This is a genomic window from Actinocorallia aurea, from assembly GCF_054783995.1.
Genome location: NZ_BAAGPQ010000015.1, coordinates 109,776 through 221,984 on the forward strand (window position 1 = coordinate 109,776; position 112,209 = coordinate 221,984).

The window sequence follows — 112,209 nt, forward strand, 5'->3', positions numbered from 1 at the left end:
GGCAAGCGGCCGGACTACCGCGTCGACATCCTGGCCAGGACGAACGTCTTCACGGCCTCCTTCGGCGCAGTGCCCCTGGCGCGCAGCTCGTCCTGCCTGATCGTGGACGAGCAGGACCACGGCCTCGCCGTCTACTTCCCGCCCGGGGACGTCGACTTCTCCCGGCTGGAGCCGATCGGCCTCCGGAGCGTCTGCCCCTTCAAGGGCGAGGCGGTCTACTGGCGGGCCGTCGAAGGCGACGCCGAGTGGGTGGCGTGGAGCTACCCCGACCCCTTCCCCGAGGTCGCCCGGATCGCCGGTCACCTGGCTTTCGACCAGGACAAGGTGGCCGTCTCGATCGGCAAGGGCACCTACACGGGAACGCACCGATGACGCTCCTCGAACTCCTCGCCGCCTTCGACGTCGCCCCTTCAGGCCCGGAGAACCGCGTCTTCGAGGCGGCGCCGTCGGACGGGGGCGGGCGTCAGATCGTCGACGGAAGCCAGGTCCTGGCCCAGTCGGTGGTGGCCGCGGCCAAGGCGTTCCCGGGCCTCACCGTCCGGACGGCGCACGCGATGTTCGCCTCCGCCGCGCGGCCTGAGAAGCCGCTGACCTTCACCGTCGCGCCGTTCCGCGAAGGCGGGCAGTTCGTCTTCGCGGCGGTGACAGCCACCCAAGACGGCGCGCCCAAGACGACGGTCACCCTTCTCCTGGACCGCCCGCAGCCCGACGTCGTCCGGCACGACGGATGGACGGGACCCGCTCCCGAAGGCCCCGACTCGGCTTTCCCCTCCCCCATGCCCCTCGAAGGCCGCGAGCTGCGCCTGGAAGGGGTACGGGACCGGGGCGATCCCGCGGAAGTCGGCCCGCCCCTCCTGAACGCCTGGCTGCACTACGACCCGGTTCCGGTCCGCGACGACCTGCGGCGCGCCCTCCTCGCCCACTTCACCGGCCACCTGTCGGTCGCGACGACGCTGCGCGCCCACCCCGGTGTCGGCGCGGCCCAGGCCCACCACACCCTCTCGACGGCGCCGCTGGCCATCTCGGTGCACTTCCACGAGCCCGTCGGCTGGGACGGTTGGATCCGCTACCACCACGAGAGCGCTTACACCGGCGCGGGCATGTCCCACGTACGCGGCCAGATCCTCACCCGTGAAGGCCGCCTCATGGCCTCCTTCACTCAGGACGCCATGATCCGCGCCCTCGACGCACGCGCGGCCTCCATCCCCACCGCCTCCCGCTTCTGACGACGCGGCGAAGGGTCAGTCGCCAAGGCGGGCGGCAAGGGCTTCGCGGATGGACGGGCGCGTGGCGAAGACCAGGAGGAAGGCGGCTTCACGGGTGAGGCGCTCCGGGTGGCTGCCGCGCAGGACCGAGCCGCTCCCCTGCGCGACGGTCAGGGCGGCCGCCGCTCGTGCGGCGAGCTCGGACGCGGCGGCGCGGGCCGCGGGGAGGCCGACGGGCTCCGCGGCGGCGAGCCGGGCGCGGACCGCGGCCACGCGGGCGTCCCACGGGCTCGGCCCGATCAGCGCGGCACAGCGGGCCGCGACGCCCAGGGCGAGGTAGCCGTTGGTGCGCAGGGCCGCCCGGTCGCGCTGGGCGAGGCCCTGGGACGGTTCGGCGCCGATGAGGCGGTCGGCGGGCACGCGCAGGCCGTCGAAGGCGAGGCGGACGGTACCGCTGGCGCGCGCCGCGGTCAGGTCGAGCGCCTCCGCGCGCAGGGACGCGCCGGCCCGGGCGTCGAGGTGCATCCAGCGGATGCGGTCGGCCTCGTCGCGGACGGCCACGAGGAACACGTCGACGATGCCCCATCCGGTGAACCACGGGGACGCCCCGTCGAGGACGATGCCGTCGCCGTCAGTGCGGGCGCGCAGCGGGGCGTCGGGCCAGAGCCCGCCCAGCGCGACCCCTGCCTTGACCCGTCCCGCACGCAGGTCGGCGAGCAGTTCCGGATGCGTCCCGAATCCGGCGAGCGCCTTCGCCAGCCCGGCGTGCTGCAGCCAGACGAACGCGGTGGCGAGGCAGCCCCCGGCGAGGATCTCCAGGACGTCCTGGTACACCTCGGGCGTCTCGTTCACCGAGAGGCCGTACAGCCCTCGTTCCGCGAGCGCGGCGCAATGCTCCGCGGGCAGCAGGTCCAGCCGGTCCACCCGCGCCGCGTCGGGGAACAGCAGATCCTCGGCCAGCTCCCGGGCGGCCTTGCGCGCATCGATCACCCCCCGAGCCTGCCCTCCCCGCCCTTCCCCGGCAACTCGCCCCGTCGAGCGCACCCGCTCCGCCTCCCCGACCGGCTCGGGTGGGCCGGCAGGCGCCTACTCGCGCCCACGCCCCGTGCGAACCCCCTTTCTCACACACTTGTACGGCATAAGATTTTTACAGTACTACTGTATGAAAAAGCTTACGGATGGATCTCGTGCGTGCTGCGCCGATGCAAGGCTCCGGACCGACGTGCCACCGGGTGGGACGCCGGACGGGTTCCGGGTCGCCGAACGGGAGCCGTGCGTAGGGTCGGGGCGTCCGCTTCCCCGCACCCCTTGGACGGCGCCGTGCAGGAACGCCCTCTGATCGCGATTCCAGCGCGCTTCTCCGCGAGTGCCAGCGCGTTGCGTTACGCCGGGGTGGTCGCGGCGCGGGCGGTCGCGGAGGCGGTGTGGCGGGTGGGCGGTGAGCCGTTCGTCATGCTTCCGGACGCGCCGCGGGAGGCGGCGGGGCGGCTGCGCAGGTGCGACGGACTGCTGCTGCCCGGCGGCGGCGATCTGGCGCCGTCCCGGTACGGCGCCGCCGAGACGCACGACCGCGTGTACGGGGTCGACGACGCCCAGGACGCGTTCGACCTCGCCGCCGCCGAGCACGCCCTGGCGTCCGGGCTGCCCGCCCTGGCGATCTGCCGGGGCCTGCAGGTGGTGAACGTCGCCGCGGGCGGCACGCTGCGCCAGCACCTGGAGCCCGACCACATGGCGTTCGCGCACGAGGTGGCGGCCGAGCCCGGCTCGCTGCTCGCGAAGACCGCGGCGGAAAGGGCGCTCGCGGTCTCCTGCTTCCACCACCAGGCGGTCGCGACGCTCGGTGCCGGGCTCACCGTCACCGCGCGCGCCGCCGACGGCACCGTGGAGGCCGTGGAGCGCCGCGACGCCGGGGGATGGCTCCTGGCGGTGCAATGGCATCCGGAGGACACCGCCGCGGCGGACCAGGCCCAGCAGGACCTCTTCGCCGCCTTCGTCCGCGCCGCCGCCGGCGAAGGCTGACGGTTCGGTAGGCGTCGTCAGGCGCAGCCGCGCCCTTCCTCAGCCCGGCGAGGCCGCAAGGCAGCGGGTGAAGACCGAGGTCTCCAGACGCTCGGTGACGGCGTCGTCCAAGGCGTCGGCCGGTGGGAGGCCCAGGGAAGTGAGGCGGCGGACGATCTTCGCGTACGGCTCGGCGTAGAGGGCGTCCCACAGGCCGGAGGTCGTGAGGCGCTCGATCTCGGCGGCGGTCTCGCGGTCGGGGTCCTGCCGGACGCCTCCGAGGACGGACAGGGCGTCGAGGAGGAGGCGGAAGGCAGGGTCGGGAACGGGGCCGGGGGCATCCGGGGCGGAGCTCAGGACCTGGCGGCGGGTGTGCACGGCCCCGAGGAGGAAGTCCCCGTCGGTGGCCGAAGAGGCTTCGGCGACGAACAGGACGTCCCAGGTCCCCTGCGGCACCCGGTCGGGGCCGGCGCAGGTGATCCGGGCGGCTTCGGCGGGACGGCCCGTCAAGAGATCCCGGCGGACTTCGGCGGTGGCGCGCCAGGCCTCCTCGGTCTCGCCGCCGAGCATCTCGGCGGCCTCCTCGCTGCTCGCCTGGAGCGCCTCGCGCGCGCTCTCCTCCGCGCGGCGCAGGCGGCTGGCGTCGGCGGTGATGGTCTTCTCCAGGTCGGCGAGGGCCGCCTCGGCGGCGATGAGGGTCTGCGTGGTGACGGCCACGGCGCGGGCCGTCTCGCCCGCGTTCTTCTCGGCGGCGGCGAGCGCGGCGCGGGCGGCGGCGAGGCGTTCCTCGGCGGCGATGCCGTGGGCACGGGCCTCGTCGGCGGGCTCGGCGGCGGCGCGGGCGCGCTCCGCGGCCCGGGCCGCGGCGCCGGCCAGCGTCTCCTGCTCGGTGCGCGCCGGGAGCAGTTGCTCCTCCAGGCGCGGGATCTCCTCCATGGCCTGGCGGCGCGCCTCGCGGGCCGCGCCGATCTCGCGGTCGCCGCCCTCCAGGAACGCCTCGAGCCCGGCGCGCTCGCCCTCCGCGCGCTGCCTCGCGGCGTGCAGTTCGACGGCGCGGGCCTGGGCCTGCTCGTTCTCCAGCCGCTGCGAGGCGACGGCGGCGCGCTTGTCGGCGACCTCCGAGCTGGCCTGGGTCAGGTGCAGGCGCTGCGTGATGCTCTGCCGCTTGCGGACCGCGGCGAGCGAGGACTCCGCGCTCGCCAGCCTGTAATAGGTGGCGTGGGCGAGGGCCTCGGCCTCGGTGGCGTCGGCCGAGGCTCGCTCGGCCTCCGCGGTCGCCTCGGGAAGCCGCTCGCGCGCCTCGTCCAGGCGGCGGCCGAGGTCGATCTCGGCCTGCTCGGCCCCGGCGACCTGTGCCCTGGCGGCGGCAAGGCGCTGCTCCAGGGAAAGCGCCCGCTGGTGGGCGGCGCGCGCGGCCTGGTCGGCCTGGGCGAAGGCGTCGGCGGCCTCGTCGGCGACGGCCTTGGCGGCGCTGAAGGACTCCAGGCGGGCGGCGGCTTCGGCGGCGGCCTCCTGCTCCTCCACGGTGGCGTTGTCCAGCGCGCGGGTGGCGTGGTCGGCCGCGGCGCGGGCCTGCGCCTTGTCCCCGAGCGCCGCGTCGATCGCCGCGGTGAGTCCGACGCGGCCTTCGGCGGCGGCCTTCTCGTCGGCCTCGCGGGCGGCGCGGGCGCGGCCGAGCGCGCCGGCGTCGGCGTGCATCCGGTCGAGCGCCTTGAAGCCCGCCTCCAGCGCTTCGAGCTCCCGGGCCCACGCGGGGCCCACGGGCGCTCCGTCCGGGCCGACGGCGAGGAGGTTCTCGGGCAGTGACTCGGGGGCGCCGAAGAACAGGACCCGCTCCCCCAGCCGCACCGACTCGGCGACGAGTTCGCCGAGCCGCTCCGGCCGGGTGCTCACCGCGACGTCGGCGACGCTGCGCTCGGCGGGCGCGAGGAGCGCGTCGGCCAGCGCGGCGCGGCTGCCCGGAAGGTCGCCTTCGCGCAGGACGCGCAGGACCGCGAGCCGGGCGGCCCAGTCGGCGGACGGGGCGGCCCCCGGCTCGCGCCCGCGGGCCTGGAGGAGTTGGTAGAGCGCCACGAGAGCGGCGTATCCGGAGGAGATCCGGTGCTGGGTTTCTGCCTCGGCGCGCATGTCTCAAAAATATCCCAGTGTGAGGGGGCGGCCGATCGCTTCCGCGGACCGCGGCGGCGTCTCAGGCGAACGTGAGAATTCCGTCAGCGCCTTCCCGCGACCTTATCGAGCGCCTAGGGTGTCGGGATGCCTCACGCGACGGCCCGCCCCTCCTCCGTCCGGCTCGGCTGGCTCGACATGCTGCGCGGCCTCGCGGCCCTCATCGTGGCGGTGCACCACGGTGCGAGCTATTTCGCGCCCTATCAGGCCACCTGGGTGAATTACTGGCTCAATCCCGGCAAATACGGAGTACTGCTCTTCTTCCTTATCAGCGGGTACATCATCCCGGCGTCGCTGGAGCGGCACGGCGACCTTCGCGTGTTCTGGATCGGCCGGGCCACGCGGATCTACCCGCTGTTGCTGGTGTGCCTCGCGGCGACCGCGCTGCCCGTCGCGTTCGGCGCGTGGCACCTGCACGGCGGCATCGACGACGGGGGCGCGGCCGCGGCCGTCGTCGCACATCTCACGATGCTCCAGGACCTGCTGAACGTGCCCAGCGCGCTCAATGTCCTGTGGACCCTGTCCTACGAGATGGTCTTCTACCTGCTGGTGGCCGCGCTGTTCGTCTCGGGGTGGCACCGGGCGTCAGCGGCGTCGGCCGTCGCCCTCGCGGTGGGGGCCCTCGCGCTGGGCGGTGTGCTCACCCAGAAGGCGCTGTCGGAAACGGTGGGCATCGCGCCCGTCGTGTGGGGCGCGCTCGCGGTGATGGCGGCTGCCGTCGCCGCCTCGGTCTCGGGACGGCCCGCGCTCGCCCGCGCGGGGGCCGTCCTGGGCGGGCTGCTCGGCCTCTGCCTCGTGCTGGGCAACAGCCGCGCCGGGACCTGGGAGAGCATCTCGGTCCTCGCCGTGATGTTCCTCGGCACCGCGCTGTACCGCGCCGAGCACGGCGGCCGCCGCCTGCCCGCGGTCGCCGCGACGGCCGCGGTGGCCGGATGCACCGTCGCCGCGGGGCTGCTGCACGGCTACCCGGCCCTGGACGAGGCGCGGGTGCGGGAGTTCTCCGCCTCCTGGCTCATGCCCCTGGCGGCCGCGCTGCTGAGCTTCGCGGCCGGATGGGCGGTGCGCCACCGCCGTGTCCCGACCGTGCTGTCCCGGCTCGGCGCCATCAGCTTCTCGGTGTACCTGGTGCACCCCGTTCTGTTGCTTCCGGCGCACGAGTACCTGGTTCCGGGCCCGTTCCGGCCGCTGTGGCTGCTCGCGTTCACCGCCGCCGTCCTCGCGCTGAGCTGGGCGACGCACCGGTGGATCGAGCTGCCCTTCCAGCGTTGGGGCAAGCGCCTGACGGCACGGCCCGCGGCCGAGGACGGCGCCGTCCGGGAACGCGTGTTGGCCGCGCGCTAGGACAGGATCGTCCAGCGCGCGGCCAAGGAGCCGGTCGGCTGCCCGGCGTCAGTTGCCGGAGGCGTCGGTGTCCGCCGAGGTTTCGGGCACGCTCGGGACCTCGACGTCGGCGGGCGCGTCGATGGGGTTGCCCGAGGGGTCGGTGAAGCCCTCCTCGTCGATGCCGAGGACGCCGAGGCCGTTCATCAGCCAGGTGCCGTCGCCCTGGCGCTGGAGTTCGACGAGCAGGCGCATGCCGGTGACGGTGCGGATGAACTCCTTGCTGACGATCCGGCTGTCGGCGACGACGACGGCCTTGGCGACGGGTCCCTGGAAGTCGTTGACGAACACGTCGCGGACGGTGACCTCCGACGTGGCCTCGAGCTGGGTGATCACCGGGTACTGCACCTTCAGCGCGTTGCTGATGGTGGCCCGGTAGTCGGGCACGGCCAGCGCCGTGAGCGTTTTGTCCCAGGCGTCGAGGTCCTTGACGTCGTAGCGCAGGAAGGCGGTGACGGCCTCGGCGGAGCGGGTCCGCACCTGCTGCTGTCCGGCCAGCTCGTCCGAGGCGCCGGACCACGCGCGCCACAGGAACGCCGCGGTGACGATCGAGGCGGTCAGCGCCAGCAACACCACGATCGCGGTGACCCTGCCGTCCAGGGAGACGCGCGGAAGACGGCGCTTGCGCGCGCTCTCCAACGTCTCCGCCGGTGAGGACAGGACCTCCGCTTTGCTCGCGGCGTCTTCCTTCGCCGGAGCGTCGTTCTTGGCCGGGGCGTCTTCGTCTGCCAGGGCGTCTTCCGTGCCCGGAGCGTCTTCCGTGCTCTGGCCGTCTTGGACGGTGCCGGCCGTCTTCGCCTCCGCCGCGGTCGCCTCGGCCTCCTGCGGCCCGGTCTCGGGCGCTTCGGGATCGGCGGACGCGACGGCTTCCTCGGCGTCGGTCTCGGTCTGCTGTGCGGTCTGGCTCATCGGGCCTCCTGGGGCTAGCGGCCGCCGCGCCTGCGGACGACGCGGAGGGTGCGGCGGGCGGTCACGGCGAGGATCGCCGCGGCCAGGATGATCGGGATCAGGGTCAGCCAGCGTCCGACGCCGGAGGTTCCGGACGCGGGCGCGGCCTGCGCGGTGTCGGGCGCCTCCACCTCGGTGAACGGCCCGGCCGCCTTGGCGGGCTGCCCCGTGGCGCTGTCGCCGGGAGCGGCGGTCTTGGCTTCGAGGTCGTCGGGCGCGTAGGCCTTGGTGCAGTAGTACAGGCGCGGGGCCTTGGGTCCCTTGGCGTCCTCGGTGTACTCCTTGGCGGCCGGGACGGGACCGCCGCCGGTGATCACCATGGTGACGCGGGCGTAGTCGCCGTTCGGCCCCTTCTCGATGACGTTCTTGACGAGCTTCGGGAAGCGGGTCGTCACGAGGCCCAGGGCGTGGCCGAGCTGCCGGCTCGCCGCGGGGGTGAACACCGACGGGGCGGGCGTGCCGAGCGCCGTCAGCAGGCAGCTCAGGCCGGGCCGGGACTCGTTCAGCAGCGCGTTGACCTCGCGCATGAACCCGGGGCCCTTCTCCAGGATGGTGTTGAGCGCCTCGCGCCGTTCGGAGAGCGCGCCGGTGGCGGTGGCGAGCCCGTCGAGGCCGTTGGCGAGTTCGGGGCCCCCGTCGGCGAGGATCCCGGTCAGCTCGGTGAGCTCCTTGGCGAGGCTGTCGAGCGTCTCGGCGTTGTCGGCGAGGGTGCCGGTGAGCTGGTGGGCGTCGCCGAGGAGGTCGCGGATGGTGGTGTCGCGTCCTTCGAGGCCGGTCGCCAGTTCGTGCACGAGCGTCTGGGCGTCGTCGGGGTCGACGGCGCTCAGCAGGTCGCCCGCCCCTTCGAACAGGGCCTTGTACTCGACCGCGACCTTGGTGCGGTCGAGCGGGATCACGTCGCCCTGGCGCAGGGAGCGCGCGGGCGACGACGGCGGCGGGCTGATCTCGATGTACGGCTCGCCGATCGCGGACTTGCGCAGCACCGCGGCGCCGGAGTTCGAGGGGACCTCCACGCCCTTGTCCATGTGCATCGCGACGACGACCTTGCCCTCCTCCAGCCGCACGGTGTCGACGGAGCCGACCCGCACGCCCAGGTAGGCGACCTCCAGGTCGGTGCGCAGGCCGGGCGAGGAGGCGAACTCGGCCTCGACGGTGAACGGCTGGCGCAGCGCGTCGACGGTGACGATGCTGGTGAGCGCCCAGACGACGAGGACGACGCCGAGGACCGCGAACGACACGAGGTTGATCAGGATTCTGGGCCGCATCAGTGCTCCCTCTGGCCGACGGGCGACAGCGCCCGGTCCGCGCTGGTCGTGAGGTCGACGTGGGCGCCCTCGCCCTGATTGGCGGTGACGTGGCTCGCGTCGGAGTCGAATCCGATGATCCCGGCGAGCCATACGAGCATGAGGCCCTGGCTCTTGTAGGTCAGCGACGGCGCCGCGAGCAGCCCGGTGTCGAGGCCCCTGATGAGCTGCTTGAGGGTCTCCTTGCCGCGGATCATGGCCTTCAGGATGCGGTCGAGCTTGGTCAGGAGGGTCTTCAGCCGGGCCGCGTGGCGGGTCTGGATCTTGTCGTTGAACTGCTCGCCGAGGGCGACGAGTTCGGTGACGGCGTCCTTGAGCTCCTTGCGGTCGGTCTCGATCCGGTCGGTGGCGACGATGATGCGGCCGGGCAGCTCGTCGAGGTCGCCCTTCTTGGACTCCAGGGTGTTGCCGAGCCGGGCCAGGCCGTCGATGGTGTCCTGGAGGTCCTTGCCGGCGGACGCGTAGCTGTCGCCGATGTCGGAGATGTCCTTGATGAGCTTGTTGAGTTCGGGGCCCTTGCCGTTGACCGCCGTGGCGACCGCCTCGACGATCTCGCTGAGGTTCTGGCCGCCGAGCGCGGCGAGGACCGGGCCGACCTTCTCGGAGATGCTCTCCAGGTCGGGCTGCACGGACGTCTCGGTGATGACGGTGCCCTCCTGGAGGGTCGGCCCCTGCCCGATGGCCGTGCCCGTCGGGAGCGTGATCCGCACGTAGTTCTCGCCGAGCAGGGAGGTCTTGGCGATCGAGGCGGTGACGCCCTGCGGGAGCGGCGTGCCCGACTCCAGCTCCATCGTGACGTGCGCCTTGAACCCGTCGGTCAACTCCACGCCGGTGACGGTGCCGACCCGCACGTCGGAGATCTGCACGCTGTGCCCGACGACGAGCGCCTGCACGTCGGTGAACTCCGCCTCGAACTCGAACCCGCCCTTGGGCGCGCCGAGCGTCTGCACCGAGCACGCGGTGCAGGCGACGGCCAGTGCCGCGGCGAGCAGGGGTCTTCTCACGAGCCACCCGCCTTCTTCGTCTTCGGCTTCTTGGAGTCCTCGGCCTTCTTGTCGACCGTCTTGACCTTGCAGTTGCCGAGCGGCTTGTCCAGGCAGGGAACCTGGCCCCAGCCCATCGCGGTCCACAGCGGCTGGAGCCAGGTGCGGGCGATGCCGCTCATCTGGAGGCGGACGACGAGCAGCTTGCGCTTCGGGTCGTAGGCGCGCACGACACCGTCGGTGAACTTGGCGAGCTTGGCGATCGCCTCGGCCATCGCGCCGGAGTTCGCCTTCATCGACATGATGATCTCGGAGGCGTCCGCGACGGTCTGCGGCAGCTTCTCGTGGTAGGCCTCGATGAGCACGTCGCCGTTCTCGATGACGGCTTCGAGGCCGCCGATGAAGCCGCGCAGGGTGTCGCGTTCGTCGGCGAGCAGGCCGCCCGCGTCGTTGAACGCGGTGAACAGCGCCTTCAGCTTGTCGTCGCGCTCGTTGAGGGACGCGGCGAGGTCGTTCAGGTCGGACGCGAGGCTGACCAGCCGCTTGTCCTGGGCGGCGAGGTCGCTGGTGAGGTCGCCGACGGTCTGGAGGCCGCCGTTGATCTCGTCGCCCTTGCCGCGGACGAGGTCGGCGCCGCCCTCGAACGTGTCGCGGAGCTTGCCCGGGTCGACGGAGTCGGCGAGCGCGCTGAACGCCTCGAGCGCCTCGTCGATCTCGACGGGCAGGTCGGTGCGCTCGCGCGGGATCACCGCGCCGTCCTTGATCTCCGGCGTCCCGGGCTTCCACGGCGGGTACAGCACGATGTTGCGCTCGCCGATGGTGTTGGTGGCGAGGATCGCCGCGCGGGCGTCGGCGGGGACCGGCACGTCGGAGCGGACGCTCACCTGGACGCGGACGCCTCCGGTCGCCTTGTCCACCTCGATCTTCTCGATCGTGCCCACGTCGGCGCCCATCACCTTCACGCGCGACCCCTCGTACAGCGAGGGCGTCTTGGCGAAGTCGGCGGTGAGCGTGTAGGAGCCGCCGCCTCCGACGACCGAGCAGCCGCCGGCCGACACCGTCAGGACGAGCGCGGCGCACGCGGGGAAGGCCCGTCTCATTTGCGCGCCTCCTTCATCAGGGCGTTGAACTTGGCCAGGTCGGCGGGGGACAGCTGGCCGATCTGGGTGAAGATGGTGTCGACCCAGTTGCCGGTGTTGCCGGTGTTGGTGAACGCGGTGAGGGCCGGGCCCGCCCAGGCCAGGGCGGTGTTGAGGTCCTTCATGCGGGGGTCGAGCGCGTCGGTCGTCTTGTTGAAGTCGTCGATGACGCCGATCAGGTCCTTCTGCTGGCCCGCGATCAGGGTGTCGAGCGACTTGACGGTGGCGGACCCGGAGCCGAGCAGCAGCGAGAGCTGGGTGCGCCGCTTGCGCAGCGTGGAGATGAGGGTCATCACGTTGTCGACGAGGTTCGACAGCGTGTGCTCCTTGTCCTTGATGGTGCCGATGATCTGCTCGCTGTTGTCCAGCAGCTCGCCGATCTTGACGTCGTCGCCTTGGAGTTCCTCGGCGATGTCGGTGAGGTTGCCGAGCGCGTTCGCGAGTTCGGTGCGGCTCTCCTTCGGCAGCCCGCCGATCTTGTCGAGGACCTTGCCGAACGTCTCGGCGTCCAGGCCCTTCAGCGCGGTCGTGCCCTCCTGGAGCACCTCGTTGACGGTCGTGGGGATCTGGGTGCGCTCGATCGGGATGCGCCGGTCGTCCTCGTCCCGGTCCTCCATGTAGGGCTCGGACACCGGTCCGCTGAGGCGCAGGTACCGGCCGCCGAGGATGTTGGTCATCCGGATCTCGGCGCGGGTCTCGGGGCCGAGATCCACCCCCGAGTCGACCTTCCAGGTGACCAGCACGTGCCCGGCCCGGAAGTCGGGCTCGACGCCGGTCACCTCGCCGACCCGGACGCCCGCGACGAGCACGTCGTTGCCGTCGCTCAGGTCGCCGGTGTCGGCGAAGATCCCGCTCATCTTGTACTGGCTCTTGAACAGGCCCATCGTGCCGATCGCGAACGTCGCGGCGATGACCACCGCGACGGTGGTCAGCGAGACGAGGCCGACGACGATCGGCGACCTGTCGCGGAAGGACTTCAGCGCCATCAGCTGCCCCCGATCAGGATCTTGCGGAGGAGGCCGGGATCCTGCGGATTGCCCGAGTAGTCCTTGAGGACGACCTCGTAGGGACACTGGCCGGCGACCAGGGTGAGGCAGGCGACGCCGCCCTTGGCGTACTCGCCCGCGTTGAACACCGAGAAGAGCCGCTGGAGCTTCGGCCCGGTCAGCTTCAGCACGTCCTCGACATCGCCGAGGTTGTGCTGGACGCCCGCGGCGACGACGGCGAGCCCGCCGATCACCTGGTCGAGTTCGTCGCCGTTGCCGGTGAGCAGCGCGTCGGAGGTCTGGAACGTCTCCGACAGCTCCACGAGGGCGTCGTCGAGGAGTTCCCGGTTGCGCACGAACGCGTCGGACAGCTCCACCAGGTTGTCGGTCATGTCCCGGATCTGGTCATCGCGGCGGGCGAGGACCTCGGTGATCTCGGTGTAGTCCTGGATCATGTTCTTCAGCGTCGTGCGGCGCGCGGCGATCGTGGACGAGAGCTGGTTCACGTCGGAGATCAGCTGGGTGACCTCCTCCTTGTTGCCGTCGATCGCCTCGTAGACCGCGGTGAGGATCTGGTTCAGCCGCTCGGGATCGAGGCTGCGCGCGAGCGGCGCGAGCTGGTCGACGAGTTCGCCGATGTCCACGACCGACCGCGTCTTGGTGATCTTCGTCCCGTCCTTGATCTTCTCCGGCGAGGTGCCGGGGATCAGGTAGACGACCCGCTGGCCGACCGCGCTGCGCCAGCGGATGGCGACCTCGCTGTCGGCCGGGACCCGGAACTTCTTCTGCACGCTCAGCTCGACCACGGCCTTGCCCTTGTCGACCTCGATCGAGTCGACCCGGCCCACCGGGGCGCCCGCGATCTTGACGACGTCACCGCGCATCAGGCCGGTGGCGTCGTCGAAGACCGCGACGAGCTTGTAGCCGCTGTCGAAGGAGATCCGGGCGATCTGGCTGCCGATGAGGAAGGTGAGCAGACCCGTCACCGCGAAGAACGCGGCGAGCCGCACGAAGTTCGACCTGCGCTGCCGGCGCATCTCGTTGACCGCCGTCATCACCGGGCCCCCTTCTTGGTGGTCTTGCCCGGCTTCTCCGCGCTCTTGCCCGTGGCGTCGCTCGGGCAGACGCCGATGATGATCGCGCACGGGTTGGCCGGGATGTAGACCTTGACGGCCAGCATCCGCTTGCCGCCGGGAGCCTCCGGCCAGCCCAGCGCGCGGTAGACGGGCAGGAGGTTGACGATGGTGCGCAGGCCGGGGCCGAGCCTTCCGAGCTGGGCGTCGATGACGCCGGCGGCCCGCTCGGCCGAGTGGAAGCCCTCGCGCAGGTCGCCGCCGTGCGACTTCAGGCCGTGCGCGGCGAGGCCGGAGACGCCGGCCAGCGACTCGGCGAACGAGCGGAGCCGCCCGTCGCCCTGGGAGGCGGTCTCGATGACGGCGTTGGTGCCCGCGACGATCGTCGCGATGTCGTCGCTCGCGCCGCGGATGCGGGAGAGCCGGGCCAGGTCGCCGACGAACGTCTCGGCGTTCTTGCGGTTGTCGTGCGCGACCTCGACGAGCGCCTCGACGCTCTCCAGGGTCTCGCGCAGGTCGGGGCCCTGCCCCGCGAGGCCGTTCGCGAGCGCGTCGACGATGATCGCCAGGTCCGCCGGGTCGAGGGCGGCGAGCGCCTTGTTGGCGTCGGCGAGCAGGTCGTTGAGGTCGCGCGGGTCGGACGTCTTCGCGATCGCCGTGCCGGCCTTCAGGTACGGGCCGCCCTTCTCGTGCTCGCCCGGAAGGAGGTTGATGAACTTCGGGCCGAACACCGACTCGGGTTCGAGCGACGCCGTCGCGGTGTCGGGGACGCGCACGCCGGGGTTCATCGTCATCGTGATGCGGGCCCGCCCGTTCGGCAGCAGCTCGATCTCGCTGACCCGCCCGATGTGCATGCCGCGCACCTTGACGGGCGAGGTCGTGCCGAGGCCCTGCCCTGCGGTGCCGAACTCGGCCGTGAACTCGTCGCCCTCGGCCTTGTAGGGCTTGGCGATCAGCAGGTACAGCAGCAGCGCGGTGACCAGGACGGTGACGGCGGCGATGGCCGTCCTGCGGCCCAGGGAGTGTTCGGTCATCCGGAGAGCCTCACTGTTCCGCCCTGGCCCCAGAAGACGAAGGACAGCAGCAGGTTGAGCGTGACGATCATGACGATCGACAACCGGATCGCCCGTCCCGCCGCGGTGCCCACGCCGACCGGCCCGCCCGTGGCGTTGTAGCCGTAGTAGCAGTGGATCGAGATGACGGCGAAGGAGAACACCGCCACCTTCACCGCGCTGAAGGCGAGGTCCTTCAGCGGCAGGTACAGGTGGAAGTAGTAGTCGTAGACGCCGGGGGCCAGCCCGAAGAACTCGGTGGAGACGAACCGGGTGGCGAAGAAGCTGGCGAAGAGCGCGATGAGGTACAGCGGCACCAGCGCGATGAGCGCGGCGACGACGCGGGTGCAGATGAGATAGGCGAAGGAGTTGATGCCCATCACCTCCAGCGCGTCGATCTCCTCGCTGATCCGCATCGCGCCGAGCTCCGCGGTGAACGCCGAGCCGCACTGCGCGGCGAGGGCGATCGCGGCGATGATCGGGGTGATCTCGCGGACGTTGATGAAGCTGCCGACCAGGCCCATGAAGGACTCGGCGCCGATGACCTCCAGGCCGGTGTAGACCTGCAGGCCGACCTCGGTGCCGACGAACAGCGACATCGTGAACGTCACGAACACCATGCCGCCGCCGACGACGGTGCCGCCGACGCCGATGACGATGTCGCTGACGTGGTGGGCCACGGTCTTGGCGTACTTGAACCGGAACAGGATGTCGCGGACGCAGTACAGCAGGACGCGGCCGAGGAACAGCGGCCATCCGGACAGCCCCGCGAACCGCTCGACGGCGACCGTGGAGCCGCGGACCGCGCCGAGCGCGGCCTTGCGGGGAACGTTCGTCAGCATCCAGCCTCAGACTTTCGGGGGAAAGGCGATCACGTAGATCGTGGTGATCACGTAGTTGAAGCCGAACACGAGGAGCAGCGCGACGACCGTCCCCTGGTTGACCGCCCGGCCGACCCCGACCGGGCTCTGCTCGCAGGTCATGCCCTTGTAGCAGGCGACCATCGCGGCGATGAGGCCGAACAGCCACGCCTTGAGCAGGGTGACCACGAGGTCGGAGATCTGGAGCAGGCCCAGCGCGCCGTCGAAGTAGGCGCCGGGTGTGACGCCCTGGAGCAGCACGTTGAAGAAGAACCCGCCGACCGCGCCGGACAGGATGACCAGCGACGACAGCATCGTCGAGACGAGGCTGGCCGCCCACATGCGCGGGGTGACGAGCCGGTGGATGGGGTTGACGGCCATCACCTCCATGGCCGACAGCTCGTCGCGGATGCGGCGGGCCCCCATGTCGGAGGTCATGGCCGAGCCGCCGGCGCCCGCGATGATGAGCGCGGCGGCGATCGGGGCGACCTCGCGGACGAGGCCGACGACGACCGCGCCTCCGGTCGCCGACTGGGCGCCGAGCTGGCCGGCCAGGTCGCCGACCTGGAGCGCGACGGTGGCGCCCAGCGGCAGCGCGATGAGGATGACCGGGAGGGTCGTCACGCGCGCCAGGAACCAGCATTGCTCGACGAATTCCCAGAACCAGTTGCGAACGTCCCAGGTTCGCCTGAGGCCTTCGAGCGCGATGGTGAACAGCTCGCCTATCTGGGTGAGCACGCCGCGCATTCGTGCGGTGACCATCACGGGCACACTCGCCATGGGCCACCCCTCGGGAGTAATGATCCGTTTACTGACCAAGCGCTTGGTACCGTAACGCGCGTCACACTCGAGCCACAAGACCTTTCATCCAATAGATGAAGGAAGGCGGAGGATTCAGGGCATCAGGACTACCACTTGTCTCGTCGGCCTGCACCGGTCCGCGCCCCACGAGGCCGACCCCGGCCACACCGCCCCGTCCCCTCTACGCTGGGGGTGAGAGCGAACGCGCACGTCGCACCGCGTCCGGCACGCGCCGGACCGCGCGGCGGGCGGGAGGAGAGGCGGACGTGGGACGGGTGACCGAGCGGCGGCGGATAGACCGCTGGACGGGACAGGGCAGCACCGAGCGGGTCGACATGCTCGCGGTGGAAGAGCCCCTGGAGATCCGGATAGCGGGCCGCCCCCTGACGGTCACCATGCGCACCCCCGGCGCCGACTTCGACCTCGTGGCCGGATTCCTGCACGCCGAGGGCGTCATCTCCGAACCGACGCAGCTGAAGGCGATGAAATCCTGCGGCGACGACGAGTTCAACATCGTCGACGTCGCGCTCGACCGCCCCTACGAGGGACCGGTGCGCGCCTTCACCACGACGTCCGCGTGCGGGGTGTGCGGCACGAACACGATCGGCGACCTCGCCCGGCGCGCGCCCTTCGACGTCGCGGCCGACCCCGTCAAGATCTCGCCGGAGGTGCTGACGTCGCTTCCCGGCGTGCTGCGCGAGGCGCAGAAGGTGTTCTCCAGCACCGGGGGCCTGCACGCGGCGGGCCTGTTCACCGCCGAAGGCGAACTGCGCTGCCTGCGCGAGGACGTCGGCCGCCACAACGCCGTCGACAAGATCGTCGGCCACGCCCTCAAAGAGGGCCTTCTCCCCCTGCGCGAGCACATCCTCCTGGTGAGCGGCCGGGCCTCCTTCGAACTCACCCAGAAGGCCTGGATGGCCGGCATCCCCGTCCTCGCCGCGGTCTCGGCCCCGTCCTCCCTGGCCGTCTCCCTCGCCGAGGAAGCGGGCCTGACCCTGGCGGGCTTCCTCCGCCCTCCCACCTTCAACGTCTACACCCGCCCCGACCGCCTGAAGGGGTGAGCGCTCAGTCCCTCGCGCACTCCGCGACGAGGGCCTGGAAGAGGCTCAGGTCCTCGCCCTCCTCGGGATGCCATTGGACCGCCACGGCGAAGGGGTGGTCGGGGAGCTCCACGGCCTCGATGACGTCGTCGGCGGCCCAGGCGACCGGGACGAGGCCCGCGCCCAGGCGGTCGATGGCCTGGTGATGGTAGGTGGGGACGTCGACGAGCTCGCCCATCGCCTTGCCCGTGCGGCTCCGCGGGTCGATGCGGACGCGGTGGCGGGAGAACCTTCCCACGACCGGGGCGTGACCTTCATGGCCCACCTTGTCCGGCAGATGCTGGATCAGGGTGCCGCCGCGCACGACGTTCAGGAGCTGCATGCCCCGGCAGACGGCCAGGAACGGGGTGCCCGCCTCGACCGCCGCGCGCAGGAGCGCCGACTCGTATCTGTCGCGCGCCTGGTTCGGCTCGCCCGTCCGCTGGTGCGGGCGCGCGCCGTACCGGGACGGGTCGACGTCCGGACCGCCCGCGACGACCACGGCGTCGAGCCGGGCGAGGAGGCCGGGGACCGCGTCGAGTTCGGCGAGCGGCGGCAGCATCACCGGGACGCCCCCGGCGCGCTCGACCGAGCGCGGATACGCCACCGCGAGCAGGGCCGCCTCACGGACCCACACACCCCAGCGGGCGGCTTCCTGGTAGGTCGTGACCCCGATCAGCGGACGAGTCATAGCGCCTCCCTTGTCCCTGGGGCAGCTTGCCGCAACTCGCTGCGGGTGCACAGCCCCCGGGACGCTTCTCACACTGCCCGGCCCCCGTTGGACCGGGACGATTCCACGGTAGAAGAATGCTCTTCCGGAGTAGAAGAAATATCCCGCCGTGCGGATACCGCGAGGAATGCGAAGCACGGCATACCCCATCCGAAAAGGCCGGTTCTTTCCGATAAGGCAGGGATACCGGTGGGCATTTACTCCCCACCCATGATCACCCCCTGAGCACGCCCCATCACCCATCGTAGATAGTGGGGCGTCTTATCGGGAAACGGTTGAGCTTCACCACCCCTGGTGTAACACTCCGAGCAAGGCCTTCGGCACCGTGCGTGCCGACATCCGCGACCAAGGGGGGACGCGGATGGCGTCCGGCACTGAGGGCCAGCTCCGCCGCCATCGTCGATTTTCTTACACTTTGCCAGTTTTGACAGTTTTGCCAAGGGGGGCGAGATTGCCAGATGTCATTGAATCCCCGGCTCGTCAAAGAGAGCTTCGCACTCCTGGAACCGGACTCACCGCGGGCCGCCGCCTATTTCTACGGACGGCTGTTCGCCGAGCACCCCGAGCTGCGGGCGCTCTTCCCGCCCGCGATGGACGCCCAGCGCGGCCGGCTCTTCCACGCCCTCACCCAGATCGTGTGGAGCCTCGACAGCCCAGACGCGCTCAGCACCTACCTCAGCGGGCTCGGTCGTGACCACCGCAAGTTCGGCGTGTCGGAGGCGCACTACGCCGCCGTCGGCGCCGCCCTGCTCGCCACGCTCCGCAAGTTCCTCGGCGACCGCTGGTCGGCCGAGGTCGAGGAGAGCTGGGCCACCGCCTACGGAATCGCCTCCGAGATCATGCACGGTGCGGCGGTGGCCGACGCGCTGATCTCGCCGCCCTGGTGGATAGGAGAGGTCGTCGGACACGAGCGGCGAGGCACCGACCTCGCCATCGTCACCGTGCGTCCGGGCCAGCCCCTGCCCTACGAGGCGGGCCAGCACGTCACCCTCCAGGTGTCGCGGTGGCCGCGGATGTGGCGGCAGTACTCCATCGCCAACGCGCCGCGCGCCGACGGCAGGGTCAGCTTCCACGTCCGCGCGGTCTCCGGCGGCTGGGTCAGCAGCGCGCTGGTCCGCGACACCGAGGTCGGCCATTCGGTCCTGCTCGGCCCGGCCATGGGCGGCATGACCCTCGCCCGCGACAACGACCGTGACCTCCTGTGCGTCGCGGGAGGCACCGGCCTGGCCCCGCTCAAGGCCATGGTCGAACAGGTCGCCGCCGACGGAGGCCGACGCCGTGTGCACCTCGTCGTCGGCGCCCGCCGCGGAGACGACCTGTACGACTTGCCGGACCTCCTCCGGCTGGCCTCCGAGCAGCCGTGGCTGCGGGTCGTCCCGGTCGTCGACGACGACCCGTCCTGGGACGGGCTGCGCGGGCGCGTGGCGGACGTCCTCGGCGAGATCGGCGACTTCGGCGAACGCGAGGCCTATGTCTCCGGGCCGCCGGAGATGGTCGCCGAGACCGTCGGACGGCTCAGCGCGCTCGGGCTCCCGAGCGAGCGCGTGCACCACGACGCGCTGCACATGGAGGGCAGGGTGTTCTGCCCCCACCTGTCGGGCTACATCGGCGCGGGACCGCTGCTCACACCGCCTTGACGGGGGCGGCGGTCCACCGCACCGGGTCGACGCCCGCCGACCGCACGACGCGGCCCGCCCCCTCCAGCACGATGAGGTGCGCGAGCGTCTCCAGCATGGCCGTGCGCCGCATGAACGGCTGGATCTCGGTCCACGGCCGCGACCAGGTGAGCTCCTGGGCGAGCTCCCACGTCGTCGGCGCCTCACCCGCGCCCGCGAGCGCCGCTGTGATCTCGTCGAGGCGCTCGCCGTGGTGGGCGAGCAGCGCGGCCACCCGGTCGTCCAGCCCGGCGAACCGGTACTCGTGGGCGGGCAGCACCTCGGCGACGGGCAGGGCCCGCACCTTCTCCAGGGAGGCGAAGAACGCGCTCAGCGGGTCGGCGTGCGCGCGCGGGAACAGCCCGATGGCGGGGGTGATCCGCGGCAGGACATGGTCGCCGGACATCAGCAGCCCGTTGCGCACGTCATGGAAGCAGACATGGCCCGGGGAGTGGCCGGGCGTCCAGACCGTGCGCAGGTCCCAGCCTTCGACGGGCGGGGCCGTGCCGTCCTCCAGCATCAGGTCGGGCATGGCGTGCCCCGCCATCGCGAGCATCCGCGTCGAGGCGTCCGCGAGAGTGCCCGCGATGTCGTCGGGCACCCCGTGCTCGGCCATCTGCCGCACCATCGCCCGCGCGATGCCGCCCGGATCCAGGTGCCGCTCCTCGATCAGCCGGGCGTCCTCGGGATGCAGGCCCACCCACGCCCCCGAGGCCTCCCGGACGCGCGCGGCGAGCCCCCAGTGGTCATGGTGCATGTGCGTGACCAGGACGCCCTTGACGTCCTCCATGGCGTAGCCCGCGGTCTTGATCCCGGCGTTGAGCGCGTCCCAGGCCTCGGGCGTGTCCCATCCCGCGTCGATGAGGGTGACTCCGGAAGGCCCCTCAAGCACGTAGACCAGGACGTACCGCAGGGGGTTGTCGGGCAGTGGCACCGGAACCGACCACAGGCCCGGCCGCACGAGCTCCACGGGGGGCAGCACCTTGTCGAGCCAGGCCTGCTTCTGCACCACGCCGGTGACTTCCAACAGAGCCTCCTTCTAGAATCAAGTTCTAAGGCTCCAGTGGTATCACGCCGGGTCCTCGGGGGTTTCAGGCGAGGTCGGCTCGGCCCGCGTGGACAGGATCTCGCGGGCCTGCTCCGCCGCGCGCAGCATGCTCTCGCCGACGTAGTCCAGGAAGCGCGCGACGTTCTCCATGCGGATCCCCGCCGGAGTGGTCGGACCGAGGACTCCCGCGCCCTGCCGCGCCGTCTCCACGAGATGCGCGTTGGCCTTCGCACTGGCCATCATCGACTGGTACCAGAGGTCGTCGTCGACGACGTAGCGCTCGCGCCGGCGCTCGTCCCGCTCCCTGCGGACAAGGCCCTGCTCGTCAAGGAACGCGACGGCCTTGGACACCGACGCGGGGCTCACCTGGAGGCGCTGGGCCAGCTCCGACGCGGTGAGGGCGCCCTCGTCCGTGACGCAGATGCAGGTCAGCACGCGCGCCATCATCTGCGGCATGCCCGAGGCCATCATGACCGTCGTGAACGTCTCCTCGTACTCGCGCAGCGCCTCCGGGTCGCGCCCGTAAGGCAGCGAGACGGCTCCGGCCCCCCGTGGCGCGGCCTTGGTCCGCCGCTGGGTACGGCGCTCCGTGGCGCGATGCGCGAGATCGGCGCGGTAGGCGGCGGGACCGCCGTTGCGCATCACCTCGCGCGTGACGGTCGAGGTGGGCCGATCGAGCCGTCTGGCGATCTCCGCGTAGGGCAGGCCGTCGGCCAGGCCCGTGGCGATCTGCTGACGTTCCTGCTGGCTGAGCCTGCCTCCCGGCATGGGGACCTCCTCGCTGCGCCACCGATGCGTGCAGCATAGCGTTCAGCTTCAATCCATTGCAACGCACAGAGATTCTTTGTTGCATTAGCCTACACGCCCATTGCACCGAAGTTCGCACCCCGGCCTGTGGTTACTCGGTTAATATGCAACTTCGACGTTGCCACACCAGCGAACGCAACGTAGCTTTTGCAATGTCGGAAACGCCACGGGCCGAACCTCATCCCGGCCGATGGCGGGGCAGGTGCGGGTCGCCGGATTCGACTGGCCCGCCAGGCCGACGACGTGCGCGGAGCCATCGGCGTCACCGGCCAGTACTCCGCCGTCGACAAACTCCTCACCGGCGAGGAGAACCTCCAGCTCATGGCCGACCTGCACCACCTGTCCCGCAAGGACGGAAAGCGCAAGACCGCCGACCTGCTGGAGCAGTTCGACCTCGTCGAAGCAGCCCGCAAACCCGCATCCACCCTCACCGCCGGCATCCCCGACACGGACACTGGGCAGACGGGTACCGGCCAGAGGTGCGGACCACATGGCGACCATCAAGGACGTCGCGGCCTGCATCCTCCGCAAGCTCGGACCGATGACCGCGAGGAAGCTCCTCCGTCCCAGCCCCACGGGCGAAGGAAGTACCGCGGCCCAGCGTGCTTCGCGATGCATGCAGCCGAAGCCCGGACGGGCTGAGGCGGGGCGTTCCGGACGGCTCAGGGTGGGTGGGCGGGCCCGGTGGGGCCCGCCTGGAAAGCCGGGGTCAGACCTTGCGCCAGCGGGGGGTCCAGGCGCCGCCCTCGACTTCGTAGTCGCCGAACAGGGCGGGGGCCTCGGCCTTGAGGACTTCGCCGATCTTGTTGAAGAGGAGGCGGATCTCCTCTTCGGCGCCTTCGGCGGTGCGGGCCTCCAGGGTGTGGCGCAGGGTGCGGACGTTCGCGGTCCACACCAGGCCCGTGGCGACGCCCTCGGGGGCGAAGCGGCGCATGAACGAGGTGCGGTGCTTCTTCTCCTTGAAGGGCACGCCCTCGGCGTCCAGGTCGAAGTGCTCGGCCATCCAGCCCTGGAACTGCTCCATCTGCTCCAGCAGCGCCGTCGCCTTCTCCATCAGCTCCGCGTCCTCCTGAGCCCACTCGGGGAACCAGAACGGCAGCTCATCGAGCCGGACGAAACGGAGCGACTCCTGCGAGATCGCCACACCGGGCCGATGCCGAATCAGCTCATGGGTAAGTACGCGACTTACGTTATGTAGGGCAAAACTGAACGAAACGTGCTCCAGGACGGAGCCGTGGAGGCTCGCGAGGATGTTCTGGAGGTACTCGGTCTGGTCGGTGCGGACCCGGGTGACGTTCGGGTTCAGGCCGGGCTCCCAGGAGCGGTAGCACAGGCGGCCGGCGAACTCGGCGAGGTTCTGCGGGTCGTTCAGGTGGGAGTCGAGGTCGCCGCGGTCGAGGCGCTCCAGCCAGGCCTCGCCGCCGACTTCCTTGAGGTAGCGGGCCACCTCGGTGTAGTCCAGCTGCGGCTTGGCGAGGAGGAAGACCTCCGGCTCGACGCTCTTCACTGAGTCCCTCTCCTTGCGACGGGGTCGCTCTGTCCCGTCTGACGAGCGCCCTGGAGGCAGCACAGGGCGCCCGTCAGCCTATCCCGTCCTGTGAGTCGGTGATGAATACTCGCAGGTCAGGGCCTTTTCCTGCCGTTTCGAGCGAGTCAGGCCTGCTTGGCGAGTCGTAGGACGTTGCGCACGATCATGTGGCCGTTGCCGCCGGAGGCGGTCAGGATCGACTCCGGGTGGAACTGGACGGCCCAGCGGTGGCGGACGGGGTCCTCGATGGACATGACGACGCCGTCCGCGGTGGCCGAGGTGATCGTGAAGCCGCTGTCGCCGAGGAGGGCGGGCGTGGTGTGCAGCGAGTGGTAGCGGGCCGCGGTGAACTCCTCGGGCAGCCCCGCGAGGACGGCGCTGTCGGGGAAGCCGGCGGTCTTGACGTGGCCGGGCTTGCCGTGCTGCGGGTAGTCCAGGACGGCGAGTTCTCCTCCCGCGTACTCGACCATGGCCTGGAGGCCGAGACAGACGCCGAAGGACGGCAGGTTCCGGGCGTCGAGTGCCTTGAGGAGGCCCGCGGTGTCGAAGTCCGCGGGGCGGCCCGGGCCGGGTGACAGGACGACGAGGTCGGGCGCGATCTCGTCGAGGAGCCGCTCGGGAAAGCCGAACCGCAGGGTGGTGACGTCGGCGCCCTCCTGCCGGAAGTAGTCGGCGAGGGTGTTGACGAAGGAGTCCTGGTGGTCGACGACCAGGACCTTCAGCCCGGTTCCCGGCATCTCCGGCGCGGCCTGCACGGCGGGCGCGGCCTGCTCCGTCTGGGACGAGGACAGGGCCTCCAGTAGCGCGCGGGCCTTGAGGAGGGTCTCGCGCTCCTCGGCGTCGGGGTCGGAGTCGTACAGGAGGGTCGCTCCGGCGCGGACCGCGGCGACGCCGTCGCGGATCTGGGCGGTGCGCAGGGTGAGCCCGGTGTTCATGGACCCGTCGAAGCCGATGAAGCCGACGGCCCCGCCGTACCAGCGGCGCGGGGTCTCCTCGTGGTCCTCGATGAACTGCATGGCCCACGTCTTGGGCGCGCCGGTGACGGTGACGGCCCACATGTGGGTGAGGAACGCGTCGAGGGCGTCGAATCCGGGGCGGAGCCGCCCTTCGATGTGGTCGACGGTGTGGATGAGCCTGGAGTACATCTCGATCTGCCGCCGGCCGATGACCTTGACGCTGCCGGGCACGCACACCCGGGACTTGTCGTTGCGGTCGACGTCGGTGCACATGGTCAGCTCGGACTCCTCCTTGAGGGAGGACAGGAGCGTCTTGATGTTCTCGGCGTCCTCCAGCGGGTCGGCGCCGCGCTGGATGGTGCCGGAGATCGGGCAGGTCTCCACCCTGTCGCCGTTGACGCGGACGAACATCTCCGGGGACGCGCCGACGAGGTACTCGCCGTCGCCGAGGTTGAAGAAGAACTCGTACGGGGCGGGGTTGACCTCGCGCAGCCGGTCGAAGAACCGGGCGGGCGACGGGCAGGGCCCGTGCATGACGTGGCCGGGCACGACCTCGAACAGGTCGCCGCGGATGAACTTCTCCTTGGCGTTCCGCACGACTTCGGCGTACAGGCCGGGGACGGGCGGCGGCGGCACCTCGGCGGGGACGGGCACCGGGGTGGGTTCGGTGCTGCGCGGGAGCCCCTCGGTAGAGCCCGCCTGCGTGGTGAAGTCGTAGGAGTAGCGGGTGTAGGACTCGCGCTTGCGGTCGATGACGAGGATGTCGTCGGCGAGGTGCAGGACGAGGTCGCGCTGCTCGGGCGCCCGGTCGATGACCATGCGGATCGGCTCGAACTGGAAGGACAGGTCGTAGCCGAAGGCGCCGTAGAGGCCGAGGTGGGAGTCGGCGTCGGCGTCGTCCGCGGGCTTGAAGAGGTCGACGACGGCGCGCAGGGCGGTGAAGACCGTGGGCTGGCGGCTGCGCTCCTCCTCGGTGAACACCTCCTGGCTCTGCGGCACGAAGATCTCCAGGAGTCCCGCCTCGTCGGCGGCGACCTCGCCGGTGGCGCGGACGGCGTCGGCGACGAGCGGCAGCAGCACCTCGCCGCGCGCGTTGAGGGCCCGGACGGTGAGGTTGCGGCCGCGGGCGACGAGTTCGAGCGCGGGGTCGACGTAGCCCATGGCCCAGCGGCTGTAGCGGCCGGGGTACTCCATGCCGGAGCTGAGCACGCCGCCGCGGCGCTGCTCCACGGCGGTGACGAGCTGGGCGAGGAGGTGCGCCTCGCTTTCGGCGGCGACGGGCACGCCGGTCCTGATCACGCCGATGCCGCCGCGGGTCTTGTACCGCGCGACGGTGTTGCCTTCGCCCCGGCGTTCCGTGCTCTTGCTGTCCACCCTGGTCTCCTTTTGGTCCGACGACTCGGGGCGGAGACAGGAAGCGACCGCCCAGAGGGGCGGTCGCTGTGGTCAGAACACGCTGAACCGGCGCCGCCTCAGCAGCGCCACCACCACTGGGTGTTCGGTCCGGTTCGCATGATGAGGGCAAGCGTACCGGAGCGGCGGCGGCGAACTCAAAGTGAACGCCGTGTCCAACAGGGGTTCTGTCGCGCCCGGATTACTGGGAACATAGCGGAAAGCGGTCGCTTACCCACGGGAAGGACACGGCCTTGGACAGGATCAACACCGAGTTCGAGCTGCGCGGGGTCAACCACCTGGCACTCGTGTGCAGCGACATGAAACGGACGGTCGACTTCTACCAGGGCGTGCTCGGCATGCCGCTGATCAAGACGATCGAGCTGCCGAACGGCTGGGGCCAGCACTTCTTCTTCGACGTCGGCGGCGGCAACGCCCTGGCGTTCTTCTGGTTCCGCGACGCCCCCGACGCCGTCCCCGGCATCACCAACCCGATCACCGTGCCCGACCGGGGCGAACTGCTGTCGGCGGTCGCCTCGATGAACCACGTCGCCTTCGACGTCGCGCCGGAGAAGATCGAGGAGTACCGCGACAAGCTCGTCGCCAAGGGCGTCGACGTGGGCCTCATCCTCAACCACGACGACAGCGAGTTCGGCGTCGCCGGCTCCTGGACCGAGGACGTGTTCGTCAGGTCCCTGTACTTCAAGGACCCCGACGGCATCCTCGTCGAGTTCGCGGGCTGGACCCGCGCACTGGACAAGCCCAGCGACGTCCGGCACGAGCCGAAGACCGCCGAAGACCGCACCGTCTGACCTCCCCACCCCGCTTCCGAGAGGATTCACGTTGCCGAGACTGCGCCAGGTCCACCGCGAAGAGACCGACGACAAGCTCGTCCATTTCTTCTACGACCGCCTGTTCGGCGAGGGCGTCGACCCCGTCGACGGACCGGGCACCGCCACGGGCACGCCCGGCACCTGGTGGACGGTCTTCGCGCTCGACCACGCGATCTTCAAGCACTGCGTGCAGGGCTTCCAGGTGTACCGGGGCGTCAAGCTCGACCCGGTGCTGCGCGAGCTGGGCCAGACCCGCGCCGGGTGGAGCCGCGGCAGCCAGTTCGTCTTCTCCCAGCACTGCAAGCAGATGCGGGCCCTCGGCGTCCCCGAGGCGAAGATCGCCGCCGTGGCGGCGTGGGAGGTCAGCGACCAGTTCGACGAGCTGGAGCGGGCCGTCCTCGCCTACACCGACGCGCTCGTGCTGGGCGGCGGCCGAGTGCACGACGACGTCTTCGCCGTCTTGAAGAGGCATCTGCCGGACGAGCAGATCCTGGAGCTCACCTACACGACGGCCCTGTACGAGATGCACGCGACGATGACGAAGGCGCTGCGCCTGGAGTTCGACGACCGCGACGACCCGATCACCGAGGTCGCGGCGCCCGAGGGCTACGGCAGCCGCGACATCGCCGACGACATCGCCGGAGGCTGACCCTTCGGGCGGAACCTAAAGCTCGGGCAAAGACACACCGCGCGAGGGTCATTCACGGAGAGTCACCGGGAATGACCCTTCTCGTCTGTTCGAGATCACGGGGGTGGGTCGATGCGCGGCGCTGTGCTCGGTTCGATGGTCGGCGGGTTCGTGCTGCTCTCGGCGGCGCCCGCCGTGGCCGACGGAGGCCTTGAGGTGAATCCGAGCAACGCCAAGCGCGGCCAGACCGTCGGCATCTCGACCGGCGACAACTGCCGGGAGACCGACGGCCAGGCCACGGTGGCCTCGTCGGCGTTCGACACGGTCGACACGACCGTCGCGCAGGGCGAGGCGAACGTCGCGGTGGCGATCTCGCAGGACGCGTCCTTCGAGACCCACATGATCACGCTGACCTGCGCGCCTTCCCAGCGCAAGATCGAGGGCGCGGTGACGATCAAGCGGGCCAAGTCCAGCGGCGACGACGACCGCTGCTACCAGGACGAATGGGGCCAGTGGCACGGCAAGTGCTCCGGGCAGGGCCCCGAGACGGGCTTCGGCGGCTCACTCGACGGAGGGCCGACCGCGCTCGGCGTGGCGGGGATCGGCCTGGTCGGCGCGGCGGGCGCCCTCTACGCGGTGCAGCGGGCGCGCCGGGCCCGTGCCTAACCCGACGACCGTCCTCGCCGGGGTCCTCGCGCTCGCGGGCGTCGCGCTCGCCGCGAAGGGCTGGGAGCACAGGGAGCCGCCGAAATACCGGACCTTCGGCGGCCCTGAGGCGATCTGGGACATCCCGGACGGCCAAGCCATGGGCGGCGCCTCACCGACCAGGCTGCGCATCCCGTCCGCGAAACTCGACGCGAAGATCGGAAAGGTCGGCAACACCCCTGAGGGCGGCATCGCCGTGCCTCCGGCCTCCCGCGCCGACGAGGCCTCCTGGTACGACGGCAGCGTCCTGCCCGGCACCCGCGGCTCGTCGATCATCGTCGGCCACTACGACGACGACAAGGGCGGCGCCGTCTTCTACAACGCCCACAGGATCCGCGCCCGCGACCGCGTCTACGTCGACCGCTCCGACGGCACCACCGCGGTCTTCCAGGTCGACGCCCTGGAACAGGTCCACAAGGCCCTGTTCCCCACGCGCCGCGTCTACGGCCGCGTGGCCTACGCCGGCCTCCGCCTGGTCACCTGCGGCGGCGACTTCGACGACCGCCGAGGCCACTTCCGCGACAACGTCATCATCTACGCCCACCTCATCGACACCGCCGAACCCCCCGCCAAGAAGCCCCGCAAGGCCCAGGCCGCCCGCTAGACCGCGGCGCGTTGGGCGGCCAGGCCGCTGAGGACGAGGTCGGTGAGGGAGGTGACGACGGTGGTGCGGGGGACGTCGGGGTGGGCGAGCCACCAGTCGCCGGCGTTCTGGACCATGCCGACGATGGCGTGGCCCCAGACCTTGGCGCGGGCGGCGGCGGACGGATCGGCGGGAACCGGGAGGATCTCGGCGATCTCGTCGCCGAGGCTCTGCATGACGGTGGACATGACGGTGTGGGTGGCGGTGTCCTCGGCGCGGGCGCGGTGCATGAGGAAGCGGTAGAAGTGCAGGTTCGCGGAGATCATCGACAGGTAGGTGTCGATGCCGTCGTGGACGCGCTCGCGCATCCCGGCATCCCGCAGCATCGCGGCGCGGATCGCCTCGATGAGGACGCGGCTGTGCCGCTCGGCGAGGGTCTGGTAGAGGCCCGACTTGTCGCCGAAGTGGCGGTAGAGGATCGGTTTGCTGACGCCCGCCTCCGCCGCGATCGCCGCCATCGACGCCTCGGGGCCCTCGCGCAGGATCACCGTGTCCGCGGCCTCCAGCAGGGCGCGGCGGCGGTCCGGGTCCCGTCTGCTGGGCGAGGCGCTCACGCGACGTACGTTACGGGGCGGTTGGTCCCCGCCGCCATCCGGCTCCGGGTATCGTCGGCGCGTGCCCGAAGGTCATGTCATCCACCGGCTCGCACGGCGTTACGGAGCGGCCTTCGGCGGCCGTCCCGTCGCGGCGCAGAGCCCCCAAGGCCGCTTCGCCGACGGGGCCGCCCGCATCGACGGCCAGACCCCCGAGGGGGCCGAGGCGCACGGCAAGCACCTGTTCGTCGAGTTCCCCGCCGGGTGGCTGCACGTCCACCTGGGCCTGTACGGGAAGGTCGCCTGGGGCGTGCCGCCCGTGCCCGCGCCCGTCGGGCAGATCCGGCTGCGCCTGGCGAACGGCGCGAACTACGCCGACCTGCGCGGCCCGACCGTCTGCGAGCTGCTCACCCCGGCCGAGAAGGACCTCCTGCACGCCCGCCTCGGCCCCGACCCGCTGCGGCCGGCCGCCGACACCGACCCCGAGAAGGCCCGCGCGATGATCGCGCGCAGCGGCCAGCCGATCGCGACGCTGCTCATGGACCAGAAGGTGATCTCCGGCGTCGGCAACATCTACCGCGCCGAGGTCCTCTTCCGGCACAACCTCGATCCGAGGCTCCCCGGCCGGGCCCTCACCGACGTCCAGTGGAAGGCCCTCTGGGACGACCTGGTCGTGCTCATGGCCGACGGCGTCGCCGGCGGCCGCATCGACACCGTCCGCCCCGAGCACATGCCCGACGCGATGGGCCGCCCCCCGCGCGAGGACGCCCACGGCGGCGAGGTCTACGTCTACCGCCGCGCGGGCCTGCCCTGCCACGTCTGCGGCACCGAGATCCGCACCGAGTCCGTCCAGTCCCGCAACCTGTTCTGGTGCCCGCGCTGCCAGGCGGCCCTTTAAGATCAGTTCATGGTGAACGAGCGTGCGGGCAAGGTGGCCCAAGCCGGGGATCTCGTCGATGTCGCGTGGCTGGTGACGGCCTATTACGCGCTGAAGCCCGATCCGTCGCAGGCGGGGCAGAGGGTCTCCTTCGGCACGTCGGGGCACCGCGGGTCGGCGCTGGACTCGGCGTTCAACGAGGCGCACATCCTGGCGACGACGCAGGCGATCTGCGAGTACCGGGCCGCGCAGGGCACGGACGGGCCGCTGTACCTGGGGGCGGACACGCACGCGCTGTCGGACCCGGCGTGGGTGAGCGCGCTGGAGGTGTGCGCGGGCAACGACGTCACCGTGCGCTACCAGAACGGCTACACGCCCACTCCGGCGGTCTCGCACGCGATCCTGACGTTCAACAAGGGCCGGACCTCGCACCTGGCCGACGGGATCGTGGTGACCCCGTCGCACAACCCGCCGCGCGACGGCGGATTCAAGTACAACCCGCCGAACGGCGGCCCCGCCGACACCGACGCCACCTCCTGGATCCAGGACCGGGCGAACGCCCTGATCGAGGGCGGGCTCGCGGGCGTCAAGCGGACCCCGTTCCAGCAGGCGATCGGCACCGCCGAGGCCTACGACTACCTCGGCACCTACGTGGCGGACCTGCCCTCGGTCGTCGACATCGAGGCGATCAGGCGCGCGGGGGTGCGGATCGGGGCCGATCCGCTGGGCGGTGCGAGCGTCAAGTACTGGGACGCCATCGCCGACGTCCACCGCCTCGACCTCACCGTCGTCAACCCGGCAACGGACCCGACCTGGCGGTTCATGACGCTCGACTGGGACGGCAAGATCCGCATGGACTGCTCCTCCCCCTACGCCATGGCCTCCCTCATCGGGAACAAGGACGCCTTCGACATCGCCACCGGCAACGACGCCGACTCCGACCGGCACGGCATCGTCACGCCCGACGGCGGCCTGATGAACCCCAACCACTACCTGGCCGCCGCGATCTCCTACCTGTACGCGCACCGTCCGCAGTGGCCGGGCGAGGCCGGGATCGGCAAGACCCTGGTGAGCAGCAGCATGATCGACCGGGTGGCCGCCGGGCTGGGCCGCCGCCTGGTGGAGGTGCCCGTCGGGTTCAAGTGGTTCGTCCCCGGCCTGCTCGACGGCTCGCTCGGCTTCGGCGGCGAGGAGAGCGCGGGCGCGTCGTTCCTGCGCCGCGACGGCTCGGTGTGGACCACCGACAAGGACGGCATCATCCTCGCCCTGCTCGCCTCGGAGATCCTCGCCGTCACCGGCCAGAGCCCGAGCGCCCTGTACCGGGAGCTGACGGGCAAGTACGGCGACCCCTCCTACGCGCGCGTCGACGCCCCGGCGACCCGGGAGGAGAAGGCGGTCCTCGCCAAGCTCTCCCCCGACCAGGTCACCGCCACCGAGCTGGCCGGCGAGCCCATCACCGCGGTGCTCACCGCCGCGCCCGGCAACGGCGCCCCGATCGGCGGCCTGAAGGTGCAGACGGAGAACGCCTGGTTCGCCGCCCGCCCCTCGGGCACCGAGGACGTCTACAAGATCTACGCCGAGTCCTTCCACGGCGCCGAGCATCTGGCCCGGGTTCAGGAGGAGGCGCGCGCCTTGGTGTCGGCGGCTCTCGGCTGATCGCGGCGCCCGGTCGCGATGTCGAACTCCCGGTAGGGGTCGCGCATCGCGCCGAGGGCGACGAACTGCCGCCGGAACAGCAGCGCCAGCGTCCAGTCGGACAGGACGCGAGCCTTGCGGTTGAAGGTCGGCAGCCGGGTCAGGTGGTAGGTGCGGTGGATGAACCAAGCGGGCAGTCCCCGCACCTTCACCCCGTAGAGCTGCGCGACGCCCCGGTACAGGCCGAGGCTGGCGACCGAGCCGACGTAGGCGTGCTTGTAGGGCGTCAGCCGTCCGCCGCGCAGCGTCGCCACGACGTTGTCGGCGAGGACCTTCGCCTGCCGCACGGCGTGCTGGGCGTTGGGGGCGGTGAACGCGCCCTCGGTGGTGAGGTCGGGCACCGCGGCGTTGTCTCCGGCGGTGAAGGCGTCGGGGTGGCCTTCTACGGTGAGGGTCGTGGTCGCCTTCAGCCTGCCCTTCTCGTCCTTGGGCAGGTCGGTCGCCGCGATCAGGGGGTGTGGTTTGACGCCTGCGGTCCACACCAGTGTCGCGGCCTCGAAGACCTGGCCGTCGGACAGTTCGACCCGGCCGCCGACCACCGAGTTCAGGCGCGTGTTCAGCAGCACCTCGATCTCCTGGCGGCGCAGCTGCTCGACGGTGTAGACGCCGAGCTCCGGGCCCACCTCGGGCAGGATGTGGTCGGTGGCCTCGACCAGCACCCAGCGGGGGCGTGCCTTGAGGTGCGGCAGCCACTTCAGGTAGTCGTGCGCCATGTCCTGGAGTTCGGCGAGCGCCTCGACTCCCGCGAACCCGCCTCCGACGAACACGAAGGTGAGGCAGCGGCGGCACTCCTCCTCGTCCCGGGTCGAGGCGGCCCGGTCGAGCAGGCCGAGCACCTGGTTGCGGAGCTGGATGGACTCCTCGATGGTCTTGAATCCGATGCCGTGCTCGGCCAGGCCGGGGATCGGCAGGGTCCGGGAGATCGAGCCCACCGCGAGGACCAGGAGGTCGTAGTCGATGTTCCAGGCCTCGCCCGCGGTGATCTCCACCGTGGCGGACTTGCGGGCGTGGTCGATGGACATCACGTGCCCGTTGATGATCTTGCACTGCCGCAGGACCCTGCGGAGCGGGACGATCACGTGCCGCGGTTCGAGGTTGCCCGCGGCGGCCTCCGGCAGGAAGGGCTGGTAGGTCATATATCCCTGCGGGTCGACGACGGTGATCTCGACCTCACCGCGCCTCAGCGGGCCGCGCAGCTTCCGCTGGAGTCTGAGCGCGGTGTACAGGCCGACGTAGCCACCGCCGACGATCAGAATGCGCTTCCTCGTCATACGGGTCCCGTGCCCAGTGGGGCGATAAGGAAACAGACAGGCATATCTTCGGATGCATGTCACGTTCGGATCAGAAGACCTGGAACCGCCCTATACCCCTCATTGGGGATACTTCCGCGGCGGTCGAGCGGGCGGCCGACCCCGCCGCCTGGGCCTTCGACCCCGCGGCCCGCGAGGCGTTCTACGCCGTCACCGCGGCACGGCGCGACATCCGGCGCTTCCGGCCCGACCCCGTCCCGGAGGAGACCCTTCGGCGGGTCCTCGCCGCAGCCCACACCGCCCCGTCCGTAGGGCACAGCCAGCCCTGGCGGTTCCTCGTCGTCCGCGACCCCGCCCTCCGCGACACCGCGGCCCTCATGGCCGAACGCGAGAAACTCGCCCAGGCCGACCTCCTCGGCGAGGAACGCGGACGGCGCCTGCGCGACCTCAGCCTCGAAGGCATCAGGGCCGCGCCCCTCGGCGTCGTCGTCGCCTGCGACCGGCGCACCCCCGCCGCCGGCGTCCTCGGCCGCGCCACCTTCCCCGACGCCGACCTGTGGTCCTGCGCCTGCGCCATCCAGAACCTCTGGCTCGCCGCCCGCGCCGAAGGCCTCGGCCTCGGCTGGGTCACCCTCTTCCAGCCCGACGAACTCGGCGCACTCCTCGGCCTGCCCGAAGGCGTCACCACCCTCGGCTGGCTCTGCCTCGGCTGGCCCGACGAACTCCCGCCCTCCCCCGGCCTGGAACGCCGCGGCTGGTCCCGGCGCGCGCCCCTCGACGAGGTCGTCTTCACCGACCGCTGGCCCGCCTCCGACACCGCGCCCCCGCCGAACCACCTCGCCGCGCCCCCGCCCGCCGCCGTCGTCGCCGCCCGCGACCGCGCCGACGACCTCCTCGCCGTCCCCGGCTCCCTCGGCGTCCTCGACGCGGCCCTCGACCGCGTCCTCGCCGTCCGGCCCGACGGGCTCACCGGCGGAACCCTCGTCCTGGCCGCCGCCGACCACCCCGTCACCCGGCACGGCGTCTCGGCCTTCCCTGCCTCGGTCACCCGGCAGATCCTCGACGCCACCCGCGAAGGCGTCTCCCAGGGCGCGTCCGCCGCGAGGGCCGCCGGACTCGGCGTGCTCGCCCTCGACGCCGGCGTCCTCGGCCCGGCGAGCGGCGGGACCGACCTCGACCGGAGGCTCTCCGACGCCGTCGAGACCGGCGGGCCGCGCGGCGACCTCGTGCGGACCGACGCCCTCACCGACGTCGCAGCCCGCCTCCTCCTCGAAGCCGGAAGGGTCGCCGGAGAACAGGCCGCGGAAGGCGGACTCGTCGTCCTCGGCGAAGCCGGCATCGGGAACACCACGCCCGCCGCCGCCCTCGCCTCCGCCCTGCTCGGCCTGCCCGCCGCCGAGACCGTCGGACTCGGCGCCGGATCCGACGCCGAGATGGTGGAGCGCAAGCGCGCGGTGGTCGCCGCCGCCCTCGCCCGGGTCGGCGACCTCGACCGCAGCCCGCTGGAACTGCTCACCGCGCTCGGCGGCGGCGAGTTCGCCGTCCTCACCGGCGTCGTCCTCGGCGCGGCCTCCCGCGGCGCCGCCGTCGTCCTCGACGGGCTCGCCACCTCCGTCGCCGCCCTCACCGCCGTCCGGATGATGCCCGGCGTCGCCGCCCACCTCGTCGCCGGGCAGCGCAGCCGCGAACAAGGGCACCCGCTCGTCCTGCGCGCCCTCGGCCTCGAACCCCTCCTGGACCTGCGGCTGCGGGCGGGCGAAGGCGTCGGCGGCTGCCTCGCGGCGGGCCTGCTGCTCGCCGCACTGCGCACGCGCGCCGAAACGGCGCGAACCATGCCGAACCTCTAGAGTTCTCCGAAACGATCTTTTCTGAAGGGACGACCATGCGTACCGTCGATCTGGGCTCACAAGGTCTGAAGGTCTCCGCGCAGGGACTCGGCTGCATGGGCATGAGCCAGTCCTACGGTGTCGCCGACGACACGGTGTCGCTCGCCACCATCGACAGGGCCTTCGAGCTCGGCGTCACCTTCTTCGACACCTCCGACGTCTACGGCGTCGGAGGCATCTACGGGTTCGGCGCCAACGAGAAGCTCCTCGGCTACGCCCTGCGCGGCCGCCGCGACGAAGCCGTCGTCGCCACCAAGTGCGGCATCAAGGGCATCGTCGTCAACGGGATGCGGTTCGACCTCGGCGCCTCCCCCGAGTACGTCAAGCAGGCCTGCGAGGACTCGCTGAAGCGGCTCGGCACCGACCGGATCGACCTGTACTACCTGCACCGGGTCGACCCGAACACCCCGATCGAGGACACCGTCGGGGCGATGGCCGAACTCGTCGCCGAAGGCAAGGTGCGGTACCTCGGCCTGTCCGAAGTGTCCGCCGACCAGTTGGAACGCGCCCACGCCGTCCACCCGATCACCGCGGTCCAGAGCGAGTACTCCCTGTGGACCCGCGGCCTCGAGGCCGAGATCCTCCCGGCGATGCGCCGCCTCGGCGTCGGCCTCGTCCCCTTCTCCCCGCTGGGCCGCGGGTTCCTCACCGGCACCGTCACCAGCGCCGACTTCTCCTCCGGCGACATGCGCGCCTCCAACCCCCGCTTCACCCCCGAGGCCGTCGACGCCAACCAGGCCCTCGTCGCCGTCGTCCGCGAGATCGCCGCCGCCCGCGGCGTCCTGCCCGGCCAGGTGGCCCTCGCCTGGGTCCACGCCCAAGGCCCCGACATCGTCCCCATCCCCGGCACCAAGCGCCCCACCTACCTGGAGCAGAACGCCGCCGCCGCCGACCTCACCCTCACCGAAGACGACCTCTCCCGCCTCAACACCCTCGCCGACCAGGTCACGGGCTCCCGCTACTGACGCGCCCCCGCGCGCGTCGGCCACCGCCCCGCCGGCGCGCGCAACGCCCCCTGCCGAAGGTGAACGGGCCCAACGGCCCCCAGCCGGCGCGCATCATCGAGAAACCCTGAGGTCCCGCAGTACGAGCCGTGGCCGGTGTGCGTCCACGGCAAGCGACAGGCCGAAAAGGCCGCCTGCTCCGAAACGCCGGTCGGCTGATCCATGAAACATCCAGGTAGCCCGAGGCGCGGCCTTTACGTAGTAAGTCCGGTTTCAAGCGGAGGTGGGGCCGTGTTCGACGAGGTTGCCGTCGCCGTCTACGACGACCACCCCTCCCTCCAGCCCGTCTGACGTCGTCGCGGGCGGCCCAGCATGGGCCGCCCGCGGTTCCGGGCGCCCATGCCGTCAGACGGCCGGGGCTTCGATGGAGAAGTCGATGACGCCGTCGTCGGTGGAGGTGACGGTGACGATGACGGGCCGGTCCATGCCTTCGGCGGTGGTGAGGGTGCAGGACAGGGTGGCGCCGAGGGTGCCGGTGAGGTCGCCGGGGCAGTCGACGGCCTGCGGGGTGCCGCCGAGCTGCGGGGCGAGCTGCGCGGAGATCTGCTGCTCGACGGAGGCCTCGTCGGCCTTCGCGGTGGTGGCGGAGAAGGAGCAGGCGGTGAGGGCCGCCGCGGCGAGGCCGCCGAGGACGACGGACTTCAGGACGGTGCGCATGGGAGTTCCCCTGGTCTTGTCGTGAGATGCGCCCTTGTGGGTGCTCTCCGAGGGTCTCCTCCCGAGCGTCCCGTTCGGCACGGGGCGGCGTCCTGTTCCTTCGAGGTGGCCGTGCGGGGCTTCGCAGGGCCCGCCGAGCGCCGGGCGCGGCCGGAAAGTTCGCCCGCGCTCCGTACTCGGTGGCCGGGGCGCGCCTCCACCCGAGGGGAAGTGACGGGCGTCCCGTGGAGCCCCCGTCCAGAGGGGCGGGTCCCATCGGGTGCTCAGGCCCCGCGCCGCAGGGCGGGTGTCCCGCGGCGGGAGGACGCCGCCGGGGCCGCGCCGGGACACCGGCCGGGCGGACGCGGGTCAGGCGGTGGGACTGCGGAACTCCGGCTGGTCCAGGACGCGGAGCCAGGTGCCGTCGGGCTGGCGGCGGGCCACCTGGGCGCGCGCGCCCGAACCGTCGGACGGCGGGGTGGAGGTGAGCGCGAGATCGCCGCTGACCAGGGTGGGGAGCGGCGGCTCGGGGGTGAAGTGCGGCCTGGCCTCCAGCACCTTCGCCCACAGTGCGCGGATGGCCTCCCGGCCGACCGTCTGGGAGCCGGGCGGGAAGGCCATCACCGCGTCTTCGGCGTAGAGGGCGGCCACCCCGTCGGCGTCGCCCGCGTTGGAGCGCTCGACGAACAGGCGGGTGAGGTCCTCCGGGCGCTGCGCCTTCTCGTACCGGGCGTACTTGTCCTCGTTCATCACGGGCCTCCTCTTTCTCGGTTCTTCCCTTCCAGGGTGCCGCCGCCCAGCACTAGAAGTCCAACAGATTGTTCTTCTGGAAGCTAGAATCAGAGATTATGGAACTGCATCAGCTCGCCTACTTCGTGGCCGTAGCCGAAGAGCGGAACTTCACGCGCGCGGCGCAGCGGCTGCGGATCAGCCAGTCCGGCGTGAGCGCGCAGATCCGGCGGCTGGAGCGGGAGCTCGGCGCGGAGCTGTTCGACCGGACGTCGCGGTCCGTCGCGCTCACCCCGGCGGGCAAGGCGGCCCTGGAGCCCGCGCGGGCCGCCCTGAACGCCGCCGGGGACGTCACCCGGGCCGTCGACGACGTGCGCGGGCTGGTCCGGGGAAGCCTCACCGTCGGCATGGTCATCGGCTGCACGATCACGCCCCTGTTCGCGGCCTTGGCCGACCTGAACGCGGGCCACCCTGGAGTCGAGGTCTCCCTGCTGGAGGACGCCTCCGACCGGCTGGCCGACGGCGTCCGCGCCGGCGCCCTGGACGTCGCGCTGCTGGGCACCGCGGCGCTTCCCGAGGGCCTGGAGTCGCTGACGCTGATCAGCGAGCCGCTCGCCGCGCTCGTCCCGCCGGGCCATCGGCTGGCGGGCCAGGCGGAGGCGACCCTCGCCGAGGTGTGCACGGGCCCCGTCGTCTGTATGCCGCCCGGTACGGGGCTGCGTACGGTCTTCGACCTCGCCTGCGCCGAGCGGGACCTCACCCCTCACGTCGCCCTGACGGCCTCGGCGGCGGACGCGATCGCCGATCTCTGCGTCCGAGGACTCGGAACGGCCATCCTCACCCCGTCCATGGCCGACGCCTACCGGGGCCGCCTTACCGCCCTCGCCATCTCCGACCTCTCCGCCCCCGCCCTCCTGGCCTTCGTCTGGCGGCCCGGCCCCTCCCCCGCTACCCGCGCCTTCCTCACCCACGCCCGTGCCCGCTTCGGCGTCTGAGGTCAGGGCGACGGGGTGATCAGCCCCGTCTCGTAGGCGTGGATGACGAGGTGGACGCGGTCGCGGGCGTCGAGTTTGGCCAGGAGCCGGGCCACATGGGCCTTGGCCGTGGCGGGGCTGATGACGAGGGACTCGGCGATCTCGGCGTTCGACAGGCCCCGGGCGACCAGCGCGAGCACCTCGCCCTCCCGCTCGGTGACCGACGCCGGGAGGGGCGCGGTGCGGCGCGGAGCGCCGTCGGGCCGGGCCGCGAACTCGGCGAGGAGCCGCCTGGTGACGCCGGGAGCGAGGAGCGCGTCGCCGCCCGCCACGATCCGGACTGCGCCGAGGATCTCCTCCAGCGGCATGTCCTTGACGAGGAAGCCGCTCGCCCCGGCGCGCAGCGCGCCGTACACGTACTCGTCGTCGTCGAACGTGGTGAGCATGAGGACGCGGACGCCCGGCAGCTCCGCGGTGATCGCCGCGGTCGCGCCGATCCCGTCGGTGCCGGGCATGCGGATGTCCATGAGGACGACGTCGGGCCGCTCGCGCCGGGCGAGGTCGATCGCCTGCCCGCCCGTCGCGGCCTCCCCGACGAGTTCGAGGTCGGGGGTGTCGGCGAACAGCACGCGCAGGCCCGCGCGCACGAGCGGCTGGTCGTCGGCGAGCAGCACGCGGATCATCGCAGCGCGCCTTCCAGCGGCAGCCGCGCCTCGACCCGGAAGCCGCCCGCCCGGCCCGGCCCCGTGCTCAGGCTGCCGCCGAGCAGTCCGACCCGCTCCCGCATCCCGATCAGGCCGTAGCCGACGGGCGTCCCGGACGGCCCCGCCCCGTCGTCGGCGATCTCCACGACGAGTTCGTCCGCGCCGTAGCCGAGCGAGACCCGGCACTCCTCGGTACGGGCGTGCCGGACCACGTTCGTGACGGACTCCTGGACGATCCGGAACGCGGCGAGGTCCACCTCGGCGGGCAGGGGGCGCAGCTCGCCCGTCCACCGGACGTCCACGTGGACGCCCGCGTCGCCGGTGGCCCGCACGAGCCGGTCGAGCCCGGCGAGGCCGGGGGCGAGCGCGTCGACGGCGTCGGCCCGGCGCAGCGCGCCCAGCATCTTCCGCAGCCCGGCGAGGGTCTCCCGGCTGCTCTCCTCGATGGCGCTCAGCGCGTTGCGCGCCTCGGCGGGCTGGGTGTCGATGACGCGCCCGCCCACGCCGGCCTGGATGGCGATGACGCCGATGCTGTGCGCGACCATGTCATGCAGGTCGCGGGCGATGCGCAGCCGCTCGGCGGCGACGGCCTCGGCCGCGGTGCGCTCGGCGAGCTCCCGCGCGTGGATCCGGCTCTGCCGTGCCGAGGCCCCGACGAGCCAGGCGAGCGGCACCGCGAGTGCGGCGACCGCGAGGAGCAGCGTCAGCACCGGCCCCGCCTCGGCGGCGACGAGCACGCATCCGAGCTGGACGATGACGGCCGCGCCCAGCGCGATGAGCGACATCCAGCGCGGCCGGGTGAGCGCGATGGCGGCCACGGCCCCGTCCACGAAGACCGCGTAGAGCAGCGCGATCTCCGGCTTGGGCATCTCCAGCGAGGCCGCGGTCCAGGCCGTGAGCAGCGACGCGAGCGCGAACAGCGGCACCCGCCGGACCAACGCGAGCACCGCGAGCGTGAGCGCCGAGGCGGGCAGCACCTCGACGAGCCCGAAACCCTGCCGTCCCGCCACGACGGAGAAGAAGAGCACGGGAGGGTATAGGACAGCACAGACCGAGAGCAGCGCCGACAGAGCTGCTGCCTTTCGCACATTCGGCAAGTCTCGCCCTGTATCTCCCATGGCTCGATCGTAATGACGGCCCGCCCCGTCGGCATCGTCCGCGAGACGTACGCCTGGAGGCCATAGGCGGCCGGGGACGCCTCCGGCGCGGGGCGTCCCCGGTCGCGGTCAGTGCCGGCCGTACGGGCGGGCCAGGAACCTGCCGGAGGGCTCGCCGACGACCTTGCCGCCGTCGAGGATCCGCTCGCCGCGCAGGAACGCGTCGGTGACCTTCGCGCCCAGCTCGAAGCCCTCGAACGGGGTGTACTCCTGGGTGGACTCGGAGTCCTCGGCCCGGACCGTCCAGGTGCTGTTCGGGTCGACCAGGGCGATGTCGGCGTCGTAGCCCTCGGCGAGGACGCCCTTGCCGCGCAGGCCGTAGCGGGCGGCCGGGTTGTAGGAGGTGAGGGCCGCGATCCGGCCGAGCGGGATCCCGCGCTTGCGGCCCTCGGACACCATGCCGGGCAGGAGGTACTCGGCGCCGCCGAAGCCGGACTTGGCGAGGAACACGTCGTCGCGGTCGCTGCCGAACTTGGCCTCGTCGCGGCAGCAGGCGTGGTCGGAGACGACCCAGTCGATCGTGCCGTCGGCGATGAAGGACCACAGCGCCTCGACGTCGTCGCGGCCGCGCAGCGGCGGGTTCACCTTGCCGCCGATGCCGGAGGCGGTCTCGATGTCGGCGAGCAGGTGGCCGACGGTGACCTCGCGGCGGAAGTCGATGTGCGGGAAGGCCTTGGACATCCGGACCGCGGCGTCGACGGCCTTGAAGCCGGAAAGGTGCAGCAGGTTGATCGTCGGCAGGCCCGTCTCGTGCGCCAGGTAGGACGCGATGGAGACGGCGAGGCCCTCGGAGTGCTGCGGACGCGAGGCGCTGTAGGCGGCCAGGCCGCTCAGCGAGCCGTCCTCCTCGACCATCTTGGTGTAGGCGCTCATGATCTCGGCGGTCTCGCAGTGCAGGGACAGCGAGATCTCGTCGGCCAGGTGCGGGAACTTCTCGCGCGCGGCCTGGATGCCGCGCATGACGAACTCGAAGTGCGCGTAGTCGTAGCGCTCGCCCTCGGGCGTCATGAGGAAGCTGGACTGGTCGGACGAGCGGCCGTGCAGGCCGTGCGAGCCGTAGAACATGAAGATCTTGAAGGAGGTGACGCCGAACCTCTCGACGAGGTCCGGGATCTCCGTGATGTGCTGCTTGCTCATCGGCGCGAGGTGGAAGGCGTAGTCGACGTGCGCGCGGCCTTCGGAGGCGGCCAGCACCTCGGGGAAGAACTCGGCGTAGGGTCCACCCTTGTTCAGGTAGTACTGGCCCGTGCGCATGTACGTCAGCGCTGTCGTCACGCCGCCTTGCGCGCTGGCCCGGGACTCGGTGACGGTGTCGTCGGCCAGGGGGTTGTAGATGCCCCAGTGCTGGTGGGCGTCGACCACGCCGGGGAACGCCAGCTTGCCGCCGCCGTCCACGACGCGCTCGGCTCCCGCGGCGTCGATGCCCGGGGCCACCCGGACGATCTTCCCGTCGCGTACCGCGATATCGGCTGCGAGCGGCTCGTCCTGGTCATGCCGGACGACCGCGACGTTCTTCACTACAAGCTCGAACTCACTCAATTTCCACTCCTATCGGTTATGCGAAGGACGGGCGGTCGTGCCCGGTCACGTCACGATCTTTCGTTCGCGCAGGTCGGCCACCTCGCCGGCGGACAGGCCCAGCTCGCCCGTCAGGACGGCGTCGGTGTCGGCGCCGTGCGCGCGGCCGGTGAACCTGATCCGGCCCGGCGTCTCCGACATCCGCCACATCACGTTGTGCTGGAGGAGCGGCCCGAGGTCGGCGTCGTCGATCTCGGTGAGCATCCCGGTCTCCCGCACGTGCGGGTCCTCGGCGAGGTCCCGGGCGGTGTAGACGGGGGCCACTGCCGCGCCCGCCTCGGTGAACGCCGCGACCGCCTCGTCCCGGGTGCGCGCGGCGATCCAGCCGCCGACCAGCTCGTCCAGCAACTCGACGTGCTCGACCCTGCCCCGCCCGTCGGCGAACCAGGGCTCCTCGATGAGGTCCGGCCTGCCGACGAGGCGCATCACCCGCTCGGCGATGGCCTGGGCGCTGGTGGAGATGGCCAGCCAGTGCCCGTCGGAGGTCTGGTAGGTGTTGCGGGGCGCGTTGTTGGTGGAGCGGTTGCCGTGCCGGGTCTCCACCACGCCGAGCTGCTGGTAGACCGTCGGCGAGGGACCGACCGCCGTCATCAGCGGCTCCAGCAGGCTCATGTCGATGACCTGGCCCCGGCCCGTCCGCTCGCGGTGGTACAGCGCCATCGTCACCGCGGACGACGCCGCGATGCCGCACACGGAGTCGGCGAGGCCGAACGCCGGGAGGGTCGGCGGGCCCTCGGGGGCGCCGGTCAGGTGGGCGAAGCCGCTCATCGCCTCGGCGAGGGTGCCGAAGCCCGCGCGGGCCGCGTACGGGCCGGTCTGGCCGAACCCCGTGACACGCACCATCACCAGGCGCGGATTCACCTCGTGCAGCCGCTCGGGGCCGAGGCCCCAGCGCTCGAACGTGCCGGGCCGGAAGTTCTCGACGAGCACGTCGGCGGTCTCGACGAGGCGCAGCAGGATCTCCGCGCCCTCCGGCTCGGAAAGGGTCAGGCCGATCGTGCGCTTGTTGCGCGCGACCTCCTTCCACCACAGGGCATGGCCGTCCTTCGACTTGCCGTGGCCGCGCATCCCGTCGACCTTCACCGCGTGCTCGATCTTGAGCACGTCCGCGCCGAAGTCGCCCAGGATCTGGGCGCAGAGCGGCCCGGCGAGGATCGTCGAGACGTCCAGGACGCGCAGTCCAGTGAGGGGTCCGTCCTGCATGGGTTCTCCCGGTTCTTTCGTTCCCTTGGGGGTCTGCGACTCGGCGGTCATCCGCGCGGTCCCCGGTGGCCCAGGTCGGCCGAGACCTCGGCGGCGGCCACGGTGACCCAGGCGGCGAGCTGCTCCGTGCTGCGCCGGGCGAACATGTCGCGGGGGCCGCACAGCGAGACCGAGCCGACCACCTGCCCCATCGCGCCGAACACCGCCGCGGCGACGCTCGCCGCCCCGGACTGCCGCTCCCCCTCGCTCGTGGCGTAGCCGAGGGCGCGGATCCTGCCGATCTCCGCCCGCAGCGGCTCCGCCGAGGTGATCGTGGCGTCGGTGACGCCGTCGAGCCTGTGGTGCTCGATGTAGTCGGCCACCTCGGTGTCGGGCAGCGCGGCGAGGATCGCCTTCGAGGAGGACCCGGCGTGCAGCGCGTGGCGGGTGCCGAGCGCGACGGCCATGCGGATCTCGTGCTCGGCGAGGACCTGGTCGACATAGACCCGGGACCAGCCTTGGCGCAGCGAGAGCGTCGCGGTCTCCCCCGCGCGGTTGCTGAGCGCGACCAGATGCCGGTGGGCGACGGCCGGGACGTCGAGCTCGCGCAGGGCGGCGAGCCCGATGTCGAGGGCGCCGGGGCCCAGCCGGTAGACCTTGGTGTCCTCGTCGAAGCGCAGGAAGTCGCCGCCCACGAGCTCCCGCAGGATCCGGTACGCGACCGCCTTGGACAGGCCCGTTTCCCTGGCGATCCCCGACACGCCCTGGGGCTGCGCCGCGTCGGCGATGGTGCGCATCACCGCGAGCACCCGGGCGATGCCCGATCTCGGCGGCCCCTGCCCTTCCGCCAGTTCCTGCGGGAGGTCGAGGATATCCATACGGGCCTCTCAATGGGAAACGCTGATCCGCAGAGCGAAACAACAGACGTCGTCACATGGTCAAGGCAGGCCCTCCGTCAAGTCAAGTTCCCTTGCCGACCGGCTCAATCGTGACCATGGCGTTGCCACGCCGCGCGGACGGGTCCGCGGGGCGTACGCCCGCGGACGACCAGGGGCGGACGGAGTGCCGTCTTCGGGCCGATGCGCCGGAAAGGGCCCACGGGACAGCGTGGAGAGCGTTCTGAGTCGTTCTCCCGAGAGGTTCAGCCGTGCGGCGGAAATGGCGGACGGCGGCTTATGCCGTCCTGGCGGTCGAGGTGCTCGCGGTGCTGGTGTTCGCGGTCGCGTACCCGTCCCTCGACCACCACATCTACTGGCTCGGCGGGGGCGCGCTCACCGACGGGACCTCCCTCTACACCGAGCGGCACGCCGGGCTGTGGTTCACCAACACGCCCTTCATGGCGCTGCTCTTCGCGCCCGCGTCGGCACTGCCGCTCACCGTCGCGCGGGTGCTCTGGCAGCTCGGGTCCGTCGCGGCCCTCGCCTGGGCCTGCGTCTGCGCCCTCCGGCTCGCCGGACGCCCGCACTCCCGCGCCTCCCTCGCCGCGGCCGTCGCGCTCGGGCTGCTGCTGGAACCCGTGTGGCACACCCTGTTCCTCGGGCAGGTCAATCTCTTCCTGCTCGCCCTCGTCCTGGACGACGTGCGCCGCGTGGCCGAAGGGCGGTCCGCCGGGATCGGCGTCGGCATCGCGGCGGCCGTGAAGCTCACCCCGGGGATCTTCATCGTGCTGCTGTTCGCGGCCGGACGCGTCAGGGCGGCGGTGACGGCCGGCGCGGTCTTCCTGCTCTGCACGGGCGCCGCCTTCGCGTTCGCCCCCGAGGCCTCCAGGACGTATTGGACGGGGACCTTCCTCGACACCTCCCGGGTGGGTGTCCCCTACATCGGCAACCAGTCCCCGATCGGGGCCGCCGCCCGTGTCCTCGGCGGCGTCGCCGAGATCCCCGACGCCTACCGCCTCCTTCCCCTGGCCCTCGGCATCGCCGCCGTCGCCGTCGCCGCGGCCTGGGCCCGCCGGGGCGACTGGCTCGCCGCCGCGGCCGTCACCGGCGTGGCGGGCCTCCTCGTCTCCCCCCTCTCCTGGACCCACCACTGGGTCTGGGCCCTGCCCGCCCTTCTCGTCCTCGCCCGGAAGAGCCCGCGCGTGGCCGCCACGGCCGCGGTCCTCTTCCTCCTCGCACCCCCGTGGCTCACCCCCCACGACGGCGGCCCCGCCGAATACGGCCTCCATGGCCTCCTCACCGTCGCCGCCAACGCCTACCTGGCGGCCGCCCTGCTGTTCCTCGCGTACATGGCCGCCCAGGCGATCCGCACACCGGTGAGGGCCCGCACCGAACTTCCCACTCCAAAAACCGGACCAATCGCGCGAATTTAGCAGAGGCGACTTTTCTGCTTAATTCCTCAAAGCCCCTTTCACCCCGCCGCACCACCGCTAACTTCACCCCCATGCCGACATCGCACCATGAACCCCTCCATGACCTCTTCCGGAAGCGCCCGGAATTGGCCCTGGAAATGCTGAACCGCCTGTGCGGCGTGCATATTTCGCCGCACTCCAGAGCCCAGGTGGAATCCGCGGACTTCACCGGCGGACCGTCGGTCGGCTTCGTCCCGGACACCGTGATCACCGCCGGCCCGCCCCGGGCGCCCTACCACTGCGTCATCGTCGAGATCCAGCGGACCGCCGACGACCGAAGGCGGGCCGAACTCGCCCGCTACGCGGCCTCCCTCTGGCTCCGGATCAGCCGCCCCGTGCACGTCATGGTCCTCACCCCCGACGACAAGACGGCCCGCTACTACGCGACCCCCGTCCAGACCGACCTGCCCGGATACACCTTCCAGGCCCATCCCGTCGGCCCCTCGGCCATCCCGCTCATCACCGATCCGGCCGAAGCGGCCGTGCACCTCGAACTCGCCATGTTCAGCGTCCGCGCGCACGCGGAACAGCACCCGGAAACCCTCCGCGCCTTCCTCGAAGGTCTCGGGACTTTTCCTGCGGAGAAAAGGGCGGCTTATGCCGAATACTGCTGGAACATCTCCACAGATCCCGCCACCCGCGCGGCCATCGAGGCCTTCACGAAGAACACCGCGGAGCACCCTCTCCCCGCCGAGGCCCACGCCGCGCGCCGCACCGTGGTGCAGGACGCGGCGGCGCACTGACGCGGCACGCGACGTCGTCGCGCAGGCCGCGCCCACGTAAGGCGCGGCCTGCCCTGGGTCAGCGGAGGGTGGGCTGGAAGGTGTCGGACAGGGGGCAGTGGGTGCCTCGGTAGATGGTGGGCATGCAGCGGTTGCAGTGGATGCAGGTGGAGGTGGTGGCGGCGTCCTCGGCGAGGCGCAGCGGGAGGTCGGGCTCCTTGAGAAGGGCGCGGCCCATCGCGGCGAACTGGAAGCCCTCGGACATCGCGAGGTTCAGCGACGGCATGTCGGTGAGGCCGCCGAGGAGGATGAGCGGCATCGACAGCTCCGCGCGGAAGCGGCGGGCCATCGGCAGGAGGAACGCGGGCTCGTAGGGGTAGGCGTGCAGGAAGAAGCGGCCGAAGACGCGCAGGCCCGCCTTCACCGGCTGGCGGAACGAGTTCGCGAACTCCTTCACCGGCGCCTCGCCCCGGAAGAGGTACATCGGGTTGAGGAAGGAGCTTCCCGCGGTCAGCTCCAGGGCGTCGAGGTGGCCGTCGCCCTCCAGGAGGCGGGCGGCGGCCAGGCCGTCATCCTCGGTCATGCCGCCCGGCACCCCGTCGGCCATGTTGAGCTTGGCGAGCACGGCGATGCGGTCGCCGACCCGGGTCTTCACCGCCTCGGCGATGCCGCGCGCGACGCTCGCCCTGTTGGTGATCGAGCCGCCCCGGGCGTCCTTGCGCTTGTTCAGGCGCGGGGACAGGAACGAGCTGGCCAGGTAGTTGTGGCCGAAGTGCAGCTCGACGGCGTCGAAGCCGCAGTCGGCGGCGATCTCGGCGGCGTCGGCGTGCGCGCGGGTGACGCGGGCGAGGTCGTCCTCGCTCGCCTCCTGGATGAACTGGAACGACAGCGGGCTGAGCCGCCGGGACGCCGACAGCGCGGGCATCCGGTTCGAACGGGCGTCCGCGACGGGTCCGGCATGCCCGACCTGTGCCGAGATCTTGGCCCCTTCGGCGTGCACCGCCTCGGCGAGCCTGGTCAGCCCCTCGGCCGCCTCGGGACGCATGTGGATCTGCCGCCGCTCCGTCCTGCCTTCGGGAGCGACCGCGCAGTAGGCGACGGTCGTCATCGCGACGCCGCCCGCCGCGATCCGCCGGTGGAAGTCGATGAGTTCGTCGGACACCAGGGCCTTGGGGGTGCGGCCTTCGAAGGTCGCGGCCTTGATGATCCGGTTGCGGAGGGTGAGCGGGCCTAGCCGGGCGGGGGCGAAGACCTCGGGGACGTCGGACATGGGGGCGCTCCATCGGGGGGTGGGAACGGGGCGGTGAGCCCTGCGGCGACGAAGGCTGTGACGCTCGCCGCGGGCGGGGGCGGGCCATCGGCGCCACCGTAGGTGTGCAGCACGAGATCGCGGGCGAGCCGCCATCGCAGCGCGGCCTCCTCGGCCGGCAGCGCGGGGACGGCACGGACCAGCAGGACGGCCCACGGTTCGGGGAAGGACCATGCGGAATGCCAGGGCAACCTGTGCCCGGACGCGACGATCCGGGCGAGCAGCCGGGCCAGCCAGCGCCGCCCGGGGTCGTGGGCGAGCGCGGCGAGCGGTTCGACGAGCAGTGCGGCGAGCCGCTCCCCGCGCACCGGCGCGGCCGGGTACTCCAGCGCCCCGCCGCTGAGTGAGTGCGTGTCCGATCCGGCGAGGAGCCCGTCGAGTTCGGCGAGCCGGGCGTCCCACAGGTCGCCGAGGCCGCGCTCCAGCACTGCCGTGGCGAGGGCCTCCTTGGACCCGAAGTGGTAGTGCACGGCCGCCGGGTTCATGCCGGCCGCCTTGTTGACCGCGCGCACCGAGACCGCGTCGTAGCCCTGCTCGGCGAAGAGCTTCGCGGCCGCGTCGAGCAGCCGGTCCGGCGCGTCCGCGATCGTCATGCCCTTGAGCAGACCACGGCGCGCCGGAGGTGTCAATCACTGATTGAATCGGTGCTTGGTCAGTCGCGGAACTCCAGCAGGGGCACGCCGTACATCGCCGGGTTCGGCGGGCGCCGGATCTCCGGCCCGGCCACCTCCACGACCAGCAGCTCCGCGACGAACTGGACGGTCGCGCCGAGCAGGTGGCTCGTGTGCGCCTGCGCCGACCGCTCCTTCAGCCCGACCGAGACGTGCACGTGCGGGACGGCCCTGCCCTCCGCCGGGTCCCACGCGAGGCTCCCGCACCCGATCGCCTCGACGTTCGTCGCGTTCACCTTCGTCCAGACCGGCGCCATCGGGTCGGCGACCCGCTCGCACGTCCCGATGACGTCCACGGACGAGAACGCGCCGAGGAACATCGGGATGTAGCCCTGCCGCACCTCGTTGGCCTTGCAGAAGTCGGCCAGCGCGGTGAAGAAGTCCTCTCCCGGGTCGAAGACGACGCCGAACGTGCGGCCCCGTTTCAGCTCACTGCTGCGCATGCGCTTCCTCCAGGGAGACGGGCGGGTCGTCGGCGTCGGGCGCGGGCCCGCCGTGCGGCCGGTGCTCTCGGGCGACGGCCGGGAGCGGCCTGCCGGACCCGTGACCGGCCACGGCCTCCCCGGTGAAGGCCGCGGCGGCCGAGGCCAGCAGCGCGTCCCCGCCCGCGGGCGCGAGCAGGGTCAGCCCGTGCGGACGGCCCGCGGGCGTCATCCCGCCGGGCACCGCCACCCCGGCCAGGTCCAGGAGGTTGGCGAAGGTGCTGTAGTGGCCGAGGGTCTTGTTCCGGCCGATCGGGTCCTCGCGCATCTCCCGGTGCGTGAACGTGGTCGGGACGGTCGGCACGGCGAGCGCGTCGATCCGGTCCCACACCTCGCGGGTCGCGGCCCGCAACTCCTGGAGGCGGTGCGCGTCGGCGAAGGCGTCCGCGGCCGACATCGACGCCCCCGGCCGCAGGACCCGGCGCGTCACGGGATGGACGGCCTGCGGGTTGCGGGCGACGAACCCGCCTATCGCGGTGAGGCGCTCGGCCACCCACGCGCCTCCGTACAGGAGCCTCCCGGCCTGGAGGAACGGCGTGAAGTCGATCTGGACGAGGGTGTGCCCGAGGTCGCGCAGCCGGGCGAGCGCCTGGTCGAACGCGACGGCGGCGGCCCCGTCGCCGAAGAACTCCAGCCTGCGCGGCACCCCGATCCGCAGCGGCCCTGACGGGGCGAGGTCCCCGACCGGCAGGTCGCGCGACCACGGGTCGCCCGGCACCGGCCCGGCGATGGCCGCAAGGACCGTCCAGGCGTCGGCGACCGATCCGGCGAAGACGCTCGCGCAGTCGAGCGACGCGCACGCCGGGACCATGCCGAGGGTCGAGACCAGCCCGCGCGACGGCTTCAGCCCGACCGTCCCGGTGAACGCCGCGGGGACCCGGCCGGAACCCGCGGTGTCGGTGCCGAGCGCGAACGACACGAGGCCCGCGCCGACCGCGACGGCCGAGCCGGAGCTCGACCCGCCGGAGATGAGGCCGGGCACGAGCGGTGACTCGCACGCCCCGTACGGGCTGCGGGTCCCCGACAGCCCGGTCGCGAACTGGTCGAGGTTGGTCTTGCCGACGAGCAGCGCCCCCGCCGCGCGCAGCCGCGCCACGACGGGGGCCGACTCGTCCGGCGTGTAGGCGAACTCGGGGCACGCCGCCGTCGTCGGCAGCCCCCCGACGTCGATGTTGTCCTTGACCGCGTACGGGATCCCGTAAAGCGGCCCGTCCGGCAGGGCCGCCGCCTCGGCGAGCACCTCCGCGCGCGGCCGCAGCGTGATCCAGACGTGGTCGTCCCCCCGAGCGGCGATCCGGTCGTAGACGTCGTTCACGACGTCCTCCGGCCGGGCCGTCCCGGCGCCGTAGCGCCGGGACAGCTCCGCCACCGACAGCGAGCCGGTCATGTGCCTCCCAAGGCTTCGAGCAGGGCGGAGGAGGGCGCGTGCGCGCCGAAGACGCCGCCCTGCATGGTGATCATCTTCAGCGCGGCCTCGTAGTTGCCGACGTCCGTCGCGCCTGTGCAGTCCGACAGCAGCAGGCACTCGTATCCCCGGTCGTTGGCGTCGCGCATGGTCGTGTGCACGCACACGTCCGTGGTGATGCCGGTGAGGATGAGGTGCGTGATGCCGCGGGTCCGCAGCAGGAGATCCAGGTCCGTGGCATAGAAGGAGCCTTTGCCCGGCTTGTCGATGACGGGCTCGCCGGCGAGGGGCGCGACCTCCGGGACGATCTCCCAGCCGGGTTCGCCCCGGACGAGGATGCGCCCCTGCGGCCCCTCGTCGCCGATGCCCGCGCCGATGCCCTTGGACCGCCACAGCTTGTTCGGCGGGCAGTCCGCGAGGTCCGGCCGGTGCCCTTCCCTGGTGTGGATGACGGTGAAGCCGAGCGGCCGCACCGCGTCCAGCACCCGGGCCGTGGGCGCCAGGCCCGCGCGGGTGAGCTCCAGGTCGTAGCCCATCGTGTCGACGTAGCCGCCCTTGCCGCAGAAGTCGACCTGCCAGTCGATGCAGACGACCGCGGTCTTCTCCGGCGTGAACGTCCCGTCATAGGGCCAGGCGTAAGGCTGCGCCATCACTGGACCGTAACGAGCACTCATTTCGCCGCCGTAACGTCCGCGTCAGGTTCGAGTGCGGGCTCCGCATCGACGGCCTCCGCCTCGACGGGTGCGGGCTGCGGCGCGGACCTGCCGTCGAGGAAGGCGAAGAGCAGCAGGACGACCCCGGCGAGCAGGTAGCCGAGCGCGACCTGGCCGCTCGCGTTCCACTCGACCTTCTCGGCGTGCACCAGCCCGATGAAGGACAGCAACGCGCCCGCCGCCGCGTACCCGGCCGCCCAGACGAACTTCCGGTCGATGACGAACGCGACGATCGCGCCGAGCACGAGGCCCGCGAGGATCGCGCCGCCGCCGAGCAGCTTGAGGCCGCCGTACACGACGCCTGCGCCGCGCAGCGCGTCCTCACCCACCTCGCCGGCCGAGGTCCCGGCCGCCGCCAGCACGTTGTCCATCTGCCCGACCGCCCACGACGCGACGTTCGGGATGATCGCCATGACCACCGCGATCGCGTGCGCCTTCGGCACCTCCTGGAACGCCTGGGCGCCGATGAGCAGGCCGATGTAGAGCAGGATCGGCACGATCGCGGGCGTCGGCAGCAGCGCGCCGAGCAGGGCGAAGAACCCAAGGAAGCAGAACAGCGCGATGACGATGCCCGAGGCCAGTGAGTAGGACGTCCGGCCTCCGGCGGCCTTCCAGCCGGGGTGTCCGATGTACACCGCGGGCGGGAACGGCGAGCCGAGGCCCGCGCCGACGACGGCGCCGAGCCCGTCGGCGAACAGGACCGCGCGCAGGTTGTACTCGTCGCCCGCGACCGCCGCGCTCTCGACGTTGGTCATGCCCTCGGTGAAGTTGTAGATGCCGAGGGGGATGGCCGTCGCGAGCAGCGGCGAGACCTCCTTGAGGCCGTCGATCAGCAGGTCGATCTGGAGCGTCGGCAGGCCGATCGCGATGTCCTTCGCCGCGGCGGTGACGTCGGCGGGCTCCATGTACCCGCCGATCCAGCCGATGGCCGAGCCGACGAGCAGCGCGACGAGCCCGACGGGCAGGCCGAACGGCAGCTTCAGGTCGGTGAAGAAGCCGATGAGCAGGATGATGAGGACGGGCAGCGCGATCCACGCCGCGTCGAACATCTGGCCCGTCGGCCGCATCGAGATGAAGGCGATCGAGATGCCCGCCAGGGTGCCGAGCATCGCCGCCTGGGGCGTGTACTTCCTGATGTACGGGCCGACGAACGCGCCGAGGATGACGATGAGGCCGATGATGAACGACCAGGCCAGGCCCGCCGCCCACGCGGCGATCGGGTCCTTGGTGGCCAGGTAGATCGGCAGCATGATCACGAACGTCACGATGAACATGTGCGGGACGGACGGCCCGTAGGGCATCGCGCAGACGTCCGTGCGCCCTTCCTTGGCCGCCAGACGACGGGCGAGGAAGGTGTAGTAGACGTTCCCGATCAGCATCTGGATGCCCAGCGCCGGGAGAATCACCCCGTAGACGTCGCTTCCGGGGATGTTCACGACGCCCAGGCACAGTCCGGTCAGCACCAGGACGTTGACCATGACGTTGAAGCCGAGGCCGAAGAAGGCGTTCGTGTCCCCGCCGACCCAGAACGGGAGCTTGAACGCGGCGGGCTCGGGGGCCTGCTCGGGCTTGGTGCCGGTGCTCATCGCAGGGCCTCCAGGAAGGGCTTGGCGGGGGCGGTCCAGCCGAAGATGCCGCCCTGCGCGCAGATCATGGCGAGTCCGGCGTCCTGGAACTCCTGGAAGTAGGAGCCGACGCAGTCGGACAGGACGAGGCATTCGTAGCCCCGGTCGTTGGCCTCCCGGACCGTCGTGTGCACGCACACCTCGGTGGTCACACCCGTCACGACAAGGCTCGTGATGCCCTCGGCCGTCAGGAGGTCCTGGAGGCCGGTGGCGTAGAACGAGCCCTTGCCCGGTTTGTCGATGACGGTCTCGTCCGGGAGGGGCTTGAGTTCGTCGATGATGTCGTGGCCGTACTCGCCGCGGATGAGAATGCGGCCCTTCGGCCCTGGATCCCCGATGCGCAGGGACGGCTCCCCGCGGCCCAGCTTGGCCGGCGGGCAGTCCGAAAGATCAGGCAGATGCCCCTCTCTGGTGTGGATCACGAGCATGCCGGCGGCGCGGGCGGCGTCCAGGACCTCGCGCAGCGGCGGGATGACCCGGCGCAGCATCCCGACGTCGTTGCCGAGGGTCTCGCCGAAGCCGCCGGGCTCGACGAAGTCGCGCTGCATGTCGATGATCAGCAGTGCGGTGGTGGCGAGGTCGAACCGGAACGGATACGGCTCGGCCTCTACTGACGCGTTCATGGGCAGTTCCTCTCTCCCCCGAGGACCACTGATCGTCGATTGTCGACAATCACATGTCGGAGACAGGCACCGTCCGTTACGGCGGGGTTAAAGGGGAGCCGCAGGCCGGAAGCGGCCTTCAGCCCGCGTAGGTGCGCGCCCCGTGGGAGACCAGCGCGGCCAGCGCGAGGGCGGCGTCACCGCTCGCGATCGCCTCGTACAGCCGCCGGTGCCGCGCCACCCCTTCCTCCGGGGCGCGCAGCGCCTCGGCCTCCAGCCGCAGGTTGGCGGCCATGTGCAGCTGGAGCTTGAGGATCACCGGCTCGTAGGCCAGGAGGAGCTGGCGGTGCCCGGCGAGGGAGACCACCGCGAGGTGGAACCTGTGGTGCGCGTCGTTCTCGGCGAGCAGATCGCCCGCTCGCGCGGCCGCGTCCATGCTCTCCAGTGCCTCGGCGAGGTCGCCGAGCACCACCGGACCGGGCAGCGCGATCTCGACCGCGTACCTCTCCAGCACGTCGCGCAGCCCGAACAGCTCGTCGACGTCCCCGGCCGACAGTTCGGCCACCCGCACGCCCCGCCGGGGCAGATGCTCCACCAGGCCCTGCTGGCCGAGCAGCCGCAGCGCCTCGCGCAGCGGTGCCCGGCTGATCCCGAAGCGGGCCGTGAGCTGCTCCTCGATCAGGCGTTCGCCCGAGGCGAGCGCGCCGGAGAGGATGTCGGCCCTGACCCGCTCCATCACCAGCTCGACAAGGCTGGGCGGGTGAAGCGCGTCCATGCGGCCGACTCCCCTCATCGCTGCGCCGCCGCGCCCGGCGCGGCCTTGCGGTATCTCAGGAAGAGATGGTCTCCATCCTGCCTTACCGCCGCGAGCGTCATCCCTTCGTCCAGCGCCGGACCCCGGACGATCCGGGGTGCGGCCCCGCCGACGAGGCGCGGCGAGAGCGTGAGGCACAGCTCGTCGAGCAGGCCCGCGGCGGCGATCCCGCCGAGGATCGTCGGGCCGCCCTCGCACAGCAGCTTCGTCAGACCGAGGCCGTGCAGCGCGTCGACGGCCGCCGTGAGATCGACCGACTCCTCCCCCGCGACGATCACCTCGGCGTGCTCGCGCGCCTCGGCCAGCCGCGGCGCCCCGGCCACGGTGAGCAGGATCGTCCTGCACTCGAACAGGGGTGAGGCGAAGTCGAGATCGAGCGAGCGCGACACGATCGCCAGCGGGACCGAGGCCGGCCCGTACCCTTCGGCGCGGACGGTCTCGGCCCCGACGACGATCGCGTCGGCGAACCCGCGCAGCGCCTGGAACAGCAGCCGGTCGGTCTCGTTGCCGAGCCCTCCCGACAGGCCCTCGCGCGTCGCCGCGCCGTCCGCGCTGGCGATCATGTTGGCGCGCAGCCAGGGCCCGTCGGGGTGGGCGTAGTCGGTGAGCAGCTCGGGTGGAAGATCACGCATCCCGCCAGGGTCTCAGATCGCGCCGATGTGCCCGTCGACGAGGTCGGCGATCCTCTTCGGGCGGACCACCGGCGCCCAGTGGCCCGCCTTGAGGGGCACCTTGGTGATCCGGGACGCGAAGGGCAGGGCCGAGGCGGCGAGCGCGGGCGTCACGAAGGCGTCGTACTCGGGGACGATCAGCTGCACCGGGACGTCCGTGCGCCGCTCCCGGGGCCGCCGCATGCGGGGCAGGATGTTCGCCCGGTAGAGCTGCACGCCGTACTCACCGTCCAGGGCGACCGTCGGGCCGAAGTGCGGCTCGCGCATCCCCTCGAAGAGCGCGACGACCCTGGGGGCGAACCCCGTCCGCCAGGCGAGGACCGGCAGGACGGGCAGGTGGAAGAACGCGATGTACCAGGAGTGCAGCGTCTGCCTCAGGCCCTTGGCCGTCCCCGCGAACGCCCGGCTCCAGCGGCCCGCGTGGTCCAGGCACGGGCCGGAGATCGAGGTGTAGGAGGCGAACAGCTCAGGCATGGTCGTCACCGCCTCCCAGCCCTGGATCGACCCCCAGTCGTGGCCGACGAGGTGCACGGGGGCGTCCGGGCTGACCTCCTTCACCACCGCGCGCATGTCGTTCATGAGGTGGACGAACCGGTAGGCCTCCCGCCCCCGCGGACGGCCGGACGCGCCCGCGCCGCGCACGTCGTAGGTGACGACCCGGTACCGCTCGGCGAGGTGTGCGGCGACCCCGTCCCAGACGGTGTGGGTGTCGGGATAGCCGTGCACGAGGAGGACCGTCGGACCCTCGGGATCACCCTGGACCTGGACCGCCAGGTCGACGCCGTCACCGTGGACGATTTTGTTGGACATATTGCCAATTAGAGGGCCACGCACCTGGTGGGTCAAGTCGGCGACACCAGACCTCGCCGGTACACTGGAAGAGATTTACACGACCATGACGAAAGAGGCTCAACACATGTCCGCTGGTGGTTCGCACGCTGGAGAGGCCAAGTCCTGGGTCGTCGTGGCCGTGGCCCTCGTCGGCTCCATCGTCGCCGGTGTCGGCCTGCCCCTGGGCAGCTGGGCGATGTTCGCCGCAGGCTTCGTCGTCCTGGCCGTGGCCGGCGTCCTCGGAGTCGTCTTCCGGATCATGGCCGACGTCGTCGTCGCCGTCCCGCCGAAGCTCTGATGTAGCGATGTTCCACCGTCGTTCCCTCGACGAGGAGATCGCCTTCCGGCAGGCCAAACGGCCCCCGCTGGCCGAAGGCAAGTACTTCGAGCACGGGCCGGCGAAGTTCATCTTCATCAGCCTGATCACGATCACCCTTGTGGCGCACCTCGTCGCCCTGGTGCTGCTGAAGTTCTCCTGATCTCGTTGAGGGGAAGGCCCGCGCTCATCACGACCGTGCTCGCTCTGGCGGGCACGGTCCTCGCCGTCCCCGCGCCCGCCGCGGCGGCCGCCAAGTGCGCGCAGGACACCTGGCGCCTGACGAAGGCCGACCTGACCGTCCGGCAGTCCGCCACCAAGCTGCGGATCATCGGCGGCAAGGGCGCCACCCTCACCCTCGGCGGCGGCAAGGCGGTCTTCCGCTACGCGGGCTCGGCCCGCCTCACCGAGACCGGCACCTCCGGCGGCGCCCCCGTCACGGGCTGGCTCCTGTACCGCGGCACGCTGCGCATGAAGGCGAAGTTCTCCACGACCCGCCTCACCGGCACCGTCTCCACCGCCGCCGGGAACGCCACCCTCAAGCTCCGCCAGACCTCCCCCCTCAACCTGGACCCGTCCCCCCGGGACCTCGCCTCCCTCCTCAAGACCGACGAGTTCACCGGCGTCCCCCACAACGCCAAACTCACCTGCACCTCCACCACCCTCAAGCTCAGCCAGAACACCACCTCCTCCTCCGGCACCTTCAAGGGCACCTGGACCTACCGCCGCGCCTGACGCCCCGCGCCCCACTCAGCGAGCAGTGCAACGGCCCTCCCCCCGGCGGCGCGCAGTCCTCCACCCCCGCCCGGGACTTACGCGCCCACCCACCGATCTGGACGGCCCCCTGCAACCCGACCGACCCGGCATTTTGCCCGGGGTGGTGGCTCCTGGTCAGGTCGCGACGAAGGCCGCGGGCCAGCGCGGGCGCCGCCGCGGCCCGCCGCCCGTCGGCGCGCCCTGATATGCAGGCGCCCGCACCAGGCGGCGGCCGATGGCGTCGAGGCGTTCGGGCTCAGCTTGTCGGGGCGGTCGAGACGGCCGGGGTCGGGCGGGTGGGTGGTCGACGGCGGAGGAGGAGTTCTGCGGTGAGGAGGTTGGGGATCCAGGAGAGGAACGGGACGAGGGTGTAGGCGCGTTCGAAGAGGGCGTCTTCGGGGACGCCCGTGGCGGCGAGGATCGGCATGAGGAGGAGCACCCACAGGCGCAGGGTGACACCGGCGTAGGTGAGGGAGAACAGGCGGATCGCCCAGGCGCGGTGTGCCGCCGCGTCTCCGCGCCGGATCGCGCGGTAGGCGAGGACGGCGCAGGCCGTCCACAGCAGGGCGAGCGAGCCGAATCCGACGGTGCCGACCGCTCCCTCGAAGGAGAACGGCGCGAGGAGCAGGCCCGCGATCCCGCCGACGACGATCGCGGCGAGCATCACCCGACCGACCGCGCGGTGCAGGCGCGGCGCTCTCCCACGCACGCGCGCCGCGAACTGGAGCGGGCCGAGGAGCAGCGCGGCTCCTCCGCAGACCGCGTGGACGAGCAGCACGGCGCGCACCCAGGCGGGCTTGGCCGCGTAGTGCGCGGCGAGCCCGACGTCGTCGCGGGCGAGCTGCTCCAGCGAAGCGGTCAGATACGGCAAGGGCGCGTACACCGCGATCGCCGCGGCGGTCAGCGCGAACCACCACCAACCTGCGGTACGTGCCCGACTGACGGGCGGCTGCGTCGTCTTCATGGCGGCACCGTAGAAAACCGCGCGACGCCCGCGCCTCCCTCACGTGAGGGATATGCGTCCCGCCGGCGTCGACATCGCCCCAGAGGACTCCCCAAGCACGCGACGACCCCGCATGCACCCGTCCGAATCCGCGACCGCCGCCGCTTCCTCGCCCGCGATTCCCCGCTCGCGGGAGTTCGTCCCTCTGCCGCAACGGCGCCTCCCTCACGTGAGTGATGCGGCGGCCCGGTCGCCGGTGCAGGATGCGGCTATGCGCATACCGAACGCGGTCGGGCTAGGCGTGGCGACGTTCGCCGTCGTCGTCGGCATCCTCACCCCGGCCGAGCCTCCGTACCGGGAACCTGACGCCCTGGGCTGGGTGCTGTTCGCGTTCTCCGTGCTCGCCCTCGGGTTCCTGCGGACCTCGCCGATCGCCGCGCTCGCCGCCACCTGCGCGGTTCTCGTCGCGAACGCCGCCGCGCACTTCCCGGCGACCTTCGTGCACTGGCCGCTCTGGATCGCGCTGTGCGCCTGCTTCTCCCGCTACGACGAGCCACGGCGGCGCGCCGCCTCGGTGGGCGTGTTCCTGCTGGGGCTCGCGGGGTTCCTCGCCTTCGACCGGGCGCCCGGCGAGACGCTCTCGGGCATCGCCGTCGGCTTCCTCATCGCCACGGTCGGGGGCGACGCGCTGCGCAGCCGCCGCGCCTACGCCGCGGAGGCCGAGGCCAGGCTGCTGCTGGAGGAGCGCTCCCGGCTCGCCCGCGAACTGCACGACGCGCTCGGCCACGCCGTCACGGTGATGGTCATGCAGGCGTCGGTCGGGCGCAAGGTGTTCCCGAGCGATCCCGCCTTCGGCCGTGAGGCGCTGCGGCACATCGAGACCCTCGGCCGCGGGGCGCTGGAGGAACTCGACCAGGTCCTGCGCGCCCTGGACGGCCGTGCGACCAGCCCACCGGATCTGTCGGCCCTGGCCGAGCGGGTGCGGGCCGCCGGGCGGGAACTGGATCTCGACGTCGACCTCGGCGGCGCCGCGCTCGGCGCGCAGACCGCGCGGGCGCTGCACCGGATCGTCCAGGAGGCGGTCACGAACGCGCTGCGGCACTCGGAGTCCGGCCGGATCCGGATCGGTCTCGCCCGCGGCGACGGCCGGGTGCGACTCGACGTCGTCAACGAGGGCACCGGGTTCGCCGATCCCGAGCCGGGCCGCGGCATGGCCGGGATGCGGCGCCGGGCGGCCGAGGCGGGCGGGGAGTTCCACGCGTGCGCCACGCCGGAGGGTTTCACCGTCCGCGTCGTCCTTCCGGAGGCGGCATGATCCGCGTCTTCCTCGCCGACGACGATCCGCTCGTCCGCAGCACGCTCCGCGCCCTGCTCGCCGCAGAACCCGACATCACGGTCGTCGGAGAGGCAGCCAACGCGCACCACGCGATCGAGGGCGTCCGGGCGACGAGGCCCGACGTGGTGCTGATGGACGTGCGCATGCCGGGTCGCGACGGAGTGCAGGCGACCCGCGAGATCCTCGCGCAGCCCGCGCCGCATCCCCGCGTCCTCGTCCTCACGACCTTCGATCTCGACGAGATCGTGGACGGGGCGATCTCCGCCGGCGCCGACGGGTTCCTCCTGAAACGCGCCACCCCCGAGGAGATCGTCGCCGCGGTGCGCTCGGTCGCCCGCGGCGACGCGGTCCTCTCGCCCCAGGTCACCCGCCGTCTGCTGCGTGACCTCGCCGCCCGCCCCAGGCCCGCGCCTCTCCCGGTGCCCCTCACCGAACGGGAGTCGGCGGTCCTGCGCGAACTCGCCCGCGGCCTGTCGAACCCCGAAATCGCCGACGCCCTGGGCGTCTCCCTGGAAACAGTGAAAACCCACATCAAGTCGGTCCTACTCAAGATCGGCGCCCGCGACCGCACCCAAGCCACCGCCTGGGCCTACCGCACAGGCTTCCCAGGCCTCCACTGACCCAGACGAGCCCCCGCCACCCACACGAGCGGCTCGTCGAAAACGAAGGAAAGGAGGCCCGTCGACGAGAACGAGAACAGGCAGGTCGGGTATCCGCACGCTCGCCGAGGCCTTCGTCAGCCGCCCGGGCCTGACGCATACTCGGCGAGCCCAGCCAGGCCGTGTCGCCGGGGCACGGGCGTGCCCGGCCAGCCGCGTCGCAGCCGCTGTGAGCCGTCCGCTCAACCCGACCGTGGCTGCTGGCCTGCTCGGCCAGCCGAGCGAGCACGCATCGCGGGCGCTGCGAGCCGTCCGCTCAACCCCACCGCAGGCACGGCCTCATCGGCCCGGCCGAACCGACCGCGTCACGGGTGCTGCGAGCCATCCTGGGCCCCCTCGCGCGGCCACCGTTGGCCAGGCCGTGGCCATCCCGTTTCGTGGGCAGGAGCGCTGTGGGCGGCAGGCGCTGGGGAGCCGGGCGGAGCCACGAACGGATGTGCGGGCGTGGGACGGTCGGTCTCGACGGCCGCACGGCCGACGCTGCCGCCCCGCGGCGGCCCCGGGGTGCCGCGGGCAGGCGGCCGCTCGGCCGAGCCCGCCCGGACTCGGGCCGAGAGGGCCGGTGGGGTCAGAGGCGGACCAGGGAGAGGGCTTCGAGGAGGGTGTCCACGACGGGGGCGCCGGTGGATTCCAGGTCGATGCGGCGTTGCATGCCGCCGGTGTAGAGGACGGCTTGGGCGCCGATGTGGGCGGCGGCGAGGGCATCGTCGGCTGCGTCGCCGATCACGGTGAGGTCGGCGGGGGCGACGCCGAGGGCCGCGGCGTGCCGGGCCAGGTGTTCGGCCTTCCCGCCGCCGGGCGGGCCGGTGAGGCCGTCGACGCGGGTGAAGTGGCCGGTGATGCCGAAGCCCGCGACGAGCGAGGTGAGCTGGTCGTGCCCGGCCATCGACAGGATCGACTGGCCGGCGCCCCTGCCGGTGACGAAGTCGAGGGCCGCGCGTGCGTCGGCCGTGAGAGGCGCCTTCGACATGAGCTGCTCGTAGCTGACGTGGAAGGCGCCGTCCATCCGCTCCCACTCGCCCTCGCGCAGCGGGCGGCCGAGGAGCCGCTCGTAGGTCACCCAAATCGGCCGCGTGTAGGCCGCGTGGATCTCCGCCGCGGAGACTCCCTCGGCCTCCGTCCCCAGGAACGCCGCGGCGCTCGCGTCGAGCACGATGTCGCGGTCGTCGAAGAGTGTTCCGTTCCAATCCCACACGATGTGACGCACCGCAGCATTCTAGGCACTGCCGAAACGTGCCCGCTTCACCTTTATGACCTGCGGAAACCATGACCTGCGGAAACCATGACTTGCGGGAGCCATGACTTGCGGGAGCCATGACTTGCGGGAACGCCGACGGGCGGCGCCCCCGTCTCCGGAGGCCGCCGCCCGTCGGCGTGCGAGCTGCGCGATCAGGCGTTCTTGATCGCCGAGACCTCGAACTCCAGGTTGATCTTCTCGCTGACCAGCACGCCGCCGGTCTCCAGCGCGGCGTTGAAGTTCACGCCGAAGTCGCTGCGGTTGATCGTGGTCGAGCCCTCGAAGCCGATCCGCTGGTTGCCGAACGGGTCCTTGGCCGCGCCGTGGTAGTCGAAGTCGACCGTGACGGACTTGGTGACGCCCTTGATCGTGAGGTCGCCGGTGACGCGGAACACGTCGTCCTTCACCTGCTCCACCGAGGTGGACTTGAAGGTGATCTCCGGGTGGGCCTCGACCTCGAGGAAGTCGTTGGTCTTCAGGTGGCCGTCGCGCTGCGCGTTGCGGGTGTCGATGCTGCCGGTGGCGATGGTCAGCTCGACGGAGGAGGCGGCCGGGTCCGAGCCGTTGACCTGGGCGGTGCCGGAGAACTCGTTGAACGCGCCGCGGACCTTGGTGACCATGGCGTGGCGGGCGGAGAAACCGATCCGGGTGTGGGCCGGGTCGAGGGTGTAGGTACCGGTGAGCTCGGAGAGGTCGGACATCGTTGGCTCCTCTTGTCGTCGTTCAGACTCGGAAGAAGTTGAACTTTCAACCCCGAGCATACGCAGTTTTGGTGACATGTCAAGTAAACTGGGTGCCATGACTCGATGGCTTTCCGACCAGGAGCAACGCGCTTGGCGCGGTCTCATGGACATGCACGCCGAACTCTGGGCGTCGGTCGCGCGCGACCTCCAGACCCGCTCCGGGCTCTCCCAGGGCGACTACGCGATCCTGGCGAGCCTGAGCGAGGCCCCCGACCACCGCCAGCGCGTCACCGAGCTCGCCCGCGCCATCCAGTGGGAGCGCAGCCGGCTCTCTCATCAGCTGTCGCGGATGGAGAAGCGCGGGCTCATCGTGCGCGCCGAATGCCCCGAAGACGCGCGCGGCGCCTTCGCCGAGATCACCCCGCAAGGGCTTGCCGTGATCACCGCCGCCGCGCCCGAGCATGTGGAGAGCGTCCGGCGGCACCTGTTCGACGCCCTCACGCCCGAGCAGGTCGAGGCGCTCGCCGGAGTCTCCGAAGCCGTGCTGGCCGGACTGCGTCAGTCCTCCTCGGCCGGAATGAACGGCAGCACCTGAGTCTCCACCGACCCCTGCCGCCGCACCCCGTGCTCCAGCGCGGCCAGCGCGTGCTTCATCGCGCCGTTCTCGCGCAGGAGCTGGTCATTGTCGGCGCGCAGCGCCGCCACCCTGCGGCGGGTGCGCCACAGCACCGCGACGGCGCCGACGAGGATCCCCGCGGCCAGAGCACCCAACGCGGGCATCCACAGCGCTCCCGCACCGGCGACGATCAGCAGCACCACGGTGCCCACCGCCTTGCCGTTGCGCTCCGTCCAATCCCACGCCTTGTCCACGCTCTTGGGAATCCGCACCCGCACCTGGCCTCCAGTCTCTTGCCGACTCAAGGAAAAACGGCGGAGGCGATCCGGGGTGTTCCCGCATGGCACAGCTGACGGGAATCTCACATTCGATCGGCGGGCGCCGTCCCCCTGCGTCGGCATGCCCCAGCTGGGATCCTATCCAGAATGATCTTGAAAAGTACTACGATCGTCCGATGAGCACTCCCCACCGCCCGAGCTCCCGTGTTCTCCTCGTCGACGAGCAAGACCGTCTGCTCCTGTTCCTGGACGGCCTGAAGGACAAGTTCTGGATCACTCCCGGCGGCGGGATCGACCCCGGGGAGACCGTCGCGGAGGCGGCCCTTCGCGAGCTGCGCGAGGAGACCGGGCTCGTCATCGAGCCGACGGCCCTCGGCCCCGTCGTCGCGAGCACCTCTGGCTACTACCATTCCGAATGGGACGGTGTGATCCGCTCGGCCACGGACACCTACTTCTTCGTGCGGACCGCCCATTTCACCCCCGACACCAGCGGGTTCACCGACTACGAGCGCGAGACCGTCGACGAGCACCGCTGGTGGACGCCCGCCGAGATCGCCGACGCGCCCCCGAGCGTGGTGCCGTGGGGGCTCGCCGGGCTGCTCCCCGATCTCCTCGCCGGCCGGATCCCCGCCGAGCCCGTCGCGCTGCCGTGGCACCACCCGGGCGTCACCCCGTGACCCGCCGCTGAAATAACCCGCAGCCCGCCGGGGTTGGCGTGGACATGAGCACCGACTCTGCCGAGCGCTACGCCGACTTCGCGACCATCCGACGGCTCCTGTGGGAATCGCGGACCTGGGCCTTCGTCGGCCTCGGCGACAACCCCCACCGGAGCGTCTACGACCAGGCCCGGCTGCTCCAGGAACGCGGAAAGCGGATCTTCCCGGTGCATCCGACGGCCGAGAAGGTCCTCGGCGAGAACGTCCTCCGCTCCCTCGACGACGTGCCGGAGCCCATCGACGTCGTCGGCGTCTACCGGCGCACGGCCGACGCGGGCGCCGTCGTCGACGAGGCCATCCGGGTCGGCGCCAAGGCGGTATGGCTCCCCCTGGACGTGATCGACGAGGCCGCCGCCGCGCGCGCCGCCTCAGCGGGCCTCGACGTCGTGATGAACCGTTGCCCCGCCGTCGAGTGGAGCGTCCGCCACCGCCGCCCCGCCTGACGCCCCGGCATCAACGACGAACCGGAACGGCTCGGGGAGAGCCGGCGGGTTCAGGTGGGGTCTTCGCTGCCTGTGGGGTTGAGGGCCAGCCAGCCGTGCAGGACCATGTGGAGTTCCAGGCGCTGGGTGGGGTGGTAGATCTCGTCGCCCAGGAGGCCTTCGAGCTGGCGGACGCGGTAGCGGATGGTCTGGGCGTGCATGTGGAGGCGCTGGGCGACCTCGGTGGCGTTGAAGCCGGATTCCAGGCAGGCCAGGAGCGTCTCGGCGAGGACGCGGCGCTGGCGGGGCCGGAGTTCCAGGAGGGGGCCGAGGCGGCGTTCGGCGACCCGGGCGACGAGGTCGGCGTGCGGGACGATGAACAGCGTCGGCAGGTGCTCCTCGGCGATGACGAGTTCGCCGGGCAGCCTGCCGCGCCGGGCCAGGTCGAGCGCCCGGTTCGCCCATTCCTGCGAGCGCGCCGCCTCGGCGAGCGGCACCGCGGGGCCGAGCGCGGCGAACCAGCCGCGCAGGCCGTGCTCCAGCATGCGGCGCCGGCCCGGGCCGTCGGGGTCGGGCACGAGAAGGCACGGTTCGGCGAGGTGCAGCCCGACGAGCACCTCTGACGGGAGCGCGGGCCTGCGGGCGGGTTCGGCGTCCCGTTCGTGCACCGCGACGACCGCGACGGTCTGCGGAAGGGTCCAGCCCGTCTTGGCGGCGAGTTCCCGCACCTCCTTGAAGGCCCGCTCGCCGCCTTGCAGGAGCAGTTCCAGCATTCTGCGGCGGCGTCCCTGGAACTCGCCCACCTCGCGGGCCCCCGCCTCGGCGTGCCCCGCGGCGACGGCCTCGGCGAGGATGTCGATGTAGACGAGGACGGAGTTGGTGAGCTGGCCGACGACGGCCCCCGGCATGTCCTCGCCGCGTTCGGTGTTGCGGCGCGTGATGTAGTCGATGGTCGCGCGGGTGCCGATGCGGGCCGCGCTCTGCCAGGACTCCATGCTGCGCGCCTCGCGGGCCTCGCCGACGCCGAGCGCCCGGAAGAAGGCGATGGTGTCGCCGGAGTCCAGGTCGGGGTCCGTGAGCATGTCGAACCAGTGCGCGATGGCGTACTCGACCGCGGTGCGCACGACGCCCGCGTAGCGCGGGTCGTGCGGCCTGACGTAGTCGGGAATGGCCTTCTCGATCTCCGCGACGCCCTCGTCGGCGATGGCCGCCACCTCGGGCCGGTAGGTCGCGACGAGGCGGGCGAAGGTCTCCTTGTGGGCGTCGTAGTCCAACACCCCCTGGAGCAGCCCCACGCGTCACGTCTCCTCTCGGCCCGGGAAAGAGCAAAGTTACTCCGCGTTGCGCATGGGTTTCAACCGGCGTACGGGGAAATGTCGGGCGGACCGGGCCGGGGAAGAGACGCCTGGAACGATCCGATCGGGAAAACACGTGTGAACAGGGTGACCTGTGGTGAGGACGTCAGCAAGGGTGGAGGCGGTCACGTCGCGGAAGGGGTGGCCGCCTCCCGCCCCTTACATCGCCGTAACAAACGGCCGGTAAATGCAACGGAACCGAGATTCGAACGGTTCTTCTCCACCGGGGTCGTCGGGCTTAAGATCACGGTAAGCGGTCAGCAGCAGGTCATCGGCCTGTTCCCACCCTCTCGCCACACCGCCTCCCCATTTTGGCATGCCTTGACGAGAGGTGTCCCTTCTGTGCCGATCCTGAGTGTCGTCGTGCCCTTTCACAATGTGGCCGAATACCTTGATTCCTGCCTTTCCTCACTCGCCGCCCAGACCGTTACGGATCTGGAAGTGATAATGGTCGACGACGGCTCCACCGACGACGGGGCGCGCATCGCCGAGTCGTGGACGGTACGGGATGAACGTTTCCATCTGATCCGGCGCGAGCCCGGCGGACCCGGCGCCGCGCGCAACACCGGGGTGGCCCGCGCGCGGGGCGCGTTCCTCGCCTTCGCCGACGGCGACGACATCGTGCCGCCGGACGCCTACGACCTGATGCTGCGCACGCTGGAGCGCACCGGATCCGACCTGGTCTCCGGCGGGGTCCAGCGGATCGGCTCGTTCGGCACGAAGCCGTCGCACCTGCACGGCCGCGCGATCCTCGCCGAGCGGCTCAGCACCCACATCACCAGGACGCCGAGCCTCCTGTACGACGTCACCATGTGGAACAAGGTGATCCGCCGGAGCCTGTGGGACGAGCACGCGCTCTCCTTCCCCGAGGGCTGCCTGTACGAGGACATCCAGCTGGCCGTGCGGCTGCACTGCCTGGCGCGCCGCGTCGACGTGATCACCGAGCCGATCTACCTGTGGCGGGAGCGGTCGGGCGGGAACCCGTCGATCACCCAGAAGCGCGACGCGCCGGAGAACCTGCGCGACAGGATCGCGGCGCTGCTGGACATCGACGCGTTCCTCACCGCGCACGCGCCGCGCAGGCTGCGCCGCGCGCACCACGACAAGGCCCTCACCAACGACCTGCCCCTGTACTTCAAGGAACTGCACAGGGTCGACGACGACTACCGCGCGCTGTTCCTGGAGAAGGTGAACGCCTACCTCGATCGGGTCCCGCGCCGCGCCTACCGCGCGCTGCCCTCAGGCGAGAAGCTGCGCTTCCACCTGGTCCGCAACGGCCGGATGGACGAGCTGCTCGACCTGCTCGCCTGGCAGCGGGCCGCCAAGCCGGGCGCGCTGCCCGTGGTGCGCGAACGCCTTCGCCTTTACGCCGACCTCCCCTTCCGCGACGACAGGTCGATCCCGGCCCGCGTCTTCCGGCTCACCGCGGCCGAGACCCGCCCCGTGACGCGCGTCGACGAGGTGGCGTGGAGCGACGGCAGGCTGCGCCTGGCGGGGCGCGCCTACGTGCCGTACCGCGACCTGGACGACCGGCGGCACACGAGCAAGTTCCTCGTGCTGCGCTCGCCCGGCAGACTGCCGCGCGTGGTGCGGATGCGCAGCGAGCTGCACGCCGAGGCCACCGCCCGCTCCGGGCAGGACCGCTATGTCTACGACTGGTCGGGGTTCTCCTGCGCGGTGAACCCGGTCCGGCTGAAGGGCGATTGGCGCGCGCACGTGATCGTGCGGGGCCACGGCCTGGTGCGCTCGGCGCCGCTGACGGTGCCCGTGCGGGGCCGCCCGCAGCGCCCGCCGTACGCCGAGCTGGGCCGGGACGTCCGGATGGTGACGCGGTGGTCCGGCGACCAGCTGTGCCTCTCGGTGCAACCGCTGAGGGTCATCGCCACGGGCTTCCGCCTCGACGGCGACGAACTTGAGCTGACGAGCCGCCTCTCCGACCCGGTGGAGTCGGCGGAGCTGCTGGTCAAGCGCGGCGCGACCGCGCACGAGCTGCCCGCGGCCGTCGTGGCCGGGGTCTGCTCGGCGCGGATCCCGCTCGACCTGCTCGTCGACACCGACAGCGCCGACGACTACGCCTCCTGGGAGACGTACCTGCGCCTCGACGGCGGCGAGCCGATCCGGATCGCCGCGACCGAGCTGCTGCCGGAGGAGCGGTTCACCCACCGGCTCCGCGAGGTCGCGGTGCTGCACACCCGCGACGGCAACCTCTCGATCGCCGAGCGGACGTTCCGGCCCGTCATCGAGACCGAGGAGTGGACGCCGGACGGCGTGCTGGTGCTGCGCGGCTCCTACCGCGGCCCAGGCCCGCTGGAGGCCGTGCTGCGTCGGCGCGGCACCGGCGATCTGCACACCTTCCCGCTGGTGCAGGACGGCATCCGCTTCGAGGTCAGGCTGGCGCTTCGCGAGGCCGAGGCGTTCGGACGCCGCGCCCCGCTGCTCGACGGCACGTGGGACATCACCGTGCGCGAGGAGGCCCCGCACGAGGACCGCCTCATCTACACCAAGTTCGACCACGCGCACCTGCCTAACCTCGCCGAGAAGCCCGTGGTGCTCGAAGGCAAGCGGCTGCGGTTCCTGTGCTCGCAGTTCGACACGCCCGTCATCGAGGTCGAGGCCGACTCGCGCCCCGACGAGCGCGGCGCCTACGCCCAGCGGCAGCTCCAGGAGCGGTACTACCCGCTGCACCGAGGCCTGCGCATGCGCGACCAGCTCGTGTTCGTGAGCTGGAAGGGCAAGCAGTGCTCGGACAACCCGAGGGCGATCGCCGACGAGCTGCGCCGGCGCGGCGACGACCGGGAGCACATCTGGGTGGTGCGCGACACCGCCCTGGAGGCGCCGCCCGGCGCTACCGTGGTGCGGCAGTGGAGCCGTGACTACTACCGGGCGCTCGCCCGCTCCAGGTACGTCATCGCCAACGACGACATGCCCGGCTCCTACGTCAAGCGCGACGGCCAGACCTACCTGCAGACCTGGCACGGCACCCCGCTGAAGAAGATCGGCTTCGACATCGGGCAGGTGCGGTTCGCCAGCGGCAACGCCTACCTGGAGCATCTGGAGAAGGACGTCGCCAAGTGGGACGTCATGCTCTCGCCGAACCCCTTCAGCACACCGATCCTGCGGGACGCGTTCCGGTTCACCGGCGAGATGCTGGAGACCGGGTATCCGCGCAACGACCTGCTGCACTCCCCCGCGGCGCCGCTCACGGCCGCGCGGGTGCGCCAGCGGCTGGGCATCGCCCCGGACAAGAAGGTGGTGCTGTACGCGCCGACGTGGCGGGACGACCAGTTCTACGGCGGCGGACGCTACAGGTTCGACCAGCGCCTCGACCTGCTGCGGGCCCGCAAGGAGATGGGCGAGGACCACGTGTTCCTCGTGCGCGGACACCACCTGATCGCCGACGACCTGTACGACCCCTCTTACGGCGACTTCGTGATCAACGTCAGCGCCTACCCCGACATCACCGACCTCTACCTGATCAGTGACGTGCTCATCACCGACTACTCCTCGGCGATGTTCGACTTCGCGGGCACCGGCAGGCCGATGCTGTTCTTCACCTACGACCTGGAGACCTACCGCGACACGCTGCGGGGCTTCTACTTCGACTTCGAGAAGCGCGCCCCCGGGCCGCTGCTCATGACGTCGGACGAGGTGCTGGACGCGCTCGGGGACCTGCCGTCGGTGGAGGCCCGGCACGCGGACGCCTACCAGCGGTTCGCGGCCGACTTCCACCCCGTCGGCTCGGCGCCCGCCGCGAGTCTGGTGGCCGACCGGCTGTGCTGAGACGCGTTCCGGGGCCGCGGCAGGCGCGGCCCCGGAACCGCGCTGCGCAGCGCGCAGGCGATCTGGAACGGCAGCGAGCCGAGGTAGACGCACACGATGTCGAGGATGAGCGGGCTGCCGTATCCCGGCGGGCGGCTGTGCAGGGAGAGCACCAGCAGCGCGAGGTAGGCGGCCCCGGCGAGCCAGCCGCCACGCCCCCAGCCCGAGCCGGAGGCACACCGCCACAGGGCCGCGGCGACCGCCCACAAGTAGCAGACCGAGGGCAGGAACACCAGCAGCGCCGTCTGCCCGAGCATGTCCCGGCCCCACAGGCCCCACAGGAACGGCGCCCCGAACACTGTCGCCAGTACCGCCACGGACAGCGCCGACGTCACGGCCGCGCCCACGAGAAGTCTCCGCACCCCTCAGAGGGAAGCCGCGACCCCCGACCCCGTCCACCCGCAACGCGGAGTCTTTACCGGGGGCTGCCCTTCTTCGGCCCGGGAACGCGATGTTGCGATCCTCTGCGGTCCCGGAGGGCCTTCGCCGCAGGGGCGCGCCTCTCGGCCTTCAACCCAGGAACTCGATGAACTCCTCCAGGGAGATGAGGCCGTCGTCGTCGGTGTCGGCCTTGCCGAAGATGGAGTCGCTCTCCTCGAGGCTGATCGGGGTGCCGTTGCGCTCGTACAGGCGCGCCAGCTCCTCTCGCGAGATCTGGCCGTCGCCGTTGGTGTCCACGACGGGGAACAGCTCCCGCGCCTGAGTCTCGGTCATCTCGTTCTTTCCTTCCACCGCACACCCCCGATGCCGGGGCCCGGCGTGTTCGCGGGGCCCGTTTTCCGATCCTGCGCCGAACATTAGCGCTCCCCGCGCAACCCCGCTTTTCCGCTTGTGGATAACTTCTTCCGCCGGTCTCCCAGCCCCCTGAGGCCTTAGCGCGCCGACATCATCGGAAGGGGGCGGGACAGAGAGGCGGGGACGCCGCGGGTTCGCCCTCCGGCAGGGCTACGCGCGCTACCGCGGCCGCGCCGGAGCTGCGTGGGCTGGGCGAGGCGGACATCGAAGCCGGCACGCGCCCGTCGCGCGCGCTCGACCGGCGAGGTGATGAACGCGTTGACAGACGCGGCGATCTCCATGCGCGAGCTCGCCGCCCGCGTCGGGCTCTCGCCGCAGCGCCTGCGCGGGAGCAGCCCGGCACCCCACGTCGACGATCACCTCGCCTTTCCTGGGCGCGACGTGCATGACGAGCAGCGCCCGCCAGAGCCGCTCCCGCGGCAGCGCGCTCGCCGGATCGTAGAGACCGGCGGGCGCGAATCAGTGCTCCCCCAACTCGATGACGAGCCCCGTGGCCTCCAGCAACCCCCAACCGAGCCAGATAACCACTCCCCTTCGGAAACTCCGATGCAGGCGGTGCACCGGACCAGAGGGGCGAGGCTCCTTTTCAGCTGTCCGACACCTGGATCCATCCCGACGCCTACGAGGAGGTCCCGGCCGTCGCACAGCCCGGCGCGGGACCGGGAGCGTGGATCGACCGGCTCGAAGAGGCCGGGCACGGGCCCATCTCCTGGATCGAGGTCCAGCGCGTTCGCATGCCCGTCAAGGAAGAGGCCGACCTCCTGCAGATCCCGACGCGCATTCCCGTGCTGGAGATCCTGCGCATCGGCTACTCCGCCCGCACCGAGCGGCCCGTCGAGGTGACCGTCGTGCGCATCCCCGGCGACCGCGTCGAGATCATCAGCAGGCTGCAGTGCGACGAATCCGCGGCCTGGCCTACCGACGATCCGTCCTGAACCCCATCTCCTCGTCCCGCCCCGTGGCGAAACTCCGCTGAGTACGTGGCCGGTCGTCCGAGGCGGCGGCGTCCGTCTTCGCCTGGCGGCCCGCCTCGCGTTCGAGAGGCATGACAACGTGTCGGCGCTGAGGCTTTACGGGGAGGCCGTTGCCTCGGCGGAGGTGGCTCCGACGTCGCGCGCGCTGATTCGGACGAGCCAGGCGAGGGTCGTTCACAACGCGACGGGGGATCTCCTGAGGGCACGGGCGATCGCCGACCTTGCCGCGCGGGAAGCGCGCCGCGCGTCGAGCTTCCTGCTCCGGGCGCGTACCCACGCGTTGCGAGCCGAGACTCCGTTCAGCGCGCGATCGTCCTCACCGACCGGGCGTCGGCACGCCTGCGAACCGGCGGGCCGGGCGCCGCGGAGAGCGGCTCGGCGATGCCGCACGAGTGCGTCGACCTGGTCGCCGCCGCCCGCGGCCGGGTCCCCGCCCAGCGGCTCCGCCAGGCCAGGTTCGGCCTCCGGCCCTGGCGCACCGAACCCTTCGTCGCCGACCTCGACGACCACATCCACACCTCCCTTATCGGCCTCTGGCGCTTCCAGGCTGTCGGGGAACGGAGAGCCGTCGAAGGCGCAGGAAGCGCGCGGAGATCATCGCCAGGTTGCGCCATGACCGTGAAGCGGAAAGGGGGGCCGTGCCGGGGCGAGGGGGCGGCCCGGCACGGCCGGTTCGGGGGGAGAGAGCGTCAGACGGGCAGGACGTGGAGGGCGGGGTGGTTGGGGCTGTTGAGGTAGAGCTTTTCGGTGGTGTGCTCCTTTTCGAGTTCGATGACGAAGCGGTAGCGGTAGGTGCCGGGGCGGGCGGTGGTCATGACGGCGCCGGCCCAGTAGTAGTAGACGGCGGTGTACTTGTCGCGCATGCGGTCGGGGCCGCCGTAGACCTTGAGCTCGGTCATCATGCGGCGCTCGGCCGGGTCGTCCTCGTCGCCTTCCTCGATGTCGAGGAAGACCAGGTTGTTGATCTTCGGCATGGGGGGCCAGGTGCCGTCGGGGCGCCGGTGCATGTCGATCGGGCGGATGATCCAGTTGATCACCTGGCCCTGCTTGCAGACGGTCTCCAGGTGGTCGGTGCCCTGGCCGACGCCGCCGATGCTGTTGTCCATCATGGTGAGGCAGCCTTCGAGCGACCCCTGCGCGACGGCCTTCTCCATGTCGACGAGCGTGACGACGTTGAGCTGCACCGAGTTGAGCTGGCCGCGGTCCTTGAAGTCGGCCGCCTGGTACTGCTGGTCGGTCTGGACGGTCATCAGGCCTCCTTGTCCGCGCCGGCGAGCGTCTGCTCGGCGAGCACGGCGTAGGGCTCGGCGACGCCGCCGAGCAGGAACGACAGCCGGTACGGGACGGGCTTGACGATGTCGCGCTTGACGGTGGCCGTCCAGAACGCGATGTCGGTGCCCGGGTAGAACTTGCGGACGGGGTCGGCGACCCGCCGGTCGATCTCGATCCCGGCCAGCGCGACGAACGTCTCGCACTCCAGCGGGATGACGTTCCAGAGCAGCGTGTCGCCCTTGCGCACCCGGGTCACCAGCCCGGGCGTGCCGAACCCGGACGAGCCGGCCTTGCGGTTGGTGTCGTACAGGTACAGGTTCTCGTCCAGGTCGCCGGAGGCGAGCGCGGCGACGGGGTCGACCACCGCGGTGATCGTCACGGGCCGGACGGCGAGCTTGGCGGGCATGGTCCTCCTAGGGCGCTGCGGTTTCGGGGTCTGCGGGGCCGCCTCGGCGGATGCGGCGGTCAAAGCGCGGGCGGCAGGTCGGGGATCGGCAGGAGGCCGAGGCCACCGCCGGTGAAGCCGTTGCGCTTCGGGTCGGAGATGATCTCCAGGGCGGACGTGCAGGTGAAGTCGACCGGTTGCCAGACGAGTCCGTCCTCGCGTTCCACCAGCTCGTGGAGCTGGATGTGCATCGTGTAGGAGTAGATGCCGGGGCGGCTGGTGTCGACGGTCGCGGCCCAGTACCAGCCGTCGTAGATCATGTCGGGCGAGCCGTACTGCGCCGGATACATGATCTTCTGCTCGACGGCAGGGCCGGTGATGTCGGTGATCACGGGGGCCGGGTAGTTGTAGGTCGCGGCGGCGTTCGATCCGGCGACGGCGCCCGTCGCGTCGAGGACCTTCGCGGTGGTGACGCCCTTGGCCGCGCGGCTCTGCCTGGCGCTGACGCCGACCTGGTCCTTGGCCCGGCTGATCCCCGCCTCGTCGCCGCTGCCGACCGAGGCGAGGGAGGCGAGGGCGTCCCGGTCGGTCTGCAGGGCCTGCTCGGCGAGGTAGTTGCGCGGGACGGTCGGCGGGACGGCGCCGAGCGCGGCCGGCAGCCAGTTGAGCACCTGCTCGGTGGCCTGGGAGCCGTCGAGGTAGTAGGTGCCGGGGACGATCGTGACGAGGTTCTCGCTGCCCTCGCCGGTCGAGCCGAGGAACTTGAAGTTGTCGAACCAGTACGCGTTGCCGTCGAGGGTGCGGTCGGCGAGCGCGTTGTCGACGTCGACCAGGACGATGATGCCGTGCTGCTGTGCCATGGGCCTGCCTTCGTGTTCGGGGGGTCTCAGACGCGCAGCAGCGCGGGGGTGTCGACGTGCAGGACGCTGTTGGGTCCCTCGTGGAGCCGGATCGCGAGCCGGTACCGGTAGGGCACGCCGGGCACCATGGTGAAGGGCACGATCCCCTCCCACAGGAGGAGGTCGTGGTTCTCCAGCCCGTTGGAGGCCAGGGGCGCGGACGGCGCGGCGGTGTACGGGGACGCGGGCCCCTCGGGTTCGGCGAGCAGGACGCCCGACGCGTAGGCGGGCGCCGCCGCGTAGCCGGGGTCGGGGCGGACGGCGTCCGTCCGGGTGACGGGCGCGGCGGCCTCCCCCGCGCCGAGGAAGGTGATCCCATCGATCTCGACGGGCGTCTGGACGTCGACGTGGATCGCGGTCCACTGGACGGTCTGGCCCGGCAGGACCGCCGTCACGAGTGCGGGGCTGCCGTTGTTCCGGCTGCCGTAGGGGCTGTCGTCGACGAGGGCGAGGTTGCCCTGGTCGAGGGTGCGGTCCGACAGCGCGCCGACGGCGTCCACCAGGACGACGATGCTGACCTTCGGTTTCACTCGGTCTCCCATCTCGGGTGCTTGCAGGGGTCGGAAGGGGTCAGAAGCGGTCCCGGACCAGCGGGACCTTCCCGACGGGCGTCCGCTCGATCTCGGGCGAGGCTCGCGGGACGAACGCCAGCCGGAAGTCGTAGCCGGAGGCCTCGATGGACTCTGGGGTGGCTTCGCGGTCGTTGAACAGGGACAGCGAGCGCGGGAGGGCGGCGGCGAAGACTCCGCGCCAGCCGGACGGGCCGAGGGCGGCCTCCGCCTGCGCGGTGAGCCTTTCGGCGTCGTCGGCGGCGACGAGCACGGTCAGTGCCTTGGTCGTGCGGTGGTTGACGAACTGGACGTCGAGGGCGACCCGGTCGAGGTCGATGCCGCAGACGCGCAGCAGCTCCGTGCGCAGGCCGGCTTGGGCGAGGAGGGCGGAGTACTGGCTGTCGCCGAGGTGGAGCATGTCGCCGCTGCGGCCGGCGAACTCGAAGAGCCCGGTCTTCAGCCCCGGGCCGTCGAGGGGGGCTCGCCGGATCATCCGGTCGCCGATCTTGAGCCGCAGCAGGGGCGTCTCGTGGGCGTGCAGCCGGGTGACGACGAGTTCGCCCTCCTCCCCTTCGGCGACGGCCCTGCCGTGCTCGTCGACGATCTCCACGAAGTGGAGGCCGGGGACCGCGGCGAGTTCGGGCCGCTCGTGGTTCAGCTGGAGGCCGATGCACTCGGCCTGGGTCGCGGCGAAGTAGCTGAGGATCGACACGTTCGGGTAGACCGCATGGAGTTCGTCCCGCTTCGTCTGCGGGAGGAGGCCGCTGCCGTACATCGCGACGCGGAAGCTTTCGCGGGCGTGCGCGGGCATGCCGGCGCCGAGTTCGGCGAGGTAGCCGATGCCCGCGGAGATGCCCATCAGCGCCTTGTTGCCGGGGTAGGAGAACATGTGCTCCAGCACCGGCGCGGTGACGGGCCCCGCCCCGATGTAGTTGACGCCGGGCACCGCGGCGAGCACGCCGCCGACCATCGTGCCGCTGCTCCACATCTGGTAGTCGGCGAGCGTGGTGTAGAGCCAGCGCGGTCCGGGCGCGCGGAAGTAGTCGCCGAGCTGGTAGGCGCCCATGAACGCGCCGGAGATCCGGTAGGTGTCGCGCAGTTCGCGCAGCGAGTAGACGATCTCCAGCGGCAGGCCGTCGCTGGTGCCGCCGCTGGCGACGATCTCGAAGCCGCCGTGCTCGATGGGCACGACCATGCCCGCGCGCGGCCCCATGAACATGTCGCGCTGCACGGCCTTGTCCGACAGCGGGATGCGCTCCCACTCTTCGAGGTCGGCGGGCGCGGACGTGACGCCGTAGTAGTGCAGCCGCTCGCGCCACAGGGGGTTCAGCAGGACCGTGCTGACGATCTGCTGGAGCCGCCGCAGCACCAGCGCGTCCTGGACGGCGTGGGGCACCTCGCAGTAGGGGGCGCCGACGAGCCGGGCGCACTCCTCCAGCTTGCCCGCGAAGGAGGGCAGCGCGGCGACCTGGGCGATCGAGCGGGGGTTCAGCTCGTCGTCCGGGATGAGCCGGGCGGCGAGGTCCGCGGGAGGGGGCGTCCTCTTCGACGCCGCGGGAAGGGTGATGGTCATGGCTGGATGCCGTCCTTGTCGTCGCGGGCCGCGCGCTCGCGCAGCACCTGATTTCCGGTGGCCCTGATCTCGTCGATGAGCAGGGCGAGGTGTCCGGCGTCGATCCGGTGGTTCATGAGGACCACGCGGAGCGCGGCGACGCCGGCGATGTCGACCTTGGAGATGAAGAAGCGCCCGTCGGCGCGGATCCGGTTGCGGAGGTCGAGCTGCACGGGGTGCAGGTCCGCGCCGGTGAGGCCGTCGGGCGTGTAGCGGAAGCAGAGGATGTTGCTTTCGGGCTCGTGCAGGACGGTGAAGTCCGGCTCCGCGTCGAGCATCCGGTGGGCCTGGGACGTCAGCGCGCACAGGTGGTCGATCTTGCGCGCGAACAGGGCGGGGCCGTAGACCGACCAGAGCGTCCAGAGCGGCATGATCATCGGGCGCTTGGTGCATTCGAGGTTCCGGTCGCCGCTGTCGAAGGCGCTGTAGACGTCGGGTTCCTCGTCGAACACGTAGCTGGCGCGCTGGCGGAACGCGCCGCGCGCGGCGGTGCCGTCACGGTAGAAGAGCAGGGTGCAGGGGGCGGGGACGAACAGCATCTTGTGGGCGTCCCAGGTGAGGGAGTCGGCCTCGGCCAGGCCGGCGAGGCGGTGCCGCTGCTCGGGCGAGACGAGGAGGCTCGCGCCGTGCGCGCCGTCTACGTGCAGCCAGATCCCGCGCGGCCGGGTGACCGCGGCGAGTTCGGCGAGCGGGTCGAAGGAGCCCATCGAGGTGGTGCCCGCGGAGGCGACGAGGCAGAAGACGTCGAGGCCGCGGTCCCGGGCGGCGTCGAGGGCGGGGCCGACGAGTTCGGGGCGGATGCGGCCGCTGTCGTCGACCGGCAGGCGGACGACCCGCTCGGCGCCGATGCCGAGGACGCCGACGGCCCGGTCGACGCTGTAGTGGGCGTCCTCGCTGAGCGCGACGGCCGGGTGGCCGCCCGAGCCGGCGACGCCGCGCGCCCAGATGCCGGGGAAGGCGCGGTTGCGGGCGGCGAGGAGGGCGGTGAGGTTGGCCATGGAGCCGCCGGAGGTGGTGACCATGGCGGACGTCTCGGTGTCCCAGCCGATGAGGGGGGTGAGCTCCTCGGCCATGAGCCGCTCGGCGACGTTCGGGAGCTGGCCCGCCTCGTAGAAAGACGACGGCTGGTTGGCGATGGATCCGACGAGGTCCATCAGCCCGCCTAGGGGGACGGTGCCGGAGAACTGGCGGCCCATGTAGCCGGGCGAGTGGACCTGGATTCCGGTGCTCAGGTAGAGGTCGACGATCCGGTGGAGCCGACCCCCGTCAAAGGCGGCGATTTCCGTCTTCTCGGACGTCATGAGCTCGCGCGCCGCTTTCATCAGCACCGCGGGCTCGATGAGGTCGAGGCCTTTGATCTCGGGGTCGTCCAGGAACCCGCGCAGCCTCATGGCGCATTGCTCGACGGCCCGGAGGAAAAGCGCGGAGTCGAAGGCCTCGGCCAGTTCACCGACCGCCGTTCTGCGTTCCCCGCCGTTCACCGAATTGTCGGCCGCGCTTTGCCTTCCCGCGAGCTTCACAGGCGGAGTCCTCCCCACGTTGACGTGCCCGGATGATGGTTCGGGACGATCGTAGGCAGCGGGTGAGAGTTTCCGACAGCGCGCGACCGGGTGCGGACGCGCAGGTCAAATAGGATGACCGTAAGGAAGATTCGGGGATCGCGATGGGCGCGTGAAGGAATCACGGAAGCACTCCGATACGGAGCAAACCGCCCATGGCAAATTAGACATACGGAATATTACCGTCGGCCGTCCCTTCTTTTTCGGCGAGCGACGGAACGTATCGCCCCACTTTTTCCACACCGGTCGGGGAATTCCGCAAACGGCGGGGTGCGTGCTAAGCGCCGAACGTCGACATCCGTTTCGACAGCGCGGAGATCCTCATGCACGATCATTCGCAAGCGTCGCCGACCACTTACCCCGCAGCATTCCCCACGCATGACGGGACGGTTTTCGATCACGCCTTCGGCGCGTCGGTCACGCTCGCCGCCGGATTCGTCGCCGAAGGTGACCGAGGGGTGCGTGATCGGCGCACGGAGGCCGCCGCCACCGGGGCGATCAGGCCTGCCAGACGGTGGCGAGCACGACGTGCACCGCGGTCGCGCCGAGGACGCTGACGACCGCGTTGCGGGTGCGCAGATGCAGCGCGACCGCCGCCGCGAGGCCCGCCGCCACGGGCACGGCGCTGCGCCACACCGTCGGCTCGGTCCCGCGCAGCGTGTACAGGGCGAGGATGAGCATGACGCCGACCGGCATGCCGAGCGCCAGGCTCTTCAGCGCCTCGGACCTGCGCAGCGGGGCCAGCACCGCGAACGGGAGCGCGCGCAGGCCCCAGGTGATGGCCGCGCTGAGCGCGACCGCGGCGGCCAGGTAGAGCGGGGTGGGCATCGGCTTACCTTCCCGCCCCGACGGGCACGGGCAGCGCCTCCGGCGCCTCGGACGGCTCGGCCTCCGGAGCACCGGCACCCGGCCGGTGGCGCAGGTGCCGCACGAGCAGGCAGCCGGTGAACAGCGCCATCGCGGTCAGCAGGACCTGGCCGGGGGTGACCAGCGCCGCCACGGCGTAGCTCGCGGCGGCCAGCAGCGGGACGGGCAGGTCGCGCCGGGCCTGCCAGGCGTCCACGGTGAGGACGACGAAGAGGGCCGTCAGCGCGAACTCCAGTCCGTGCAGGGTGACGGGCAGAAGCGCGCCGGCGACGGCGCCGAGCGTGGCCCCCGCGACCCAGTAGAGGTGCAGGAGCCCCTGCATCCACAGGATCCGGGCCCCGCTCCATGACCCGGCCCGCTCCCCCGCCGTCAGCGCGTAGGCCTCGTCGGTCAGGGCGAAGGTGGCATAGGGGCGGGCGCCGCGGCGGACCTTGTGCAGCGGGAAGGAAAGCGCGTAGAAGACGTGCCGGAAGTTCACCATCAGGGCAGTCACCGCGATCTGGGCGAGCGGGGTGGTGACGGCGACCAGGCCGAGCAGCAGGAACTCCAGGGAGCCGGCGTAGACGACGGCGGAGAACACCGTGGCCCACCACCAGTCGAGGCCGGTGTGCACGACCAGCACGCCGAAGCTGAGCCCCAGGGGGAAGAGGCTGAGGCCGACGGAGGCGGTGTCGGCGGCGGCGGCCGCGAGATCCCGGCCCCTGGTCCTTGCATCGAACATGGGAGCAATGATAGTGCGGATATGACCTAATATGGTTGCATAGAGTTATGAGATAATGGGCTTATGAGCAATTCTGTAAGCCTTGATTCGGTTGATCGTGAAATATTGTTCCAACTGGCGCGGGACGGGCGCATGTCGAACGTGGAGCTGGCCCGCCGCGTCGGCCTGACTCCCCCGCCGTGCCTGCGCCGCGTGAAGCGCCTGGAGGACGCGGGCGTGATCACCGGCTACCGCGCGGAGATCGCCCCGGAGGCCCTCGACCGCTCCCTGGAGGTCGTCCTGTCCGTCGACATCGCGGTGAACGACCTCCAGACCGTCGACGGCTTCGAATCCGTCATCGCCGCCCTGGAGGAGGTCCTGGAGTTCCGCCGCATGTTCGGCCGCCCCGACTACTACATCCGCGTGGGCGTCTCCGACCAGGTCGCCTACGAGCGCTTCCTCACCCAGAAGATCATGCCCCTGCCCGCCGTCTCCCGCGTCGACTCCCACCTGACCATGAAACGCATCAAGGGCTGAGGAGGCCCCCTCAGCGGGCCGCGTTCTTGACGAAGGTCTCGCGGGAGCCGTCGGTGGACTTGTCGCCGGTGTTGTAGCCGCCGCGGATGTGGCGGCGAGTGGTGGCGTCGTCGGAGGCGCGGGCGGCGGAGTGCCAGAGGTAGGCGTCGTGGAGGAGGAGGTCGCCCCGGTCGCAGTAAACGGCCACTTCGCCGGGGATCTTCTCGAAGCCCAGGGGCATGGGGAAGGGGGCCGGGGCGGAGGTGTGGCCGGCGGAGGGGGCGGAGCCCGAGGGGAGGGGGACGTTGCGGGGGGAGGGGGTCTGCCAGAGGTGGCTGCCGGGGACCACGCGGAGGAAGCCGTTGGCGGGGCTGGTCTCGTCGACGTGGATGGTGAAGGCCGTCGCGGGCCAGATGGCGAGGTTGGGGGCGGCCTGCCAGTCCGCGTGCCAGCCGATGCGGGAGTAGCCGGACTCGCGGCCGGGGCGGGCGTCCTGGTAGACGACGCCGAAGCGGTGCGCGTCGTTCAGCCAGCAGTCGTCACCGAGGAGCCTGCGCAGGACGGCCGCGAGCGCGGGCGCGGTCACCGCGGCGAGGATCGCCGGGGACAGCTCGTTGACGTACTCGACGTAGTTCGCGAAGGCCTCGGCCTTGGTCTCGTCGTCGAGGAAGGCGGTGGAGCCGTACCGGGGCGGGAGTTCCCCGGCGATGACGCCGGACTGCGCCCGCACGCAGTCGTCCTCCATGACCTGGAGTTCCTCCTGCGAGTACAGGCCGCGCAGGACGACGAAACCGTCGGCGCGGTAGCGGGCCTCGATGGCGTCGAGTTCGTCCGGGGAGAAGGCAGGGTGCTCCATGCCGGGAACCTACCCACTTGAGGTTTCCGGACTGCTTTGATCGTGTTAACGGACAGATCCAGAAGATAATAAGCAGAGACTTACGTCACAGGGGTCCCCGGGAGTACGTTGAAGGTCCAGCAGGGAAGGAGCCCACCCCGATGCCGTCCTTCAACCTCGCCGACCTCTTCGAGATCGTCGCGGACGCGGTACCCGACAACCTGGCGCTCGTCGCCGGAGACTCGCGCCTCACCTACCGCGAGCTCGACGCCCGCGCCAACAGGGCGGCCGCCGCACTGGCCGCCGGCGGCGTCGGCCCGGGAGACCGGGTCGCGATCCTGTCCTACAACCGGGCCGAGTGGCTGGAGGCGCAGATCGCCGCCTTCAAGCTGCGCGCGGGCACCGTGAACGTCAACTACCGCTACACCTCGGGCGAACTCGCCCATGTGATCGCCGACTCCGGCGCCAAGGCCCTCGTGGCCGAGCGCTCGCTCGCCGCGCGCCTCACCGAGGTCCGCGACACCCTGCCGGAGCTCACCGACATCCTCGTCCTGGAGGACGGCTCCGACGCCGAGATCCCGGGCTCGCGGAGCTACGAGGAGGCCGTCTCCGCCGCGTCCCCCGATCGCGTGGCGATCGAGCGGTCCGGCGACGACCTGTTCATGCTCTACACCGGCGGCACGACGGGCCTGCCCAAGGGCGTCGTGTGGCGCGCCGAGGACATGTTCTTCACCGCCATGGGCGGCGGCCGGATGATCGGCGACCCCATCTCCCGGCCCGAGGAGGCCGCCGAGGTGGCCGCCGCGGGCGGACTGACGATCATGGTGAACGCCCCGCTCATGCACGCGGCGGGGGTGTGGATCTGCTGGGCCGCGCTCACCGGCGGCTCCAAGCTCGTCATCTGGTCCGGCCGCAGCTTCGACACCACCGCGGTACTCCGCGTCGCCGAGGCCGAGGGCGCCCAGGTGATGTCCCTGGTGGGCGACGCGATGGCCCGTCCCGTCGCCGACCTGCTCACCGCCGACCCGAAGGCGTTCGACCTGTCGTCCCTCCTGGTCCTGGCCTGCGGCGGCTCGGCGACGTCCCCGGACGTCAAGGCGAAGCTCAACGCGGCGCTGCCGGGCCTCATGACGATCCTCGACGCGATGGGCGGCTCGGAGACGGGCGTCGCCGCGGCGGGCATCGAGCCCGACGAGTTCGGCAACGCCAGGTTCGCCCCGCGCGAGGGCATGGCAGTCCTGGACTCCGACCTCCGCCCGATCACTCCCGGCTCGGACGAGATCGGGGTTTTCGCCCGCAAGGGCCGGATCCCGATCGGCTACTGGAACGACCCCGTGAAGACCGCGGCCACGTTCGTGACCGACGCCGACGGCGTCCGCTGGTCGATCCAGGGCGACATGGCCAGGGTCGACGCCGAGGGCAACATGGTGCTGCTCGGCCGGGGTTCGACGGTGGTCAACACCGGCGGCGAGAAGGTGTACGCCGAGGAGGTCGAGACCGCGGTCAAGTCGCACCCGTCGGTCTACGACGCGCTGATCGTGGGCGTCCCGGACGAGCGGTTCGGCCAGCGGGTCGCCGCGGTGGTCTCCACGAACGGCCCGGTGACCGCGGAGGAGTTGCGCGAGCACTGCCGCACGACCCTCGCCGGGTACAAGGTGCCGCGCGATGTCCACTTCGTCCCGGAAGTGCAGCGCACGCCGACGGGCAAGGCCGACTACAAGTGGGCGAAGGCGACGGCTCTGGAAGCCGGATGACCGACGCATGACGGACGCCGCTGCGCCACAATGATCCCCTGGTAAGCGATCTCCTTGCTTGCGGAGAGCGGGTGGAGCAGTTGGACGACCTGCGGCTGTGGTGGCTGGCTCTGTCGGCCATCCAGGTGGAGTGGGGCGGCGGCGGGCACGAGGCCCTGCGGATGGACGACGGATCACCGGAGGCCTACCGCAAGGCGCTCGGCGACAACTGGGGCATCACCTCGGCCTCCGCGCTGCTGGACATGGCCCGGTGGCTGACGACCTCCGGGCACAGGCGCGAGTACGAGCGCCATCTGGGCCGCGCCCCGTTCGCCTGGGACGCGGCCCGGCTGGTGTTCCTGGTCCGGGCCGCGCACGCGGCGGGGCTGCTCCCCGAGGAGGAGACGGCCTGGGATCTGTGCGAGCGGCTGACGGTCCCGGTGCTGTGCCGCTACTCGTCGTGGCGGGAGTACGCCGCGGACTTCCTGGCGGCCCGCCGGATCTGGGTGGGCGACGGCCTGCACGACGCCGAGCAGAACGCCCGGCAGGAGGAGTTCGAGCGGGCCGCCGAGCGGCTGCTCGATCCGGCGAACGCCGCGAGCCCCTGGAAGCGGGTGCCCTTCGACGCCCCCGCCCCCTACCTGGTCGTCCGCAGGCCGGGTTCGGATGCGGCGTCCGCCGTCCGGCTCGCCGCATCCCCGCCGGAGGACCGCAACGCGGCGCTGCGCCGGGGGTTCGAGGTGCCCCTGCGCTGACCGGTTTCTTGCGGGGAACGAAATTTTGCGTGCCGCGAAGATTTTCACCTCATAAATGATTGCGCGGTGCGCAACGTAGTCGATACGTTGTGCCGCGTGAACGAGGGGCTCCGCGCGCGCAAGAAGCAGGCGACCCGCCGCGCGCTGGGCGAGGCGGCGCTCCGGCTCGCCCTGGAACACGGCCCGGAGAACGTCCGGGTCGAGGACATCGCCACCGCCGCGGGCGTCTCGACCCGCACCTACAACAACTACTTCGGCAGCCGCGAGGCCGCCATCTGCGCGCACGGCGCCGAACGGGCCGCCTGGCTCGCCGACTCCCTGCGGGCCAGGCCCCCGGGCGAGCCGCTGGCCGAGGCCTGCGTCAACGCCTACGTCGGCCACTTCCGGGGCCAGGAGGAGCCCGACCGGCGTGCAATGCTGATGATCTTCTCCAGCCCGGCGCTCCAGGCGGAGTTCCAACGCCACTGCGGCCCGGCGTCCGGGCCGCTGGTCGAGGCGATCGCCGAGCGCTGCGGGCTCGACCCGGCGGCCGACCTGTTCCCCGCGCTGCTCGCCGAGTCCTTCAACACCGCGGCGCGCGTCGCCACGCTCCACTGGCTGCGCACCGAAGACGGCCGCGCGTTCCACGATGTCCTGCACGAGGCGCTCCAGCGGGTCGCACCCGTCGCGGCGGCCTTCGAGCAGTCGCACCGCTGACCCTTTCCCTGCTACCCCCTGAGCGAGACATCTTGCTGATCCGACTCGTCACCGCGACACTGCGGCCCTACCGGCGCGACCTCGGCGTGCTCGTGGCGCTGCAGTTCCTCGCCACACTCGGCATGCTCTACCTGCCGACGCTCAACGCCGACATCATCGACAAGGGCGTCGTCATCGGCGACACCGGCTACATCATGAAGGCCGGCGGCATCATGCTCGCCGTCTCGCTCGCGCAGCTCGCCTGCTCGACCGGAGCCGTCTTCTTCGCCTCGCGGACCGCCGCCACCCTCGGCCGCGACCTGCGCGCCGGGCTGTTCCGCCGCGTCCAGGACTTCTCCGCCCGCGAACTCGGCCAGTTCGGCCCCGCCTCGCTGATCACCCGCACCACCAACGACGTCCAGCAGGTGCAGATGCTGGTCCTCATGGCGCTGACCATGGCGGTGGCCGCGCCGATCATGGCGGTCGGCAGCATCTTCATGGCGCTGCGCCAGGACGTCCCGCTGTCGCTGCTGCTCCTGCTCATCCTGCCGCTGCTCGGCGCCGTGCTCACCTGGGCGGTGACCCGGATGGTGCCGCTGTTCCGCAGCATCCAGGGCAGGCTCGACGACCTCAACCAGATCCTGCGCGAGCAGATCACCGGCGTCCGGGTCGTCCGCGCGTTCGTGCGGGAGAAGCAGGAGACCGAGCGGTTCGCCAAGTCGAACGACGTCCTCCTTGACGTCTCCCAGCGGGCCGGGTACTTCATGGGCACCCTCTTCCCGCTGATCATGGCGGTGGTGAACGTCGCCAGCGTCGCCGTCCTGTGGTTCGGCGGGCACCGGATCGCCGACGGCGGCATGGAGGTCGGGGCGCTGACGGCGTTCCTGTCCTACCTGATGCAGACGCTCATGTCGGTCATGATGGCCATGTTCATGTTCATGATGGCGCCGCGCGCGGCGGTCTGCGCCGGGCGCATCGAAGAGGTCCTGGACACGCATTCCAGCGTCCTGCCTCCGGCCTCGCCCATCTCCGAGACCCCGCTGCGCGGCACCGTGGAGCTACGCGACGTCGACTTCGGGTACCCCGGCGCCGAGGAGCCCGTGCTGCGCGGGGTCAGCCTCAGCGCGCGGCCCGGCGAGACCGTGGCGATCATCGGCTCGACGGGCAGCGGCAAGACCACGCTGCTCAACCTCATCCCCCGGCTGTTCGACGCGACCGGCGGCACCGTCGAGCTGGACGGCGTCGACGTGCGGGAACTCGATCCCGCCCGGCTGTCGCAGATCGTCGGGATCGTCCCGCAGCGCCCGTACCTGTTCTCCGGCACGATCGCCTCGAACCTGCGGTACGGCAACCCCGAGGCCACCGACGAGGACCTCTGGCACGCGCTGGAGATCGCGCAGGCCAAGGACTTCGTCGAGCGGATGCCCGAAGGGCTGGAGACCCCGGTCGCGCAGGGCGGCACCACGGTCTCCGGCGGGCAGCGCCAGCGCCTGGCGATCGCCCGCGCGCTCGTCCACAAGCCCGAGGTGTTCCTCTTCGACGACTCCTTCTCGGCCCTCGACTACACCACCGACGCCCGGCTGCGGGCCGCGCTGGCCGCCGAGACCTCCGACGCGACGGTGCTCATCGTGGCCCAGCGCGTCAGCACCATCCGGCAGGCCGACCGGATCGTCGTCCTCGACCACGGCCAGGTCGTCGGCGTCGGCACCCACACCGAACTGATGGCCGGCAACGAGACCTACCGGGAGATCGTCCTCTCCCAGCTGACCGAGCAGGAGGCGGCGTGACCGAGGAGAACAAGCCCGCGCCGGCGGCGCCGCGGCACGGGCCGGGCGCCTGGATGGCCGGACCGTCGATGGAGAAGTCCGCGGACTTCACCGGCTCGGCCAAGCGGCTGCTGCGCGACATGCGGCCCGAACGGGCGCTGATCATCCTGGGGTCGGTGCTCGGCGCGATCAGCGTCATCCTCACCGTCCTCGGGCCGCGCGTCCTCGGCGAGGCCACCGACCTGATCTTCGACGGAGCCGTGTCGGCGAAGCTGCCGGCCGGGATCTCCAAGGCCGAGGCCGTAGAGATGCTCCGCGCGTCCGGGCAGGACACGTTCGCCGACATGGTCGCCTCGATGGACGTCGTGCCCGGTACCGGCATCGACTTCGGCGCCGTCGGCAAGGTGCTGCTCGGCGTGCTCGCGATCTACCTGATCGCCGCGGTCCTCGGCGTCACCCAGGGCCGCGTCACCGCCTCGATCGTGCAGCGCTCCATGCACCGGCTGCGCGCCCGCGTCCAGGACAAGCTGGCGCGGCTGCCGCTCAGCTACTTCGACAAGAACCAGCGCGGCGACCTGCTCAGCCGGGTCACCAACGACATCGACAACCTCTCCCAGACGCTCCAGCAGACCCTCAGCATGGCGCTGAACTCGGTCCTCACGATCATCGGCGTGCTGGCCATGATGCTGTGGATCTCGCCGCTGCTGGCGCTGATCGCCCTCGTCACCGTGCCGCTGACGGTGTTCGTCACCACCAAGATCGGCGCCCGCTCCAAGCCGCAGTTCATCAAGCAGTGGGCGAGCACCGGCAAGCTCAACGCGCACATCGAGGAGATGTACGGCGGGCACACCCTCGTGTCGGTCTTCGGCCGCAAGGAAGAGGCCGCCGAGACGTTCACCGAGCACAACGACAGCCTCCACAAGGCCTCGTTCCGGGCCCAGTTCATCTCCGGGCTCATCCAGCCCGCGACGATGCTCATCGGCAACATCAACTACGTGCTCGTCGCCGTCATCGGCGGCCTGCGCGTCGCGAACGGCTCGCTGTCGCTGGGCGACGTCCAGGCGTTCATCCAGTACTCGCGGCAGTTCACCCAGCCGCTCACCCAGGTGGCGAGCATGGCGAACCTGCTGCAGTCCGGCATCGCCTCGGCCGAGCGGGTGTACGAGCTGCTCGACGCCGAGGAGCAGAGCGCCGAACCGGACGCCTCGCCCGTCATCGCCGAGCCGCGCGGAAGGGTCGCGTTCGAGGACGTCTCGTTCTCCTACTCCCCCGACAAGCCGCTCATCGAGCACCTGTCGCTGGCCGTCGAGCCGGGCCAGACCGTCGCGATCGTCGGGCCGACGGGAGCGGGCAAGACCACCCTGGTCAACCTGCTCATGCGGTTCTACGACGTGACCGGGGGCCGGATCACCCTCGACGGCGTCGACATCGCCGAGATGGACCGCGGCGACCTGCGCGCCCGCACCGGCATGGTGCTCCAGGACGCGTGGGTGTTCGGCGGGACCATCGCCGAGAACATCGGCTACGGCGACGTCACCGCGTCCCGCGAGAAGGTCGTCGAGGCGGCCAAGGCCACCCAGGTCGACCACTTCGTGCGGACGCTCCCGGACGGCTACGACACCGTCCTGGACGACGAGGGCGGCACCGTCAGCGCCGGCGAGAAGCAGCTCCTCACCATCGCGCGGGCGTTCCTCGCCGAACCGGCGATCCTCATCCTGGACGAGGCGACCAGCTCCGTCGACACCCGCACGGAGGTGCTCATCCAGCGCGCGATGCGCAACCTCCGCCAGGGCAGGACGAGCTTCGTCATCGCGCACCGCCTGTCCACGATCCGCGACGCCGACCTCATCCTCGTCATGGAAGAGGGCTCGATCGTCGAACAGGGCTCCCACGACGAGCTGATCGCGGCGGGCGGCGCCTACCAGCGCCTTTACGCGGCGCAGTTCGCCGAGGCGCTCACCTGATCGGCGGGCCCCGGGCCGCTACTGTCGGCCCGGGGCCCGTGATCTTCCTCGGGAGGACACCGCGCGTACGCCGCGACTTCTCCTGAACGAACCTCCAGGGCATTGAGTGTCGATGTTCTTTCTGGAGGTTCTGAAATGCGCACATTCGCGCTGGTGACGGCACTCGCGCTCTCGGTTCAGCCGGGCGCCGCGTGGGCCGCTCCCACACCGGTCGACATCCCGACGTACCAGACGGTCGAGCAGGGCGAGGCGGTCGAGGCGCACCGCGTCGACCGGGTCGTCGCGCCCGGGATCGTCCGGACGTCGTTCGACAGCCTCGGCCGCACGGGCTGGCTGCGCACGCACGTCCTGAACGCCGACCTCGCCGACGATTCCGTGCGGGTCGGGCTCGTCGGCGGCAAGGTCAGCGAGATCAAGAAGCTGTCGAAGGCCGCCGACGACGACGGCGCGGTCGCTGCCGTCAACGGCGACTACTACGACATCAACGAGACGAACGCCGCGATCGGGCCCGAGGTCGACCTGGGCGAGGTCCGCAAGGGGTCGAGCGGCCCCTCCACGGTCGCGGCCGTGGACGAGGACGGCGTGGCCCGGCTCGCCGACGTGCTCCTCGAAGGCACCGTCTCGGTCGGCGGCACCGACTTCGCGGTCGGCGACCTCAACGCGGCGTCCGCGCCGGCGAACGGCATCGGCGTCTACACCGACCAGTGGGGTCCGGGGCTGCGGACCAGCGTGGCGCTGTCGGGGGCCTACACCGAGGTCGTCGTCGCCGAGGGCGCGGTCACCGCCGTGACCGCCGCGCTCACCGACACCGCGGTGCCCGAGGGCGGGATCATCGTCGTCGGGCGCGGGTCGGCGGCGGCCGCGCTGGCCGCCGCGGCGCAGCCCGGGGCCGCCGCGAAGCTGGACTTCGCACTCAAGTCGGACTCCCCCGCGAAGATCCAGACGGCGCTCGGCAGCGGCTCGGTCCTGGTCCGCGACGGCAAGGCGATCGACCTGCCCGCGTCCACCGGCAACGACGCGCTCAAGCCGCGCACCGCGATCGGCTGGTCCGCGGGCGGCAAGCGGCTGCTCCTCGTCACCGTCGACGGGTCCGCGAACTTCTCCGAGGGCGTGAGCTTCGACCAGATGGCCGTCATCATGGCCCGGCTCGGCGCGCACGAGGCGCTCATGCTCGACGGCGGCGGCTCCTCCGACCTCGTCGCGCGCATTCCCGGCGACACCGGCACGAGCGTCGTCAACACCCCGTCCGACGGGTACGAGCGGTCCATCCCGCAGGGCGTCGGGCTGTTCTCCGCGCCCGGCTCCGGCAGGCTCCAGGGGCTGGACGTCCGGCTCGGCGCCGACCGCGTCTTCCCCGGGCTGACCGTGGACGTCGCCGCCAAGGGCCACGACGAGACGTACTCCCCCGTTGAGGCGGGCCGCACCTCCTGGAGCGCCGGGCGGATCGGTCGGGTGCGCGACGGGGTGCTCACCGCGGAGAAGTCCGGCACCGGTGAGGTCACCGCGCGCTCCAAGTCGGTCTCCGGCAAGGCCGAACTGCGCGTCCTGGGCGAACTCGACCACCTGGCCTTCGACGAGCCGAGCCTCACCATGACCGCGGGCGGCACCGCCGAGGTGTCCCTCACCGGCGCCGACGACGAGGGCTTCGACGCGCCCGTCGCGCCCCGCGACGTCAAGCTCGACTACGACGACTCGGTCGTGTCGGTCGAGGCGGACGGCGACGGCTTCACCGTCAAGGCCAAGGACACCGGGGACGGCAAGGCCGCGACCATCACCGCGACCGTCCAGGACGAGAAGGTGGCGCTGCCCGTCTCCGTCGGACTCAAGCACAGCGAAGTCGCGGCCTACGACGCGGGCGCGACCCCGTGGACGGCCACCACCGCCAAGGCCACCGCCTCGATCAAGACGGACGCGGCGGCCGACCGGCCCGACGCCGCGGCGGACAACCAGGCCTTGCGGCTCACCTACGACTTCACCGGACAGACCGGCACGTCCGCGGCCTACGCGGTCGCGAAGCCCGCTCCCGTCACGCTTCCCGAGGGCACCCGGAAGCTCGGCCTGTGGGTGTACGGCGACGGCCAGAAGCACTGGCTGCGCGCGACGCTGCGCTCGAACGGGACCACGAACGTGCCGTTCACGTTCGCCGCGACCGTCGACTGGACCGGCTGGAAGTGGGTCGAAGGCGACCTTCCCGCCGGATACGCCGCCCCGATCACGCTCACCAACCTCTACGTGGTCGAGACCTCCAACCTCAACAAGACCGCAGGCGAACTGCGCTTCGACTCGCTGACCGCGCTCGTCGGGCAGGCCGCCGAAGGCGGGAGCGAGGCCGACGCCGACCCGTTCGTGCTCCAGCGGCGCGAGATCGGCCGGGACCGCTGGAAGTTCGCCATCATGAGCGACCTCCACGTGACCGCGGCGGGCGGAGCGAACTCGTTCGCCGCCGTCCAGGCCAGGAAGGCGCTCGCCCAGGCGGTCGCCGCGAAGCCCGACTTCCTCGTGGTGAACGGCGACTTCGTGGACACCGCCACGGAAGCCGACTTCGCCTTCGCCGAGGCGCTGCTGAAGGAGACGGTGCCCGCGTCGATCCCCGTGTACTGGACGCCCGGCAACCACGAGTCCGGCGCGACGGCCACGGGCACGCTGGCGGCCTTCACGAAGGCGACGGACCGCCCGACGCGGCAGTACTTCGACCACAAGGGCACCCGCTTCCTGCTGTTCGACACGAACCTCGGCGGGCTGCGCGCGTCGGAGTGGGCGCAGGTCCCCGCGCTGAAGGAGCAGCTCGCCGCCGCGAAGCGCGACCGCTCGGTGAGGTCCGTGGTCGTGGTGTTCCACCACCCGTTGGCCGACCCGTCCGGCGCGGCGTCGTCGCAGTTCGCCGACCGCCTCGAAGCCGGCCTCGTCCAGGAGTGGCTGGCCGACTTCCGCGAGGACGCGGGCAAGCCCGTCGCCCTGTTCACCGGGCACGCCCACACCGCGTCGGCGATCCGCGCGGACGGCGTCCTGGAGGTCAACACGCCCTCGGTAGGCAAGACCCCGTACGCCTCCACGGACAAGGGCGGCTTCTTCGGCTGGGTCCTGGTGGGCGTGGACGCCACGCCGGGCCGCGTCGAGGCCGGCCGGCCGAACCCCGACACGCTCACCTGGCTGACCGCCCGGATGAACCCGGTCATCGACGCCGCCGCGATCCAGGCCCCGCAGGCCCTCGCCGCCGGCGCTTCGGCGCGGGTGTCGGCGACGGGCACGACCTCGGCGTTCGGCCTGACCTTCCCGCTGGCCCACCCGGCGAGCGCGACCTGGTCGGGCGACGCGGGCGTCGCGGTGGTCCGGAACGAGCGGGAGGCCAAGGCGGCGGCAAAGCGCAAGGGCGTCGTCGCCGTCCTCGACCTGTCCTCGGGTGAGCTGACCGGCGTCCGCGTCGGCACCGCCACCCTCACCGTCACCTCCGGGGGCGTCTCGGCCTCCGCCGCCGTGACGGTCACCGCCTAGGCGGTCCGACGAGGGGCCGCCTCCCGGTGCGGGAGGCGGCCCCTCACATCACCAGGCGAAGGCCTCCGGGCTGGGGCCCGGGCCGGGGAACAGGGTGTCGAGTTCGGTGAGGAGGTCCGGGTCGAGGGTGAGGGACTCGGCCCGGATGCCGGATTCGAGCTGGTCCAGGGTGCGGGGACCGACGATGGGGCCCGTGACGCCGGGGCGGGTGAGGAGCCAGGCCAGGCCCACCTCGCCGGGCTCCAGGTCGCGCTCGGCGCAGAGCTCCTCGTACTTCTCGATCTTGGCGCGCTTGCGGTCGTCCGCCAGGTAGGCGGCGCTGCGGCCGGTCTGGGAGCGGCTGCCGCCGCCCTCGCGCTGCTTGCGCAGGACGCCGCCGAGCAGGCCGCCGGCGAGCGGCGACCACGGGATGACGCCCAGGCCGTAGGCCTCGGCCGCGGGGACGACCTCCATCTCCGCGCGCCGCTCGATCAGGTTGTAGTGGCACTGCTCGCTGACGAGGCCGAGGGAGCCGCGGCGGGCCGCGGTCTCGTTGGCGCGGGCGATCGACCAGCCGGGGAAGTTCGAGGATCCGACGTAGAGGACCTTGCCCTGCTGGACGAGGACGTCCAGGGCCTGCCAGATCTCGTCCCAGGGCGTGGCCCGGTCGACGTGGTGGAACTGGTAGAGGTCGATGTGGTCGGTCTGCAGGCGCTTCAGGGAGGCGTCGCAGGCGCGGCGGATGTTCAGCGCCGACAGCTTGTCGTCGTTGGGCCACGGGTCACCGGCCGGGCCCATGTTCCCGTAGACCTTGGTCGCGAGCACCGTCCTGTCGCGCCGTCCGCCGCCGTTGGCGAACCACGTCCCGATGATCTCCTCGGTCCGCCCCCGGTTCTCCGCCCAGCCGTACACGTTGGCCGTGTCGAAGAAGTTCACTCCCGCGTCCAGCGCGGCGTCCATGATCTTGTGGCTCTCGGCCTCGTTCGTCTCCGGACCGAAGTTCATCGTCCCGAGCACGACCCGACTGACCTTGAGCCCCGTACGTCCCAGTTGTACGTAGTCCATGAGTCCAGTAAACCCCGCCGGACCACCGCCGGTGATCACGAGTGCGGACAAAACGCCCAAAACCACATGAGACGCCGATGAATTCGCCATGATCGCCCGCACCCCGGTCGTCAGCGAGGTCCTGGCAGAGGCCCGCGCCGCCGGGTCCCCGCCCTGACCCGGTGCCTTGCGCACAAGGTTCACGGCGAGGACCCCCGATGCTCCACACCGCCGGGTGGCTTGCGCCCATGAGATGCGCGCTGTGCGGGAGCGAAGAGGTCGAGCCGGGCTTCGTCGAGGACGGGGGCGACCACTCCCACGGCTTCGCCCGCTGGGTCGAGGGTCCCCTGGCCGTCGGCCTCTTCGGCCGCGCCAAGCGCTTCGGCCGCCTGCGACGGCGGATCGAGGCCTGGCGCTGCACGCAGCGCGGCCGGCTTGAGTTGTTCGCCCGCGAGCAGGCCTGACCCCGCGCCCGTTCACCAGCGCATGCGGACCTGCTCGGCCCAGCCGAGGAGGCCGTCGACCTCAAGGGCGGGGCCCTCGTCGGGGTGGATCGTTCCCGCGTAGTGGCCGAACAGCTGATGGGTGTGGTTGGACAGAAGGACGGCGTCGGTCTTCACGTGGCGTTCATGGAACGGGGTGAAGGCGAGGTCGACGGCGCCGGGGGCGTGGATCCGCCAGGGGGCGCGGAAGTCCTCCGGGTCGTACTCCCAGGCGAGGTCGGCGCCGATCTTGGTGAGGCGGCCGTCGACGAGGAGGGCGTTCTCGGTCATGCCGGTGCCGTCGGTCCACTTGCCGCCGAACTGCAGGCCGATCGTGTGCCCGGCGCTGACGCCCGAGGCGGCGCCCCAGTTCCAGAGGGTGTCGTACGGCCAGCGGCCCCTGCCGTGGTCGAGGACTGCCCAGGCGTCGTCGGCGAACGCGAAGGAGCGGCCGCCGAGCGTCAGGGTGCCTTCGGCGGGCCGGGCGACCTGCTTGGAGGTGAACTGGTAGCGCCGCTCGTCCCACGGGATGACGACGTTCATGGACTCGTGGCCGTCAGGCAGCGCCGCGAAGAGGTCCGCCGCCAGGATGCCTTCGGACGTCGGGCACGTGGCGCGCACACGGGTGCCGCCCTCCTCCCGGAGGATGGAGACGCGCGCCTTCCCGGACGAGACGGTGATGTCGGAGCCGTCAAGGCTGTCGGGGAGCCGTACGCCCGAGCCGAAGGGCGCCATCGTGCTCACCTCCAGCTCGGTGCCGCCGTACTCCAGGAAGTAGACGCCGGTCAGAGCGAGGTAGTCGAGGTGGCTCACCGTCAGCGCGACGAGGTGCGTCGGCGTGGTGAAGCACCAGTACTCCCACTTCTTGCGCCGCCCCCAGCGCCCCGGAAGGGCGGTGTCGTGCAGGGGGCGGCGGGACCAGCCGACCGCCGCCGGGTCGAGGCCGCCGTCGGGTCGGGTCAGGGCGACGGGGGTAGTGATCTCCCGTTCGTGCGTGCTCATGCGCGCGTACGGTACAGGGCCGACAGGAACCGGATGAGCAGTGCCTCCCGCGTCTCGGCCGGGAGCGCGTCCAGGACGGCGTTCACCATGCCCATCTCCATCGGGCCGTCGCCGTCGAGGTCGGCCCCGACGGCCGCCAGGAGCTCGGTGAAGCCCGAGTCGTCGACGGCGTCGAGGTCGAGCCCGCCGAGCAGGTCCACGAGGCCGTCGGGCAGCTCCACCGGCCCGGCGTCGATCGCCTCGGCGGCGGACTTCGCCAGGACGTCCAAGAGCGCGTCCACGCCCTGGAGGCTGACGCCGGTGAGGGTGAGGTGGACGTTCGCGGGGATGCCGGGGAAGCTCAGCTGCGGCTGGATGAACCAGCCGTGGCCGCGCGCCTTGTCCGACAGGACGAACACGTCGAGGCGCGGGTCGTCGGAGGCGAGCGCGACGAGGGACGCGTCGGGCGTGCCGAGGACGCGCAGCCCGGGGATCTCCGCGACGCCCTCGATGAGGCGCTTCGCGGCGGCGACGGCGTGCGAGGCGAGGTCGCGGTATCCGGCCGCGCCGATCGCGTGGAGGGTCGCCCACGCGCCGCCGAGCGGGCCCGCGCCCTTGCTGGACTGCACCGTCGAGTTGATGATCGTGTAGCCGGGCCAGGCGGCGGAGGCGAAGTAGGCGTGCCGGCGCAGCGCCTCGTCGGCGAACAGCACCACCGAGGCCCCCTTGGGCGCGTACCCGTACTTGTGCAGGTCGCAAGAGAGCGAGGTGACACCGGGGACCGACAGGTCGAAGGGAGGCACGGGGTGGCCGGTGTCGCGCAGCCACGGCAGCAGCCACCCGCCGACGCAGGCGTCCACATGGCACGGGATGCCGCGCGCCGCGGCGAGCGCCGCGATCTCGGGCACGGGGTCGATGACGCCCTGCGGGTAGGAGGGCGCGGACACGACGACGAGCACCGTCCGGTCCGTCAGCGCGGCCTCCATCGCGGCAGGGTCGGCGCGGAACGTGGCGGTGTCGACGGGCACCGCCACGAGTTCCACGCCGAGGTAGTGCGCCGCCTTGTGGAACGCGGGGTGCGCGGTGACCGGCACGACGACCTGGGGCCGGTCGACCGGCTTCGCGTCCCGGGCGGCCTTCACCGCCAGCATGATCGACTCGGTGCCGCCACTGGTGAAGATGCCGGGGGTCTCCGGGCCGCCGCCCAGCTTGGCGGCCACCGTCCCTACGACGTCCTTCTCCAGGGCGACGATGCTGGGGAAGGCCGTGGGGTCGAGCCCGTTGACCTCGAGCATCTCCAGGTAGGCACGGGCGGCCAACGCGTGCACCTCGGGGCGGCCGGTGTCGTACACGTAGGCGGTGACCTTGCCGCCGCGCACAGGCAGGTCGGCTTCTTTCAGCCGCGCCAGCTCGGCCAGCAGGTCGGCGCTATCGCGCCCTTCTTCAGCCAGCAAGGGAACAACCTTTCAGGGGAGTCGTACGTGCGCGGGGCCTTCAGGCCGCCGCTTCCTCGGTGGTCTTGTGCGCCGCCGCACGCCGCGCGTACAGGACGAGAAGGGGGGCGCTCAAGGCGAGCAGCACGGCGGGCACGAGAGTGAAGCCCACGGTGAGCCCGCCGAGCGCGGTGCCCGTCTGGGCCACGGCCTCGTCGTCGGAGCTGGAGGCGAATCCAGTGACGGCGAGGACGAGGGCGTACACGCCGCTGCCGAGGGCCATCGCGCCCGTCTCCGCGGCGGTCCACACCCCGGTGAACGCGCCCGACTGGGCCTGCCCGGTCCGTCCGGCGTCGGCGTGGACGGTCTCGGGCAGCAGCGACAGCGGGAACAGCTGGAGGGCCGCGTAGCCCGCGCCGACGAGGGCGGTGAGCGCGAACGCCGGGATCTTCGCCCCCGCGCTGAGCACCGGGTACAGGGCGACCGCGGCGACGGTGAACAGGGCGACGGCGGCCAGGTAGCAGGGCACGGTTCCGAACCTGCGGCCCAGCGCGCTCCACACCGGGACGGCGATCGCGCTGAGGCCGACCATGCACACGAACAGGACCGTGGTGAGGCCGTCGTCGCCGAGGCGGTACTGCGCGACGTAAGGCGCGCCCGCGAGCATGACGGCCACGGCGAGGGACTGCACGGTGAACGCGCCGAGCAGCGCGAAGAAGGGCCGGTTGCCGCGGGCCAGGCGCAGCGCGGCAGTGAAGCCGAGCTGGCGGGGTCCGGGGGCCGAGCGGATCCAGCGCGTCGACAGGGCCGAGCCGACGAGGGCCGCGGCGAGCACCGCGCCGATGACGGCTCCCATGAGCAGGTACCCGCCCCGTCCGTCGCCGCCGATCCCGACGATGACGGGCGCGAGCCCGCCCGCGAGCAGGATGCCGAAGGTGAGGGCGACGATCCGCCAGGCCATCGCGCGCGAGCGCTGGGCGGGCGCGTCGGAGATCTCCGCCGGAAGCGCCACATAGGGCACCTGGAAGGCGGCGAACGCGCTGGCCGCGAGCAGGAACGCCGCCATGGCCCAGGCCGCGCCCGCGCCGCCGGTGAACGGCGAGGCGAACATCAGCGCGAACAGCACCGGCAGGGTCGCCGCGCCGAGCAGCAGCAGCCGCTGCCGGCTCCCGGTGCGCACGGCCTCCCGGTCGCTGAGCGTGCCGATCCACGGGTTGAGCAGCACGTCCCACGCCTTGGGCAGCACGAGGACGGCGCCCGCGACGGCCGCGGGCACGCCGAGGGAGTCGGTCAGGTAGTAGAGCAGCAGAAGCCCGGGCACCGCGCCGAAGACGCCGGTCCCGACGGAGCCGAGGGCGTAGCCGAACAGCCTCCCGCGCGCTACGGGCTCGTCGGCCGCGCGCGGTCGGGGGACGGAGGGCGGGGGGTTCACTGCGGGCTGCTCGGTCATGGCTTCACGTCCGGATCACGAGGGGGCGAGGAGGCGGCGCGCGACGTCGGGCGGTCCAGGCCGAGGAGGCCGGAGGCGAGGCGGTGGAGGGCCGCGCGGAAGCGCTCCAGGGCCTCGGGGTCGTCGGTCCTGCGGCGCCGGCCCGCCGCGTCGGGGACGCCCCCGCGCGCGAAGCCGTGCACGGTCCAGATGACCGACCAGAGGGCGTACTCCACGTCGGCGTCCGGGGCCGCGACGGGGCGGGTCAGCTCGATCAGGCGGCTGACGAGGGGGTGGACGTGCGCGGCCTCGAAGGAGGCGACGTCGTCGGCGTCGGAGAGCCACCGGTGCATCCACAGGGCGGGGATCTCGGGGCGGGCGACGCAGAAGTCGAGGTAGGCGTCCACGACGAGGCGGACGTCGGCGGCGCCGGTGAGGCGGCCGGGCTCGGCGCAGGACGCCAGGGCCGTCTCCAGGGCCGCCCGCTCCGCCTGGGCGGCCCCGGTCATGACGGCGAGGTACAGGTCGCGTTTACCGCCGACGTGGTAGTTGACGGTCGCGATGTTGAGTTCCGCCGCGTCGGCGATGAGCCGCGTGGAGGCCCCGTCGAACCCGCGCTCGGCGAACAGCCGGGTGGCCGCGGCGAGGATGCGGGTGACGGGGTCGGAATTCATATCGGAACGGTAGGGCTTGATCGGCTCCCGGTCAATCGCTTGATGGAGAGAACTTTCCGGGTGGTCAGAGCCGCTCCAGCAGGGTCGCGTTGGCCAGACCACCCGCCTCGCACATGGTCTGGAGCGCGTAGCGGGCGCCGTGCCGCTCCATCGCGTGGACGAGGGTCGTCATGATCCGCGCGCCGCTCGCGCCGAGCGGGTGGCCGATCGCGATCGCGCCGCCGTGCACGTTCAGCTTCGCCGGGTCGGCGCCGGTCTCCTGGAGCCAGGCCATCGGCACACTGGCGAACGCCTCGTTCACCTCGTACAGGTCGACGTCGGCGAGGGAGACGCCGGTGCGGCGCAGCAGCTTCTCGGTCGCGGGCATGACCGCGGTGAGCATCATCAGCGGGTCGGCGCCCGCGACGGCGAACCCGTGCAGCCGGGCCAGGGGGCGCAGGCCGAGCCTCGCCGCGGTCTCGCCGCTCATGATGAGCAGGGCCGCCGCGCCGTCGTTGATCGGGCTGGAGCTTCCGGCCGTCACCGACCAGGTGATCTGCGGGAAGCGCTCGGTGAACTGCGGGCGCTCGAAGGCGGGCCGGAGCCCGGCGAGCACCTCGGGCGTGGTGGCCGGCCGGATGGACTCGTCGGCGGTGACCAGCCCGGACGGCGTCCGCACGGGCGCGATCTCGGCGTCGAACCAGCCTTCGGCGCTCGCCTTGGCGGCCTTGGCGTGGGACTCGGCGGAGAACGCGTCCATCGCCTCGCGGGTCAGCCCCCACTTGGCGGCGATGAGTTCGGCGGCGACGCCCTGGGGCACGAGCCCGTCGGGGTAGCGCTCGGGGATGCCGGGGCCGAACGGGACGCTGCCGGGCAGCACGTTGGAGCCCATCGGCACCCGGCTCATCGACTCCACACCGCACGCGACGACGATGTCGTAGGCGCCGGAGATAACGCCCTGCGCAGCGAAGTGCACGGCCTGCTGGGAGGACCCGCACTGCCGGTCGACGGTCGTGGCCGCGACGGACTCGGGCAGCCCCGCCGAGAGCCACGCGTACCGGGTGAGGTTCGCCGCCTGCTCCCCCACCTGGCTGACGGTGCCGCCGATGACGTCATCGACGAGTTCGGGATCGATGCCGCTGCGGTCGACGAGCTCGCGCAGGGTGTGCGCCAGCAGTTCGACCGGGTGGACCTCGGCCAGGGACCCTCCGGGCTTGCCCTTGCCCACCGGCGTCCGGACCGCTTCGACGATGACCGCGTCGCGCATGGCTGCCTCCTCAATCCGCCATCCCGGCCTGTCCGGGTTGGAAAATCAAACTCATTATGCGCGTGTCAGTTGGAATCCACAACCCTTGGGGGTTGTCGACGAAACCCAACGTTTACGACGAAGTCACATGAAGCACCGCAGGCACAGTCGCCACGGTGGAACCATGGCGCCGGGCTTCTCGAACCGGAGGTTGCGGATGCCTTTCGACTTCTCCACCGTCGATTCGGGTGCCACCGCGTGGGTGCTGGCCAGTTCGGCGCTCGTGCTGTTCATGACGCCCGGCGTGGCCTTCCTGTACGGCGGGATGGTCCGGGCCAAGAACGTGCTCAACACCATGTTGCAGAGCTTCACCGTCATGGCGCTCGTCGGCGTCACGTGGGTGGTCGTCGCCTACTCGCTGGCGTTCGGCGGAGGCGGCGAGGTCATCGGCGACCTGCACTTCGCGGGCCTGGCGAACATGGACGAGATCGTGCCGGGCTTCACCGGCGGATCCGCCCAGGCGATCCCGCCCGTCGCCTTCGCCATGTTCCAGATGATGTTCGCCATCATCACCCCGGCACTCATCACCGGATCCGCCGTCGAACGCTGGCGCTACGGAGCGTTCATCCCCTTCATCGTCATCTGGTCGATCGTGGTCTACGCGCCCGTCGCGCACTGGGTCTTCTCACCGGACGGCTGGGCGTTCAAGCTCGGCGCGCTGGACTTCGCGGGCGGCACCGTCGTGCACTGCAACGCGGGCGCGGCCGGCCTCGCCGTCGCCATCGTGCTCGGTCGCCGCACCGGCTGGCCGCGCGCCCACATGGCGCCGCACAACGTCCCGTTCATCCTGCTCGGTGCGGCGATGCTGTGGTTCGGCTGGTTCGGCTTCAACGCCGGATCCGCCCTCAAGGCGGACGCCGTCGCGGTCTGGGCGTTCGTCAACACCAACACCGCCACCGGGGCCGCCCTGCTCACCTGGGTGCTCGTCGAGCGGCTCCGCTACGGCAAGCCGACCGCCCTCGGCGCCGCGTCCGGCGCCGTCGCGGGCCTCGTCGCCATCACCCCGGCCGCCGGATTCGTCGACGCGCGCGGCGCCCTGGCCATCGGCGTGCTCGCCGGGCTCGGCTGCTGCCTCGCCGTCCCCCTGAAGAGCAGGCTGAAACTCGACGACTCCCTCGACGTCGGCGGGCTCCACCTCGTCGGCGGCGTCATCGGCTCGGTGTGCGTAGGGCTGTTCGCCACCTCCGCCGTCAACCCTGCGGCGGCCGACGGGCTCGCCTACGATGGCAACGCCCACCAGCTCGTCCTCCAGGTGGCCGTCGTGGCCGCGGTCACGGCCTACAGCTTCTTCGTCACCTACTTCATCGCCCTCGTGCTGGACAAGCTGCCTTCCCGCCGCAACCGGGTGTCCTCCCAGGACGAGGCGGTCGGCCTGGACTTCGCGCTGCACGGCGAGACCGCCTACGAGACGCACCGCCCGCCCGGCTCCTGAACGCCGCTACGTCCAGGGCTCGCGGTAGCCGGTGTCGTCGAACGACGGGAGGACCGGCGCGGGGCGCGGGGGCGGAGGCACGTCGTCCGCCGGCGCTGCGGCGGGCACGGGCCTGCGGCGGGCCAGCACCGCGCGGATGCCGAAGACGAGCAGGGTCAGCAGGGCGCCCGCGCAGCTCGTCAGGAACACGATGCGCGGGAGCGGGTCGTCGGGCAGCGCGCCTCCGGCCGCGACGGAAGAGGGCGGAGCGACGTCCTCAGGCGTGTCCAGCGGAACCGGGGAGGGCGCGGCGCTCTGGTCCTCCGGTGACGGCGAGGGCGTGTCGGGGCTCGGCGTCGCCGACGGGCTCGCCGCGGGCGCCTCCGGCACCGCGGCGCCGTCACCCGCCGCACCGTCGCCCGCCTCACCGTTACCTGCATTGCCGTTACCTGCATCGCCGTCGCCCGCGCCGCCTCCGCCCGCGGGCTTCGCGGGCAGGACGAGTTTCGCGGCCCCGGTCCCGGAGTCGCCCGCGCCCGCGCGGTGCGCGACGACGGTCACGGTGACCTCGCCCTGCGCCGATGCGGGAAGCGTCAGCGCGGCGGTGCAGCGCCCGTCGGGGCAGTCCGCGCCCGCCTGCGCGGCGCCGCCCGCCGACACGGACACCGAGTACCCGGTGATGTCCGGTTCGGGATTGCGCTGCCAGACGACGGACAGCTTCCGGCCCGACGCCACCGCGACGACCCCGGACGGCGTGTAGGCGGGCACCGCCATCCGGAAGGTCGCCTTGCCGCGGTTGAGCGGGATGAGCCCCGTCATCTCGACGCTGTGCGTCCCGTTGGCGACCGTGTGGCCGTCGATGGCGAAGGTCAGCCGCTCGGCCCGGCCGGAGGCGCGGCGCTCCCCGTCGACGATGAGCGTTCCGCCGGACAGGCCCGCGCGGGCCGAGACCGTCACCGTCGCGTCCGTGACGACCGCGCCGTCGGCGGGGCTGATGTCCGGGGCCGCTGCGCCGAGCAGGACGGGGAGGACCGCCGCCGCGGCCGCGTGCCAGACCGCCATGGGTGGTCCTCTCGCTTCACTGGGTGAGGCGAGATCCTAGGGTCCGGAGGTGCCTGCGGGAAAGGGCCCCGGGCGTCGGCGTCCGGCTCACGGCGGCTCGACGGGCGGCGGCCCCTCCTCCTCGTGGAGGCGCGCGAACATCGCGAAGCGCGCGACCAGGTCCGGGTCGTCCAGGCGCAGGCGTTCTGTCATGTCAGCAAGGATCTTCCGCTGCCGGCCGGGGGTCATCATCGGGCACCTGCCCCAACTCGTTTGATATCCGGATATACCCCATTGATCGGGCCTCGACGCGCCGGAAATACCGGCCTTCCCCGAGTCTCGCACGAGTGACGGCGCACACATAAGTGACCCCTTACGCAAATGCCGGGTCCGGCCTACGATTCGGGCACCCCCTTCCAGGAGGACACCCATGGACGACGGCTTCTTCACCGAGCGCTCGGCCATCCGACAGATCTCCCGCGAGCCCTTCGGCCTGCTCGGCGGCGGCCCCGCCCTGCTGCTCCAGCTCGCCCACCCCAAGGTCGCCCAAGGCGTCGCCGAGCACAGCACCTTCCAGACCGGGCCCTTCGGCCGCCTCATGTCCACCCTCGACTACCTCGCGATGGTGGTCTTCGGCACCAAGGACGAGGCGCACCGCGTCGCCTGGTCGGCGATGCGCGCCCACGACGTCGTCAACGGGCCCGACTACACCGCGCACGACCCCGAACTCCTGCTCTGGGTGCAGGCCACACTCTTCCAAGTCGCCCGCGACCTCCACGCGCGGACGAACGGGCCGCTCACGCCCGACCGGGACGAGGAGTACTACCAGCAGGCCGTCGTCTTCGCCGAACTCCTGGGCGCGCCCCGCGAGGCGCTCCCCGACGACGTCGCGGCCTTCGACGCCTATTGGGACGAGATGGTCCGCACCCTGCGCGTCGACGACCACGGACGCGAGCAGGCGCGTGCCGTCCTCAGCGGGGCCGGGCTGCCCGGCGTCCTGTTCCCCGCGTTCGTCCTCTTCCGGCTCGTCACGACAGGGCTCCTGCCCGAGCCGATCCGCGCGCAGTACGGGCTGCCGTGGACCCCGTCCCGCAAGCTCGCCTTCGCCGCGTTCATGACGGCCGTCAAGCTCGTCGTACGCGTCACGCCCACTCCGGTACGGCATCTCCCAGCGCGCTTGGCCGTGCCCGTCATGCGCCGGTACAGATGGCGGAGGTACCGGCGTCCCGCCGGCAAGGCGCCCGCACGGTAGCCGCCTGCTGCTAGGCGCGGACGCGAAAGGGCGCCGCCCGACACCTCCTCGGAACGGCGCCCCTCGACGGCGGCCGGGCGCGCCCCGGCCGCCGGTCGTCAGGTCTGCTCTCCGGCCTTCCCGGCCTTGGCGGACCCGTCTTCGAGGTCGAGTTCCGCCGTCAGGTCGGCGGCTCCCGCCAACGCGGCGGCTGCGGCCTTCGCCTCGCCCGCGGCCTCCAGCTCCTCGGGCAGCTCGAACGTCGAGCGCAGCGCGGGCGGGCGCAGGAACAGCGTCGCGACCAGGCCGATGACCGCCACTCCCGCCGACACCAGGAAGATGTGGCCGGTGGCGTCGCCGTAGGCCGCGCGCACGATCTGCTTGATGGGCTCGGGCATCGCCGCGATGTCGAGGGTGCCGCCCTGGTCGCCGCTCACCGGGATGCCGGCCTCCTTGAGCCCGTCCGTGATGGACGTGGCGACGCGCGAGGCGAGGACCGCGCCGAGGATCGACACGCCCATCGTGCCGCCGAGCGACCGGAAGAACGTCATCGCGCCGCTGGCCGCGCCGATGTCCTTCATCGAGACGCCGTTCTGCACGACGAGCACGAGGTTCTGCATGGACATGCCGACGCCGACGCCGATCATCGCCATGAAGACGCCCAGCACCACGAGGTTGGTCTCGTGGTCGATCGTCGACATCCCGATGAAGCCGCACAGCAGCACGACGAGGCCGGTGATGACGTGCGGGCGCACGTTGCCGGTCTTGGAGATGATGCGGCCCGAGATGGCCGACGACACCAGCACGCCGAGCATCATCGGGAACGTCAGCAGGCCCGCCTCGGTCGGGGAGTAGCCGCGGCCGATCTGGTAGTACTGGCCGAGGAAGACCGCGCCGCCGAACATCGCCATGCCGACCGAGAGGCTGGCGACGATGGCGAGCGCGGGCGTGCGCTGGGTGACGATGTGCAGCGGCACGACGGGGCGCGAGGCGCGCGATTCGACCCGCACCGCGAGCGCGAGGATGACGATGGTCCCGCCGACCATCGCGAGGGTCTGCCACGAGATCCAGGCGTACTCGTCGCCGACGAACGTGACCCAGATGAGCAGGAGGCTGACGCCCGCCGCGATGAGCCCGGCGCCCAGGAAGTCGATCTTGACGTTGGTCTGCTTCACCGCTTCGACGTGCAGCGACCGCTGGAGCACGAACGACGCGATGGCCAGGAACGGCAGCATGATGAAGAAGCACCAGCGCCAGCCGAGGGGCGAGTCGGCGATGAGGCCGCCGATGAGCGGCCCGCCGACGGTGGCGAGCGCCATGACGCCGCCGAGGTAGCCGTTGTACTTACCGCGTTCCTTCGGCGGGATCAGCGCGGCGATGACGACCTGGACGAGGATCTGCACCGCGCCCATGCCGACGCCCTGGATGGCGCGGAACGCGATGAGCTGCTCGGTGTTCTGCGTGAGGCCGCACGCGACCGACGCGATCGCGAACAGCACGATGCCGGCCTGGAGCAGCGTCTTCTTGTCGAAGAGGTCGGCGAGTCTTCCCCACAGGGGGGTGGTGGCGGTGGTGGCGAGCAGGGCCGCGGTGACGACCCAGGTGTACTGCGACTGGGTGCCGCCGAGATCCCCGATGATCTGCGGCAGCGCGACCGACACGACGGTCGCGCTCAGCATGCCCACGCCGAGCACGGCGAGCAGGGCGCTGAAAGGCTTCATTATCTGCCGGTGGGTCATCCGATCCCCCGGAGCGTCGACGACGGTCAACTCGGTTTCTCCTCCGCTGTGTTCAAGCGTCGAGAGCCTATTGCACGCGATGCAACTTTGCATCAAGTGCAGTTATTCCGCGACTGTGCGATCCGACACCTCTAGGATGTGCGCATGACAGGAACGCAGGGCCTGCGCGAGCGGAAGAAGGCCGAGACCAGGCTGGCCGTGTACCGCGCGGCCATGCGGCTGACCGTCGAGGCGGGGTACGAGAACGTCACCGTCGAGGCGATCGCCGAGGCGTCCAACATCTCGCGCCGCACCTTCTTCAACTACTTCTCCGACAAGGCCGACGCGCTCATGTACGGCGAGGAGGAACGCCACCGCAGGCTGCTGGCCGCCTTCCGCGAGCGTCCCGCCGAGGAGTCCGGCTGGACCGCCCTGAGCACCGCGACCCTGGACCTCTTCGGCGGCTTCGCCGAACCCGACCGCGAATGGATAGCGCGCACGCTCCTCGCCCGGCGGCACCCTACGCTCCTCGCCCGCCAACTCGCGAACCTGATGCGGCTGGAGCAGGAACTCGCCGCCCTCATCGCGGAACGCGACGACGACACCAGCGTGCGCCCCCGCGTCATCGCCGCCTCACTCCTGGCGTCGATGCGCGCCGCCACCAACCTGTGGCTCGACGACGACCAGGCCCGCTCCCTCCCCGACGTCATGCGCGAAGCCATGGACGCCCTCGCCTCGCCCTTCTGACCGCGCGTTCCGGGCGCGGGCCGCACATTCGCACGGCTCGGCGCGGCGGCGCGCGTCGCGTCCCGAGTTCTCCGCCCGGCCGTCCGGCGCCGACCCGGCTCAGGCCCGGACCGCGTGCCAGAGGCGCTCGGGCAGCAGGCGCTCGGCCTCGGCGAGGTCGATGCCGGGAGCGTCGGCCAGCCATCTGCGGACGGTCTCGGCGACCGGCCCGATGAGGAGCATCTCCAGCAGGGAGGGCGGCAGGGCCACCACCCGGCCCGCCGCGACGTGCGGCGCCAGCCAGTCCGTCATCCGGGCGAGCTGCGGGGCCTTCACCGCCTCGACCGTTCCGGCGTGCGCGGGCAGGTAGGCCGCGTAGGCCGAGGCGTGGATGAAGGCCATCTCGTCACGGTGCCCGCGCGCGAACGCGAGGTAGGCCGACGGCACGGCGCGCACTCCGTCCGCGGCCTCCGCGCACTCCTCGACCGCCTCGGCGACCGAGGTGAGCAGCGCGCCCATGCAGCGCGCGTAGAGCGCGGCGGCGAGGCCGTCGAAGCTGCCGAAGTGGTGGTAGAGGCTGCCGCTGCTGACGCCGCTCTCCTTGATGACGGCGCTCATCGTGAACCCTTCGCGGCCCTCACGGGCGAACACCGCGAGGGCGACCTCCAGCAGCCGCTCGACCGTGCGCGGCGTGGTGCGGTGCCTAGGCGACATCGCACGCCCGCGCCGCGTCGGCCCACAGGCGGCGGGCCAGCGCGGTGTCGGTGGCGGGCGGCACGAGCTCCGTCGGCTTCAGCTCCTCGTAGTAGAGAGCGGGGGACGGCTCTGCCACGAGCCGTGCGATGGGGCGGGCGCCCTCCTCCGGGGCGGCCCAGGAGCGCTTGACGAGCTTCAGCAGCAGCCCGAGGAGACCCCGCCGGTCGCCGAGACCGGTGCGGATGACCCCGGGATGCACCGCGGTGATGGTCACCCCGGCATCCTGCCACCGCTCGGCGAACAGCGGCACCGTCATCAGGTTCGCCAGCTTGGTGTCGGCGTAGGTGCGGATCGGATGGAAGTCGAGCCCTTGCGGAGTCCTCTCCGGGTCCACCCTTCCCTTCGGGTACAGGCCCGCCGTCACCTGCACGACGCGTGCTCCGTTCGCCTTGAGCAGGTCCTCCAGGAGGTGGTTGAGCAGGAAGGGCGCGAGATGGTTGGTGAAGAACGCCTGCTCGAACCCGTCGTCGTTGAGCGCCTTCTTCGCCGGCCAGATTCCCGCGTTGTGCACGAGCGCGTCGGTCTCGGGGAACCGCTTCCGCAGCTCCGCCGCGAGCTCCGTCACGCCGGCCCGCGTCCCGAGGTCCCCGACGACGAGCTCCGCGTCCCCGCCGACCTCGGCCCTGGCCGCCTCTCCCTGCTCCCGCCGCCTCGCGACGACGACCACCCGCTCGCCCTGCCCCGCCAGTTCCCGCGCGGTCGCGAGCCCGATGCCGCGCCCGGCTCCCGTGATCACCACAGTCTTCGCCATACGCGGCACCTTACGCATTCTTAGAGACCTTCTCTAGAGAAGGTCTCTATATTTCTCGCGCACGGCACGGCACGGCACGGGGCGGCACGGGGCGTCGCGCTGCGCGGCCGTGGGGGGATCGTGCTCGCTCGCTCGGCGCGATCAGGCAGGCCGCGTCTCGGCCACGCGGCGCAGAAGGTCCGTCAGGGTGGCCCGCTCCTCCTGGTTCAGCGCGGCGAACCAGGAGGCCTCGCGGGCGGCCTGGAGTTCGAAGGCCTCGCGGACGGCGGCCTCGCCCTTCTCGGTGAGCGCGACGGGGACGGCGCGGCGATCGGTCGGCGAGCTGCCGCGTTCGACGAGGCCGGAGCGCTCCAGGGTGTGGACGGCGTTCGTGACCGCCGAGCGGCTCATCGCGGAGAGCTCGGCGAGGCGGGCGGGCATGGTCGGGCCGAGGAGCCAGAGCTTGAACATGAGCCGGAAGCCCGGCAGGGTCCAGCCGCGCGGCCGGTGCACGGCGCCCTCCAGGTCGCCGATGAGCTGGTAGGAGACGTGCAGGACGTTGTAGGCGAGCGAGAACAGGTCGACGTCGGCGTCCGGCGCGACCCTCGGGATGCCCTCCCTGGCCAGGGTCTCGTAATCCTCCACTTGCCCTCCACGGCACTGCTGGTCCATATTGTTACGCCTGTAACAATATGGCCGAGTTGAATAAGGTTGTCGTGATGCGCGTCATCATCGCAGGAGCGGGGATCGGAGGGCTCACCACCGCGTTGAGCCTGCACGCGGCGGGGGTGACCGACATCGTCGTGCGGGAGGCCGTCCCCGAGATCCGGCCACTGGGCGTCGGGATCAACCTGCTGCCGCACGCCGTCCGCGAGCTCACCGAACTCGGCCTCGCCGACCGCGTCGCCGCCCTCGGCGTGCCCCTGCGCGAACTCGTCTACGCCAACCGGTACGGGCACGTCATCTCCGCCGAGGACCGCGGCCTCAGCGCCGGATACCGCTGGCCGCAGTACTCGGTGCACCGGGGTGCGCTCCAGATGATGCTCCTCGCGGCCGTCGAGGAACGGCTCGGGCCGGACGCGGTGCGCCGCGGCGACCCCGTCACCGGGCCCGGACACGACGCCGACGTCCTCGTCGCCGCCGACGGGATCCGCTCGACGGTCCGCGCCGCGCTGTTCCCCGACGAGGGCGAGCCGATCTGGAACGGCCTCACGCTGTGGCGCGGCGTCACCCGCGCCGCCCCGTTCCGCACCGGCGCGAGCATGGTGATGGCAGGGAACGGGCGCGACAAGTTCGTCGCCTACCCGATCGGCCCGGCCGGCCGTGACGGCCTCGCCCCCATCAACTGGATCGCCGAACGCCCCACCGGCGAGTCCGCCGCGAACCGGTCGCTGGGCGACTGGAACCGCGCCGTCCCGCCCGCCGCCGTCGCCGCCGACTTCGCCGACTGGGACTTCGGCTGGCTCGACGCGCCGTCCCTCATCGCGGGCGCCGACCAGGTCTTCGAGTACCCGATGGTCGACCGCGACCCGCTCCTCCGCTGGACGCACGGGAACGTCACCCTGCTCGGCGACGCCGCCCACCCGATGTACCCGATCGGCTCCAACGGCGCCTCCCAGGCCATCCTCGACGCCCGCGTCCTCGCCCGCGCCCTCGCCACCGCGCCGAGCGTCGCGGAAGGCCTCGCCGCCTACGAGGAGGCGCGACGGCCCGCGACCTCCGGCATCGTCACGGCCAACCGCGGCATGGGGCCCGAACTCGTCCTCGGCCTCGCCCACGAGCGCGCCCCCGAAGGCTTCGACGACATCGAGAAGGTCATCCCGCGGGCGGAGCGCGAGGAGATCTCCCTGCGCTACAAGCAGGTCGCGGGTTTCGCGCCCGCCGCGCTGAACGAGCGCGAGTCCTGGTCGGTCGGGCCGGGCGAAGCGCCCGGCCTCGTCCCGCTCGCCACGTTCCGCGTCACCCTCGACCCGATCCTGCACCTCGGCCGGACCCCGCTCGGCGACCGCCGCGTCATCGCCATCACCGGCGGCTCCTTCCAGGGCCCCGGCCTCAACGGCGAGGTCCTGCCGGGCGGCGCGGACTGGCAGCTCGTCCGCGACGACGGCTCGGCCTCCATCGACACCCGCTACACCCTGCGCACCCACGACGGCGCCCTCCTCTACCTCCAGACCCGCGGCTACCGCCACGGCCCTCCCGAAGTCCTCGCCCGCCTCGCCGCCGGCGAGCCCGTCTCCCCTTCCGACTACTACTTCCGCCTCACCCTCACCTTCGAGACCTCGGCCCCCGCCTACACCTGGCTCACCCGCACCATCGCCGTGGCCACCGCCCGCCGCACCCCCGACGCCGTCATCTACGACGCCTACACCCTCCCCTGACCCCACCCGAGATCCGCCTCCCACCCCCACCCGGCACCCCGCCCCTCCAAGACCCAGACCACCCAGTCGCCCGCCCCGCCCGTCCGCCTCTGCCCAGACACCCGCACCACCCGGGCACCACACACCGTCCGAACACCCCTTCCAGCCGAGCGCCCCGGCCGGACATCCGCTCCCCACCCGAACACCCGCGCCGCCCGAGCGCACACGCCGCCGGAGCGTCCACGCCGTCCGAACGCCCTGCCAAGCGCCCGCCCCTCCCGGCCCGAGCGCGCAGTCAGCTCGACCTGGCCGCGTGATCTGGGCACCACCCCCTTGTAAGCGAGGAGATCTCCGATGGGTCAGATCGACGTGCCGGTCCTTCCGGTCACGACCGTGCACGGGCAGCCGATCGAGATGCGGGACGGCACCGTGCTGCGGGCGTCCGTGCACCATCCGGCGGACGGCCAGGGGCACAGGACTGTGCTCGTGCGCAGCCCCTACGGCGAGCAGACGCTGCGCGGCGAGCCGGTGACCTCCTATCTCCAGGCGGGACTCGCCGTCGTGCTCCAGCACTGCCGGGGACGTGGCGACAGCGACGGCGAGTTCAGCCCGTGGATCCACGAGGGCCGCGACGGCGCCGACACCGTCGCGTGGATCAGGGCGCAGCCGTGGTCCAACGGCGAGGTCGTCGCGACCGGCATGTCCTATCTCGCCGGCTGCGCGCTGCAGCTCGCTGCCGAGCGCCCCGAAGGGCTCAAGGCCGTGGTCGCCACGATGACCCCGCACGACTTCTACGACGGGCTGAACTACCTCGGCGGCGCGTTCGCGTTCGGCTCGGCCCACCAGTGGGCCGCGCTCCAGGGCCTGCTCGGCGCACTGCACGACGCCCGCTCGGGCGACGCCGCGGCGTTCGGCAGGCTGGGCACCGCCTCCCAGCTCATGACCGGTGTGCCCGACGCGGCGGTGCCGCCGGCCGACCAGCCCGTCGGCGAGGTGTTCCCGGCTTGGCGCGCGTGGGTCGAGCACCCCGAGCGCGACGAGTACTGGGCGGAGCTGGCCGAGACACTGCGGCATGACCGGATCGGGGTCCCGGTCCTGCACACGGCGGGCTGGTTCGACATCTTCCTCAAGGGCACCCTGGAGAACCACCGCCGTCTGGGCGGGCGCCTCATCGTCGGCCCGTGGACCCACCTGGGCCGCGACGGCACCGCGGGCGACCTGAACTTCGGCCCCCGCGCCTCCGCCCAGGCCGCGATGCTGGAGGCCGAGCACTTCGGCCACCTCCTCGGCAACGACGGCGGCGCTCCCGTGAAGATCTTCGTGATGGGCCGGAACGAGTGGCGCGACGAGCAGGAGTGGCCGCTGCAGCGCGCCGTGCCGACCGAGTACCACCTGCACCCCGGCGGCGTGCTCGCCGCGGGGCCCGCCGCCGAGGACGCGGCCCCCACGGTCTTCCCGCACGATCCCGGGAACCCGGTCCCGACGTTGGGCGGCAACCTCCTGCTGGCGGACGGCCGCAACGTCGGCGCGCGGCGCCAGGAGCCGACCGGCTCCCACCCGGGCGTGCGCGCCTTCACCACCGAGCCGCTCACCGAGCCGCTGGAGGTCACCGGCGAGCTCACCGCGGTCCTGCACGGCTCGACGACCGCGCCGGGCTCCGACTGGACCGTCAAGCTCGTCGACGTGCACCCCGACGGCCGGGCGTTCAACGTCGCCGACGGCATCGTCCGCTCCTCTTCCGGCATGATCCGCCACGAGGTCGACCTGATCGCCACGAGCCACGTCTTCCTGCCGGGCCACCGGATCCGCGTCGCCGTCGCCGCCTCGAACTACCCCCGCTTCGACGTCCACCCGGCCCGGGTCGCCTCCACCCAGACCCTGGGCCATCCCTCCTTCATCACCCTCCCGGTCATCCCCGCCTGACGGACCTCCCGACCCCGCGCCTTCGAAGAAGGGACTGGGCCCTCCCCCCGCGACCTGCTCCGGCACCCTCGCCCCCCGGCACCCGAGCGAGCGGGAGGGCCCCCAGCCCGGAGGGCACGCCTCCTCCACGCGCGAGCTCTCCGGCCCGACCCTGCCGGAGACCCGAGCGAGATCGAATCGCCGCCAGACACGTGCCGCATCCCGCACGAGGCGGAAGGCACTCGCTTGAGCCCGTACGAGGCGACCGCACACCGAGGGCCGCGCGAGGCGGCAAGCGCGCGCCGCGCTCCGCAGGAGGCGGCTTCGCGGTGCGGATCGCGCGGGTTCGGCGGGCGGCGGGTCCCGGAGATCTAACGGACGGACGTCCAGGCCGAGGTTGAGGGCGAGTTGGGCCGCCTGGGCGGGGTCGATGGTCGCGTCCTTCATCGACGCGGTGCGCGGGTCGAGGTCTCCCAGGGCGCTGCCGCGCAGATCGCAGCCGGTGAGCGTGGTGGCGCGCAGGGCGGCACCGGACAGGTCGCAGTCCCGCAGCTTCGAGCCGTCGAGCCGGGCGGCGGAGAGGTCGGCCTCGCGCAGCCGCACCCCCAGGAACTCGCTGCCGCTCAGATCCGCGCGGGGCAGAGCGGTGAACGACCAGTCGCCGCCGTGCACCTTGAGCAGCCCCCAGTCGCAACCGTCGAAGGACGTCCCGGAGGTCTTGCACCCGGTGAACGAGGCGTCGAACAGCGTGCACCTGACGAACGTGCAGTTGACGTACGCGGTGTCGGCGTGGACCGAGGCGTTCAGCCGGACGTTGCGAAAGACGCACTCGGTGAACCGGCAGCCCCGCACCTCCGTCTCCATGAGGTCGAGATCGGTGAACAGGACCCGGTGGAACTCCTCGCCCTGGAGATGCCGCCACTCCCAGTCGTCCGGGCCGATGGTCCGCTCCGGCGCGGGGCCGGGCGGCCTGCGCGATGAGCCGCCTGAAGTACTTCGTCGATCATTCATGCGGCCAAGCTAACCCGGCCCACCGACAGAACCCCGTCGTCATCCACAGCCCGATAAGCCCTGGTCACCGCCCTTTGCTCGGTTTCGCCGGGCCCTGCGACCGTCGACGCGATCTCACCTGCGAGTGAGGTTTCCCTTACCGGCGGCCCCGCCCGTCAGAGCGACCACTCGGCCCGGTAGGCGGGGTGGGTGGAGTACTGCGCGGCGAGAGTGCGCAGGAGGGCTCCGAGCAGACCGAGTTCCGGCGCGCAGGGCCCCTTGAGCGCGTACTTCTCGTAGGTCTCGACGATCGACCTGTGGGCCGCGACGGCGCCCAGCGCGCGCTGGGGGCTCGTCCGGGCGATGTGCTCGGCATACGAGGCGTTCTCGGCTCTGGCCACGAATCCCAGCCTCGCCCACTCCTGCCGCGTCGCCGCGTCGTCCGGGGACACCCGCACCGTTCCGCCCGCGCCCACGCTCCAGGGCGCGCCCGCACAGGCCCGGGCCACGGCCTCGTCCCGGTCTAGTCTCTCCTTCAGGAACCGCACGAGATCTTCCACGTTCACATACTGCCTCCCAGCAGGCCGAACCATCGACACAACAGCGAACTTTCGACCATCTCACCCGGTCCGCGGGGGTGCGGGTGACCCGCTGTGAGCCCCGCGCGACCCTGCAATACGCTGGCGCACGCGAACCCCGAACCGAGAGGCTCCCCCGTGCTCGCCGTCACCTCCGAGAACATCCGGCTCTTCCTCCACGTGCTCGCCGCCACCGTCTGGGTGGGCGGCCAGATCACCCTGGCCGCGCTCGTGCCGCTCCTGCGCGGCTACGAGGGCCTGCCCAAGCTCGCCGCGCGGCGCTTTAACCAGATCGCCTGGACCGCGTTCGCCGTCCTCATCGCCACCGGCGTGTGGAACATGCTGGAACTGCCGGAGGACTACCCCGGGCAGACCACCCTGCACGTCAAGCTCGGCTTCGTCGTCCTGTCCGGTGTCGCGACCTTCCTGCACACCAAGGCCAAGAACAAGGCCGGCCTCGCCGCCTGGGGCGCGATCGGCCTCGTCACCGCGCTCGCCGCCTTGTTCTTCGGCATCCAGCTCTGAGGCCTCCCATCGGCGTCCGGCTCTGAGCCCCGCGCCTTCGCGCCCGCCGGCGCGCCCGCACCCCCGGGCCGCGGCGGGCGCGCCGCGTCTCGGCGGCGGCGCGCTCACCGCACCGCGCGGGAGATCCGGGTGCTCAGGCGTGCCGGATCGGGCCAGCGCACGTCATGGGCCCAGCCGAGCCTCTCCAGCAGCCGGATCAGACCCGCGCTGGCGTCGAGTTGCCCCTTGAGGACGCCGTGCCTCGCGCAGGTCGGATCGGCGTGGTGCCAGTTGTGCCAGCCTTCGCCGAAGGTGATCACCGCCACCCAGGCGATGTTCGTCGACCTGTCGCGCGTGGTGAAGTCGCGGTGGCCGAAGCGGTGCGCGACCGAGTTCACCGACCACGTGACGTGATGGACGACGGCGTAGCGCACGAGCCCTCCCCAGAAGAGGGCGGTCCAGAATCCGGCCCAGGACCATGAGAGGAGTCCGCCGAGCGCGGCGGGCAGCAGGAACGACGCCGCGGCGAGGTACACGTACGCGGCGTCGATCCGGCGGATGTCGGGATCGGCGAGCAGGTCGGGGACCCAGTGCGCGCGGCTGGAGCGGCGGCGCGCGGTGTAGAACCAGCCGACCTGGGCGTGCAGCAGGCCGCGCAGCGGCCCGAGACCGCGGTCTCCGTGCGCCCAGGGTGAGTGCGGGTCGCCTGGCAGGTCGGCGTACTTGTGGTGGCGGCGGTGTTCGGCGGCCCACAGCGAAGGCGGCCCCTGGAGGGCGAGCGCGCCGCAGACGACGAGCGCCGCCCGCACGGGCCTGGCGCATTTGAACGACCGGTGGGTGAGCAGCCGGTGGTATCCCACGCTGATCCCGAAGATGTTCACCGTGTAGAAGAACGCGGCGATGAGCAGATCGCGCAGGCCCAGGCCCCGCCCCCAGGCGGCGAGCGCCCCGGCGGCCAGGGCCGCCAGCGGGAGCACGACGAGCACCACGAGGTAGGCGTGCCGGCGGGCCTGCGAGACCGGGACGGTCCCCCGGACATCCGTGTTGGACCCATCGGACATGAGGCCTCCCCGTGACTGGTTCGTCCTTATTGGACCGGGGTTGCGTAACGGTCGGTAGTGACCTCATGGACAGATGAACCTCACCCAGCGATGTGGTTCGCGTACTCTGTGCGATATCTCCCTTGCGACCGGTGCGATCTCCTGCTTACCCTGCGAGTCCGGCCGATCACTCCCCCTCGCGTGGAGGCCCGATGGACACCGACGGTTATCTCGCCAAGTACGACGCGCTCCAGCAGAGCGATCCCGCAGCGGCGCTCGGGCTGCTGGCCGCCTGGCTGCGCACCGACTGGCGGCCGCTGTTCGCCGAGCTGCGCGCGCGCAGACCCGTGCTCGCCACACCGGCGTTCACCCTCGTCACCCGGTTCGCCGACGTCACCGAGGTCCTGTCCCGGCCGGACTCCTTCACCGTCGCCGCCTACGCCCCGCCCATGGAGGCCGCGCTCGGCGCGCCCAACTTGCTGACGCGCGACGGCACACCGCTCAACTGGCGCGAGAAGGGCCTGATGCAGGTCGTGCTCGCGCCGGAGGACGTGCCCGGACTCCGCGCCCTCACCGGCTCCCTCGCCGACGCGGCGCTCGACGCCGGCGGCGGCCGCGTCGATGCCGTCGCCGAACTGTTCCGGGCCGTGCCGCTGGCCGTCTGCGCCGAGTACTTCGGCTTTCCCGGTCCGGATCCGGCGACGCTCTCGCGCTGGTCCCGCGCGGTGATGACCGACGTGACCGCGAACCTCGCCGGCGATCCCGCCGTGCGCGCGGCGTCGGTCGAGGCGGGCAAGGAGATGATGGACCACCTGCGGGCCCTCGTCGCCGAGCGCAGGGCGGGCCCCGAGGGCGCCGACATCCTGGGCAGGCTCGTGCGCACCCGCCTGCCCGCCGAACTCGGCTTCGACGACGAGCGGATCGCGGTGAACGTCGCCGGGCTGCTCCTGGGGTTCGTGGAGAACGCGGCAGGCTCGATGACGAACGTGCTCGCCCATCTCCTCGCCCATCCCCCGCTGCTCGCCCGCGCCGCCGAGGCGGCCCGCGACCCCGACCGGTTCGAGCCGTTCGTGTGGGAGTCGCTGCGCTTCGACCCGTTCCTGAAGATGATCATCCGCTACCGCGCCCGCGAG

Annotated in this window: 107 protein-coding genes and 1 pseudogene (2 of these 108 running past the window's edge); 43 read left to right on the forward strand and 65 right to left on the reverse strand. The window is 71.7% G+C overall.

The annotated features are described in order from the left end of the window. Both ACYVOM_RS20195 and ACYVOM_RS20200 read left to right on the forward strand, forming a co-directional pair. Positions 1-372 carry the 3' portion of a DUF427 domain-containing protein gene (locus ACYVOM_RS20195; protein WP_460304972.1) on the forward strand. Its footprint begins 30 nt before the window's first position, so the window shows 372 of its 402 coding nt (coding positions 31-402); its start codon lies off the left edge, out of view; its stop codon occupies positions 370-372. Further along, a complete protein-coding gene (locus ACYVOM_RS20200) occupies positions 369-1,226 on the forward strand; it encodes an acyl-CoA thioesterase (RefSeq protein ID WP_460304973.1) in 858 nt (285 codons plus the stop codon). Before ACYVOM_RS20195 ends, ACYVOM_RS20200 begins: the two co-directional genes overlap by 4 nt. Before the next feature lie 15 nt (positions 1,227-1,241). On the opposite strand, the gene ACYVOM_RS20205 is transcribed toward ACYVOM_RS20200, so the two are convergent. Beyond that, positions 1,242-2,195 (reverse strand): hypothetical protein, encoded by a 954-nt coding sequence (locus tag ACYVOM_RS20205; protein ID WP_460304974.1) that lies wholly within the window; start codon positions 2,193-2,195, stop codon positions 1,242-1,244. A 330-nt stretch (positions 2,196-2,525) separates the two neighbouring features. On the opposite strand from ACYVOM_RS20205, the gene ACYVOM_RS20210 reads away from it, so the two are divergent. Continuing rightward, entirely contained in the window at positions 2,526-3,224 is a 699-nt protein-coding gene (locus ACYVOM_RS20210; RefSeq protein WP_460304975.1) for a gamma-glutamyl-gamma-aminobutyrate hydrolase family protein, read from the forward strand. Positions 3,225-3,263: 39 nt separating this feature from the next. On the opposite strand, the gene ACYVOM_RS20215 is transcribed toward ACYVOM_RS20210, so the two are convergent. After that, positions 3,264-5,330 carry a hypothetical protein gene (locus ACYVOM_RS20215; protein WP_460304976.1) on the reverse strand — a complete coding sequence of 689 codons (2,067 nt, stop codon included), beginning with the start codon at positions 5,328-5,330 and terminating at the stop codon, positions 3,264-3,266. Positions 5,331-5,456: 126 nt separating this feature from the next. On the opposite strand from ACYVOM_RS20215, the gene ACYVOM_RS20220 reads away from it, so the two are divergent. Beyond that, positions 5,457-6,710, forward strand: a complete 1,254-nt coding sequence (locus ACYVOM_RS20220) for an acyltransferase family protein (RefSeq protein ID WP_460304977.1) — start codon at positions 5,457-5,459, stop codon at positions 6,708-6,710. 48 nt (positions 6,711-6,758) lie between these two features. Here ACYVOM_RS20220 and ACYVOM_RS20225 read toward each other — a convergent pair whose 3' ends face one another. The 9 genes from ACYVOM_RS20225 to ACYVOM_RS20265 are packed head-to-tail and all read right to left on the reverse strand — an operon-like array spanning position 6,759 to position 15,874. Then, entirely contained in the window at positions 6,759-7,658 is a 900-nt protein-coding gene (locus tag ACYVOM_RS20225) for a hypothetical protein (protein WP_460304978.1), read from the reverse strand. A gap of 14 nt (positions 7,659-7,672) precedes the next feature. Beyond that, positions 7,673-8,962, reverse strand: a complete 1,290-nt coding sequence (locus ACYVOM_RS20230; protein WP_460304979.1) for an MCE family protein — start codon at positions 8,960-8,962, stop codon at positions 7,673-7,675. Next, a complete protein-coding gene (locus ACYVOM_RS20235) occupies positions 8,962-10,005 on the reverse strand; it encodes an MCE family protein (RefSeq protein WP_460304980.1) in 1,044 nt (347 codons plus the stop codon). The genes ACYVOM_RS20230 and ACYVOM_RS20235 overlap by 1 nt, the downstream gene beginning before the upstream one ends. Beyond that, entirely contained in the window at positions 10,002-11,084 is a 1,083-nt protein-coding gene (locus ACYVOM_RS20240) for an MCE family protein (protein ID WP_460304981.1), read from the reverse strand. The genes ACYVOM_RS20235 and ACYVOM_RS20240 overlap by 4 nt, the downstream gene beginning before the upstream one ends. Beyond that, positions 11,081-12,109: an MCE family protein gene (locus tag ACYVOM_RS20245; RefSeq protein WP_460304982.1), complete on the reverse strand. Its 1,029-nt coding sequence runs from the start codon at positions 12,107-12,109 to the stop codon at positions 11,081-11,083. Before ACYVOM_RS20245 ends, ACYVOM_RS20240 begins: the two co-directional genes overlap by 4 nt. Further along, complete coding sequence (locus tag ACYVOM_RS20250; RefSeq protein ID WP_460304983.1) at positions 12,109-13,164, reverse strand: MCE family protein; 1,056 nt, start codon at positions 13,162-13,164, stop codon at positions 12,109-12,111. Before ACYVOM_RS20250 ends, ACYVOM_RS20245 begins: the two co-directional genes overlap by 1 nt. After that, entirely contained in the window at positions 13,164-14,216 is a 1,053-nt protein-coding gene (locus ACYVOM_RS20255) for an MlaD family protein (protein ID WP_460304984.1), read from the reverse strand. Before ACYVOM_RS20255 ends, ACYVOM_RS20250 begins: the two co-directional genes overlap by 1 nt. Further along, complete coding sequence (locus tag ACYVOM_RS20260) at positions 14,213-15,076, reverse strand: ABC transporter permease (protein ID WP_460304985.1); 864 nt, start codon at positions 15,074-15,076, stop codon at positions 14,213-14,215. Before ACYVOM_RS20260 ends, ACYVOM_RS20255 begins: the two co-directional genes overlap by 4 nt. 6 nt (positions 15,077-15,082) lie before the next feature. Next, the gene (locus ACYVOM_RS20265) at positions 15,083-15,874 is read right to left on the reverse strand and encodes an MlaE family ABC transporter permease (RefSeq protein WP_460304986.1); all 792 of its coding nucleotides are present in this window, start codon (positions 15,872-15,874) and stop codon (positions 15,083-15,085) included. 287 nt (positions 15,875-16,161) lie between these two features. Between ACYVOM_RS20265 and fdhD the strand changes: the two genes are divergently transcribed. Further along, positions 16,162-16,956 carry a formate dehydrogenase accessory sulfurtransferase FdhD gene (gene fdhD, locus ACYVOM_RS20270; protein ID WP_460304987.1) on the forward strand — a complete coding sequence of 265 codons (795 nt, stop codon included), beginning with the start codon at positions 16,162-16,164 and terminating at the stop codon, positions 16,954-16,956. 4 nt (positions 16,957-16,960) lie between these two features. Here the strand turns inward: fdhD and ACYVOM_RS20275 are convergent, their stop codons facing one another. Then, positions 16,961-17,665: a gamma-glutamyl-gamma-aminobutyrate hydrolase family protein gene (locus ACYVOM_RS20275; protein ID WP_460304988.1), complete on the reverse strand. Its 705-nt coding sequence runs from the start codon at positions 17,663-17,665 to the stop codon at positions 16,961-16,963. Between the two features lie 497 nt (positions 17,666-18,162). Here ACYVOM_RS20275 and ACYVOM_RS20280 point away from each other — a divergent pair, with 497 nt between their 5' ends. Further along, positions 18,163-19,341, forward strand: coding sequence for a globin domain-containing protein (locus ACYVOM_RS20280; RefSeq protein ID WP_460304989.1), 1,179 nt, complete (start codon positions 18,163-18,165; stop codon positions 19,339-19,341). On the opposite strand, the gene ACYVOM_RS20285 is transcribed toward ACYVOM_RS20280, so the two are convergent. Together ACYVOM_RS20285 and ACYVOM_RS20290 are read right to left on the reverse strand one after the other, a co-directional pair. Continuing rightward, positions 19,328-20,386 carry an MBL fold metallo-hydrolase gene (locus ACYVOM_RS20285; RefSeq protein ID WP_460304990.1) on the reverse strand — a complete coding sequence of 353 codons (1,059 nt, stop codon included), beginning with the start codon at positions 20,384-20,386 and terminating at the stop codon, positions 19,328-19,330. The genes ACYVOM_RS20280 and ACYVOM_RS20285 overlap by 14 nt on opposite strands. A 42-nt stretch (positions 20,387-20,428) precedes the next feature. Next, complete coding sequence (locus ACYVOM_RS20290; RefSeq protein WP_460304991.1) at positions 20,429-21,175, reverse strand: helix-turn-helix domain-containing protein; 747 nt, start codon at positions 21,173-21,175, stop codon at positions 20,429-20,431. 282 nt (positions 21,176-21,457) lie between these two features. On the opposite strand from ACYVOM_RS20290, the gene ACYVOM_RS20295 reads away from it, so the two are divergent. Beyond that, the gene (locus ACYVOM_RS20295; RefSeq protein WP_460304992.1) at positions 21,458-21,856 is read left to right on the forward strand and encodes a hypothetical protein; all 399 of its coding nucleotides are present in this window, start codon (positions 21,458-21,460) and stop codon (positions 21,854-21,856) included. A 67-nt stretch (positions 21,857-21,923) separates the two neighbouring features. Here ACYVOM_RS20295 and thyX read toward each other — a convergent pair whose 3' ends face one another. After that, a complete protein-coding gene (gene thyX / locus ACYVOM_RS20300; protein WP_460304993.1) occupies positions 21,924-22,721 on the reverse strand; it encodes an FAD-dependent thymidylate synthase in 798 nt (265 codons plus the stop codon). 146 nt (positions 22,722-22,867) lie between these two features. Further along, on the reverse strand, positions 22,868-25,072 hold the full coding sequence (locus tag ACYVOM_RS20305; protein WP_460304994.1) for an anthranilate synthase component I: 2,205 nt from the start codon (positions 25,070-25,072) through the stop codon (positions 22,868-22,870). 272 nt (positions 25,073-25,344) lie between these two features. Between ACYVOM_RS20305 and ACYVOM_RS20310 the strand changes: the two genes are divergently transcribed. From ACYVOM_RS20310 to ACYVOM_RS20325, 4 genes are all read left to right on the forward strand, one after another. Beyond that, the gene (locus ACYVOM_RS20310) at positions 25,345-25,902 is read left to right on the forward strand and encodes a VOC family protein (RefSeq protein ID WP_460304995.1); all 558 of its coding nucleotides are present in this window, start codon (positions 25,345-25,347) and stop codon (positions 25,900-25,902) included. Positions 25,903-25,933: 31 nt separating this feature from the next. After that, complete coding sequence (locus ACYVOM_RS20315) at positions 25,934-26,572, forward strand: carboxymuconolactone decarboxylase family protein (RefSeq protein ID WP_460304996.1); 639 nt, start codon at positions 25,934-25,936, stop codon at positions 26,570-26,572. 111 nt (positions 26,573-26,683) lie between these two features. Next, the gene (locus ACYVOM_RS20320) at positions 26,684-27,217 is read left to right on the forward strand and encodes a hypothetical protein (RefSeq protein ID WP_460304997.1); all 534 of its coding nucleotides are present in this window, start codon (positions 26,684-26,686) and stop codon (positions 27,215-27,217) included. Beyond that, the gene (locus ACYVOM_RS20325; protein WP_460304998.1) at positions 27,210-27,860 is read left to right on the forward strand and encodes a class F sortase; all 651 of its coding nucleotides are present in this window, start codon (positions 27,210-27,212) and stop codon (positions 27,858-27,860) included. Before ACYVOM_RS20320 ends, ACYVOM_RS20325 begins: the two co-directional genes overlap by 8 nt. Here the strand turns inward: ACYVOM_RS20325 and ACYVOM_RS20330 are convergent. Beyond that, the gene (locus ACYVOM_RS20330; protein WP_460304999.1) at positions 27,857-28,453 is read right to left on the reverse strand and encodes a TetR family transcriptional regulator; all 597 of its coding nucleotides are present in this window, start codon (positions 28,451-28,453) and stop codon (positions 27,857-27,859) included. The genes ACYVOM_RS20325 and ACYVOM_RS20330 overlap by 4 nt on opposite strands. A 61-nt stretch (positions 28,454-28,514) precedes the next feature. Between ACYVOM_RS20330 and ACYVOM_RS20335 the strand changes: the two genes are divergently transcribed. Together ACYVOM_RS20335 and pgm are read left to right on the forward strand one after the other, a co-directional pair. After that, positions 28,515-29,330: an Fpg/Nei family DNA glycosylase gene (locus tag ACYVOM_RS20335; RefSeq protein WP_460305000.1), complete on the forward strand. Its 816-nt coding sequence runs from the start codon at positions 28,515-28,517 to the stop codon at positions 29,328-29,330. A 9-nt stretch (positions 29,331-29,339) separates the two neighbouring features. Then, positions 29,340-30,965, forward strand: coding sequence for a phosphoglucomutase (alpha-D-glucose-1,6-bisphosphate-dependent) (gene pgm / locus ACYVOM_RS20340; RefSeq protein WP_460305001.1), 1,626 nt, complete (start codon positions 29,340-29,342; stop codon positions 30,963-30,965). Here pgm and ACYVOM_RS20345 read toward each other — a convergent pair. Beyond that, the gene (locus ACYVOM_RS20345; RefSeq protein WP_460305002.1) at positions 30,923-32,275 is read right to left on the reverse strand and encodes an NAD(P)/FAD-dependent oxidoreductase; all 1,353 of its coding nucleotides are present in this window, start codon (positions 32,273-32,275) and stop codon (positions 30,923-30,925) included. The two genes, pgm and ACYVOM_RS20345, sit on opposite strands and share 43 nt — an antisense overlap. A gap of 56 nt (positions 32,276-32,331) precedes the next feature. Between ACYVOM_RS20345 and bluB the strand changes: the two genes are divergently transcribed. After that, complete coding sequence (gene bluB, locus ACYVOM_RS20350; RefSeq protein WP_460305003.1) at positions 32,332-34,101, forward strand: 5,6-dimethylbenzimidazole synthase; 1,770 nt, start codon at positions 32,332-32,334, stop codon at positions 34,099-34,101. Positions 34,102-34,136: 35 nt separating this feature from the next. Further along, complete coding sequence (locus tag ACYVOM_RS20355) at positions 34,137-35,105, forward strand: aldo/keto reductase (RefSeq protein WP_460305004.1); 969 nt, start codon at positions 34,137-34,139, stop codon at positions 35,103-35,105. Positions 35,106-35,489: 384 nt separating this feature from the next. Here ACYVOM_RS20355 and ACYVOM_RS20360 read toward each other — a convergent pair whose 3' ends face one another. Then, on the reverse strand, positions 35,490-35,801 hold the full coding sequence (locus ACYVOM_RS20360) for a DUF4333 domain-containing protein (RefSeq protein ID WP_460305005.1): 312 nt from the start codon (positions 35,799-35,801) through the stop codon (positions 35,490-35,492). Between the two features lie 348 nt (positions 35,802-36,149). Continuing rightward, positions 36,150-36,530, reverse strand: a complete 381-nt coding sequence (locus ACYVOM_RS20365; RefSeq protein ID WP_460305006.1) for a YybH family protein — start codon at positions 36,528-36,530, stop codon at positions 36,150-36,152. Positions 36,531-36,628: 98 nt separating this feature from the next. Here ACYVOM_RS20365 and ACYVOM_RS20370 point away from each other — a divergent pair, with 98 nt between their 5' ends. Next, the gene (locus ACYVOM_RS20370; RefSeq protein ID WP_460305007.1) at positions 36,629-37,504 is read left to right on the forward strand and encodes a LysR family transcriptional regulator; all 876 of its coding nucleotides are present in this window, start codon (positions 36,629-36,631) and stop codon (positions 37,502-37,504) included. A gap of 2 nt (positions 37,505-37,506) precedes the next feature. Here ACYVOM_RS20370 and ACYVOM_RS20375 read toward each other — a convergent pair whose 3' ends face one another. The 5 genes from ACYVOM_RS20375 to ACYVOM_RS20395 form a co-directional block, all read right to left on the reverse strand. Then, on the reverse strand, positions 37,507-38,166 hold the full coding sequence (locus tag ACYVOM_RS20375; RefSeq protein WP_460305008.1) for a response regulator transcription factor: 660 nt from the start codon (positions 38,164-38,166) through the stop codon (positions 37,507-37,509). After that, the gene (locus ACYVOM_RS20380) at positions 38,163-39,215 is read right to left on the reverse strand and encodes a sensor histidine kinase (RefSeq protein ID WP_460305009.1); all 1,053 of its coding nucleotides are present in this window, start codon (positions 39,213-39,215) and stop codon (positions 38,163-38,165) included. The genes ACYVOM_RS20375 and ACYVOM_RS20380 overlap by 4 nt, the downstream gene beginning before the upstream one ends. Before the next feature lie 198 nt (positions 39,216-39,413). Further along, positions 39,414-40,883, reverse strand: coding sequence for a dihydroorotase (locus ACYVOM_RS20385; RefSeq protein WP_460305010.1), 1,470 nt, complete (start codon positions 40,881-40,883; stop codon positions 39,414-39,416). A 45-nt stretch (positions 40,884-40,928) separates the two neighbouring features. After that, complete coding sequence (locus ACYVOM_RS20390) at positions 40,929-42,125, reverse strand: CaiB/BaiF CoA transferase family protein (RefSeq protein ID WP_460305011.1); 1,197 nt, start codon at positions 42,123-42,125, stop codon at positions 40,929-40,931. A gap of 47 nt (positions 42,126-42,172) precedes the next feature. Next, positions 42,173-42,982 carry an IclR family transcriptional regulator gene (locus ACYVOM_RS20395; protein WP_460305012.1) on the reverse strand — a complete coding sequence of 270 codons (810 nt, stop codon included), beginning with the start codon at positions 42,980-42,982 and terminating at the stop codon, positions 42,173-42,175. Between the two features lie 269 nt (positions 42,983-43,251). Here ACYVOM_RS20395 and ACYVOM_RS20400 point away from each other — a divergent pair, with 269 nt between their 5' ends. Then, the gene (locus ACYVOM_RS20400; protein WP_460305013.1) at positions 43,252-44,415 is read left to right on the forward strand and encodes a glycosyltransferase 87 family protein; all 1,164 of its coding nucleotides are present in this window, start codon (positions 43,252-43,254) and stop codon (positions 44,413-44,415) included. A gap of 188 nt (positions 44,416-44,603) precedes the next feature. Continuing rightward, complete coding sequence (locus ACYVOM_RS20405; protein ID WP_460305014.1) at positions 44,604-45,197, forward strand: hypothetical protein; 594 nt, start codon at positions 44,604-44,606, stop codon at positions 45,195-45,197. A 58-nt stretch (positions 45,198-45,255) separates the two neighbouring features. Here the strand turns inward: ACYVOM_RS20405 and ACYVOM_RS20410 are convergent, their stop codons facing one another. The 10 genes from ACYVOM_RS20410 to ACYVOM_RS20455 form a co-directional block, all read right to left on the reverse strand. Further along, positions 45,256-46,446, reverse strand: a complete 1,191-nt coding sequence (locus tag ACYVOM_RS20410) for an NADH:flavin oxidoreductase (protein ID WP_460305015.1) — start codon at positions 46,444-46,446, stop codon at positions 45,256-45,258. Continuing rightward, complete coding sequence (locus tag ACYVOM_RS20415; protein ID WP_460305016.1) at positions 46,407-47,078, reverse strand: TetR/AcrR family transcriptional regulator; 672 nt, start codon at positions 47,076-47,078, stop codon at positions 46,407-46,409. Before ACYVOM_RS20415 ends, ACYVOM_RS20410 begins: the two co-directional genes overlap by 40 nt. A 59-nt stretch (positions 47,079-47,137) precedes the next feature. Continuing rightward, positions 47,138-47,599: a PPC domain-containing DNA-binding protein gene (locus ACYVOM_RS20420; RefSeq protein WP_460305017.1), complete on the reverse strand. Its 462-nt coding sequence runs from the start codon at positions 47,597-47,599 to the stop codon at positions 47,138-47,140. Then, positions 47,586-49,025 (reverse strand): allophanate hydrolase, encoded by a 1,440-nt coding sequence (gene atzF / locus ACYVOM_RS20425; protein WP_460305018.1) that lies wholly within the window; start codon positions 49,023-49,025, stop codon positions 47,586-47,588. Before atzF ends, ACYVOM_RS20420 begins: the two co-directional genes overlap by 14 nt. After that, positions 49,022-49,693: a biuret amidohydrolase gene (gene biuH / locus ACYVOM_RS20430; RefSeq protein ID WP_460305019.1), complete on the reverse strand. Its 672-nt coding sequence runs from the start codon at positions 49,691-49,693 to the stop codon at positions 49,022-49,024. The genes atzF and biuH overlap by 4 nt, the downstream gene beginning before the upstream one ends. A 20-nt stretch (positions 49,694-49,713) precedes the next feature. After that, positions 49,714-51,342 carry a SulP family inorganic anion transporter gene (locus tag ACYVOM_RS20435; RefSeq protein WP_460305020.1) on the reverse strand — a complete coding sequence of 543 codons (1,629 nt, stop codon included), beginning with the start codon at positions 51,340-51,342 and terminating at the stop codon, positions 49,714-49,716. Continuing rightward, positions 51,339-52,004, reverse strand: coding sequence for a cysteine hydrolase family protein (locus tag ACYVOM_RS20440; RefSeq protein WP_460305021.1), 666 nt, complete (start codon positions 52,002-52,004; stop codon positions 51,339-51,341). Before ACYVOM_RS20440 ends, ACYVOM_RS20435 begins: the two co-directional genes overlap by 4 nt. Before the next feature lie 118 nt (positions 52,005-52,122). After that, positions 52,123-52,758 carry a GntR family transcriptional regulator gene (locus ACYVOM_RS20445; protein WP_460305022.1) on the reverse strand — a complete coding sequence of 212 codons (636 nt, stop codon included), beginning with the start codon at positions 52,756-52,758 and terminating at the stop codon, positions 52,123-52,125. Between the two features lie 14 nt (positions 52,759-52,772). Then, positions 52,773-53,429: a dihydrofolate reductase family protein gene (locus ACYVOM_RS20450; protein WP_460305023.1), complete on the reverse strand. Its 657-nt coding sequence runs from the start codon at positions 53,427-53,429 to the stop codon at positions 52,773-52,775. Between the two features lie 12 nt (positions 53,430-53,441). Beyond that, entirely contained in the window at positions 53,442-54,278 is an 837-nt protein-coding gene (locus tag ACYVOM_RS20455) for an alpha/beta fold hydrolase (protein ID WP_460305024.1), read from the reverse strand. Between the two features lie 106 nt (positions 54,279-54,384). On the opposite strand from ACYVOM_RS20455, the gene ACYVOM_RS20460 reads away from it, so the two are divergent. From ACYVOM_RS20460 to ACYVOM_RS20470, 3 genes are read left to right on the forward strand one after another with little or no spacing between them, the layout of a single operon-like run. Next, positions 54,385-54,597, forward strand: a complete 213-nt coding sequence (locus ACYVOM_RS20460; RefSeq protein ID WP_460305025.1) for an HGxxPAAW family protein — start codon at positions 54,385-54,387, stop codon at positions 54,595-54,597. Positions 54,598-54,604: 7 nt separating this feature from the next. Next, a complete protein-coding gene (locus ACYVOM_RS20465; RefSeq protein WP_460305026.1) occupies positions 54,605-54,778 on the forward strand; it encodes a hypothetical protein in 174 nt (57 codons plus the stop codon). Positions 54,779-54,783: 5 nt separating this feature from the next. Continuing rightward, entirely contained in the window at positions 54,784-55,350 is a 567-nt protein-coding gene (locus ACYVOM_RS20470) for a hypothetical protein (RefSeq protein WP_460305027.1), read from the forward strand. A gap of 277 nt (positions 55,351-55,627) precedes the next feature. Here the strand turns inward: ACYVOM_RS20470 and ACYVOM_RS20475 are convergent, their stop codons facing one another. Beyond that, positions 55,628-56,335, reverse strand: coding sequence for a DUF2306 domain-containing protein (locus tag ACYVOM_RS20475; protein WP_460305028.1), 708 nt, complete (start codon positions 56,333-56,335; stop codon positions 55,628-55,630). A 250-nt stretch (positions 56,336-56,585) separates the two neighbouring features. Between ACYVOM_RS20475 and ACYVOM_RS20480 the strand changes: the two genes are divergently transcribed. Beyond that, positions 56,586-57,629: a sensor histidine kinase gene (locus ACYVOM_RS20480; RefSeq protein ID WP_460305029.1), complete on the forward strand. Its 1,044-nt coding sequence runs from the start codon at positions 56,586-56,588 to the stop codon at positions 57,627-57,629. After that, positions 57,626-58,270 (forward strand): response regulator, encoded by a 645-nt coding sequence (locus ACYVOM_RS20485; RefSeq protein WP_460305030.1) that lies wholly within the window; start codon positions 57,626-57,628, stop codon positions 58,268-58,270. The genes ACYVOM_RS20480 and ACYVOM_RS20485 overlap by 4 nt, the downstream gene beginning before the upstream one ends. A gap of 607 nt (positions 58,271-58,877) precedes the next feature. Here ACYVOM_RS20485 and ACYVOM_RS20490 read toward each other — a convergent pair. Both ACYVOM_RS20490 and ACYVOM_RS20495 read right to left on the reverse strand, forming a co-directional pair. Then, on the reverse strand, positions 58,878-59,516 hold the full coding sequence (locus ACYVOM_RS20490) for an HAD family hydrolase (RefSeq protein WP_460305031.1): 639 nt from the start codon (positions 59,514-59,516) through the stop codon (positions 58,878-58,880). Positions 59,517-59,698: 182 nt separating this feature from the next. Further along, positions 59,699-60,247 carry a YceI family protein gene (locus tag ACYVOM_RS20495; RefSeq protein ID WP_460305032.1) on the reverse strand — a complete coding sequence of 183 codons (549 nt, stop codon included), beginning with the start codon at positions 60,245-60,247 and terminating at the stop codon, positions 59,699-59,701. 97 nt (positions 60,248-60,344) lie between these two features. Between ACYVOM_RS20495 and ACYVOM_RS20500 the strand changes: the two genes are divergently transcribed. After that, positions 60,345-60,824, forward strand: a complete 480-nt coding sequence (locus ACYVOM_RS20500) for a MarR family winged helix-turn-helix transcriptional regulator (protein ID WP_460305033.1) — start codon at positions 60,345-60,347, stop codon at positions 60,822-60,824. Here the strand turns inward: ACYVOM_RS20500 and ACYVOM_RS20505 are convergent. Further along, entirely contained in the window at positions 60,788-61,123 is a 336-nt protein-coding gene (locus ACYVOM_RS20505) for a hypothetical protein (RefSeq protein WP_460305034.1), read from the reverse strand. The two genes, ACYVOM_RS20500 and ACYVOM_RS20505, sit on opposite strands and share 37 nt — an antisense overlap. A 176-nt stretch (positions 61,124-61,299) precedes the next feature. Between ACYVOM_RS20505 and ACYVOM_RS20510 the strand changes: the two genes are divergently transcribed. Then, positions 61,300-61,800 (forward strand): NUDIX hydrolase, encoded by a 501-nt coding sequence (locus ACYVOM_RS20510; protein WP_460305035.1) that lies wholly within the window; start codon positions 61,300-61,302, stop codon positions 61,798-61,800. 44 nt (positions 61,801-61,844) lie between these two features. Next, on the forward strand, positions 61,845-62,282 hold the full coding sequence (locus ACYVOM_RS20515; protein WP_460305036.1) for a CoA-binding protein: 438 nt from the start codon (positions 61,845-61,847) through the stop codon (positions 62,280-62,282). Between the two features lie 50 nt (positions 62,283-62,332). Here ACYVOM_RS20515 and ACYVOM_RS20520 read toward each other — a convergent pair whose 3' ends face one another. Further along, complete coding sequence (locus ACYVOM_RS20520; protein ID WP_460305037.1) at positions 62,333-63,556, reverse strand: PucR family transcriptional regulator; 1,224 nt, start codon at positions 63,554-63,556, stop codon at positions 62,333-62,335. A gap of 78 nt (positions 63,557-63,634) precedes the next feature. Between ACYVOM_RS20520 and ACYVOM_RS20525 the strand changes: the two genes are divergently transcribed. Further along, positions 63,635-67,396, forward strand: a complete 3,762-nt coding sequence (locus ACYVOM_RS20525) for a bifunctional glycosyltransferase/CDP-glycerol:glycerophosphate glycerophosphotransferase (protein ID WP_460305038.1) — start codon at positions 63,635-63,637, stop codon at positions 67,394-67,396. Here ACYVOM_RS20525 and ACYVOM_RS20530 read toward each other — a convergent pair. Further along, on the reverse strand, positions 67,318-67,797 hold the full coding sequence (locus ACYVOM_RS20530; RefSeq protein ID WP_460305039.1) for a hypothetical protein: 480 nt from the start codon (positions 67,795-67,797) through the stop codon (positions 67,318-67,320). The genes ACYVOM_RS20525 and ACYVOM_RS20530 overlap by 79 nt on opposite strands. A 148-nt stretch (positions 67,798-67,945) precedes the next feature. Further along, positions 67,946-68,149, reverse strand: coding sequence for an EF-hand domain-containing protein (locus ACYVOM_RS20535; protein ID WP_460305040.1), 204 nt, complete (start codon positions 68,147-68,149; stop codon positions 67,946-67,948). 686 nt (positions 68,150-68,835) lie between these two features. On the opposite strand from ACYVOM_RS20535, the gene ACYVOM_RS20540 reads away from it, so the two are divergent. Continuing rightward, entirely contained in the window at positions 68,836-69,165 is a 330-nt protein-coding gene (locus ACYVOM_RS20540) for a UTRA domain-containing protein (protein WP_460305321.1), read from the forward strand. Between the two features lie 728 nt (positions 69,166-69,893). Here the strand turns inward: ACYVOM_RS20540 and ACYVOM_RS20545 are convergent. From ACYVOM_RS20545 to ACYVOM_RS20580, 8 genes are all read right to left on the reverse strand, one after another. Then, entirely contained in the window at positions 69,894-70,454 is a 561-nt protein-coding gene (locus tag ACYVOM_RS20545; protein ID WP_460305041.1) for a hypothetical protein, read from the reverse strand. After that, entirely contained in the window at positions 70,454-70,882 is a 429-nt protein-coding gene (locus tag ACYVOM_RS20550; protein ID WP_460305042.1) for a hypothetical protein, read from the reverse strand. Before ACYVOM_RS20550 ends, ACYVOM_RS20545 begins: the two co-directional genes overlap by 1 nt. Before the next feature lie 59 nt (positions 70,883-70,941). Further along, complete coding sequence (locus tag ACYVOM_RS20555) at positions 70,942-71,721, reverse strand: hypothetical protein (RefSeq protein ID WP_460305043.1); 780 nt, start codon at positions 71,719-71,721, stop codon at positions 70,942-70,944. Between the two features lie 26 nt (positions 71,722-71,747). Beyond that, positions 71,748-72,290, reverse strand: a complete 543-nt coding sequence (locus tag ACYVOM_RS20560) for a hypothetical protein (RefSeq protein ID WP_460305044.1) — start codon at positions 72,288-72,290, stop codon at positions 71,748-71,750. Between the two features lie 40 nt (positions 72,291-72,330). After that, a complete protein-coding gene (locus ACYVOM_RS20565) occupies positions 72,331-73,884 on the reverse strand; it encodes a phenylacetate--CoA ligase family protein (protein WP_460305045.1) in 1,554 nt (517 codons plus the stop codon). After that, positions 73,881-75,443: a pyridoxal phosphate-dependent decarboxylase family protein gene (locus ACYVOM_RS20570; RefSeq protein WP_460305046.1), complete on the reverse strand. Its 1,563-nt coding sequence runs from the start codon at positions 75,441-75,443 to the stop codon at positions 73,881-73,883. The genes ACYVOM_RS20565 and ACYVOM_RS20570 overlap by 4 nt, the downstream gene beginning before the upstream one ends. A gap of 537 nt (positions 75,444-75,980) precedes the next feature. Then, a complete protein-coding gene (locus ACYVOM_RS20575; RefSeq protein WP_460305047.1) occupies positions 75,981-76,310 on the reverse strand; it encodes an AzlD domain-containing protein in 330 nt (109 codons plus the stop codon). Between the two features lie 4 nt (positions 76,311-76,314). Further along, the gene (locus ACYVOM_RS20580; protein ID WP_460305048.1) at positions 76,315-77,070 is read right to left on the reverse strand and encodes an AzlC family ABC transporter permease; all 756 of its coding nucleotides are present in this window, start codon (positions 77,068-77,070) and stop codon (positions 76,315-76,317) included. Between the two features lie 63 nt (positions 77,071-77,133). On the opposite strand from ACYVOM_RS20580, the gene ACYVOM_RS20585 reads away from it, so the two are divergent. Then, entirely contained in the window at positions 77,134-77,586 is a 453-nt protein-coding gene (locus ACYVOM_RS20585) for an Lrp/AsnC family transcriptional regulator (RefSeq protein ID WP_460305049.1), read from the forward strand. A 10-nt stretch (positions 77,587-77,596) separates the two neighbouring features. Here ACYVOM_RS20585 and ACYVOM_RS20590 read toward each other — a convergent pair whose 3' ends face one another. Next, the gene (locus ACYVOM_RS20590) at positions 77,597-78,421 is read right to left on the reverse strand and encodes a phytanoyl-CoA dioxygenase family protein (protein ID WP_460305050.1); all 825 of its coding nucleotides are present in this window, start codon (positions 78,419-78,421) and stop codon (positions 77,597-77,599) included. Between the two features lie 140 nt (positions 78,422-78,561). Here ACYVOM_RS20590 and ACYVOM_RS20595 point away from each other — a divergent pair, with 140 nt between their 5' ends. From ACYVOM_RS20595 to ACYVOM_RS20620, 6 genes are all read left to right on the forward strand, one after another. After that, positions 78,562-80,154 (forward strand): AMP-binding protein, encoded by a 1,593-nt coding sequence (locus ACYVOM_RS20595; protein ID WP_460305051.1) that lies wholly within the window; start codon positions 78,562-78,564, stop codon positions 80,152-80,154. Between the two features lie 71 nt (positions 80,155-80,225). Further along, positions 80,226-80,888: a DUF1266 domain-containing protein gene (locus ACYVOM_RS20600; protein ID WP_460305052.1), complete on the forward strand. Its 663-nt coding sequence runs from the start codon at positions 80,226-80,228 to the stop codon at positions 80,886-80,888. Positions 80,889-80,984: 96 nt separating this feature from the next. Beyond that, positions 80,985-81,584: a TetR/AcrR family transcriptional regulator gene (locus tag ACYVOM_RS20605; RefSeq protein ID WP_460305053.1), complete on the forward strand. Its 600-nt coding sequence runs from the start codon at positions 80,985-80,987 to the stop codon at positions 81,582-81,584. Positions 81,585-81,616: 32 nt separating this feature from the next. Next, the gene (locus tag ACYVOM_RS20610) at positions 81,617-83,350 is read left to right on the forward strand and encodes an ABC transporter ATP-binding protein (RefSeq protein WP_460305054.1); all 1,734 of its coding nucleotides are present in this window, start codon (positions 81,617-81,619) and stop codon (positions 83,348-83,350) included. Continuing rightward, the gene (locus tag ACYVOM_RS20615) at positions 83,347-85,293 is read left to right on the forward strand and encodes an ABC transporter ATP-binding protein (protein WP_460305055.1); all 1,947 of its coding nucleotides are present in this window, start codon (positions 83,347-83,349) and stop codon (positions 85,291-85,293) included. Before ACYVOM_RS20610 ends, ACYVOM_RS20615 begins: the two co-directional genes overlap by 4 nt. A gap of 135 nt (positions 85,294-85,428) precedes the next feature. After that, positions 85,429-88,785, forward strand: coding sequence for a phosphodiester glycosidase family protein (locus tag ACYVOM_RS20620; protein WP_460305056.1), 3,357 nt, complete (start codon positions 85,429-85,431; stop codon positions 88,783-88,785). 48 nt (positions 88,786-88,833) lie between these two features. On the opposite strand, the gene ACYVOM_RS20625 is transcribed toward ACYVOM_RS20620, so the two are convergent. Next, positions 88,834-89,829 carry an aldo/keto reductase gene (locus ACYVOM_RS20625; RefSeq protein ID WP_460305057.1) on the reverse strand — a complete coding sequence of 332 codons (996 nt, stop codon included), beginning with the start codon at positions 89,827-89,829 and terminating at the stop codon, positions 88,834-88,836. Between the two features lie 227 nt (positions 89,830-90,056). Between ACYVOM_RS20625 and ACYVOM_RS20630 the strand changes: the two genes are divergently transcribed. Continuing rightward, entirely contained in the window at positions 90,057-90,272 is a 216-nt protein-coding gene (locus ACYVOM_RS20630; protein ID WP_460305058.1) for a hypothetical protein, read from the forward strand. A gap of 12 nt (positions 90,273-90,284) precedes the next feature. Here ACYVOM_RS20630 and ACYVOM_RS20635 read toward each other — a convergent pair whose 3' ends face one another. The 5 genes from ACYVOM_RS20635 to ACYVOM_RS20655 form a co-directional block, all read right to left on the reverse strand. Then, a complete protein-coding gene (locus ACYVOM_RS20635; protein WP_460305059.1) occupies positions 90,285-91,292 on the reverse strand; it encodes a DUF2804 domain-containing protein in 1,008 nt (335 codons plus the stop codon). Beyond that, entirely contained in the window at positions 91,289-92,725 is a 1,437-nt protein-coding gene (locus tag ACYVOM_RS20640) for a pyridoxal phosphate-dependent decarboxylase family protein (RefSeq protein ID WP_460305060.1), read from the reverse strand. The genes ACYVOM_RS20635 and ACYVOM_RS20640 overlap by 4 nt, the downstream gene beginning before the upstream one ends. 40 nt (positions 92,726-92,765) lie before the next feature. Beyond that, the gene (locus tag ACYVOM_RS20645; protein ID WP_460305061.1) at positions 92,766-94,154 is read right to left on the reverse strand and encodes an MFS transporter; all 1,389 of its coding nucleotides are present in this window, start codon (positions 94,152-94,154) and stop codon (positions 92,766-92,768) included. Beyond that, positions 94,151-94,807: a TetR/AcrR family transcriptional regulator gene (locus tag ACYVOM_RS20650; RefSeq protein WP_460305062.1), complete on the reverse strand. Its 657-nt coding sequence runs from the start codon at positions 94,805-94,807 to the stop codon at positions 94,151-94,153. Before ACYVOM_RS20650 ends, ACYVOM_RS20645 begins: the two co-directional genes overlap by 4 nt. Before the next feature lie 64 nt (positions 94,808-94,871). After that, entirely contained in the window at positions 94,872-96,053 is a 1,182-nt protein-coding gene (locus tag ACYVOM_RS20655) for a thiolase family protein (protein WP_460305063.1), read from the reverse strand. Between the two features lie 196 nt (positions 96,054-96,249). On the opposite strand from ACYVOM_RS20655, the gene ACYVOM_RS20660 reads away from it, so the two are divergent. Next, positions 96,250-97,524: an ammonium transporter gene (locus ACYVOM_RS20660; RefSeq protein ID WP_460305064.1), complete on the forward strand. Its 1,275-nt coding sequence runs from the start codon at positions 96,250-96,252 to the stop codon at positions 97,522-97,524. 6 nt (positions 97,525-97,530) lie between these two features. On the opposite strand, the gene ACYVOM_RS20665 is transcribed toward ACYVOM_RS20660, so the two are convergent. After that, positions 97,531-98,565, reverse strand: a complete 1,035-nt coding sequence (locus tag ACYVOM_RS20665) for a hypothetical protein (protein ID WP_460305065.1) — start codon at positions 98,563-98,565, stop codon at positions 97,531-97,533. A gap of 409 nt (positions 98,566-98,974) precedes the next feature. Here ACYVOM_RS20665 and ACYVOM_RS20670 point away from each other — a divergent pair, with 409 nt between their 5' ends. Beyond that, on the forward strand, positions 98,975-99,796 hold the full coding sequence (locus tag ACYVOM_RS20670) for an oxygenase MpaB family protein (protein WP_460305066.1): 822 nt from the start codon (positions 98,975-98,977) through the stop codon (positions 99,794-99,796). A 98-nt stretch (positions 99,797-99,894) separates the two neighbouring features. Here ACYVOM_RS20670 and ACYVOM_RS20675 read toward each other — a convergent pair whose 3' ends face one another. Continuing rightward, positions 99,895-101,496 carry an MFS transporter gene (locus ACYVOM_RS20675; RefSeq protein ID WP_460305067.1) on the reverse strand — a complete coding sequence of 534 codons (1,602 nt, stop codon included), beginning with the start codon at positions 101,494-101,496 and terminating at the stop codon, positions 99,895-99,897. Positions 101,497-101,658: 162 nt separating this feature from the next. On the opposite strand from ACYVOM_RS20675, the gene ACYVOM_RS20680 reads away from it, so the two are divergent. Continuing rightward, complete coding sequence (locus ACYVOM_RS20680) at positions 101,659-102,240, forward strand: TetR/AcrR family transcriptional regulator (RefSeq protein ID WP_460305068.1); 582 nt, start codon at positions 101,659-101,661, stop codon at positions 102,238-102,240. Between the two features lie 99 nt (positions 102,241-102,339). Here the strand turns inward: ACYVOM_RS20680 and ACYVOM_RS20685 are convergent, their stop codons facing one another. From ACYVOM_RS20685 to ACYVOM_RS20695, 3 genes are all read right to left on the reverse strand, one after another. Then, a complete protein-coding gene (locus ACYVOM_RS20685; RefSeq protein ID WP_460305069.1) occupies positions 102,340-102,933 on the reverse strand; it encodes a TetR/AcrR family transcriptional regulator in 594 nt (197 codons plus the stop codon). Beyond that, the gene (locus tag ACYVOM_RS20690) at positions 102,923-103,726 is read right to left on the reverse strand and encodes an SDR family NAD(P)-dependent oxidoreductase (RefSeq protein WP_460305070.1); all 804 of its coding nucleotides are present in this window, start codon (positions 103,724-103,726) and stop codon (positions 102,923-102,925) included. The genes ACYVOM_RS20685 and ACYVOM_RS20690 overlap by 11 nt, the downstream gene beginning before the upstream one ends. A 141-nt stretch (positions 103,727-103,867) precedes the next feature. Continuing rightward, positions 103,868-104,350: a MarR family winged helix-turn-helix transcriptional regulator gene (locus ACYVOM_RS20695; RefSeq protein ID WP_460305071.1), complete on the reverse strand. Its 483-nt coding sequence runs from the start codon at positions 104,348-104,350 to the stop codon at positions 103,868-103,870. 74 nt (positions 104,351-104,424) lie between these two features. On the opposite strand from ACYVOM_RS20695, the gene ACYVOM_RS20700 reads away from it, so the two are divergent. Next, positions 104,425-106,083, forward strand: coding sequence for a DUF3237 family protein (locus ACYVOM_RS20700; RefSeq protein ID WP_460305072.1), 1,659 nt, complete (start codon positions 104,425-104,427; stop codon positions 106,081-106,083). Between the two features lie 333 nt (positions 106,084-106,416). Beyond that, positions 106,417-107,985: a CocE/NonD family hydrolase gene (locus tag ACYVOM_RS20705; protein WP_460305073.1), complete on the forward strand. Its 1,569-nt coding sequence runs from the start codon at positions 106,417-106,419 to the stop codon at positions 107,983-107,985. Between the two features lie 471 nt (positions 107,986-108,456). On the opposite strand, the pseudogene ACYVOM_RS20710 reads toward ACYVOM_RS20705, so the two are convergent. Continuing rightward, positions 108,457-108,975 (reverse strand): annotated as a pseudogene (locus ACYVOM_RS20710) (pentapeptide repeat-containing protein); the annotation flags it as partial. A gap of 155 nt (positions 108,976-109,130) precedes the next feature. Next, on the reverse strand, positions 109,131-109,520 hold the full coding sequence (locus tag ACYVOM_RS20715) for a DUF6221 family protein (protein WP_460305074.1): 390 nt from the start codon (positions 109,518-109,520) through the stop codon (positions 109,131-109,133). A gap of 150 nt (positions 109,521-109,670) precedes the next feature. On the opposite strand from ACYVOM_RS20715, the gene ACYVOM_RS20720 reads away from it, so the two are divergent. Further along, the gene (locus ACYVOM_RS20720) at positions 109,671-110,057 is read left to right on the forward strand and encodes a hypothetical protein (protein WP_460305075.1); all 387 of its coding nucleotides are present in this window, start codon (positions 109,671-109,673) and stop codon (positions 110,055-110,057) included. Positions 110,058-110,161: 104 nt separating this feature from the next. Here ACYVOM_RS20720 and ACYVOM_RS20725 read toward each other — a convergent pair whose 3' ends face one another. Then, complete coding sequence (locus ACYVOM_RS20725; RefSeq protein WP_460305076.1) at positions 110,162-111,097, reverse strand: acyl-CoA desaturase; 936 nt, start codon at positions 111,095-111,097, stop codon at positions 110,162-110,164. A 191-nt stretch (positions 111,098-111,288) separates the two neighbouring features. Between ACYVOM_RS20725 and ACYVOM_RS20730 the strand changes: the two genes are divergently transcribed. Further along, positions 111,289-112,209 carry the 5' portion of a cytochrome P450 family protein gene (locus ACYVOM_RS20730; protein ID WP_460305077.1) on the forward strand. Its footprint extends 327 nt past the window's final position, so only the first 921 of its 1,248 coding nucleotides appear in the window; it begins with the start codon at positions 111,289-111,291; its stop codon lies off the right edge, out of view.

Bases quoted from the DNA above. Each gene is read 5' to 3' on its own strand.
- ACYVOM_RS20495 (WP_460305032.1), bottom strand. From the start codon at position 60,247: ATGTCCGACCTCTCCGAGCTCACCGGTACCTACACCCTCGACCCGGCC.
- ACYVOM_RS20280 (WP_460304989.1), top strand. From the start codon at position 18,163: ATGTCATTGAATCCCCGGCTCGTCAAAGAGAGCTTCGCACTCCTGGAA.
- ACYVOM_RS20265 (WP_460304986.1), bottom strand. From the start codon at position 15,874: ATGGCGAGTGTGCCCGTGATGGTCACCGCACGAATGCGCGGCGTGCTC.
- ACYVOM_RS20535 (WP_460305040.1), bottom strand. From the start codon at position 68,149: ATGACCGAGACTCAGGCGCGGGAGCTGTTCCCCGTCGTGGACACCAAC.
- ACYVOM_RS20645 (WP_460305061.1), bottom strand. From the start codon at position 94,154: ATGACCGAGCAGCCCGCAGTGAACCCCCCGCCCTCCGTCCCCCGACCG.
- ACYVOM_RS20415 (WP_460305016.1), bottom strand. From the start codon at position 47,078: ATGACGATCGCGGACGCGCCGGACCGGCTGCTCGACGCGGCCGCGAAG.
- ACYVOM_RS20320 (WP_460304997.1), top strand. From the start codon at position 26,684: ATGCGCGGCGCTGTGCTCGGTTCGATGGTCGGCGGGTTCGTGCTGCTC.
- ACYVOM_RS20625 (WP_460305057.1), bottom strand. From the start codon at position 89,829: ATGGACTACGTACAACTGGGACGTACGGGGCTCAAGGTCAGTCGGGTC.
- ACYVOM_RS20275 (WP_460304988.1), bottom strand. From the start codon at position 17,665: ATGACTCGTCCGCTGATCGGGGTCACGACCTACCAGGAAGCCGCCCGC.
- ACYVOM_RS20545 (WP_460305041.1), bottom strand. From the start codon at position 70,454: ATGACCGTCCAGACCGACCAGCAGTACCAGGCGGCCGACTTCAAGGAC.
- ACYVOM_RS20525 (WP_460305038.1), top strand. From the start codon at position 63,635: ATGTCGGGCGGACCGGGCCGGGGAAGAGACGCCTGGAACGATCCGATC.
- ACYVOM_RS20435 (WP_460305020.1), bottom strand. From the start codon at position 51,342: ATGAGCACCGGCACCAAGCCCGAGCAGGCCCCCGAGCCCGCCGCGTTC.
- ACYVOM_RS20355 (WP_460305004.1), top strand. From the start codon at position 34,137: ATGCGTACCGTCGATCTGGGCTCACAAGGTCTGAAGGTCTCCGCGCAG.
- ACYVOM_RS20650 (WP_460305062.1), bottom strand. From the start codon at position 94,807: ATGAATTCCGACCCCGTCACCCGCATCCTCGCCGCGGCCACCCGGCTG.
- ACYVOM_RS20595 (WP_460305051.1), top strand. From the start codon at position 78,562: ATGCCGTCCTTCAACCTCGCCGACCTCTTCGAGATCGTCGCGGACGCG.
- ACYVOM_RS20375 (WP_460305008.1), bottom strand. From the start codon at position 38,166: ATGATCCGCGTGCTGCTCGCCGACGACCAGCCGCTCGTGCGCGCGGGC.
- ACYVOM_RS20260 (WP_460304985.1), bottom strand. From the start codon at position 15,076: ATGCTGACGAACGTTCCCCGCAAGGCCGCGCTCGGCGCGGTCCGCGGC.
- ACYVOM_RS20345 (WP_460305002.1), bottom strand. From the start codon at position 32,275: ATGACGAGGAAGCGCATTCTGATCGTCGGCGGTGGCTACGTCGGCCTG.
- ACYVOM_RS20465 (WP_460305026.1), top strand. From the start codon at position 54,605: ATGTTCCACCGTCGTTCCCTCGACGAGGAGATCGCCTTCCGGCAGGCC.
- ACYVOM_RS20455 (WP_460305024.1), bottom strand. From the start codon at position 54,278: ATGTCCAACAAAATCGTCCACGGTGACGGCGTCGACCTGGCGGTCCAG.
- ACYVOM_RS20515 (WP_460305036.1), top strand. From the start codon at position 61,845: ATGAGCACCGACTCTGCCGAGCGCTACGCCGACTTCGCGACCATCCGA.
- ACYVOM_RS20660 (WP_460305064.1), top strand. From the start codon at position 96,250: ATGCCTTTCGACTTCTCCACCGTCGATTCGGGTGCCACCGCGTGGGTG.
- ACYVOM_RS20365 (WP_460305006.1), bottom strand. From the start codon at position 36,530: ATGAACGAGGACAAGTACGCCCGGTACGAGAAGGCGCAGCGCCCGGAG.
- ACYVOM_RS20420 (WP_460305017.1), bottom strand. From the start codon at position 47,599: ATGCGCAGCAGTGAGCTGAAACGGGGCCGCACGTTCGGCGTCGTCTTC.
- ACYVOM_RS20445 (WP_460305022.1), bottom strand. From the start codon at position 52,758: ATGGACGCGCTTCACCCGCCCAGCCTTGTCGAGCTGGTGATGGAGCGG.
- ACYVOM_RS20705 (WP_460305073.1), top strand. From the start codon at position 106,417: ATGGGTCAGATCGACGTGCCGGTCCTTCCGGTCACGACCGTGCACGGG.
- ACYVOM_RS20575 (WP_460305047.1), bottom strand. From the start codon at position 76,310: ATGCCCACCCCGCTCTACCTGGCCGCCGCGGTCGCGCTCAGCGCGGCC.
- ACYVOM_RS20480 (WP_460305029.1), top strand. From the start codon at position 56,586: ATGCGCATACCGAACGCGGTCGGGCTAGGCGTGGCGACGTTCGCCGTC.
- ACYVOM_RS20485 (WP_460305030.1), top strand. From the start codon at position 57,626: ATGATCCGCGTCTTCCTCGCCGACGACGATCCGCTCGTCCGCAGCACG.
- ACYVOM_RS20245 (WP_460304982.1), bottom strand. From the start codon at position 12,109: ATGGCGCTGAAGTCCTTCCGCGACAGGTCGCCGATCGTCGTCGGCCTC.
- ACYVOM_RS20475 (WP_460305028.1), bottom strand. From the start codon at position 56,335: ATGAAGACGACGCAGCCGCCCGTCAGTCGGGCACGTACCGCAGGTTGG.
- ACYVOM_RS20680 (WP_460305068.1), top strand. From the start codon at position 101,659: ATGACAGGAACGCAGGGCCTGCGCGAGCGGAAGAAGGCCGAGACCAGG.
- ACYVOM_RS20555 (WP_460305043.1), bottom strand. From the start codon at position 71,721: ATGGCACAGCAGCACGGCATCATCGTCCTGGTCGACGTCGACAACGCG.
- ACYVOM_RS20255 (WP_460304984.1), bottom strand. From the start codon at position 14,216: ATGACCGAACACTCCCTGGGCCGCAGGACGGCCATCGCCGCCGTCACC.
- ACYVOM_RS20550 (WP_460305042.1), bottom strand. From the start codon at position 70,882: ATGCCCGCCAAGCTCGCCGTCCGGCCCGTGACGATCACCGCGGTGGTC.
- ACYVOM_RS20390 (WP_460305011.1), bottom strand. From the start codon at position 42,125: ATGCAGGACGGACCCCTCACTGGACTGCGCGTCCTGGACGTCTCGACG.
- ACYVOM_RS20630 (WP_460305058.1), top strand. From the start codon at position 90,057: ATGAGATGCGCGCTGTGCGGGAGCGAAGAGGTCGAGCCGGGCTTCGTC.
- ACYVOM_RS20290 (WP_460304991.1), bottom strand. From the start codon at position 21,175: ATGCCGGGAGGCAGGCTCAGCCAGCAGGAACGTCAGCAGATCGCCACG.
- ACYVOM_RS20410 (WP_460305015.1), bottom strand. From the start codon at position 46,446: ATGTCCGACGTCCCCGAGGTCTTCGCCCCCGCCCGGCTAGGCCCGCTC.
- ACYVOM_RS20580 (WP_460305048.1), bottom strand. From the start codon at position 77,070: ATGTTCGATGCAAGGACCAGGGGCCGGGATCTCGCGGCCGCCGCCGCC.
- ACYVOM_RS20635 (WP_460305059.1), bottom strand. From the start codon at position 91,292: ATGAGCACGCACGAACGGGAGATCACTACCCCCGTCGCCCTGACCCGA.
- ACYVOM_RS20655 (WP_460305063.1), bottom strand. From the start codon at position 96,053: ATGCGCGACGCGGTCATCGTCGAAGCGGTCCGGACGCCGGTGGGCAAG.
- ACYVOM_RS20200 (WP_460304973.1), top strand. From the start codon at position 369: ATGACGCTCCTCGAACTCCTCGCCGCCTTCGACGTCGCCCCTTCAGGC.
- pgm (WP_460305001.1), top strand. From the start codon at position 29,340: ATGGTGAACGAGCGTGCGGGCAAGGTGGCCCAAGCCGGGGATCTCGTC.
- ACYVOM_RS20565 (WP_460305045.1), bottom strand. From the start codon at position 73,884: ATGACCATCACCCTTCCCGCGGCGTCGAAGAGGACGCCCCCTCCCGCG.
- ACYVOM_RS20700 (WP_460305072.1), top strand. From the start codon at position 104,425: ATGCGCGTCATCATCGCAGGAGCGGGGATCGGAGGGCTCACCACCGCG.
- ACYVOM_RS20215 (WP_460304976.1), bottom strand. From the start codon at position 5,330: ATGCGCGCCGAGGCAGAAACCCAGCACCGGATCTCCTCCGGATACGCC.
- ACYVOM_RS20225 (WP_460304978.1), bottom strand. From the start codon at position 7,658: ATGAGCCAGACCGCACAGCAGACCGAGACCGACGCCGAGGAAGCCGTC.
- ACYVOM_RS20370 (WP_460305007.1), top strand. From the start codon at position 36,629: ATGGAACTGCATCAGCTCGCCTACTTCGTGGCCGTAGCCGAAGAGCGG.
- ACYVOM_RS20500 (WP_460305033.1), top strand. From the start codon at position 60,345: ATGACTCGATGGCTTTCCGACCAGGAGCAACGCGCTTGGCGCGGTCTC.
- ACYVOM_RS20440 (WP_460305021.1), bottom strand. From the start codon at position 52,004: ATGAACGCGTCAGTAGAGGCCGAGCCGTATCCGTTCCGGTTCGACCTC.
- ACYVOM_RS20590 (WP_460305050.1), bottom strand. From the start codon at position 78,421: ATGGAGCACCCTGCCTTCTCCCCGGACGAACTCGACGCCATCGAGGCC.
- ACYVOM_RS20725 (WP_460305076.1), bottom strand. From the start codon at position 111,097: ATGTCCGATGGGTCCAACACGGATGTCCGGGGGACCGTCCCGGTCTCG.
- ACYVOM_RS20230 (WP_460304979.1), bottom strand. From the start codon at position 8,962: ATGCGGCCCAGAATCCTGATCAACCTCGTGTCGTTCGCGGTCCTCGGC.
- ACYVOM_RS20395 (WP_460305012.1), bottom strand. From the start codon at position 42,982: ATGGATATCCTCGACCTCCCGCAGGAACTGGCGGAAGGGCAGGGGCCG.
- ACYVOM_RS20250 (WP_460304983.1), bottom strand. From the start codon at position 13,164: ATGACGGCGGTCAACGAGATGCGCCGGCAGCGCAGGTCGAACTTCGTG.
- ACYVOM_RS20240 (WP_460304981.1), bottom strand. From the start codon at position 11,084: ATGAGACGGGCCTTCCCCGCGTGCGCCGCGCTCGTCCTGACGGTGTCG.
- ACYVOM_RS20620 (WP_460305056.1), top strand. From the start codon at position 85,429: ATGCGCACATTCGCGCTGGTGACGGCACTCGCGCTCTCGGTTCAGCCG.
- ACYVOM_RS20510 (WP_460305035.1), top strand. From the start codon at position 61,300: ATGAGCACTCCCCACCGCCCGAGCTCCCGTGTTCTCCTCGTCGACGAG.
- ACYVOM_RS20460 (WP_460305025.1), top strand. From the start codon at position 54,385: ATGTCCGCTGGTGGTTCGCACGCTGGAGAGGCCAAGTCCTGGGTCGTC.
- ACYVOM_RS20360 (WP_460305005.1), bottom strand. From the start codon at position 35,801: ATGCGCACCGTCCTGAAGTCCGTCGTCCTCGGCGGCCTCGCCGCGGCG.
- ACYVOM_RS20670 (WP_460305066.1), top strand. From the start codon at position 98,975: ATGGACGACGGCTTCTTCACCGAGCGCTCGGCCATCCGACAGATCTCC.
- ACYVOM_RS20675 (WP_460305067.1), bottom strand. From the start codon at position 101,496: ATGAAGCCTTTCAGCGCCCTGCTCGCCGTGCTCGGCGTGGGCATGCTG.
- biuH (WP_460305019.1), bottom strand. From the start codon at position 49,693: ATGGCGCAGCCTTACGCCTGGCCCTATGACGGGACGTTCACGCCGGAG.
- bluB (WP_460305003.1), top strand. From the start codon at position 32,332: ATGTCACGTTCGGATCAGAAGACCTGGAACCGCCCTATACCCCTCATT.
- atzF (WP_460305018.1), bottom strand. From the start codon at position 49,025: ATGACCGGCTCGCTGTCGGTGGCGGAGCTGTCCCGGCGCTACGGCGCC.
- ACYVOM_RS20685 (WP_460305069.1), bottom strand. From the start codon at position 102,933: ATGTCGCCTAGGCACCGCACCACGCCGCGCACGGTCGAGCGGCTGCTG.
- ACYVOM_RS20585 (WP_460305049.1), top strand. From the start codon at position 77,134: ATGAGCAATTCTGTAAGCCTTGATTCGGTTGATCGTGAAATATTGTTC.
- ACYVOM_RS20220 (WP_460304977.1), top strand. From the start codon at position 5,457: ATGCCTCACGCGACGGCCCGCCCCTCCTCCGTCCGGCTCGGCTGGCTC.
- ACYVOM_RS20690 (WP_460305070.1), bottom strand. From the start codon at position 103,726: ATGGCGAAGACTGTGGTGATCACGGGAGCCGGGCGCGGCATCGGGCTC.
- ACYVOM_RS20665 (WP_460305065.1), bottom strand. From the start codon at position 98,565: ATGGCGGTCTGGCACGCGGCCGCGGCGGCGGTCCTCCCCGTCCTGCTC.
- ACYVOM_RS20450 (WP_460305023.1), bottom strand. From the start codon at position 53,429: ATGCGTGATCTTCCACCCGAGCTGCTCACCGACTACGCCCACCCCGAC.